We start from the raw sequence: 115,343 nt of genomic DNA, 5'->3' as shown, positions 1-115,343 counted from the left end.
GTTGCTGGTGGTGCCGCAGCTGACCAGCCGTTCGCCGGACGCCTGCTATGCGCTGTTGTGCAACGCCGGGGTGACCATCCTCAACCAGACGCCGAGTGCCTTCCGTTCATTGATTGCGGCCCAGGGCCAGAGCGAACTCAAGCACTCCCTGCGCCAGGTGATCTTCGGCGGCGAGGCCCTGGAACCGGGGATTCTCAAGCCGTGGTACGCACGCCTAGGCAACGCCGGTACGCAACTGGTGAACATGTACGGCATCACTGAAACCACCGTGCATGTGACCTATCGCGCACTGACCGCCGCTGACGCCGAGCGCGTCGGCACGAGCCCGATTGGCAGGCGCATACCGGACCTGCGCCTGTACATCCTCGATGCACAGGGCCAGCCCGTCCCGCACGGCGTGGAAGGTGAGTTGTACGTGGGTGGCGCAGGCGTGGCCCGTGGTTACTTGAACCGGCCGCAATTGAACGCCGAACGCTTCCTTGACGATCCGTTTGCCACCACTGCGGGCGCACGTATGTACCGTACCGGCGACCTGGGTCGTTGGCTGGCGGACGGCAGCATCGACTACCTGGGGCGTAACGACGACCAGGTGAAGATCCGTGGTTTCCGTATCGAGCTGGGTGAGATCGAGGCCCGCCTGGCCGCCTGTGAAGGCGTGCGCGAAGCGGTGGTGATCGCCCGCGAAGATGAGCCGGGAGACCAGCGCCTGGTGGCCTATGTGATCGCCACCGACGGCGCTGAACCATCGGCCGCCGAGTTGCGCACGCAGCTGCGCGTGTCCCTGGCCGAGTACATGGTGCCTAGCGCCTTTGTGATGTTGACGAGTTTACCGCTGACCACCAACGGAAAGCTGGACCGCAAGGCTCTGCCGGCGCCGGATACCGAAGCCTTTGCGCGACGCGAGTACGCGCCGCCGCAAGGTGAGCTGGAAACCACCCTGGCGCGCCTCTGGAGCGAACTCTTGGGCGTCGAGCGGGTAGGGCGGCATGATCAGTTCTTTGAGCTGGGCGGCCACTCGCTGTTGGCGGTCAAGCTGATCGAGCGCATGCGCCAGGTCGGCCTGAACGCCGATGTGGGCGTGCTGTTCGGTCAGCCGACCCTGGTCGCGCTGGCCGCTGCCGCCGGCAGCCGACACCAGGTACAGGTGCCGGCCAATGCGATTGCGGCCGATTGCACGCGGATCACTCCGGCCATGTTGCCCCTGACGCGTTTGCCCCAGGAGCAGATCGACCGCGTGGTCGCCGGCATCCCCGGCGGTGTCGCCAACGTACAGGATATCTATGCGCTGGTGCCGTTGCAGGAAGGCATTCTGTTCCACCACCAGGCCAGCACCGAGGGCGACCCCTACCTGTTGCAGGCGGTGTTGCGCATGTCCGGTCGCGAGCAGGTGCAGAGCTTTGTCGAGGCCCTGCAACAGGTCATTGATCGCCACGATATCCTGCGCACCTCGGTGGCCTGGCAAGGTCTCGACGAGCCGGTGCAAGTGGTCTGGCGCGAGGCACGCCTGCCCGTGCAGGAAGTACAGTTCGATCCGGCAGAGGGAGCGGTGGCCACGCAACTGTCCGAGCGCTTTGACCCACGTCACACGCGCATGGACCTGACCCGCGCGCCGATGATGGCCCTGCATATCGCCCAAGACCTGCCGGGTAGCGGCTGGGTTGCGGTCCTGCAATTCCATCACCTGATCGATGACGCGACCTCGCTGGCGCTGCTGGGCCAGGAAATCGAGGCCGTGATGCAAGGTCGCGGTGATCGGTTGGCGCCGTCGGTGCCGTATCGCAACTATGTGGCGCAGACCCGCCTGGGCACCAGCCAGGCCGCCCACGAGGCGTTTTTCCGCGAGATGCTGGGCGACGTCGACGAGCCGAGTTTGCCGTTCGGCTTGCAGGATGTGCAGGGCGATGGCCAAGGGGTGACCCAAGCCAGCGTGCCGGTGGCCAAGCTGCTCGGGCAGCGCCTGCGCACCCAGGCCCGGCGCCTGGGCGTGAGCAATGCCAGCCTGTACCACTTGGCCTGGGGCCAGGTAGTCGGGCATCTGGCCGCACGCCGCGACGTGGTGTTCGGCACCGTGTTGATGGGCCGCCTGAGCAGCGGCGAAGACGCCGACCGTGCCTTCGGGATGTTCATCAATACCTTGCCATTGCGCGTTGAAGCGGGCGACCAGGGTGTCGAACGTGCGCTGAAAACCACCCATGCGCGCCTGGCCGCCTTGCTTGGCCATGAACATGCGCCGCTGTCCCTGGCACAACGTTGCAGTGGCGTGGTGGCACCGACACCGCTGTTCAGCGCCTTGCTCAACTACCGGCATGCCGCCGTCGGCGCACAATCGGCGGAAGATGCCGGCAAGGCCCTGGTCTGGGGCGGGGTGGAAATGGTCGGCGGCGAAGAACGCACCAACTTCCCGCTGATGTTGTCGGTGGACGACCTCGGTGATGCCTTCGGCTTGAGCGTGCAAGCCGTGGCCGGCGTCGACCCGCAGCGCATCTGCGGCTACATGCACCGCGTACTCGAAGCCATCGCCGACGCCCTGGAGCACCAGCCGGATCAGGCGTTGCATAGCCTTGCGATCCTGCCGGACGCTGAACGTCAGGTGTTGCTGGCCGACTTCAACGCCATGGATGTTCAATACCCGCCCACGGCGACCGTGCACGCGCTGTTCGAAGCACAAGCACAGCGCCAGCCGGAGGCAATCGCCGTGACCTATGCCGGCGAGTCACTCAGCTATGGCGATTTGAACACCCTGGCCAACCGGCTTGCCCACCGCCTGATCGCCGACGGCATCGGCGCCAATGACCGCGTGGCGATCTGCGCCGAGCGCAGCCTGGAAATGGTCGCCGGCCTGCTGGCGATTCTCAAGGCCGGCGCGGGTTATGTGCCGTTGGACCCGGCGTACCCGGACGAACGCCTGGGGTACATGCTGCAAGACAGCGCACCCAGGGCCTTGCTGACCCAGCAGCGCCTGGCGCAACGTTTCAACCCGTGCAGCGTGCCGACCTTGTTGCTGGATGCGGTTGACGGCCTCGCTGCGCAGCCCGCGCACAACCCGCAAGTAGCGGGCCTGAATGCCGACGCCCTGGCCTACGTGATCTACACCTCCGGCTCCACCGGCCAGCCCAAGGGCGTGGCCATGCCTCACGGGCCGTTGGTCAACCTGATGCAGTGGCAGATTGCGCAAACCCTGGCCGATGGCCGTCCGGCCCAGCGCACCCTGCAGTTTGCCGCATTGGGCTTTGACGTGGCCTTCCAGGAGGTCTTCAGCACCCTGTGCGCAGGCGGTGAGTTGTCGTTGATCCCGGGTGACTTGCGCCTGGATTTCCGCGCACTGTTCCGACATCTCTGCGAGCAGCGCGTGCAACGCCTGTACCTGCCGTGCATTGCCCTGCAGGCCTTGGCCGAAGCCGTGGCCGAGACGCCTGAGCTGGGGCGCTTGCCCTGTGCGCTGCAGGATGTGATCACCGCCGGTGAACAACTGCGTATCAGCGAACCGATGCGCGAGCTGTTCCAGCGCCTGCCTGGCTGCCGCTTGCACAACCACTATGGGCCGACCGAATCCCATGTCACCACGGCCCTGACCCTTAAGGGGGATGCGCGGTCCTGGCCGGTGCTGCCATCGATTGGCGTACCCGTGGCCAACACGCGGATCTACCTGCTCGACGAACACCTGCAACCGGTGCCGTTGGGAGTTGCCGGTGAAATCTATATTGGCGGCGCCTGCGTGGCCCGTGGTTATTTGCACCGCGATGACCTGACCGCCGAACGCTTCTTTGCCGACCCCTTCATGCCCCACGGCCGCCTGTATAAAACCGGTGACTTGGGGCGCTACCAGGCCGACGGTCAAATCGATTATCTGGGGCGTAACGACGGTCAGATCAAGATCCGCGGTTTCCGTGTGGAACTGGGCGAGATCGAAGCGCGCCTGGCCCAGCATCCGGGCATCCGCGATGCGGCGGTGCTGGTGCGCGAAGACAGCCCCGGCGACAAGCGCCTGGTGGCCTATTTCACGGCCCACGCCGAGGCGCAGCCTGCGGGTGTCGACGTACTGCGCGAGCATCTGCAGGCGCTGCTGCCCGACTACATGATTCCTGCGGCCTATGTGCATCTGGACGCGCTGCCGCTGTCGCCCAACGGCAAACTCGACCGCCGCGCCTTGCCGGTACCGGATGTGGAGGCGTTTGCCAGCCGTGATTATGAAGCCCCGCATACCGCCATCGAGACCACCCTGGCGGAACTGTGGAGCCAACTGCTGGGTGTGGCCCGCGTGGGGCGCCAAGACAACTTTTTCGAACTGGGTGGCCACTCGCTGCTGGCGGTCAAGCTCATCGAACGCATGCGCCAACAGGGCCTGAGCGCCGACGTGCGCGTGCTATTCGGCCAGCCGACACTGGCGGCCCTCGCGGCAGCGGTGGGGGGCGGCAGTGAAATCCAGGTGCCGGCCAACGGTATCCCGGCGGATTGCGCACACATCCGCGCCGACATGCTGAGCCTGATCGACCTCGGGCAGGACACCCTCGACCGTATCGTCGCGCGGGTGCCGGGCGGGGCGCGCAATGTACAGGACATCTACCCGCTGGCACCGTTGCAGCAGGGCATTTTGTACCACCACATCACCAGCGAGCAGGGCGACCCCTACCTGTTGCAGGCGACCTTCAGCCTGGATAGTCGTGCGCAGCTCGAGACCTTCATCCAGGCGCTGCAAGCCGTGATTGACCGGCATGACATGACGCGTACCGCGATCTACTGGGAGGACCTGCAACAGCCGGTGCAAGTGGTGCTGCGCCACGCCGAGCTGCCCCTCGAAGAATTGCATTTCGATCCGGCCCGGGGCGCCATGCTGGAGCAATTGCACGCGCACTTCGACCCGCGCCGGGTGCGGCTGGAGTTGAGCCAGGCGCCGCTGCTGCACCTGGCCTACGTGCACGATGAGGCCAACCAGCGCTGGCTGGCGATGTTGCTGTTCCACCACATTGCCATGGACCACACGGCGTTGGATGTGATCAGCGAGGAGGTCCTTGCCTACCGCAGTGGCGGTTTTGCGCAGTTGGACGCGGCAATGCCGTACCGCAATTACGTGGCGCAGGCGCTGTTGGGCGTCAGTCAGGCCGACCACGAACAGTTCTTCCGCGAAATGCTTGGCGACATCGACGAGCCGACGCTGCCGTTCGGCCTGCAGGAAGTGCAGGGTGACGGGCTCGCGGCTGAAGAAGCCAAGATCCAGCTCGAAGCTGGGCTGTGCCGGCGCCTGCGGGCGCAGGCGCGCCACTTGGGTGTCAGCGCGGCCAGCCTGCACCACCTGGCCTGGGCGCGGGTGCTGGCCAGCGTCAGCGGGCGGGATGATGTGGTGTTCGGCACCGTGTTGCTGGGGCGCATGCAAAGTGGCGACGGCGCTGATCGGGCGCTGGGCATGTTCATCAATACCTTGCCACTGCGGGTCAGCGTCGATGAGCAAGGCGTGCGCGCCGCGGTGCGCGCTGTACACGCCCGGCTCTCGGCACTCTTGGGGCATGAACATGCACCATTGGTGGTGGCGCAGCGCTGCAGCGCCGTGCCGGCTTCGTCGCCGCTGTTCAGTTCAATTCTCAACTACCGACACAGCCCGTTGCTGGAGCGCGAAGGGCCGCAGTATTGGTCCGGCGCGCAGGTGCTGGAAGTTCGTGAACGCACCAACTACCCGTGCATGCTGTCGGTGGATGACCAAGGCGAAGGCTTCCTGCTCGGCGTACAGACCAGCGGCGTGGATGCCCAGCGCGTAGCAGCCTACATGCAGACTGCTTTGCAGCAATTGGTGGAGGCGCTGGAGACGGCGCCGCACACTGCCGTGCGGCACCTTTCGGTAATCCCGGCAACCGAGCGTGAGACCCTGCTGGAGCGCTTCAACGACACCGCCCGGGACCACGCGGTGCAACAGACGATTCACGGCTTGTTCGAAGCCCAGGTGCAACGCACGCCGGACGCGATTGCGCTGCAGGCGGACGGCCGGCGCCTGAGCTATCGCGAGCTGAACCAACATGCCAACCGTCTCGCCCATCATCTGCTCGAAAAGGGCGTCGTGCTGGAGTCAAGGGTCGGCATCTGTGTTGAGCGCAGCGTCGAGATGGTCATCGGGTTGCTGGCGATCCTCAAGGCCGGCGGCGGATACGTGCCGCTGGACCCGGCGTATCCGCTGGACCGCCTGGCCTACATGCTGGAAGACAGCGCGCCGTCGGTGGTCCTGGTACAAGGCTCTACCCGCGCCTTGCTCGGTGACGTCGGCGTGCCGGTGGTCGACCTGGAGCACGTCACTTGGCAGCACCAACCGGCAAACGACCCGCTGATTGCCCAATTGTCCCCGCAGCATCAGGCCTACGTGATCTACACCTCAGGTTCTACCGGCAAGCCCAAGGGCGTGATCAACGAACACAGCCCGGTGGTCAACCGCCTGCTGTGCATGCAGGACACCTATCGCCTGGACGGCTCGGATGCGCTCCTGCAGAAAACCCCGTTCAGCTTCGACGTGTCGGTGTGGGAGTTCTTCTGGCCGCTGTTCACCGGTGCGCGCCTGGTCATGGCTCGCCCCGGTGGGCACAAAGACCCGGCCTACCTGTGTGAGGTGATCCAGGCCGAACGGATCACCACGGTGCATTTTGTGCCCTCGATGCTCGATGTGTTCCTGGCCCATGGCGATGTCAGCCAGGCGGCCGGGCTGGTACGGGTGATGTGCAGCGGCGAGGCCTTGCCGGGCAGCCTGGTGCGCCGTTTCAAGGCGCAACTGCCGGGCAGCGCCTTGTTCAACCACTATGGCCCCACCGAAGCGGCGGTAGAGGTCACGGCGTGGGATTGCAACGGCGCGGTTACCCCGGACAACACCCCGATCGGCAAGCCGATTGGCAACGTGCGCATGTACGTGCTCGATGCGCACTTGCAGCCGGTGCCGCTGGGTGTCAGTGGCGAGCTGTTCATCGGTGGTGTGCAGGTTGCCCGAGGCTACCTGAACCGTCCCGAGTTGAACGCCGAGCGTTTCCTCAAGGACCCTTACAGTGCTGGGCGAATCTACCGTACCGGTGACGTTGCTCGGTATTTGCCCGATGGCAACATCGAGTACCTGGGCCGCAACGATGACCAGGTGAAAATCCGTGGCGTGCGTATCGAATTGGGGGAAATCCAGGCACGCCTCGGCGAGTTCCCGCATCTCCAGGAAGCCACGGTGCTGGCCCGTGAGGACGTGCCGGGCGACAAACGCCTGGTGGCCTATTACACCGGCGTGCCGGCCGCCACCGAGGCGCTGCGTGCGCATCTGTTGGAGCAATTGCCCGACTACATGGTGCCGCAACTCTTCGTGCACCTTGACGCGCTGCCGCTGAGCCCCAACGGCAAGCTTGATCGCAAGGCCCTGCCGGCGCCAGACGTGGGAGCGCTGCGCACCCATGCCTACGAAGCCCCTCAGGGCGAAATTGAAACCGCCATGGCGCGGCTCTGGACAGAGTTGTTGAAGGTCGAGCGCGTGGGTCGCCACGACAACTTCCTGGAGCTGGGTGGGCATTCGTTACTCGCGGTCAGCTTGATCGGGCGCTTACGCCAGGAAGGCATCGAGGCCAACGTCAAGGCGCTGTTCGAACACTCCACGCTGTGGGAGTACGCGGCAATTACGGAAAGAATGGAGATGGTCCTGTGAGTGTTATCGAACTGTTGGCGACACTGAAGCAAAAGGATGTGCAGCTGTCCGTCAAGGGCGATCAACTCGTGTTGCAGGGCAACAAGCTGGCCTTGAGCGAGCCGGGCGTGCTGGCATCGCTGCGCGAGCATAAAGCCGCGCTGATCGCCTTGATCAAGGCCGGCGATTACTCGGCGCAGCGCGCTGGGCAACTCGAGGTTCCGGCCAATGCCATCCGCCCCGACTGCACCCGGATCACCCCGGCGCTGCTGCCGCTAGTCAACCTGAGCCAGGCGGCGATTGACCGTATCGTCGCCACGGTGCCCGGCGGCACCGCAAATGTGCAGGACATTTACCCGCTGGCGGCGCTTCAGCAGGGGATTTTCTACCACCACGTCACGGCGCGCCAAGGCGACCTCTACCTGATGCGTTCACAGTTCGCGATCACCACGCGGCCGCGCCTGGAGGCTTTTGCCCAGGCCCTGCAGCAGGTGGTCAACCGTCACGACATCCTGCGCACCAGCATTGTCTGGGAGGGGTTGGATGAGCCGGTGCAAGTGGTCTGGCGCGAGTCGCAACTGATGATCGACGAGGTGCTGCTCGACCCGGCTGAAGGGCCGATCACCGAGCAGTTGTACCGACGCTTCGACACCCGCTCGATGCATATGCCGCTGGGCCAGGCGCCGCTGTTGCGTGTGGTGTTCGCCGAAGACCCGGCCAACCAGCGGTGGGTGGCGATGTTGCTGTTCCATCACATCGCCATTGACCATGTGGCCATGCAGGTGGTGTATCAGGAGATCCATGCCTGTCTGTACGGCAATGCCGAACAGCTCGGCGCGGCGGTGCCATACCGCAACTATGTGGCCCAGGCACGCCTGGGCACGACCGAGCAGGAGCATGAAGGGTTCTTTCGCGACATGCTTGGCGATCTGGATGAGCCGACCCTGCCTTTCGGTCATCAGGATGTGCAGGGCGACGAGCAGGTCGGCGAACAGGTGCATCGACTCGACGCCGAGTTGAGTCGACGCCTGCGCACCCAGGCCCGGCAGCAGGTGGTCAGCGTCGCCAGCCTGCATCATTTGGCCTGGGCCCAGGTGCTGGGGCGTATTTCCGGGCGTGACGATGTCGTGTTCGGCACCGTGCTGATGGGGCGCATGGGCGGTGCCGAGGGCAGTGAGCGCGGGCTGGGGCTGTTTATCAATACCTTACCGCTGCGTCTGGATGTGGGCGCACTGGACGTACAGGCCGCGGCCAAGGCCGCCCATGTGCGCCTGACGCGCCTGTTGGGGCATGAGCACGCGCCGCTGGCGCTGGCTCAGCGTTGCAGCGGCGTGGCCGCGCCTACGCCGTTGTTCAGTGCCTTGATCAACTATCGCCAGAGCCACGCGTCGGCATCGAGCGGGCCGCAATGGGACGGTATCGAGCTGCTGGGCGGCGAGGGGCGCAGCAACTATCCGCTGGTGCTGTCGGTGGATGATGTCGGTGAGGATTTCAACCTGACACTGCAAGGCGTCGCCAGCATGCCGTTGGCGCGCATCCTCGGTTATCTGCTCACCGCGCTGCACAGCCTGGTCGAGGCGCTGGAGCAGGGCCACGCCACGCCGATGCAGGCTTTGCCGATCGTGCCCGCCGAAGAGCGGCGCCTTCAGTTGGTCGGTTTTAATCACACGGCCAGGGATTACCCGCGTGGGCAGACCATTCATGCCAGGTTCGAGGCGCGTGTACGGGCGTTGCCCCAGGCGGTGGCCGTGCGCCAGGGCGCGCAGCAACTGAGCTATCAACAGCTCAACGAGCAGGCCAACCAACTGGCCCACCATTTGATCGAACGGGGCGTGGGCCCTGACGATCGCGTTGCGATCTGCGCTCGACGCAGCGTCGAAACCCTGGTGGGCCTGGTGGCGATCCTCAAGGCTGGCGCGGCCTACGTGCCGGTTGACCCGGCGCACCCCCAGGAGCGTATTGCCTACCTGTTGCAAGACAGCGCGCCCGTGGCCGTTCTGGTGCAGGCGGCGACCGCCGGCCTGGTCGCCGGGCTGCCGGTTGCGGTCATCGATCTGAATTCGGCTGCCTGGCACACCGCGCCTGCCGACAACCCGCACGTGGCCGGCCTGACCCCGGCGCACCTGGCCTATGTGATCTACACCTCCGGTTCCACCGGCCAGCCCAAAGGGGTGATGGTCGAACACCAGACCCTGGAGAACCTGGTGAACTGGCATTGCGATGCCTTCGACCTGCACGCCGGCAGCCAGACGTCCAGCGTGGCTGGTTTCGGTTTTGATGCCATGGCCTGGGAAGTCTGGCCGGCCTTGTGCGCGGGGGCGACCCTGCACCTGCCGCCTGCGCAGCAAGCCCATGAAGACATCGACGCACTGCTGCAATGGTGGGTCGCCCAGCCGCTGGATGTGAGCTTCCTGCCGACGCCGGTGGCCGAGTACGCCTTCAGCCAGCACCTGGAACACCCGACGCTCAAGACCTTGCTGATTGGCGGTGACCGTCTGCGTCAGTTCCACACGCCTCGGCGCTTCAAGCTGGTCAACAACTACGGCCCGACCGAAGCTACGGTCGTTGCCACCTCCGGCTTGATCGAAGCGGGCAAGCCCCTGCACATCGGCAAACCGGTGGCCAACGCGCAGGTGTACGTGCTCGATGCGCAACGGCAACTGTTGCCGCAAGGAGTGGCCGGCGAGCTGTATGTGGCCGGTGCCGGGGTAGCGCGGGGTTATCTGAACCGCCCTGAGATGAGCGCCGAACGCTTCCTTCAGGACCCGTTCAGCCGCGACCCGCAAGCGCGCATGTACCGCACGGGAGACCTGGTGCGCTGGCGTGAGGACGGCACCCTGGAGTACCTGGGGCGTAACGATGACCAGGTGAAAATCCGTGGCGTACGCATCGAACTGGGCGAAATCGACAGTTGCCTGGCCGCCCATCCCCAGGTCCGTGAAGCGGTGGTGCTGGTCCGTGACGGGCGGCTGGTCGCCTATTTCACCGCCGACGATGCGCTGGACGCCGAGAGCCTGCGTGGCTTTGTCCAGGTGCAGCTGCCGGAATACATGGTGCCGGTGGCCTACGTGCAGCTCGATAGCCTGCCGCTGACCGCCAACGGCAAGCTCGACCGCAAGGCCCTGCCGGAGCCCGGGCTGGAAGCATTGCTCAGCCGAGGCTATGAAGCCCCGGCGGGCGAGGTGGAAACCACCCTCGCGCAGCTCTGGGCCGATGTGCTCAAAGTCGAGCGGGTGGGGCGGCATGACCACTTCTTCGAGCTGGGCGGGCATTCGTTGCTGGCCGTCAACCTGGTGGAACGCATGCGCCAGGCGGGCCTGAGCGCCGATGTGCGCGTGCTGTTCAGCCAGCCGACCCTGGCGGCCCTGGCGGCGGCGGTGGGCGCCGGCCACGAAGTGGCGGTGCCGGCCAATCGCATCGAGGCCGGCTGCACCCGGATCACCCCGGACCTGCTGCCCCTGGCCACACTGGATCAGGCGAGCATCGACCGGATCGTCGCCGCGGTGCCCGGTGGTGCGGCCAATGTGCAAGACATCTATCCCTTGGCGCCGTTGCAGGAGGGCATTCTCTACCTGCACTTGTCGGCCGAGCACCGTGACCCGTACGTCCTCACGTCGCAATTCGAATTGGCGGATAGCGCGCGGTTTCAGGCGTTTTGCCAAGCCCTGCAACAGGTGGTCGAACGCCACGACATCCTGCGCACCGCCGTGCTCTGGGAAGGGTTGGAGCAGCCGATGCAAGTGGTGTTGCGCCATGCGCCATTGCCGGTGGAGCCGTTCACGCCGGCCCCTGGCGCAACGCCAGTCGCCGAGCAACTGCGTGCCGACGTGCGGGCGCGCTACGCCCGTCTCGACCTGAACCAGGCACCGCTGATGCGCCTGGTCTACGCCCATGATGCGGCACGCGGGACAATCGTCGCGTTCTTTGTCTTCCATCACTTGGTGCTCGATCACACCGCTGTCGAGGTGGTGCAGCATGAAATGCAGGCGTATCTGCTGGATCACGCCGACCGCCTGGGAGCGGCGGTGCCCTATCGTAACTACGTCGCCCAGGCGCGTCTGGGCGTCAGTGAGCAGCAGCATGAAGCGTTCTTTCGCGAAATGTTGGCGGACATCGAGGAACCGACCCTGCCGTTTGGCCTGCAGAGCGTCGAGGATGACGGGGCGGACATCGACGAAGCCGAACTGACCCTCGACGCGGGCCTGAGCCGCCGGCTGCGTGTACATGCCCGGCAACTGGGCGTCAGCCCGGCGAGCGTGTTTCACCTGGCCTGGGCGCGGGTGCTGAGTGTTATCGCGCAGACCGACCGCGTGGTGTTCGGCACGGTGATGATGGGCCGCATGCAGGGCGGAGACGGCGCCGACCGGGCGCTGGGCATGTTTATCAACACCCTGCCGCTGCGTGTCGATATCGATGACCAGCCGGTGCAGGCGGCGGTCAAGGCCACCCACGCCCGCCTGAGTGGCTTGCTCGGCCATGAGCACGCCGCACTGGCGCTGGCGCAACGTTGCAGCGCGGTGCCGGCGAGCGTGCCGTTGTTCAGTGCCTTGCTCAACTACCGGCACACTGCGCTGCCGTCGGCGGCCGAGCAGGCCGAGTACCAGCATGCCTGGCGCGGCATTGCGGTGATGGATGTGCATGAGCGCACCAACTACCCGCTGAGCGTGAGTGTCAACGACCTGGGCGAGCAGTTCAGCCTGAGCATATTGGCGGTTGCCACGCTGGACGCGGAAAAAATCGGTGTTTACTTCAATACCGTCATCGAACAGTTGGTCGATGCGCTGGCCCATACGCCATCGGCGCCCCTCAACGGTGTGTCGATACTGCCGCCGGCTGAGCGTCATCAGGTGCTGCAGGCCTTCAATGGCACTGCCAGGGATTACCCGCACACCTGCACCTTGCACGCGCTGTTCGAAGCCCATGCGGCGGCGGCTCCCCAGGCGGCGGCGGTGCATGGCGAGCAAGCCGTGAGTTATGCGCAATTGAACCGACGGGCCAACCAGTTGGCCCATCACCTGCTCGGCCAAGGCGTTGCGCCCGGCGACCGCGTGGCGATTTTGCTGGAGCGTTCCGTGGACCTGCTGGTCAGCCAGTTGGCAATCAGCAAGTGTGCGGCGGTGTATGTACCGTTGGATGTCAACGCGCCGTTGGACCGTCAAGCCTTCATGATCTCGGACAGCGGAGCGGCTCTGTTGCTGACGGCAGCCTCGATCAAGGTGCCGGAGGGGGCGCGTCGTCTAGATCTGGATCGCCTCGACCTTGCCGACGAACCCGAGCACAACCCGGCGTTGGAGCAATCCGCCGAGACGGCGGCGTACATCATGTACACCTCCGGCTCCACCGGTACGCCGAAGGGCGTGCTGGTGCCGCATCGGGCGATCACGCGCCTGGTGATCAACAACGGCTATGCCGATTTCAATCAGCAGGACCGCGTGGCGTTTGCTTCGAACCCGGCGTTTGACGCCAGTACCCTCGATGTCTGGGCGCCATTGCTCAATGGCGGCGCGGTGGTGGTGGTCGATCAGGACACATTGCTATCCCAGGCCGGCTTTGCCGCGCTGTTGCAGGAACAAGCAGTCAGCGTGTTGTGGATGACTGCCGGGTTGTTCCACCAGTACGCCGAAGGGCTGCTGCCGGTTTTCCCGCAACTGCGTTACCTGATTGTCGGTGGCGATGTACTGGATCCGAGCGTGATCGCCCGGGTCCTCAAGGACGGCGCCCCCCAGCATCTGCTCAACGGCTACGGCCCGACCGAAGCCACCACCTTCTCGACCACCCATGAGATCACTCGTGCAGACGAGGGCAGCATCCCGATTGGCCGCCCGGTGGGCAACAGCCGAGCTTATGTGCTCGACGCCCGCCAGCAACCGGTGCCGGTCGGTGTGACCGGCGAGTTGTACATCGGTGGCCAGGGCGTTGCCCTGGGTTACCTGAACCGGGCTGATCTGACGGCGGAGACATTCCTCGCCGACCCGTTCAACGACGGGGCGCTGATGTACCGCACTGGCGACCTGGTGGCCTGGCGTGCCGACGGCACCTTGCAGTATCAGGGACGTAACGACCAGCAGGTGAAGATCCGCGGTTTCCGCATCGAACTGGGCGAGATCGAAACGCGCCTGAGTGAACACCCCCAGGTCAAGGACGCGGTGGTACTCGCGCGTGAGGACGAACCGGGGCACAAGCGCCTGGTGGCGTATTTCACCGAGCGTGAAAACGTCGATATCCAAGCCTTGCGTGAGCATCTGCACGCGCAGTTGCCGGACTACATGGTGCCGGCCGCCTACGTGCGCCTGGACCATCTGCCGCTGACCAACAACGGCAAGGTCGACCGCAAGGCCCTGCCTGCACCGGACCAGGACGCCCTGCTGAGCCGTGGCTACGAAGCGCCACAAGGAGAAGTGGAAACCGTACTGGCGCAGATCTGGGCCGACCTGCTCAAGGTCGAGCAAGTCGGTCGTCACGATAACTTCTTTGAACTGGGCGGCCATTCGCTGCTGGCGGTCAACCTGATCGAACGCATGCGCCGCGCCGACCTCAGCGCCGACGTGCGCGTGCTGTTCAGCCAGCCGACCCTGGCAGCGCTGGCCGCTGCGGTGGGCAGTGGACGTGAAGTGGCCGTACCGGCCAACCTGATCACGCCCGATTGCGTACGCATCACCCCGGACCTGCTGCCCCTGGCGGACCTGGACCAGGCGGCGATCGACCGCATCGTCGCCAGCGTGCCGGGCGGCGTGGCCAACGTGCAGGATATCTACGCCCTGGCACCGTTGCAGGAAGGCATCCTGTACCACCACATCACGGCGGAGCAGGGCGACCCGTACCTGTTGCAGTCGCAAATGGCGTTCGACAGCGTAGAGCGTCTGCAGCGCTTTGCCCACGCCTTGCAAGGCGTGATTGACCGTCACGACATCCTGCGCACCGGGATTGTCTGGGAGGGCCTGAGCACCCCCGCGCAAGTGGTGTGGCGCAAGGCCGATCTGGCGGTGCAGGAGCTGCTGCTCGACCCGGCCGAGGGCGACATCCTGAGCCAGCTGCATGCACGCTTTGATGCCCGGCATTACCGCCTGGATGTCAGCCAGGCGCCGTTACTGCGCCTGGCCTATGCCCGTGATGAACTCAACGAACGGATAGTGGCGGTGCTGTTGTTCCACCACACGGCATTGGACCACACCGCGCTGGAGGTGGTCAGTTGGGAAATGGCGGCCAGCCTGTTGGGTTCCACCGAACCGCTGGCCGCGCCGGTGCCGTACCGCAACTACGTGGCCCAGACACGTTTGGGCGGCGTTGAACAGGAACATGAAAGCTTCTTCCGCGAGATGCTCGGTGACGTTGACGAACCGACCTTGCCCTTCGGCATGCAGGACGTGCAGGGCGACGGCAACACCGTGGCCGAGGTCACGCAGGTGCTGCCGGCAGATGTCAGCCAGCGCCTGCGGGCGGCGGCGCGTACCCTGGGCGTCAGTGTCGCCAGCCTGTTCCACCTGGCCTACGCCCAGGTGCTGGGTGCGGTTTCGGGCAAGCAGGATGTGGTGTTCGGCACGGTACTGGTTGGGCGCATGCAGGGCGGCCAAGGCGCCGACCGCGCATTGGGCATGTTCATCAACACCTTGCCGCTGCGCGTCGACCTCGGTCAGCACAGCGCACAAGACGGCGTGCGTGCAACCCATGCACGGCTGTCGGCGCTGCTGGGGCACGAGCATGCCTCGCTGTCCCTGGCCCAGCGTTGCAGTGGCGTGGCCGCGCCGGCGCCGTTGTTCAGCGCGATGCTCAACTATCGCCATAGCGCCAGCGATGGGGTGATGCACCAGACCCGTGACGCCTGGGTCGGCATCGAAACCCTGGCCAGCGAGGAGCGCAACAACTACCCGTTGGCGTTGAACGTCGATGACCAAGGCGACAGTTTCCGCTTGAACGTGCAGGCCATCGCGGTGGATGCCCAACGCGTGCTGGATTATGTGCAGACCGCCTTGTACAACCTGGTGCAAGCGCTAGAGACCGCACCGCATACGGCCTTGTGGCAACTGTCAGTACTGCCGGCCGAGGAGCGCGAAACGCTGCTGGTGGCGTTCAACGACACGGCCCGCGACTACCCGTTGCAACAAACCCTGCACGGCCTGTTTGAAGCCCAGGTGCAACGCACGCCAGATGCCATTGCACTGCTGTCTGACACCCGGCAGCTGAGCTATCGCACGCTGAATGAGCGCGCCAACCGTCTGGCCCATCACCTGCGTGAGCTGGGTGTACAGCCGGATTCGCGCGTGGCGATCTGCGTCGAGCGCAGCCTCGAAATGGTCATCGGCCTGCTGGCGATCCTCAAGGCCGGTGGCGGTTATGTGCCGCTGGACCCGGCTTATCCGCAGGAGCGCCTGACCTACATGCTCGAAGACAGCGCGCCGGCCGTGGTGCTGGTGCAAGAGGCGACTCGTGGTCTGCTCGGTGAAATCAGCGTACCGGTGGTGGACCTGGAGCAGGAGACCTGGCAACAGGCGTCGGCGAGCAATCCGCTGATTGCCGGGTTGACCCCGCAACACCAGGCTTACGTGATCTATACCTCGGGCTCCACCGGCAAACCCAAGGGGGTGATCAACGAGCACAGCGCGGTGGTCAACCGCCTGTTGTGGATGCAGGAAGAGTACGGCCTCGACGCCAGCGACACGGTGCTGCAGAAAACCCCGTTCAGCTTCGATGTGTCGGTGTGGGAATTCTTCTGGCCATTGTTCACCGGCGCTCGCCTGGTCATGGCCCGCCCGGGTGGGCACAAGGACCCGCAGTACCTATGCGAAATCATCCAGGCCGAGCGCGTCACCACGCTGCACTTCGTGCCCTCCATGCTCGATGTGTTCCTCGCCCATGGCGATGTCAGCCAGGCGGCCGGGCTGGTGCGGGTGATGTGCAGCGGTGAGGCACTGCCTGGCAGTGTGGTGCGTCGCTTCAAGCAGCAACTGCCGGCCAGCTCGCTCTTCAACCTCTATGGGCCGACCGAAGCGGCGGTGGACGTCACCGCGTGGGATTGCGCAGGGCCGGTCACCCCGGATAACACGCCAATCGGCAAACCGATCGCCAATACGCGCATGTACCTGCTGGACGAACATCTGCAACCGGTGCCGCTGGGTGTCAGTGGCGAGCTGTTCATCGGTGGCGTGCAGGTTGCCCGTGGCTACCTGAACCGCCCGGAGCTGACCGCCGAACGCTTCCTCGACGACCCGTTCAACGCCGGACGCATGTACCGCACCGGTGACGTTGGACGCTTCCTGCCCGATGGCAACATCGAGTACCTGGGGCGTAACGATGATCAGGTGAAGATCCGTGGCCTGCGTATCGAACTGGGGGAAATCCAGGCGCGCCTCGGCGAGTTCCCGAATATCCAGGAAGCCACGGTGCTGGCCCGTGAGGACGTGCCGGGCGACAAGCGCCTGGTGGCCTATTACACCGGCGCGCCGGCCGAGACCGAGGCGTTGCGTACGCATTTGCTGGCGCAATTGCCGGACTACATGGTGCCGCAACTGTTCGTGCATCTGGATGCATTGCCGCTGAGCCCCAACGGCAAGCTGGACCGCAAGGCCCTGCCGGCGCCGGACCTGACGACGCTGCGAGTGCGGGCTTATGAAGCGCCGGTGGGCGACACGGAAATAGCCCTGGCCCGGCTCTGGGGCGAATTGTTGAACGTTGAGCAAGTCGGTCGGCATGACCACTTTTTTGAACTGGGCGGCCATTCGTTATTGGCCGTCAGCCTCATCGGGCGACTACGCCAGGAAGGCATCGATGCGAACGTCAAGGCGCTGTTCGAGCAACCCACGCTCTGGGAATACGCCGAAATTACAGAAAGAATGGAGATGGTCCTGTGAGTGTTCTCGAACTGTTGGCGACATTAAAAGAAAAAGACGTTCAACTTGCAGTCAAGGGTGAGCAACTCGTGGTGCAGGGCAACAAGCAAGCGCTGAAGGAACCCAGCGTGCTGGCTGCGCTGCGTGAACACAAGGCCGCGTTGATCGCCTTGATCAACGCCGGCGAGTACCGCTCAGAGCGTACCGGGCAAGTCACCATTCCAGCCAACCGCATCCCCGCCGAATGCACGCGCATTACCCCGGATATGCTGACACTCATCACGTTGGATCAGGCGACTATCGAGCACATCGTCGCGTGCATCCCCGGCGGCGCGCCCAACATCCAGGACATCTACCCGCTGGCACCGCTGCAATCGGGCCTGCTGTTCCATCACCTGTCCGAGCCACAGGGCGATCCTTACGTCTTGCAATGCCTGATCGGCATGGACAACCGCCAATGCCTGGACGATTTCAACCAGGCCCTGCAACACGTGGTCGACCGGCACGACAGCTTCCGCACGGCGGTGTTGTGGGAAGGGCTCGACGAACCTGTGCAAGTGGTCTTGCGCCAGGCGCGCCTGCAGGTCGAAGAAGTCGCCCTGGACCCGACCGTCGGCGATATCCGCCAGCAACTGGAGCAGCGTTTTGACAATCAGCATTACCGGCTGGATCTCAGTCAGGCGCCGCTGATCCGTATCGCGTGTGCCGAGGACCCGGCGACGGGGCGCTGGCTCGCCCTGATGATGTTGCATCACATCGTGTCCGACCACGCCGCGTTGGCGGTGGTGCAGCATGAAATCCAGCAATATTTGCTGGGCCAGGCTGCGCAACTGGGCAAACCGGTGCCGTACCGCAACTATGTAGCGCAGGCGCGCCTGGGCGTCAGTGAGCAGCAGCATGAAGCGTTTTTCCGCGAGATGCTCGGCGAGGTCGACACGCCGACGCTGCCGTTGGGTCTGGTGGATGTGCAAGGTGATGGGCATTTGCTGCAAGAGGCCGCGCTGACGATCCCGACGACGTTGAGCCAGCGCCTGCGAGCCCAGGCGCGGCAGCAGGGGGTCAGCACGGCCAGCCTGTGTCATCTGGCGTGGGGCCAGGTGCTGGCGGCCGTTACCGGCAATGAGCGGGTGGTCTTCGGCACGGTATTCCTCGGGCGTATGGACAGCGGCGAAGGCGCCGAGCATGCGCTGGGTATGCTGATCAATACCTTGCCGCTGCGAGTGGACATCGGCGAGCAGGACGCACCGGCCGCGCTCAAGGCGACCCATGCACGGCTGACGGCGTTGCTTGGCCATGAGCACGCGCCGCTGGTGCTGGCCCAACGCTGCAGCGGCGTGGCCGCGCCGCAACCGTTGTTCAGCGCCTTGCTCAACTATCGTCATAAAGCGCATGACCTCGCGTCCGAACAGGCCCAAACGGCCTGGCGCGGCATCGAGTTCTTCCACACTGAAGAGCGCAAGCGCACCAATTACCCGCTGACGCTCAGTGTCGATGAACTGGCGGACGGCTTCTCTTTCACCGTGCAGGCGCTGCCGGTGCTGGGCGCGCAACGTTTCTGCGAGCGCATGCACGTTGCCCTGGAACACCTGGTGCAGGCGCTGGAGCAGGGCTCGACGCTCGCGGTCAATCAACTGCCGGTGCTGCCGAGTGCTGAGCGTCGACAGGTGCTTGAAGACTTCAACCAGACCCAGGTCGAGTACCCACGTGGGTTGACGCTCCACCAGCGTATTGAGCAGCACGTGCAGCGCAACCCGCAGGCGATCGCCGCGGTGTATGACGGACAGGCGCTGTCCTATGCCGAGCTGAACCAGCAGGCCAACCACCTGGCTTTTCAACTGATCGAACTGGGCGTGCAGCCTGACGACCGTGTGGCCATCTGCGCGCGGCGCAGCCTGGACACCCTGGTCGGGCTGGTGGCGATCCTCAAGGCCGGTGCGGCGTATGTCCCCGTCGACCCGGCGCACCCGCTGGACCGCATCGGCTACTTGCTCGAAGACAGCGCCCCGGTTGCGGTGCTGGTGCAGCCGGAGCTGGCCCAGCGTTTACCGACGTTGCAGGTGCCGGTGCTGGAACTCGACAGCCGCTTGTTGCACGGTGCTGCCTGCGGCAACCCCCAGGTCGCCGGCCTGACCCCGGCACACTTGGCCTATGTGATTTACACCTCCGGTTCCACCGGTCTGCCCAAGGGCGTAATGGTCGAACATCAGACCGTGGAAAACCTGGTCAACTGGCATTGCGATGCGTTCGACCTGCACGCCGGCAGCCATACCTCCAGCGTCGCCGGGTTTGGTTTCGATGCGATGGCCTGGGAAGTCTGGCCGGCCCTGTGCGTCGGGGCGACCCTGCATCTGCCGCCGGCGGCGCAGGGCAACGAAGACATCGACGCCTTGCTGGCCTGGTGGCAGGCGCAACCGCTGGATGTCAGCTTCCTGCCGACGCCAGTGGCCGAATACGCCTTCAGCCAGAACCTGCAACACCCGACCCTCAAGACCCTGCTGATCGGCGGTGACCGTCTGCGCCAGTTCAGTCAGGCGCAACGCTTTACCTTGGTCAACAACTATGGCCCGACCGAGGCCACCGTAGTGGCGACCTCCGGCGTGATCACGGCAGGGCAGGCATTGCACATCGGCAAGCCGGTGGCCAATGCCCAGGCGTACGTGCTGGATGCACAACTCAAGCCGGTGCCGCTGGGCGTGACCGGTGAGCTGTACGTGGGGGGGGGCGGGGTGGCGCGGGGTTACTTGAACCGTGCACAAATGACCGCCGAACGCTTCCTCAAGGACCCGTTCAGTGCCGACCCGCAGGCGCGGATGTACCGCACCGGCGACCTGGTGCGTTGGCTGGCGGACGGCACGTTGGAATACCTGGGGCGTAACGACGACCAGGTGAAGATTCGCGGTGTACGTATCGAACTGGGCGAGATCGACAGCTGCCTGGCCGCCCATCCTCAGGTGCGTGAAGCGGTGGTGCTGGCCCGTGACGGACGGCTGGTCGCTTATTTCACCGCGCATGACGCGTTGGATGTCGAGAGCCTGCGCGGCTTTGTGCAGGCGCAGTTGCCGGAGTACATGGTGCCGGCCGCCTACGTACGTCTGGAGCATATGCCGCTGACCGCCAACGGCAAGCTGGACCGCAAGGCCCTGCCGGAACCGGACCAGGACGCGCTGCTCAGCCGCAGCTATGTGGCACCGCAGGGCGAGGTGGAACGCACCCTGGCGCAGATCTGGGCCGAGGTGCTCAAGGTCGAGCGCGTGGGGCGGCATGACCACTTCTTCGAGTTGGGCGGGCATTCTTTGCTCGCGGTGGGGTTGGTCAGTCGCATGCGCCAGGCCGGTTTGAATGCCGATGTACGCGTACTGTTCAGCCAGCCGACCCTGGCGGCATTGGCCGCCGCCGTCGGCCAGGGGCGTGAAGTGACGGTCGAGCCCAACCGTATTCAAGCGGATTGCCAACGCATCACCCCGGACCTGTTGCCGCTGATCACGTTGGACCAGAGCAGCATTGATCGGATTGTCGACAGCGTACCGGGCGGTGTCGGCAACGTGCAGGATATCTACCCGCTGGCACCGTTGCAGGAAGGCATCCTTTACCATCACCTCAGCGCCGAACAGGGCGACCCGTACTTGCTGCAGGCGCGTTTCAGCTTTGCCGACGCGCAGCGTTTGCAAGCGTTTGTCCAGGCCCTGCAGGCGGTGATCGATCGTCATGACATCCTGCGTACCGCCATCGTGCTGGAGGGTTTGCAAGCGCCGGTGCAAGTGGTCTGGCGCAAGGCCGAGCTTGATGTGCAAGGCGTATCGGTGGACGCCGCCCACGGGGACGTGCTGGCCCAGCTGGAGCAGCGTTTTGGCGCCCGTCACCACCGCGTGGACCTGGCTCGCGCGCCACTGATGCAACTGGTGTATGCCCAAGACCCGCTCAATCAGCGGGTGGCGGCGATTTTGCTGTTCCACCACATTGCCCTGGACCATACCGCGCTGGAGGTCGTCAGCCAGGAAATGCAGGCCTACTTGCTGGACCCGACAGCCGAGCTGCCGGTGCCGGTGCCGTATCGCAATTACGTGGCCCAGGCCCGCCTGGGTGTCAGCGAACAAGAGCATGAGGCGTTCTTTCGCGAGCTGTTGGGCGACATCGAAGAGCCGACGTTGCCCTTTGGCTTGCAGGATGTGCAAGGCGATGCCCAGGCGATCGAAGAGGCCAGCCTGCGTATCGACCCCGAGTTGAACCAGCGCCTGCGTAGCCAGTTGCGCCACCTCGGGGTCAGCGCCGCCAGCGTGTTTCACTTGGCCTGGGCCCAAGTGCTGGCCGGGGTGACCGGTAAGCAAGACGTAGTCTTCGGCACGGTGCTGATGGGGCGCATGCTCGGTGGCGAAGGGGCGGAGCGGGCGCTGGGCATTTTCATCAACACCTTGCCGCTGCGCATCGATGTGGATGGTCGCGACGTTCGCGCCGGTGTGCGCCAGGCGCACTCGCGCCTGAGCGCGCTGTTGGGGCATGAACATGCCGCGCTGGCCCTGGCGCAACGTTGCAGCCAGGTGCTGGCGCCGTTGCCGTTGTTCAGTGCGCTGCTCAACTATCGCCATAGCAGTGTCGGCGACGGGGTGGCGCAGGCCCAGGCCTGGCAAGGGATGGTAGGGCTCGGCGGCGAGGAGCGCACCAACTACCCGCTGACTTTGAACGTTGATGAATGGGGCGACGGTTTCAGTCTCACGGTGTTGACCCTGCCACAAGTCGGTGCGCAACGCCTGTGCGCTTTTGTGCACCAGGCGCTGGAACACTTGGTACACGCCCTGGAACACGCCCCCACGACTGCGCTGCAGGCACTGGCAATCCTGCCGGCGGCTGAACGCGAGCAAGTGTTGAGCACTTTCAATACCACGGCACGGGAATACCCGGCGGCACACACCGTCCATGAGGTTTTCGAAGCGCTTGCCGCCGTACAACCGACGGCATTGGCGGCTGTGCATGCCGAGCAACGAGCGACCTACGCCGAACTGAATCTGCGGGCCAACCGCCTGGCGCATCACCTGATCGGTCTGGGTGTGGCGCCGGGTGCCGGCGTGGCGATCCTGCTGGAACGCTCCGTGGACCTGCTGGTCAGCCAGCTGGCAATCAGCAAGTGTGCGGCGGTGTATGTGCCGCTGGACGTCAATGCGCCGTTGGACCGTCAAGGCTTCATGATTGCGGACAGCGGGGCGGCTCTGCTGCTGACGGTGGCCTCGGTTGAGGTGCCGGAAGGTGTTCGTCGCTTGGACCTGGACAGCCTGGATCTGAGTATCGAGCCGGATCACAACCCGGCGCTGGAGCAATCCGCCGAGACGGCGGCATACATCATGTACACCTCCGGCTCTACCGGCACGCCCAAAGGCGTACTGGTGCCGCATCGAGCGATCACGCGCCTGGTGATCAACAACGGCTATGCCGATTTCAATCAGCAGGACCGCGTGGCATTTGCTTCGAACCCGGCGTTTGACGCCAGTACCTTGGACGTGTGGGCGCCGTTGCTCAATGGCGGCGCAGTAGTGGTGGTCGATCAGGACACGCTGCTGTCCCAAGCTGATTTTGCTGCGCTGTTGCAGGAGCAAGCAGTCAGCGTGTTGTGGATGACCGCCGGCTTGTTCCACCAGTACGCCGAAGGATTGTTGACGGTCTTCCCGCAACTGCGTTACCTGATTGTCGGCGGTGATGTGCTCGATCCGAGCGTGATCGCCCGGGTCCTCAAGGACGGCGCCCCCCAGCACCTGCTTAACGGCTACGGCCCGACTGAAGCCACCACCTTCTCGACCACCCATGAGATTAAGCGGGCAGACGAGGGCAGCATCCCGATTGGCCGTCCGGTGGGCAACAGCCGTGCCTACGTGCTCGATGCCCGCCAGCAACCGGTGCCGGTCGGTGTGACCGGCGAGTTGTACATCGGTGGTCAGGGGGTTGCCCTGGGCTACCTGAACCGCGCTGATCTGACGGCGGAGAAATTCCTCGCCGACCCGTTCAGCGACGGAGCGCTGATGTACCGCACCGGCGATCTGGTGGTCTGGCGTGCCGACGGCACCTTGCAGTATCAGGGCCGTAACGACCAGCAGGTGAAGATTCGCGGCTTCCGCATCGAACTGGGCGAGATCGAAACGCGCCTGAGTGAGCACCCGCAGGTCAAGGACGCGGTGGTGCTCGCGCGTGAGGACGAACCGGGGTACAAGCGCCTGGTGGCGTATTTCACCGAGCGTGAAAACGTCGATATCCAATCCTTGCGTGAGCATCTGCAAGCGCAGTTGCCGGATTACATGGTGCCGGCCGCCTACGTGCGCCTGGACAGTCTGCCGCTGACCAACAACGGCAAGGTCGACCGCAAGGCCCTGCCTGCACCGGATCAGGACGCCCTGCTGAGCCGTGGCTACGAAGCGCCACAAGGTGAAGTGGAAACCGTGTTGGCGCAGATCTGGGCGGATGTGCTCAAGGTCGAGCAAGTCGGGCGTCACGATAACTTCTTTGAACTGGGCGGCCATTCGCTGCTGGCGGTCAATTTGATTGAACGCATGCGCCAGGCCGACCTCAGCGCCGATGTACGCGTGTTGTTTCGCCAGCCCACCCTTGCGGCGCTGGCGGCTGCCGTCGGCTCCGGGCGTGAGGTGGTTGTACCGGCCAACCGGATTACGCCTGACTGCTCACGCATCACTCCCGACCTGCTACCCCTGATGACCCTGGACCAGGCGAGCATCGACCATATCGTCGCCCAGATCCCGGGCGGCACGGCGAATGTGCAGGATATTTACCCGTTGGCGCCATTGCAGGAAGGCGTGTTGTACCACCATATCCGTGCCGAAACCGGCGATCCCTACTTGCTGCAATCGAGTTACGGGTTTGACAGCCTGGAGCGTTTCCAGGTGTTTATCGAGGTGCTGCAGGCGGTCATCGATCGCCATGACATCCTGCGCACCAGCCTCGTCTGGCAAGGTCTGGAAAACCCGGTGCAAGTGGTGTGGCGCAAGGCCGCGCTGGCGGTGCAGGAAATGCCCGCCGACCCGCACGGCGATGACGTCGTGAACCAGCTGCGTGAGCGTTTCGATGCCCGTCACTATCGCCTGGAACTGACCCAGGCACCGTTGATGCGCATCGTCTATGCCCGTGACGAGGCCAATCAGCGGATCGTCGCGTTGCTGATGTTCCATCACTTGATCATGGACCATACCGCCCTTGATGTGGTGCAACAGGAAATGCACCTGTTGCTGCAGGGTCAGGCCGAACAGCTGAAGCACGCGGTGCCTTACCGCAATTATGTGGCGCAGGCACGTCTGGGCAGCACTGATGCGGAGCACGAGCGGTTTTTCCGCGAGATGCTCAGCGATATCGATGAGCCGACCTTGCCGTTCGGTCTGCAGGATGTGCAGGGCGATGGGCATGGCGTGGGCGAAGCCACACACCTGCTTGATAAGGGCTTGAGCCTGCGCCTGCGCGAACAGGCACGCCAGACCGGCGTCAGCGCCGCCAGCCTGTTTCACCTGGCCTGGGCAAGGGTGTTGGGCAGCGTGTCGGGCCGTCGCGAGGTCGTGTTCGGCACCGTGTTGCTCGGCCGCATGCAAGGCGGTGAAGGGGCGGACCGTGGGCTGGGGATGTTTATCAATACCTTGCCGCTGCGAGTCGATGTCGACGCAGTGGGCGTGCGCTCGGCCGTCAAGGCAACCCATGCGCGACTGACGGCGTTACTGGGGCACGAGCATGCTTCACTGGCGCTGTCCCAGCGTTGCAGCGGGGTGCCGGCGAGCGTGCCGTTGTTCAGCGCCTTGCTCAACTACCGGCACACTGGCGTGGTCGAGGACATGGCCGCGCTCGAACAGGTATGGCACGGTATGCACTTCCTGCACGCCGAAGAGCGCACCAACTACCCGATCACCTTGAGCGTCGATGACCTGGGCGAGCAATTCAATCTCAATGCACTGGTGGTTTCGCCGCTGGAGGCGCGCCGTCTCTGTGACTACCTGCTCACCGTTGTGGAGCAGTTGGTGCAGGCACTGGAGCAATCCCCCGATCTGCCGTTCGAGCAATTGTCGGTATTGCCGGCGAGCGAAGTACACCAGGTGCTGGTCGAGTTCAACCCGACCACGCGTGCCTACCCCGAAACACAGACCGTGCACGCGCTGTTCGAAGCCCACGCGGCGGCCGATCCGCAGGCGCTGGCGGCGGTGCATGGCGAGCAAGCCGTGAGTTATGCGCAATTGAACCGACGGGCCAACCAGTTGGCCCATCACCTGATCGGCCAAGGCGTGGCGCCGGGTGCCAGCGTGGCGATTTTGCTGGAGCGTTCCGTGGACCTGCTGGTCAGCCAGTTGGCAATCAGCAAGTGTGCGGCGGTGTATGTACCGTTGGATGTCAACGCGCCGTTGGACCGTCAAGGCTTCATGATTTCGGACAGTGGGGCGGCTCTGTTGCTGACGGCAGCCTCGATCAAGGTGCCGGAGGTGGCTTGTCGCCTGGATCTGGATCGCCTCGACCTCACCGAAGAACCCGAGCACAACCCAGCGCTGGGGCAATCCGCCGAGACGGCGGCGTACATCATGTACACCTCCGGCTCCACGGGGACGCCAAAAGGCGTGCTGGTGCCGCACCGCGCCATCACGCGCCTGGTGATCAACAACGGCTATGCCGATTTCAATCAGCATGACCGCGTGGCGTTTGCTTCGAACCCGGCGTTTGACGCCAGTACCTTGGACGTGTGGGCGCCGTTGCTCAATGGCGGCGCAGTAGTGGTGGTCGATCAGGACACGCTGCTGTCCCAAGCTGATTTTGCTGCGCTGTTGCAGGAGCAAGCAGTCAGCGTGTTGTGGATGACCGCCGGCTTGTTCCACCAGTACGCCGAAGGATTGTTGCCGGTCTTCCCGCAACTGCGTTACCTGATTGTCGGTGGCGATGTGCTCGATCCGAGCGTGATCGCCCGGGTCCTCAAGGACGGCACCCCCCAGCATCTGCTCAACGGCTACGGCCCGACCGAGGCGACGACGTTCTCGACCACCCATGAGATTACGCGGGCAGACGAGGGCAGCATTCCGATTGGTCGTCCGGTGGGCAACAGCCGTGCCTACGTGCTCGACGCCCGCCAGCAACCGGTGCCGGTCGGTGTCACTGGCGAGTTGTATATCGGTGGCCAGGGTGTCGCCCTGGGCTACCTGAACCGCGCTGACCTGACGGCGGAGAAATTCCTCGCCGACCCGTTCAACGTCAATAGCTTGATGTACCGCACCGGCGACCTGGTGGCCTGGCGTGCCGACGGCACCTTGCAGTATCAGGGCCGTAACGACCAGCAGGTGAAGATCCGCGGTTTCCGCATCGAACTGGGCGAGATCGAAACGCGCCTGAGTGAACACCCCCAGGTCAAGGACGCGGTGGTACTCGCCCGTCAGGACGAACCGGGACACAAGCGCCTGGTGGCGTATTTCACCGAGCGTGAAAACCTCGACATCACAGCACTGCGTGACTACCTGTTGGCCCAGTTGCCGGACTACATGGTGCCGGCCGCCTACGTGCGGCTGGACCACCTGCCGTTGACCAACAACGGCAAGGTCGACCGTAAAGCCCTGCCGGCACCGGACCAGGAAGCCCTGCTCAGCCGTGGCTACGAAGCGCCACAAGGTGAGGTGGAAACCGTACTGGCGCAGATCTGGGCGGATGTGCTCAAGATCGAGCAGGTCGGTCGTCACGACAACTTCTTTGAACTGGGCGGCCATTCGCTGATGGCGGTCAACCTGATCGAACGCATGCGCCGCGCCGACCTCAGCGCCGACGTGCGCGTGTTGTTCAGCCAGCCGACTTTGGCAGCGCTGGCCGCTGCGGTGGGCAGTGGGCGCGAAGTGGCCGTACCGGCCAACCTGATCACGCCCGATTGCGTGCGTATCACCCCGGACCTGCTGCCCCTGGCGGACCTGGACCAGGCGGCGATCGACCGCATCGTCGCCAGTGTGCCGGGCAGCGTGGCCAACGTGCAGGATATCTACGCCCTGGCACCGTTGCAGGAAGGTATCCTGTACCACCACATCGCAGCGGAGCAGGGCGATCCGTACTTGCTGCAGTCGCAGCTGGAATTCGACGATATCGAGCGTCTGCAGGCGTTTGCCCAGGCCTTGCAGTCGGTGATCGAGCGCCATGACATCCTGCGCACCGGCGTGGTCTGGGAAGACCTGGCCATTCCCGCCCAGGTCGTCTGGCGCAAAGCCGAGTTGCCGGTACAGGCAGTGGACCTGGACCCGGCCGATGGCGATATTCTCAGCCAACTGCATGAGCGTTTTGATGCCCGGCATTACCGCCTGGAGGTCAGCCAGGCGCCGCTGGTTCGTCTGGTGTACGCCGAAGACCGCGCCAACCAGCGGATCGTGGCGATCCTGTTGTTCCATCACCTGGCGCTGGACCATACGGCCCTGGAGGTCGTCAGCCAGGAAATGCAGGCCAGCCTGCTGGGGCTGTCCGAGCCATTGGCGGCGCCGATCCCGTATCGCAACTATGTGGCTCAGGCGCGCCTGGGGCTCAGTGAGCAGGAGCACGAAGCGTTTTTCCGCGACATGCTCGGCGATATCGAGGAGCCGACCTTGCCGTTCGGTTTGCAAGACGTACAAGGCGAAGGCCATGCCATCCGTGAAGCCTCGCTGGCTCTGGACGCCGATTTGAGCCGGCGCCTGAGGGCGCGGGCGCGGCTGCTGGGGGTCAGCGCCGCGAGCGTGTTCCATCTGGCGTGGGCGAAGGTGCTGAGCAGCGTGTCCGACTCGCGGCAGGTGGTGTTCGGCACCGTCCTGATGGGCCGCATGCAGGGCGGGGACGGCGCTGACCGGTCGCTGGGCATGTTTATCAACACCCTGCCATTGCGGGTCGAAACCGAAGGCTTGGGGGTGCAGGCCGCCGTCAAGGCGACCCATGCACGCCTGACCGGCCTGTTGGGGCATGAACATGCCTCGCTGGCCCTGGTGCAACGTTGCAGTGGGGTTGCGCAGTCGACCCCACTGTTCAGTGCGCTGCTCAACTATCGCCATAGCCCGGCGGCCCATGCCGGCCTGACGGCCGAGATGGAGCAGGCCTGGCGCGGCATGCGCTTCCTGACGTCCGAGGAGCGCACCAACTACCCGGTCAGCCTGAGCGTCAACGATCTGGGCGAAGACTTCAGCCTGGATGCACTGACGGTTGCATCGGTCGATCCGCAATTGATCTGCGGTTACCTCGTGACCCTGCTTGAACAGCTGGTCGATGCTCTGGAGCACGCGCCACAACGGGCGTTGGAGCAACTGTCGATCCTATCGCCGGCACAGACCCGCCAGTTGCTCGTGGATTTCAACGCCACCGACGCGGATTACCCACGGGACCTGACCGTGGTGCAGATGATCGAGGCGCATGCCTTGCACACGCCGCATGCCGTCGCGGTAGTGCTGGGCGACCAGGCGTTGAGCTATCGCGAACTGAACGAACAGGCCAACCAGGTCGCGCATCACTTGCGCAGCCTGGGTGTGCAGGCCGATGCACGCGTTGCGCTGTGCATGGAGCGCAGCCTGGCGATGATTGTCGGGCTGCTGGGCATCCTCAAGTCGGGTGCTGCCTATGTACCGCTCGACCCCGAGTACCCCGCGCAACGCCTGGCACTGGCGCTGCAAGACAGCCAGCCGCTGGCGGTGCTGGTCCACGCAGCCACCCGCACGGTGCTGGAGGATTCGGGTGTGGCACAGGTCGACCTGGACGCACTGTCGTTGACTGCACAGCCACGCCACAACCCGGTCGCGGTGGCCGGGCCGAATGACCTGGCCTACGTGATCTTCACCTCCGGCTCCACCGGCCGTCCGAAAGGGGTGATGGTGGAGCATGGTTCGCTGGTCAACCACATCACCTGGCAGACCCGCACGTTTGGTTTTGATGCCAACGAGCGGATCTTGCAACGTACCTCGGTGGCCTTCGACGCCTCCGTCTGGGAGATCTGGACGCCGTTGGCGATTGGCGCGCGCCTGGTGCTGTTGCCGGCGCAAGCCTCGAGGGACGTCGAGCAAATGGCGCAGACCCTGGTGGAGCACCAGGTCAGCGTCGCGCAATTTGTGCCAAGCCTGCTGCGCCTGCTGGTGCAACTGCCGGACAGCGGCGTGCGCTGCCGTTACCTGTTCAGCGGCGGTGAAGTGCTGGAGCCGCAACTGGCAATGCAGGCCCGGGCGCTGACCACTCACGGGATCGTTAACCTGTATGGGCCGACCGAAGCCTCCATCGACAGCACGTCGTGGACCTGCGACGGCAGTGCGCCGGTCGAGTCGGTGCCGATTGGCAAGCCCATCGCCAATGCCCGCGCCTATGTGCTCGACACACGCCTTGAGCCGGTGGCGCTGGGTGTGGTGGGTGAGTTGTACATCGGCGGCGCGGGCGTGGCGCGTGGGTATCTGGGCCGCGATGACTTGACGGCCGAGCGCTTCCTGGCGGACCCGTTTACCGCTAATGGGCGCCTGTACAAAACCGGCGACCTGGTGCGTTACCTGGCCGATGGCACGCTGGAGTACGTGCGACGCAATGACGATCAGGTCAAGTTGCGTGGTTTGCGTATCGAATTGGGCGAAATCGAAGCGCACCTGGCGGCGCATAGTTCTGTGCAGGAGGCCGTGGTGCTGGTGCGTGATGAGCGCCTGGTGGCGTACTGCACGCGGCGCGATGCGCAGTCGCAGATCGATATCGAAGCCTTGCGTGAGCATGTACAGCAGTCTGTGCCGACCTACATGGTGCCGCAGGCCTATGTGGTGCTGGAGGCGCTGCCGCTGAGCCCCAACGGCAAGCTGGACCGCAAGGCGCTGCCGGAGCCGGGCATGGAAGCGGTGATTGCACGGGGTTATGAAGCACCCAGCGGTGCGGTCGAGACCCTGCTGGCACAGCTCTGGGCCGACGTGCTGAAGGTGGATAAGGTCGGTCGCCACGACCACTTCTTCGAACTGGGCGGGCATTCGTTGCTCGCCGTCAGCCTGATCGGACGCATGCGCCAGGCCGGCCTCAACGCCGATGTGCGCGTCCTGTTCAACCAGCCGACCCTGGCGGCGCTCGCCGCGGCCGTGGGCAGCGGGCGCGAGATCCAGGTGCCGGCCAACATCATCCCGGCCGGGTGCACGCACATTACGCCGGACTTGCTGCCGCTGCTGACCCTGGATCAGCCGAGCATCGACCGTATCGTCGCCACCGTCGTCGGCGGCGCGGCCAACGTGCAGGATATCTACCCGCTGGCGCCGCTGCAGGAAGGCATTCTTTACCACCACATCAGCGCCGATCAGGGCGATCTGTACGTGCAGCAGGGGCAGTTCGCGTTTGCCGATCTTGCGCGCCTGCAGCAGTTTGCCGAAGCCTTGCAACGGGTTATCGACCGCCACGATGTGCTGCGTACCGGGTTTGTCTGGGAGGGCCTGGAGCAGCCGGTGCAGGTGGTCTGGCGCCAGGCGCGGATGGTCACCCGCGCGGTGCAGTTCGATCCGCGCGGCGGCGATATCGCCGCGCAACTGGCGGCGCACGTCGACCCGCGCCGCCATCGTCTGAACGTGACCCAGGCGCCACTGATGCAACTGGTGTACGCCGACGATGAGGCCGGCCAGCGCATTGTCGCCACGCTGCTGTTCCACCACACAATCATGGACCACATGGCGATGGACGTGGTGTGGCGGGAAATGGAAGCGTTCCTGCTCGGCAAGGGCGATGAATTGATCGCCTCGGTGCCTTACCGCAACTACGTGGTGCAGACGCGCCTGGCCAGTCGCGAGCAGGAACACGAGGCGTTCTTTCGCGACATGCTCGGCGATATCGAGGAGCCGACCCTGCCGTTCGCACAGCAGGACGTGCGCGATGACGGCTACGATATCGAAGAGGTCGACCTGACCCTGGACGCCGGCTTGAGCCGACGCCTGCGCGTGCTGACTCGCCAGAATGGCGTCAGCCCGGCCAGCCTGTTCCACCTGGCCTGGGCACGTGTGCTGGGGGTGGTTTCCAGCACTGAGCGGGTGGTGTTCGGCACGGTGATGATGGGCCGCTTGCAAGGCGGTGAGGGCGCCGACCGGGCGGTGGGCATGTTTATCAATACCTTGCCGCTGCGCGTCGATATCAGCGGCCAAGGCGTGCAGGAGGCCGTCAAGGCCACCCATGCGCGTCTGTCGGGCTTGCTTGCCCATGAGCTGGCCTCACTGGCCCAGGTCCAGCGTTGCAGTGCTGTGCCGCAGTCCATGCCGTTGTTCAGTGCGTTGTTCAACTACCGCCATACGCCGGACAATGCTGCTGAAATCACCGAGGCGTCGCGTCGTGCGTGGCAAGGCATGGAGTTGTTACAGGCGCGGGAGCGTTCCAACTACCCACTGACCTTGAGCGTCAACGATTTGGGCGAGGCTTTCAGCCTGAGCGCACTGGCGCTGGCATCGATTGGCGCGCAACGCCTCTGCGAGTACGTGAACCGGGTCGTCGAGCAACTGGTCGAGGCGCTGGAACACGCCCCGCACACCGCGATGAACAGCCTGTCGGTGCTGCCTGCCGAGGCGCGTCGGCAGTTGCTCGAAGGCTTCAACGCCACCCGTGTCGACTATCCCCACGGCCTGACCATTCACCAACGCTTCGAGCAGCAGGTCGAGTTGTACCCGCATACGCTGGCGGCGGTGTACCAGGGCCAAAGCCTGACCTACGTCGAACTGAACCGCCAAGCCAACCAACTTGCCCACCAATTGATCGAACTCGGGGTGCAACCCGACGATCGCGTGGCGATCTGTGCGCAGCGCAGCCTGGAAATGCTGGTGGGCCTGGTCGCCATTCTCAAGGCCGGTGCGTGCTATGTGCCGATTGATGCGGCGCACCCGGCCGAGCGCCTCAGTTACCTGCTCGACGACAGCGCACCGGTGGCTGTGCTGATCCAGCCGGCGCTGGCGCAGCGTCTGCCGACCCTGACCGTGCCGGTATTGGAACTCGACAGCCGTCTGTGGCAAGGCCCGTCCAAAGGCAACCCACAGATTGCCGGCCTGACCCAGGCACACCTGGCTTACGTGATCTATACCTCCGGTTCTACCGGCCTGCCCAAAGGCGTGATGGTGGAGCATCGCACTTTGGAAAACCTGGTGAGCTGGCACTGCGATACGTTTGAACTGGGGCATGGCGGCAAGACGTCGAGCGTCGCCGGTTTTGGTTTCGACGCCATGGCCTGGGAAGTCTGGCCGGCCTTGTGCGTGGGGGCGACTCTGTATATGCCGCCGGCCCATGAGGGCGGTGAAGACATCGACGCGCTGCTGCAGTGGTGGTTGGCGCAACCGCTGGATGTGAGCTTCCTGCCCACCCCAGTGGCGGAATATGCCATCAGTCAGGACCTGCAACACCCGACGCTCAAGACGCTGTTGATCGGCGGCGACCGCTTGCGGCAGTTCAACAAGCCGCAGCGTTTCAACCTGATCAACAACTACGGCCCGACCGAAGCCACGGTGGTGGCGACCTCCGGGCGCGTTGACGCCGGGCAGGTGCTGCATATCGGCAAGCCGGTGAGCAATGCCCAGGTGTATCTGCTCGATGAATACCAGCAGCCGGTCCCCTTGGGCGTTGCGGGTGAGTTGTATGTGGCGGGTGCCGGGGTGGCGCGGGGTTACTTGAACCGCCCAGAGATGACCGCCGAGCGCTTCCTCAAGGATCCGTTCAGTGCGGATCCGCAGGCGCGTATGTACCGCACCGGCGACCTTGCACGTTGGTTGGAAGACGGCACCCTGGAATACCTGGGCCGTAACGATGATCAGGTGAAAATCCGCGGCGTGCGTATCGAGCTGGGTGAAATCGAAACCCGCCTGAGCGAACAGGCCGGCGTCCGCGAAGCCGTGGTGCTGGCCCGTGACGGACGCCTGGTGGCGTATTTCACCGAACAGTCGGCGCTGGATATCGACACCCTGCGCAGCGGTTTGCAAGCGTGCTTGCCGGAGTACATGGTGCCGGTCGCCTATGTGCGCCTGGACCAGCTGCCGCTGACCGCCAACGGCAAGCTGGACCGCAAGGCGTTGCCGGAGCCGGATCAGGACGCGATGCTCAGCCGCGGCTATGAAGCTCCGCAGGGCGAGGTGGAAACCACCCTGGCGCAGATCTGGGCCGAGGTGCTCAAACTGGAACAGGTGGGTCGCCACGACAACTTCTTCGAGCTGGGCGGGCACTCGTTGCTGGCCGTGGGCCTGGTGGAACGTATGCGCCAGGCGGGCTTGCAGGCGGATGTGCGCGTGCTGTTCAGTCAGCCGACCCTGGCCGCCCTCGCGGCGGCGGTGGGCGCCGGCAACGAAGTGGCGGTACCGGCCAATCGCATCGACATCGGTTGCACCCGCATCACTCCGGACCTGCTGCCCCTGGCCACGCTGGATCAAGCAAGCATTGACCGGATTGTCGCCAGTGTGCCGGGCGGTGTGGCCAACGTGCAGGACATCTATGCCTTGGCGCCGTTGCAGGAGGGCCTGTTGTATCACCACATCAGCGCCGAACAGGGTGACCCGTACCAGCAACATGCGCTGTTCGCGTTCGACAGCCGCCAGCGGCTGGACCGGTTCGCCCAGGCGCTGCAATACGTGATCGGTCGCCACGACATCCTGCGTACCGGGCTGTTCTGGGAGCAACTGGAGGTGCCGGTGCAAGTGGTCTGGCGCGAGGCCCCGCTGACGATGGACGAACTCGTCCCACAAGCGGGTGAGGTGCTGGCGCAGTTGCGTGAGCACTTCAGCCTCGGCCGCCACCGCATGGATATCCGCCAGGCACCGATGATGCACCTGGGCTTTGCCCATGACCCGCAGCATCAGCGTTGGATCGGCATGCTGTCCTTCCACCACCTGGTCAACGACGCGACCTCCATGGGCGTGCTGGTGGCGGAAATCGAAGCGCACATGAGCGGGCGCGAGCAGCAACTGGGTGCATCGGTACCGTACCGCAACTATGTGGCGCAGACCCGCCAGGGCAAGGACCGCGCCGCCCATGAAGCGTTTTTCCGCGAGATGCTCGGCGACGTCGACGAACCGACGCTGCCGTTCGGCGTGCAGCGCATCGACAGTGAGCGGGATGCCACCGAGGAGGTCGATCACTGGCTGGGCGCTGCGTTCAGCCAACGTCTGCGGCGCCAGGCACGGCAGTTGGGGGTGAGTGCCGCCACGCTGTATCACTGGGTCTGGGCCCAGGTCATCGGCGCGGTGTCAGCCCGTGATGACGTGGTGTTCGGCACCGTATTGCTCGGCCGCCTGCAGGCCGGCGACGGCGCCGAGCGTTCCCTGGGGATGTTCATCAACACCTTGCCGCTGCGCGTGCGCCTGAAGGATGAAAGCCTGACGGCGGCGGTCAAGAACACCCATGTGGCCTTGAGTCAGTTGATGGCTCACGAGCATGCGTCGCTGACGTTGGCACAACGTTGCAGCGGCGTGGCCGCACCGGCGCCGTTGTTCAGTGCCTTGCTCAACTACCGACATGGGTCGGCCAGTGTCAGTGAGGCCAGCCGCGTCGCCTGGGACGGCATCGAGATGCTCGCCAACGAAGGGGTCAACAGTTACCCGCTGATTCTGTCGGTGGATGACGTGGGCGAGGACTTCCGGGTCAGTGCCCTGGCGCCGCGCTCGGTCGGCGCGCAGCGGGTCTTGGGTTACGTGTGCACGACGTTGGCCGGGCTGGTCGAGCAGTTGGAACAGGCACCGCATTCGGCGGCTAACCGCCTGTCGATCCTGACCTGCGATGAGCGCCGGCAGTTATTGCAGACGTTCAACGATACGGCGCTGGGCTACCCGCAACTGCAACCGCTGCATCAGGTGTTTGAGGCATGGGTACAGGCGCATCCGCACGCCTTGGCAGCGTCGCACCGTCAGCAACAGGTCAGCTATGCCGGGTTGAACGCACGGGCCAACCGCCTGGCCCATCATCTGATCGGCCTGGGGGTAGTCCCCGGCGACCGTGTGGCGATCCTGCTGGAGCGTTCCGTGGACCTGCTGGTCAGCCAACTGGCAATCAGCAAGTGCGCGGCGGTGTATGTGCCGCTGGACGTCAACGCGCCGTTGGACCGTCAAGGCTTCATGATCTCGGACAGCGGGGCGGCGTTGGTGCTGACGGCGGCCTCGATCAAGGTGCCGGAAGGCGCCCGTCGTCTGGATCTGGACAGCCTGGATCTGATTCTCGAGCCGGATCACAACCCGGCGTTGGAACAGTCCGCAGAGACGGCGGCGTACATCATGTACACCTCCGGCTCAACGGGTACGCCGAAGGGCGTACTGGTGCCGCACCGCGCCATCACACGCCTGGTGATCAACAACGGCTATGCCGATTTCAATCAGCAGGACCGCGTGGCGTTTGCTTCGAACCCGGCGTTTGACGCCAGTACCCTGGATGTCTGGGCACCTTTGCTCAATGGCGGGGCAGTGGTGGTGGTCGATCAGGACACATTGTTGTCCCAAGCTGATTTCGCGGCGTTGTTGCAGGAACAAGCAGTCAGCGTGTTGTGGATGACCGCCGGGTTGTTCCACCAGTACGCCGAAGGATTGTTGCCGGTCTTCCCGCAACTGCGTTACCTGATTGTCGGCGGTGATGTGCTCGATCCGAGCGTTATCGCCCGGGTCCTCAAGGACGGCGCACCTCAGCACCTGCTCAACGGCTACGGCCCGACCGAGGCGACGACGTTCTCGACCACCCATGAGATTACGCGGGCAGACGAGGGCAGCATTCCGATTGGTCGTCCGGTGGGCAACAGCCGTGCCTACGTGCTCGATGCCCGTCAACAACCGGTGCCCGTCGGTGTGACCGGCGAGTTGTATATCGGTGGCCAGGGGGTTGCCCTGGGCTACCTGAACCGCGCTGACCTGACGGCGGAGAAATTCCTCGCCGACCCGTTCAACGTCAATAGCTTGATGTACCGCACCGGCGACCTGGTGGCCTGGCGTGCCGACGGCACCTTGCAGTATCAGGGGCGTAATGACCAGCAGGTGAAGATCCGTGGCTTCCGTATCGAACTGGGCGAGATCGAAACGCGCCTGAGTGAGCACCCGCAGGTCAGGGACGCGGTAGTACTCGCCCGTCAGGACGAGCCTGGGCACAAGCGTCTGGTGGCCTACTTCACCGAACGTGAAGCGCTGGATATCGAAGTGCTGCGCGCCTATCTGCAAGGGCAGTTGCCGGAGTACATGGTGCCGGCGGCCTATGTGCGCCTGGACAGCCTGCCGCTGACCAGCAACGGCAAGGTCGACCGCAAGGCCTTGCCGGCACCGGACCAGGAGGCGTTGCTCAGCCGCGTTTACGAGGCACCCCAGGGGCCGACGGAAGTGGCCCTGGCGCAACTGTGGGAGAAGGTACTCAACGTCGGGCAGGTGGGGCGCCATGACCACTTCTTCGAGTTGGGTGGGCATTCATTGTTGGCGGTGAGCCTGGTCGAGCAGATGCGCAAGCAAGGGATGGACGCTGACTTGCGCGTGTTGCTCGCTCAACCGACGCTGGCTGCAATGGCCGCGGCGGTGGGGCAGGTCGAGCATGTGGTCGTGCCGCAATCGAGCGTGCCCACGTTCGAGCGCAAACGTCGGATCTGATCGACACACGCCTGGCAGACCGACGCGGTTAAACCGCGCCGGCCTGTCGGGCGTGCGCGTTTTTGACAGTCACGTGTCACCCCTACGTTGTCCCTGCTTCCTATGACATACACCTCACCGTGGATGTTTTAGTTTTCCAGCCCTGTGGGAAGCCCTGGGGCACGCATTCAACCCATCACTTTTTGAACCTGACGGCGACAGCGTCGAGCCCATGCCGGGCCGCACGCTGCTGTTTGACGCCGGGTGCTCAGGTTGCAATTGAAACCGGACTTTCTCGTCACTGTTTTCGAATCTTAAGCAGGTCACACCATGCACTTCAGCGAATTGATGGCAGTTCTTTCGACTCACGCGATCCACCTGCAACGTGAAGAGGATGACCTCGTCATCCTGGGCGACGATGAGGGGCTCGACGATGGGTTGATCGACCACTTGCGCGGACACAAAGCGCAATTGCTGGAGTTGATCGCGCGCAATGGGGGGGACTGGTTGAGCCCGGCCTACCGCATTACGCCGCAGATGCTGCCGTTGACGACCCTGGACCAGGCAACCATTGACCGGATTGTCGACGCCGTGCCGGGCGGCCTGGCCAACGTCAAGGACATCTACCCGCTGGCGCCGCTGCAGGAAGGCATGTTGTACCACCATTTGACGGCGGAGCAGGGCGACCCCTATTTGCTGCAATCGCTGTATGCCTTCGACAGCCGTGCGCGGCTGGAGCACTTCACCCAGGCGTTGCAGTACGTGATCAAGCGCCACGACATCCTGCGCACCACGGTGGTCTGGGAAAGCCTCGATGAACCGATGCAAGTGGTACTGCGCAAGGCCACGTTGATCAGTGAAGAGCTGCATCTGGACCCACGCGACGGCGATGTGCTGGGCCAGTTGCGCAGCCGCTTCGATGCGCGTCACTACCGCCTGGATATCCGCCAGGCGCCGATGATGCGGGTGGCCTTCGCGCTGGACTCGCCGAACCAGCGCTGGGTGGCGGTGCTGTTGTTTCACCATATGGCCCTGGACCACACGGCAATGGAGGTGGTGCAGCACGAAATGCAAGCCTTCCTGCTGGGGCAGACCGAGCACCTGGGCGAGCCGGTACCGTATCGCAACTATGTAGCGCAGGCTCGCCTGGGCGTCAGTGAACAGCAGCATGAAGCGTTCTTTCGCGAGATGCTCAGTGACATCGATGAGCCGACGCTGCCGTTCGGTCTGCAGGACGTGCAGGGTGACGGTCATGGCATCGAAGAAAGCCATCGCCTGCTGGATAACGCCTTGAGCCAACGGCTACGCGTGCAGGCCCGGCAGTTGGGGGTGAGTGCGGCCAGCGTGATGCACCTGGCACTGGCCCAGGTACTGGGTAAAGTCTCCGGCCGCCAGGAGGTGGTGTTCGGCACCGTATTGCTGGGCCGGATGCACGCGGGCGAGGGCTCAGACCGTGCCCTGGGGATGTTCATCAACACCCTGCCGCTGCGTGTGAGCGTGGGCGAGCAAAGCGTGCGCAGCGGCCTGAAACTGACCCACCAGCGGTTGACCGCATTGCTCCAGCATGAACACGCCTCGCTGGCCCTGGCTCAGCGTTGCAGCGCCGTGGCGACGCCGACGCCGCTGTTCAGTGCCATGCTCAACTACCGCCACAGTGCAACCGGCGGCAGTGCCGAGGCGCAGACGGCGTGGGCCGGCATCCAGGCGCTGGGCGCTGAAGAGCGCACCAACTACCCGCTGACCGTCAACCTCGACGACCTGGGTGAAGATTTTCATATCACGGTGCTTGCGGATGCCGGAATCGGCGCGGCGCGTATCGCGGATTATCTGCATGCCGCCCTGGAAAGCCAGGTGGCCGCACTGGAGCACACGCCGCAGGCGGCGTTGCAAACCCTGGGCATCCTGCCGACCGCCGAGCGCCAGCACTTGTTGCACCACTGGAACAGCGGCGATGGCGTATTTGCCGACAGCGCCTTGATCCACCAGCAGGTCGAAGCCCGGGCAGCGGCCGAACCCGACGCTACGGCGGTGCTGTTTGAAGACCGGCGCCTGAGCTATGGCGACTTGAACCGCCGCGCCAACCAGGTGGCGCATCGCTTGCTGAGCCTGGGCGTGCGCCCGGATGACCGGGTGGCGATCTGCGTCGAGCGCGGGCTGGACATGATCATCGGCTTGCTCGGCATCCTCAAAGCGGGGGCCGGCTATGTGCCGATCGACCCGGCGTACCCGCAGGAGCGCATCAGCTACACCCTGCAGGACAGTGCGCCGATGGCGGTACTGGTGCAGCAGGCAACCTGTGGCCTGGTGACTGAGTTATCGGTGCCGGTGCTCGAACTGGACGGCGGTGATTGCCAGGCCGAATCCACCCGGAATCCTGATGTACCGGGCCTGACTTCGGCCCACCTGGCGTACGTGATCTACACCTCCGGTTCCACCGGCTTGCCCAAGGGCGTGATGATCGAGCACCGCAACGTGGCGCGCCTGTTCAGCGCCACCGAGGGCTGGTTCCGCTTCAACGAGCAAGATGTGTGGGCACTGTTCCACTCGTTTGCGTTTGACTTCTCGGTCTGGGAAATCTGGGGCGCGCTGATGCATGGCGGGCAGTTGCTGGTGGTACCGCAGCTGACCAGCCGTTCGCCGGACGCTTGCTATGCGCTGTTGTGCAACGCCGGGGTGACCATCCTCAACCAGACGCCGAGTGCCTTCCGTTCGTTGATCGCGGCCCAGGGCCAGAGCGAACTCAAGCACTCCCTGCGCCAGGTGATCTTCGGCGGCGAGGCCCTGGAACCGGGGATTCTCAAGCCGTGGTACGCACGCCCAGGCAACGCCGGTACGCAACTGGTGAACATGTACGGCATCACTGAAACCACCGTGCATGTGACCTATCGTGCGCTCGAAGCGGCGGATGCGCAGTTGGTCGGCGTCAGTCCGATTGGCGGGCGCATTCCGGACTTGCAACTGTATGTGCTCGACGACCAGAACGAACCCGTGCCGGTGGGCGTGGTCGGCGAGTTGTACGTGGGTGGCGCGGGGGTTGCCCGTGGCTACTTGAACCGGCCGGAGTTGAATGCCGAACGGTTCATTGCCGACCCGTTCAGCGGTCGTGCGCAGGCGCGCCTATACAAGACCGGTGACCTGGCGCGTTGGCAGGCGGACGGCAGCCTTGACTACCTGGGGCGCAACGACGACCAGGTGAAGATCCGTGGTTTTCGTATCGAGCTGGGCGAGATCGAAGCCCGCCTGGCCGCCTGTGAAGGTGTGCGCGAAGCGGTGGTGATTGCCCGCGAAGATGAGCCGGGAGACAAGCGCCTGGTGGCCTATGTGATCGCCGCCGAGGGGGCCGATCCGTCGGCCGCCGAGCTGCGTGCGCAGTTGCTGGTGTCCCTGGCTGACTACATGGTGCCCGCTGCGTTTGTGCGGGTGGTGCAGTTCCCGTTGACCACCAACGGCAAGCTGGACCGCAAGGCGTTGCCGGCGCCGGATGCCGACGCCCTGGCGCGTCGCCAGTTCGAAGCCCCCGAGGGGGAGGTGGAAACCACGATTGCCGCGATCTGGCAGGATTTGCTCGGCGTTGAACACGTGGGCCGCCAGGATCACTTCTTCGAGTTGGGCGGCCATTCGCTGTTGGCGGTCAAGCTGATTGAGCGCATGCGCCAGGTCGGGCTGGGCGCCGATGTGCGTGTGCTGTTCGGCCAGCCGACCCTGGCCGCACTGGCGGCCGCCGTGGCCGATGCGAGCAAGGACGTGGTGGTGCCCGCCAATCGTGTCCCAGAAGGCTGCGCACACATCACCCCGGACATGCTGCCCCTGGCCACGCTGGATCAGGTCGCCATCGACCGCATCGTCGCAACCGTGCCGGGCGGCGCGTGTAACATCCAGGAAATCTACAGCCTGGCGCCGCTGCAAGAGGGGATTTTGTACCACCACCTCGCGGCGGCCCAAGGCGATCCGTACCTGCAATACATCACCTTCAGCTTTGACAGCCGCGAGCGCCTGCAACGCTTTGCCGCAGCTCTGCAAGGCGTGATTTCGCGACATGACATCCTGCGCACCGCCGTGGTCTGGGAGCGCCTCGACGAGCCGGTACAGGTGGTCTGGCGCGAGGCGCAACTGGGGATGGATGAGATTCACCTGGACCCGGCCGCCGGGGATATCGCCACGCAATTGACCGAGTGCCTCAACCCGCGTCACCACCGCCTGGATATTCGCCAGGCGCCCATGATGCGCATCGGTTACAGCGAGGATGCGCCCAACCAGCGCTGGGTCGCGGTGTTGCTGCTGCACCATCTGGTGGATGACGCCACGTCGCTGCGTATGCTCATCTCGGAAATCGAAGCCCATACCCGTGGCGAAGAGGCCCTGCTGCCACCGTCGGTGCCGTACCGTCATTATGTGGCTCAGGCGCGCCAGGGCGTGAGTCGCGAAGAGCATGAGGCGTTCTTCAGCGAGATGCTCGGGGACATCGATGAACCGACCCTGCCTTTCGGTCTGCAGGACGTGCAGGGTGAGGGCCACGGTGTCGAAGAGGTCGTCCTGATGCTCGATGACCGCCTCAGCCAGCGCCTGCGCGCGCAGTCCCGCCAGTTGGGGGTGACGCCTGCCAGCCTGTATCACTTGGCGTGGGCGCGGGTGCTGGGTGGCGTGTCGGGGCGCACGGATGTGGTGTTCGGCACCGTGTTGCTGGGGCGCTTGCAGGGCGGCGAAGGCTCAGACCGTGCCCTGGGGATGTTCATCAACACCTTGCCGCTGCGGGTCAGCCTCGCTGAAGCCGGAGTACGCGCCATGGTCAAGAGTACCCATGCGCGCCTGACCGGCTTGCTCGGTCATGAGCACGCCTCGCTGGTGCTTGCGCAACGCTGCAGCCAAGTGGCGGCGTCGACGCCGTTGTTCAGTTCGCTGCTCAACTATCGCCAGCTCGGTGGCGCGGACGTTTCGGCACAAGCGCAGACGGCCTGGGAAGGCATTGCCGTGCTCGACAGCAAGGAGCGCACCAACTACCCGCTGACCCTGTCGGTCAACGACATGGGAGAGGCGTTCAGCCTGTCGGTCATGGCTGACGGTTCGATTGGCGCGGCGCGAGTGTGCGGCTACATGCAATGCGTCCTGGAGAATCTGGTCCAGGCCCTGGAACAGACCCCGCAGGCTTCGCTGCAAGGGTTGGCGATGCTGCCGGCGGGCGAGCGCGAACAATTGTTGCAACACTGGAACGCCACCGACAGCCTGTTCGCCGATACCGCATTGCTGCATCACCAGGTCGAGCTGCAGGCGGCTTTACGACCTGAGGCTACGGCGGTGCTGTTTGAAGACCTGCGCCTGAGCTATGGCGACTTGAACCGCCGCGCCAACCAGGTGGCGCATCGCTTGCTGAGCCTGGGCGTGCGCCCGGATGACCGGGTGGCGATCTGCGTCGAGCGCGGGCTGGACATGATCGTCGGCCTGCTCGGCATCCTCAAGGCCGGCGCCGGTTACGTGCCGATCGACCCGGCGTACCCGCAGGAACGCATCAGCTACACCCTGCAAGACAGCACGCCGGTAGCGGTGCTGGTGCAGCAGGCGACCCGTGCCCGGGTGACCGAGGTGTCGGTGCCGGTGCTCGAGCTGGACGGCGGCGATTGCCAGGGTGAGTCCACTCAGAATCCCCACGTCCCGGGCCTGACTTCGGCCAACCTGGCGTACGTGATCTACACCTCCGGCTCCACCGGCCTGCCCAAGGGGGTAATGGTCGAACACCACAACGTGGCACGCCTGTTCAGCGCCACCGAGGGTTGGTTCAACTTCAACGATCAGGATGTCTGGGCACTGTTCCACTCGTTTGCGTTTGACTTCTCGGTCTGGGAAATCTGGGGCGCGCTCATCCACGGTGGGCAGTTGCTGGTGGTACCGCAGCTCACCAGCCGTTCGCCGGACGCCTGTTATGCACTGTTGTGCAGCGCCGGGGTGACCATCCTCAACCAGACGCCGAGTGCCTTCCGTTCGTTGATTGCGGCCCAGGGCCAGAGTGCCCTGAAGCATTCCCTGCGCCAGGTGATCTTCGGCGGCGAGGCCCTGGAACCGGGGATTCTCAAGCCGTGGTACGCACGCCCAGGCAACGCCGGTACGCAACTGGTGAACATGTACGGCATCACCGAAACCACCGTGCATGTGACGTATCGCGCCCTTGAAGCGGCGGATGCGCAGCGGGTCGGCGTCAGCCCGATTGGCGGGCGCATTCCGGACTTGCAACTGTATATTCTCGACGACCAGCGCGAACCGGTGCCGGTCGGTGTCGTCGGCGAGTTGTACGTGGGGGGCGCGGGGGTTGCCCGTGGCTACTTGAACCGGCCGCAGTTGAACGCCGAACGGTTTATCGCCGACCCGTTCAGCGGTCGTGCGCAGGCGCGTCTGTACAAGACCGGTGACCTGGGACGCTGGCTGGCGGACGGCAGCATTGACTACCTGGGCCGCAACGACGACCAGGTGAAAATCCGTGGCTTCCGTATCGAGCTGGGCGAGATCGAAGCCCGCCTGGCCGCCTGTGAGGGCGTGCGCGAAGCCGTGGTGATTGCCCGTGAAGACGCCCCCGGTAACAAGCGCCTGGTGGCTTATGTGATCGCCGCCGAGGGCGCTGAACCGTCGGCCGCCGAGCTGCGTGCGCAGTTGCTGGTGTCCCTGGCCGATTACATGGTGCCCGGTGCGTTCGTCCTGCTTGAGCGCTTGCCGCTGACCACCAACGGCAAACTCGACCGCAAGGCCCTGCCGGCCCCCGACGGCGATGCCCTGGCCCGCCGCGAATACGAGTGCCCTGAAGGCGAGATGGAACTGACCCTTGCCGCGCTCTGGCAAGAATTGCTCGATGTGGAGCGGGTGGGGCGCCACGACAACTTCTTTGAACTGGGGGGGCATTCGCTGCTGGCGGTCAAATTGATCGAACGCATGCGCCAGATGGACTTGAGCGCCGATGTGCGCGTGCTGTTCGGCCAGCCGACCCTGGCGGCGCTGGCGGCGGTCGGCGGGCATCAGGCACTGGAGGTGCCGGCCAACCGCATTGAGCCGGACTGCCAGCGCATCACCCCGGACCTGTTGCCCCTGGCCGACCTAGACCAGGCCGCTATCGACCGCATCGTCGCGAGCGTGCCGGGCGGCGTGCGCAATGTGCAGGATATCTACGGCCTGGCGCCGCTGCAGGACGGCATGCTCTACCACCATCTGGCGGCGCCGCAAGGCGATGCCTACCTGCTGCATATGTTGTTCACCTTCACCGGGCCTGAGCCGGTGAACCTGTTCGCCAAAGCGCTGCAAAGCGTGATCGAGCGGCACGACATCCTGCGCAGCAGCATCGCCTGGGAAGGGCTCGAGGATCCGGTACAGGTCGTTTGGCGTCAGGCAACCCTGGGGCTGGAAGAGGTGGTGATCGACCCGGCGGACGGTGACGTGCTGACGCAGTTGCACGAGCAGTTCGACCCACGCCATTACCGCCTGGACCTGAGCCGTGCACCGCTGATGCACCTGGCTTACGCCCAGGACAGCGCCCATCAGCGCTGGGTCGGCATCTTGTTGTTCCATCACATGGTGCTCGACCACACCGCGCTTGAGGTGCTGATCGAAGAAGTCCAGGCCAGCCTGAAGGGCCACACCGAAAACTTGGCGCCGTCGATTCCCTATCGCAACCATGTGGCGCAGTCGCGCCTGGGCGCGGATCGACAGGCCCACGAACGCTTTTTCGAAGGCATGCTCGGTGACATCGATGAACCGACCCTGGCCTTCGGCCTGCGCGATGTGCAGGGCGATGGCAGCGGTGTCGAAGAAGCCCACCTGATGCTCGACAGCCAATTGAGCGGGCGCTTGCGCGAGCAGGCGCGCTTGCTTGGCGTCAGCGCCGCCAGCCTGGTGCACCTGGCCTGGGGCCAGGTGTTGGCGCAGGTCGCGGGGCGTGACGATGTGGTCTTCGGTACGGTGTTGCTCGGCCGCCTGCAAGGCGGTGAAGGCGCCGGCCGTGCCTTGGGCCTGTTCATCAATACCTTGCCGCTGCGTGTGAGCATCGGCGGGCAGGGTGCCCGCGAGGCCGTGCGTGTCACGCATGAGCGGCTGTCGCAATTGCTCGCCCATGAACACGCGTCATTGTCCCTGGCCCAACAGTGCAGCGGCCTGCCGGCGACGCAGGCGCTGTTCAATACATTGCTCAACTACCGGCACAGCTCGCCGGTCGAGGCCTCTAGCGCGGATATCGCCGCGTGGGACGGTATCCAGGCGGTGAGCATGGAAGAGCGCACCAACTATCCGCTGGTGTTGAACGTCGATGATTTTGGCGCCGGCTTCCAGCTCAACGCCCAGGCGCTGGTGAAAATCGGTGCACAACGGATTTGCGGCTTTATGCAGGTGGCCCTGGCACACCTGGTCAGTGCGTTGGAGCACACGCCACACCAGCCGTTGAGTCAGTTCTCGGTGCTGTCGGCCGCCGAACGGGATGCCGTGCTGGTTGACGTCAACGCCACTGCCGTCGATTACCCCGAGGCGCAGACTATCCACCGCCTGTTCGAGGCTCAGGTCGAACGCCAGCCGGATGCCACGGCCGTGCGCCAGGACGACCAGCACATCACTTATCGCCAGCTTAATCAGCGCGCCAATCAGTTGGCCCACCGCCTGCTCGAAGAGGGTGTGCGTCCGGATGACCGGGTGGCCATCTGCGCGCGCCGCAGCCTGGAAACCCTGGTCGGCCTGGTCGCGATCCTCAAGGCCGGTGCGGCGTATGTGCCGATCGATCCGGCGCACCCGCAGGAGCGCATCAACTACCTGTTGCAGGATTGCGACCCGGTGCTGGTGCTGGCGCAATCGAGCACGCGCTCGCTGCTGAGCCACACCGAACGGCCGGTGATCGAGCTGGACAGCGACCAGTGGCACCGTCGTCCGACGCTCAACCCGAGCGTGGCGGGCCTGACGCCGGCGAACCTGGCTTATGTGATCTACACCTCCGGTTCCACCGGCTTGCCCAAGGGCGTGATGGTCGAGCACCGCACCCTGGAGAACCTGGTGCACTGGCATTGCCAGGCGTTCGATCTGCACGCGGGTGGGCACACTTCCAGTGTCGCCGGGTTCGGTTTCGATGCCATGGCCTGGGAAGTCTGGCCGGCCCTGTGTGTGGGGGCGACGTTGCACCTGCCACCCGCCAAGCAGGGCAGCGAAGACATCGACGCGCTGTTGCGCTGGTGGCTGGCGCAACCGCTGCACGTGAGCTTCCTGCCGACCCCGGTAGCGGAGTACGCGTTCAGTCAGCAGTTGCAACACCCGACCCTGAAAACCTTGCTGATCGGCGGCGACCGCCTGCGTCAGTTCAGCACGCCGCAGCGCTTCGATGTGGTCAACAACTATGGTCCGACCGAAGCCACGGTGGTCGCGACCTGCGGCCTGATTGAGGCCGGCAAGGCCCTGCACATTGGCAAACCCATCGCCAACACCCAGGTCTATCTGCTCGACGAGCACCTCAAACCGGTGCCGCAGGGTGTCGCCGGTGAGCTGTACGTCGGGGGGGCCGGTGTGGCGCGCGGTTACCTGAACCGTGCGGAACTGACCGCCGAACGCTTTTTGCAGGACCCGTTCAGCCAGGACCCGCAGGCTCGCCTGTATCGCACCGGTGACCTGGCGCGCTGGCTGGAAGACGGCACGCTGGACTACCTGGGGCGCAATGACGACCAGGTGAAGATCCGCGGCGTGCGGATTGAACTGGGTGAAATCGAAACCTGCCTGGCCGAGCACCCGGACGTCAGCGAAACCGTGGTGCTGGCCCTTGACGGGCGCCTGGTGGCGTATTTCACCGAACACCAGGCCCTTGACCGCCAGGCCCTGCGCAGTTGGCTGCAGGCGCAATTGCCGGAGTACATGGTGCCGGCGGCGTATGTGCGCCTGGACAGCCTGCCGCTGACCGCCAACGGCAAGCTCGACCGCAAGGCCCTGCCGGTTCCCGATCAGGATGCCGTGCTCAGTCGCGGTTATGAAGCGCCCGAGGGCGAAGTGGAAATCGCCCTGGCGCAGATCTGGAGCCAAGTGCTCAAGGTCGAGCAGGTCGGGCGTGAGGATCATTTCTTTGAGCTGGGCGGGCACTCGCTGCTGGCGATGCGCTTGATCTCCCAGGTGCGCCTGCACCTCGGGGTGGAGCTGGACCTCGCGGACCTGTTCGCCCATCCGCAACTGACCGCGCTGGCGCAGGTGGTGGCCAAGGCCGGGCGCAGCAGCCTGCCGCCGATTGTACCGGTGTCCCGAGAAGAGTCCTTGCCGCTGTCGTTTGCCCAGCAGCGCCTGTGGTTCCTGGCGCAAATGGAGAATGCCGGGGCGGCTTACAACATGCCGGTCGGCCTGGGCCTGCGCGGCGCGCTGGATATCCTGGCGCTGGAGCGTGCACTGGCGCGAATTGTCAGCCGCCATGAGGTGCTGCGCAGTGTCTTCGTGATGGATAACGATGAGCCGCAACTGCGGATCACACCTGTCGAAGGTTCATTTGTACTGGAACAGGCTGACCTGCGCGGGCAGGCCGATGCCGCGCAGCGCTTGCAGGTGTTGACCGAATATGAAGCGTCGACACCGTTCGACCTGGTCAACGGGCCGCTGCTGCGCGCACGCCTGGTACGCATGGGCGACGAGCACTCGGTGTTGTTGCTGACCCTGCACCACATTGCCTCTGACGGCTGGTCGATGGGCGTGCTGAGCCGCGAAATGGTGCTGTTGTATGGCGCCTTCAGCCAGGGCCTCGCCGATCCATTGCCACCGCTGACGCTGCAATATGCCGACTTCGCCGTCTGGCAACGCCGCTGGTTGAGTGGCGAGGTGTTGCACAAGCAGAACCTGTATTGGCAGCAAACCCTGGCCGGCGCGCCGGCCATACTGACTCTGCCGACCGACCGGCCACGCCCGGCGCAACAGGATTTCTCCGGCGCGGTGCTGGCGTTGCAACTGGATAAGGCACTGACTCAGGGCCTCAAGGACCTGAGTCAACGACATGGCACCTCGTTGTACATGAGCCTGCTGGCGGCATGGGGTGTCTTGTTGGCGCGTTTGTCCGGGCAGGATGAAGTGGTGATCGGCTCGCCGGTGGCCAACCGCAACCAGCTGGAGCTGGAAGGTCTGATCGGCCTGTTCGTCAACACGCTGGCGCTGCGCATCGATACCTCGGGCGAACCGACGGTGCAAACCCTGCTGGCGCGGGTCAAGGCCCGGACGCTGGGTGCGCAGGCGCATCAGGACCTGCCGTTCGAACAAGTGGTCGACATCGTCAAACCGGTGCGCAGCATGGCCTACAGCCCGGTGTTCCAGGCCATGTTGACCTGGCAGGGCAGTGAAGGCGGCGGTGCACCGGTCGTCGGCGACTTGATCATGGAGGACGGCGGCCAAGTCAACACATCGGCGAAGTTTGATCTGTCCCTGGAATTAAGCGAAGCCCAGGGCCATATCATCGGCTCCCTGAGCTATGCCACGGCGCTGTTCGATGAGGCGACCCTCAAGCGTCACCTGGGCTACTTCGAGCGCCTGCTGCACGCGATGGTTGCCGACGATCAAGGCGTGCTGGCCCGCGTGCCCCTGCTGGATGAGCGGGAGCGCCAGCAGCAGTTGGCCGGCCTCAGTGGCCTGCACACGCCGCTCCACCCCGGCACCGTACACAGTCTGTTTGAAGCCCAGGCCATGCGCACCCCCGATGCGCTGGCGGTGCAGACGGCGGCTGTGACGCTGACTTACCGTCAGCTTAACGAGCGGGCCAACCAGTTGGCCCATCACCTGCGTGAGCTCGGCGTGCTGCCGGATGCCCGCGTGGCGATTTGCGTGGAGCGCAGCGCCGAGCTGATCGTCGGGTTGCTGGCGATTCTCAAGGCCGGAGGCGCCTATGTGCCGATCGACCCGAACTACCCGCTCGAACGCATTCATTACATGCTCAAGGACAGCGCCCCAGCGGCGTTACTGGTGCACGCTGCGACCGCGCAACTGGCCGCTGCGGGCGGCCTGCCCGTGGTCGACCTCGACCGTGAGGCGTGGCGCGGGCAAGCGTTGGACAACCCACAGGTGCCCGGGCTGAGCGCGAAACACCTGACCTATGTGATCTATACCTCGGGCTCCACCGGGCAGCCAAAAGGCGTGATGGTCGAACACCAGGGCGTGGTCAACATGCTCCACTGGTACCTCGAAGACGTCGGGCTGGACGCCGACGACGCGGTGTTGTTGCTGACCTCGCACAGCTTCGACCTGACCCAGAAAAATATCTTCGCCAGCCTGGCCGTCGGCGCCACCTTGCACCTGGCCGACAGCCCGTTTGACCCTTTGAGCATCGTGCGCCAGATCGACGCGCAGGCGATCACCCATATCAACCTGGCCCCGAGTGCGTTCTATACGTTGATCGACGCCGATCAACAGCACGTCTTGAGCCGCCTGCGCCGGGTCGTGCTCGGCGGTGAGCCGATCAAACTGTCGCAGTTGGAGAAACTGCGGGCGCCGCGTCCGCAATTCATCAACAGCTATGGCCCGACCGAGTGCAGCGACGTGGTCGCCTGGCACGGCATCAATGCGGATCTTGCCAGCTATGGAGCAGGGGATATTCCGCTCGGCCAGCCGTTGCGCAACCTGACGCTCTACGTGCTGGACGCCTACGGGCAACAGGTGCCTACCGGCAGCGTCGGCGAGTTGTACATCGGTGGCGCGGGCGTGGCACGCGGTTACCTCAATCGCGAGGACCTGACGGCCGAACGTTTCCTCGACGACCCGTTCACCGCCCAAGGACGCATGTACCGCACGGGCGACCTGGCGCGTTACCGTGCGGACGGCACCCTCGATTACCTCGGGCGTAATGATGACCAGGTCAAGATTCGCGGCCTGCGCATTGAACTGGGTGAAATCGAAGCCTTGCTCGCCGCCCATCCCGAGGTGCTTGAAGCAGCCGTACTGGTGCGCGACGAGCGCCTGGTGGCCTACTTCACCGCGCACGTGGCGGGGCAGGCGCCTCAGATCGAGGACCTGCGGACCTACCTGCAAAACGAACTGCCGGAATACATGGTGCCGTCGGCCTATGTTCAGTTGCCGGCACTGCCGCTGAGCCCCAACGGCAAGCTGGATCGCAAGGCGCTGCCGGCACCGGGGCTCGATGCGGTGGTCAGTGGGGTGTATGAAGCCCCCGAGGGCGACATTGAAACGACGCTGGCGCAGATCTGGCAAGACCTGCTGGGGCTTGAACAGGTCGGTCGCCACGGGCATTTCTTCGAGTTGGGCGGGCACTCGCTGCTGGCGATGCGCTTGATTTCCCAAGTGCGCCAGCGCCTGGGGGTGGAGTTGGCCTTGGCCGAGCTGTTTGCCCATCCGCAGTTGGCGGCGTTGGGCCAAGTATTGGCCCAGGCGGCACGCAGCACCTTGCCGGCGATCTTGCCGGTGCCAAGGGACCAGGATTTGCCGCTGTCGTTTGCCCAGCAACGCTTGTGGTTCCTGGCGCAGATGGAAGGCGCCAGCACCGCTTACAACATGCCGATCGCCCTCGGGCTGCGCGGTCAGCTGGATGCCCAGGCGCTGGAGCGCGCACTGACAGCCATCGTGGCGCGCCATGAGGCGCTGCGTAGCCGGTTCGTGCAGCACAACCATGAGCCGCTGGTGCGTATCGAGCCGGCCGAACGGGCGTTCGCGCTGCTGCGCCTGGAAGTGGACAGCGATGCCGATCTGCAGGTGCACGTCAGCCAAGAGGCGCTTGAACCCTTCGATCTGGAGCAGGGGCCGTTGATTCGTGCGCGCCTGGTGCGGCGCGCCGACGATCACCATGTGCTGTTGTTGACCATGCACCACATCGTTTCCGATGGTTGGTCGATGGGCGTACTGACCCGTGAGTTGATGGCGCTGTATGAAGCGTTCCGTCTGGGGCAGGCCGACCCGCTGCCGCCGCTGGCCCTGCAATACGGCGATTTTGCCGTGTGGCAACGGCGTTGGCTGAGCGGCGAGGTGCTGCAGCAACAGAGCCATTACTGGCAGCAGGCGTTGGCGGATGCGCCCGCCTTGCTGTTATTGCCCACCGACCGCCCACGGCCGGCCCGGCAGGACTACAGCGGTGCGACCTTGAGCCTGTTGCTCGATGTCAACCTGACCGCCGGGCTCAAGGCCCTGAGTCAGCGTCATGGCACCACGCTGTACATGACCATGATGGCCGCGTGGGGCGCGTTGCTTTGCCGTCTGTCCGGCCAGGATGAGGTGGTGATCGGCTCGCCGGCGGCCAACCGCATGCGTGCAGAAGTCGAAGGGCTGATCGGCCTGTTCGTCAACACCCTGGCGGTGCGCATAGGGGCCGGCGAAGAGCTGACCGTGGCTGCGCTGCTGGCCCATGCCAAGGACCGCACCCTGGCGGCGCAGGCCCATCAGGACCTGCCGTTCGAACAAGTGGTGGAAGTGCTCAAGCCAGCGCGCAGCCTGGCCCACAGCCCGGTGTTCCAGACCTTGCTGACCTGGCAGAGCAGCGATGCGCCGAGTCTGGTAATGGGCGATCTGCAGTTCGAAGGGCTCGGTGAGGCCGGCAACTTTGCCAAGTTCGACCTGTCCCTGGACCTCGGCGAAATGCAAGGACACATCGCCGGGACCCTGGAGTACGCCACGGCGCTGTTCGACGAGACCACCCTGCAACGTTACCTGGGGTATTTCGAGTGCCTGCTGCAGGCCATGGTTGCCGACGACCAGGCGGTGCTGGCGCATATTCCCTTGATCGATGAAGACGAGCGCGACTACCTGTTGCACGGCCTCAACGACACCCACGTGGCCTATGCGCAGGACAGCACCATTCACCAACTGTTCGAAGCCCAGGTCGAGGCGCATCCGGATGCGATTGCCGTGGCGTTCGAACAGCAGCGCATCAGTTATGCGCAGTTGAACCGTCGGGCCAACCGCCTGGCGCACCACTTGATCGGCCTGGGCATCGGCCCGGATGACCGCGTGGCGATCTGCGCCGAACGCGGCGATGAAGTATTGGTGGGCTTGCTCGGGGTGCTCAAGGCCGGCGGCGCGTATGTGCCGCTGGACCCCAATTACCCGCCGGAGCGTCTGGCCTACATGATCGCCGACAGCGCACCGTCGGCCGTGCTGACCCAGCGCGCGTTGCAGGACCGGTTGCCGCCCCTGGCGATTGCGCAGGTGTTGCTGGATGAGCCACACAGCGGTGCCGAGCACAACCCGCAAGTGCCGGGGCTGACGGCCCGCCACCTGGCGTATGTGATCTACACATCAGGTTCCACCGGCAATCCCAAGGGCGTGATGATCGAACATCGCGGGCTGGTCAACTACAGCCTGGACGCCGCACGCCTGTTCGGCCTGACCGCGCAGGACACGGTGTTGCAGCAGAACACCCTGAACTTCGACCTGTCGGTGGAGGAAATCTTCCCAGCCTGGCTGGCCGGCGCGACCCTGGCGCCAAGCCGTTATGTGTTTGGCACCGAGGCCGCACGCGACCCGGCGATCACGCCGACCTTCCTGCACTTGACGGCGGCGCACTGGCACACCCTGGCCGCCGAATGGCACCACAGCCCGGAGCAGGCGCAGGTGCATTTGCGCCATGTACGGTTGATCAACGTGACCGGTGATGCACTGTCGGCGCAGAAGTTGAAGCTGTGGGACGAGGTTCGCCCGGCCCATACCCGGCTGATCAACACGTATGGCCCGACGGAAGCGACGGTGTCCTGCACCACCGCTTATGTGACCCATACGGGCGATACCACGGGCAATACCACCATCGGTAAACCGATGGCCAACACCCGTATCTACCTGCTCGATAGCCAGCAGCAACCGGTACCGTTCGGAGTGGCGGGAGAGATCTTCATCGGCGGTGACGGTGTGGCACGGGGGTATCTGAACCTCGACCAGATCAGTGCCGAGCGCTTCCTCGCCGACCCGTTCAACGACGCCCCGGGGGCGCGGATGTACAAGACCGGTGACCTGGCGCGCTACCTGGCGGATGGTTCCCTCGAGTACCTGGGCCGCAACGACTTCCAGGTCAAGGTACGCGGGTTCCGGATTGAGCTGGGCGAGATCGAATCGCGCCTCGGCAACTGTGCCGGGGTCAAGGAAGCGGCGGTGATCGCCCGCGAAGACCGTCCTGGCGAGAAGCGCCTGGTGGCCTACGTGGTGCCGCACGCCGGGGTCAGCTTGACGGCGGCCGGTTTGCGCAGCTACCTGGCGCCGTTGCTGGCCGAATACATGATCCCGTCGGCGTTCGTGAGCCTCGACGCGTTGCCGCTCACGCCCAACCGCAAACTGGACCGCAAAGCCTTGCCGGCGCCGGATCAGTCGGCGGTGGCCAGCCGCGATTACCAGGCTCCCGAGGGGCGCATTGAACGCAGCCTGGCGCTGATCTGGGCGCAGGTGCTGCAACTGGAGCAGGTCGGCCGGCATGACAACTTCTTCGAGCTGGGCGGCCATTCGCTGCTGGCGGTCAAGTTGGTCGAGCGCATGCGCCAGGAGGACCTGCGGGTCGACGTCGGTGCCTTGTTTACCCACCCGACCCTGGCCGGCCTGGCCAAGGTCGTGGGCAGCCGCCGTGCGCTGGAGGTGCCGGCCAACGGCATCACTGCCGAATGCCAACGCATTACGCCGTCGATGCTGCCGCTGGCCAGTCTCAACCAGGACGAAATCGACAGCCTTGTCGCCGGCGTGCCGGGCCAATTGGCCAACGTGCAAGATATCTACGGCATGACGCCGTTGCAGGAAGGCATCCTTTATCACCACTTGCTGGCCGATGAGGGCGACCTGTACCTGGAACAGGCCTCGTTCCATTTCGATAGCCGCGAGCGTCTCGAGGCATTTGCCCAGGCCTTGCAGGGCGTGATTGAGCGCAACGATATCTTGCGTTCCACGATGCGTTGGGAAGGCTTGAGCGAGCCGGTACAGGTGGTGTTGCGTCATGTACCGTTCGCGCTGGAAGAGATCAGCCTGGAAGGCGAGGAAGAGGCCGGTGCGCAACTGCGTGAGCGTTTCAACCCGCAGCATTTCCGCATGGACCTGCGTGATGCACCGTTGATGCGCCTGGTGTGCGCCTACGATCGGTCGCAACAACGCTGGGCCGCGTTGCTGATGTTCCATCACATGCTGTTCGATCACGTCGCCATGGACCTCCTGCAATACGAGTTGCAGGCCTTCCTTGCGGGTGAGGAAGCCCGCCTGAGTGCAGCGGTGCCGTATCGCAACTATGTGGCCCAGGCGCGCCTGGGGATGACCGAACAGGAGCATGAAGCGTTCTTCGGCGCGATGCTGGCCGATATTGATGAACCGACCCTGCCGTTCGGCCTGCACACGGTGCAGGCCGGTGGCACGCTGGAACTGGCACGACTGCCTGTGGAAGAGGGCCTCGGCCAGCGCCTGCGCAGCGCTGCCCGGCAACTGGGGGTGAGTGCCGCAAGCCTGATGCATGTGGCTTGGGCTCAGGTGCTGGCGCATGTCTGCGGCCAGGATGATGTGGTGTTCGGCACCGTGCTGATGGGCGGCATGCAGGGCGGTGAACGCGCCCTGGGGCTGTTTATCAATACCTTGCCGTTGCGCATCAGCGTCGGTGCCGAAGGTGCACAGGCCGGGGTCAAGGCCACGCATGCACGCTTGAGTACTTTGCTGAGCCATGAGCATGCCTCCCTGGCGTTGGCGCAGCGTTGCAGCGGCGTGGCCGCGCCAGCACCGCTGTTCAGTGCCTTGCTCAACTACCGTCACAGCGCGGCCAATGCCTCCAGTGAGGACATGGCTGTATGGAGCGGTATCCAGGCCCTGGGCGGTGAAGAACGCAGCAACTACCCGCTGTCGCTGGACATCGATGACTTCGGCCAGGCGTTTGCGCTGACCGTCCAGGTCAGCCCGGACGTCGGTGCGCAGCGTGTGTGTGCGTACATGCACGCTGCGCTGGACAGCCTGGTGGACGCCCTGGAACGCACGCCGCAGGCGTCGCTGAGCAGCCTGGAAGTGCTGCCGCTGAGCGAGCGCCGCCAAGTGTTGCTGGACTTCAACCAGACCCGCACCAGTGATCCGCAGGACCAACTGATCCATGAGCTGTTCGAGCAGCAGGTGCTGCGTAACCCCGACGCGGTCGCGCTGGAGTTCGATGGCCAGTCGCTGAGCTACGCCGAGCTCAATGCCCAGGCCAACCAGTTGGCCCATCATTTGATCGCTCTTGGCGTGCAGCCTGACGAGCGTGTGGCCATCGCCCTGGAGCGCGGTACGCAGATGATCGTGGCATTGCTCGCGAGCCTGAAGGCCGGCGCCGCGTATGTGCCGCTCGACCCGGCCTACCCGGCGCAGCGCCTGGCGTTCATGCTGGCCGACAGCGCACCGCGTGTGTTGCTCAGCGAGTACGCGGTGCTGCCGTTGCTCGGTGCACTGCCGGAAGGCTTGCAGGTGGTGACCTTGAACAGTGCGCTGCAACCGTGGCGTGAATTGAGCGAGCACAACCCGTCGGCGGCTGAGCTGGGGCTTGGCGGCGAACATTTGGCCTACGTGCTCTACACCTCCGGGTCCACGGGGACGCCCAAAGGCGTGATGATCGAGCACGCCGGGTTGTGCAACGAGATCCGCGCAATCAGCGGCTTGACCGGCCTGACGGCGGGCGATCGTGCGCTGCAATTTGCGACCATCAACTTCGATGCGTCCATCGAGGAGATTTTCGCTGCGCTGACCTGTGGTGCCACCCTGGTGGTGCGCAGTGCCGCCTGGTTGACCGATGCTGCTCAATTCTGGGCACTGGCGACGCAGGCGCGCTTGTCGGTGATCAGCCTGCCGACGCGCTTCTGGCAGGGCCTGGCGGACGATCATGCGAGTGTCATTCCGGCCTCGGTACGGGTGATCGTGGTCGGTGGTGAAGAACTGAGCCCGGAAGCGGTGCAGCACTGGTTCCTGCGCAGTGGGCACACGCCACGTTTGCTTAATACCTACGGCCCGACTGAAGCGACGATTATCGCCACCGCCAACGAGGTGTGCGCGGCCAACCCGCATCCGCGCGCAATCGGGCGCCCGATTGCCAACACCCGGGTGTATGTGTTGGATGCCCATGGGCACCCGACCGGGTTGGGGGTGGCCGGCGAGATTCATATCGCCGGTGCCGGTATCGCCCGGGGTTATCTCAACCAGCCGCAACTGAGCAGCGAGCGCTTCCTGGCCGACCCGTTCAGCGAGGTGCCGGGGCGCCTGTATAAAACCGGCGACCTGGGCCGCTGGCTGCCGGACGGCACCCTGGAGTACCTGGGCCGTAACGATGACCAAGTGAAAATCCGCGGCTTCCGCATCGAGCTGGGTGAAGTCGAGAGTGCGCTGCTGGCCTGTGAAGGGGTGCGCGCGGCGGTGGTCATGGCGCGTGACGACAGCGAAGGGCAGGTCAGCGGCAAACAGCTGGTCGCCTACCTGTGCGGTACGCCGGGTTCGGTCGAGCAGTTGCGCGAAGAGCTGCTGACCCACCTGCCGCAGTACATGCTGCCCAGTGCCTATGTACAGCTGGACAGCCTGCCGGTGACGCCGAACGGCAAGCTGGACCGCAAGGCCCTGCCTGCCCCTGAGCAGGTGATGCTCAGCCGCGACTATGAGGCACCGGCCGATGCGCTGGAAGAACGCCTGGCGGCCCAATGGGCGTTGGCATTGAAACTGCCACGGGTTGGGCGTCACGACAGTTTCTTTGAAATGGGTGGGCATTCCCTGCTGGCTATCCGTCTGGTCAGCCTGTTGGCTCAGGTCGAGGTCCAGGTGACGCTGGCGGAGTTGTTCCAGCATGCCAGCGTCGCGTCGATGGCTGCGCTGTTGCGCTTGCGCACCGAGGTACCGGTGGCGGAGCAAGGGCTTGTCACCGTGCGTGCCGAGGGGACGCAGGCACCGTTGTTCCTGGTGCATGAGTTCAGTGGCTTGAACCTGTATTTCCCAGCGCTGGGCCAGCATCTGGATGCTGATATTCCGGTGTACGGGCTCGAGGGCGTGGCCTGGGGCGAGCCGCAATTGCGCACCCTGGAATGCCTGGCGGCGCGGCATATCGACTTGATGCGCAGGGTCCAGCCGCACGGCCCGTACCGCCTGGCCGGCTGGTCGTTCGGTGGGGTACTGGCGTACGAAATCGCCGCGCAGTTGATCGGTATGGACGAGGAGGTCGCGTTCCTCGGCCTGCTCGATACCCACGTGCCGCGCCTGGTGGATCAGGGCAGGGCACGCTGGTCGGTGGCCCATGCCCACCAGTTGCACCTGCTGGAACAATGCCGTGCCTACTGCCAGGCCCAGGTGCCGGTGGACGGTCACGCACTGGCGAGCCTGGAGCAACTGGAGTCCGAAGCCGAGTACATGGCCTTTGATGAGCTGTGGCAGCGCGTCCGCGACGCCGGTTGGCTGCAGCCGCAGTTGGCGGCGCTGTCACGTGAAGCGCTGTGGGCCTACCTGGACCGTGAGGTTGCCCACGGCCATGCGCAGGCGTATTACAGCCTGTTCCCGTTGAACATCCCGGTGCATCTGTTTACCGCCGAACAGCGCATGGACGAGGCCTCGCGCAGCAGCGAAAGCCTGGGCTGGGAGCAGATCGTGCCGGCCGCGTTGCTGCACCGCATCGATGTGCCGGGCGATCACCAGAGCATGATGCAGGCGCCGCATATCGCAGCGTTGGGCAAGGCCATCGGTGCGGCGCTGAACGCTACACCGCTGGCGCCGACGCAGGCGGGGTATCAGCCGGTGTTGACGATCCAGAGCGGGCAGGCGGGGCGAGCACCGATCTTCTGTATTCCAGGCGCCGGCGACAGTGTCACCGGGTTCATCGGCCTGACCGATGCGTTCGGGCCGGGCTGGCCGATCCATGGCCTGCAGCCTCGTGGGCTGGACGCCAAGGCGGTGCCGCATAGCCGCGTGGAATCGGCGGCGCGCGCCTATCTGGTGGCGCTGGAGCAGCACTGCCCAAGCGGGCCGGTGCATCTGCTGGGGCACTCCTTCGGCGGCTGGGTGGCGTTCGAGATGGCTCTGCGCCTGCAGGCCCAGGGGCGTGAAGTGCTGTCCTTGAGCCTGATCGACAGTGAGGCCCCTGGCGGCACGGGTGTGGCGGGCCAGCCCTATACGGCGACCGGCGTCTTGCAGCGTTTGATTGAAACCATGCAACTGGCGGCCGGCAAGCCTTTCGGGATTGATCCGCAGGTGTTTGCCGGCCTGGATGAAGCCGCCCAGTGGGTCGCGTTGCACCGTGCCATGGTGCAGGTCGGCATGCTTTCCGCGCGTTCGACGCCTGACGTGATGTTCGGGCCGGCGCGGGCTTTCGGTGCCGCGCTGCGCACGGTTTACCAGCCACGCCAGCGCTACAACGGTCAGGTCCGCCTGGTGCTGGCCGATGATCCGAGCCTGGATGCACAGGGCAATCAGCGTGAGCAGGCCGGCATGATCGAGGGCTGGAGCCGGTTCACCGATCACCTGGAAACCTGGTACGGCCCAGGTAACCATTTCACCCTGCTCAAGGCGCCACATGTCTACAGCCTGGCGTCCTGGTGGCACGACGGGCTGGCCGTACCGGTCGGCAAGGTGACCTCATGAGGTGTGACAGAGGGGGAGTCGGCACGGGCGCTTGCGCCCTAACCTGAAGCGAACATTCACGCAATTTAGTGCGAACCCGGCCACCGGTCGGGTCTACCTTTCAACGTATTAGTGGTCATCTATGGAAAAGTCGAAGTTTCGCAAGGTTTTTTGGGGCGTGGGGCTGGCGGTCGTGGCTGGGATGATTGTCTATTCGGTGCAATCACCCGCCGAGCCACCCGAATATCTGACCGCCAAGGTCGAGCGCGGCGAGATCGAGAACTCAGTGCTGGCCACCGGGATTTTGCAGGGGGTCAAGCAGGTCGATGTCGGCGCGCAAGTCTCCGGCCAGTTGAAATCACTGAAGGTCAAGCTTGGCGATAAGGTCAAGAAGGGCGAGTGGTTGGCGGAAATCGACCCCTTGGTGCTGCAGAACACCCTGCGCCAGGCCCAGGTCAATGAAGAAAACCTGGAGGCCCAGCGCAAGGCGACGGCGGCGCAGGTTGCCCAGACCAAATCGGTCTGGGAGCGTTACACCCAGCTGCAATCGGACGCGGCTATTTCCCGGCAGGATTTCGAGACCGCCGAATCCAACTATCTGGTACAGAGCGCCAATCTGGTCGCCCTGGATGCCCAGCTGAAAAATGCGCGTATTCAGATCGACACCGCCAAGGTCAACCTGGGCTACACCCGTATCGTCGCGCCGATTGACGGTGATGTGGTCGGCATCGTCACCCAGGAAGGCCAGACCGTGATCGCCGAGCAACTGGCGCCGGTGCTGCTGAAACTGGCCGATCTGGACACCATGACCATCAAGGCCCAGGTGTCGGAAGCCGATGTGATTCATATCCGGCCGGGCCAGGAGGTGTACTTCACCATCCTGGGCGAAGCCGACAAACGCTACTACGCCAAACTGCGCGGCACCGAACCCGCACCGCAGAACTACCTGGACACCCAGGCCGCGGGCACCCCCAAGCAGAACACGGCGGTGTTCTACAACGCCTTGTTCGATGTGCCCAACCCGGAACATCGCCTGCGTATTTCGATGACCGCCCAAGTGCGCATCGTGCGTGACATCGCCAAGGATGTGCTGATGGTGCCGGTGGCGGCACTGGGCAAGCGCAATGGGGACGGTTCGTACGTGGTGCGGGTGATCGACGAGACCGGTCACGCCCAGGAGCGCAACGTGCAGGTGGGGATCAATAACAACGTCAAGGCACAGATCAAGGATGGCCTGGCAGAAGGCGACAAAGTCGTCATCGGTGATCCTGCGCCTGCCGTGGCGGGGGTCTGACCATGACTCAAGCCTTGTTGGAGCTCAAAGGCATCAGCCGCAGTTTTGTGGCCGGTGAGAAGGCCTTCATGGCCCTCAAGAATGTCAACTTGACGATCAACGCCGGGGAAATGGTGGCAATCACCGGCGCCTCGGGGTCGGGCAAGTCGACATTGATGAATATCCTGGGTTGCCTGGACTACGCCACTGAGGGCAGCTACACCATCAACGGCCGTGAAACCCGCGACCTGGAAGACCATGAACTGGCGGAACTGCGTCGTGATCACTTCGGTTTCATCTTCCAGCGTTACCACCTGCTGCCGCACTTGAGCGCCATGCACAACGTCGAGATGCCGTCGATCTATGCCGGCGTCACGGAAGCCCAGCGCCACAGCCGTGCCAAGGAACTGCTGGCGCGCCTGGGCCTGGCCAATCACCTGGTCAACCGTCCCAGCCAGTTGTCCGGTGGCCAGCAGCAACGGGTGAGTATCGCGCGAGCCTTGATGAACGGCGGTGAGGTGATTCTGGCCGACGAACCGACCGGCGCCCTCGACACCGCCAGCGGCAAGGAAGTGATGAACATCTTGCTGGAGCTGCACGCGGCGGGGCATACGGTGATTATCGTGACCCACGATGCGAAGGTCGCGGCGAATGCCGAACGTATCATCGAGATGCGCGACGGCGAGGTCCTCAGTGACCGGGCCAATGAACGCGTCGGGATGGAGGCGGCAGCGCCGGCGGCCACCCAGCTCAAGGCCAGCCCGGGGCGGCGCCTGGTGGCGAGCCTGGGGCTGTTCAAGGAAGCCTTCGTGATGGCCTGGATCGCGTTGATTTCGCACCGCATGCGCACGTTGTTGACCATGCTGGGGATCGTGATCGGCATCACCTCGGTGGTGTCGATCGTGGCGATCGGCGAAGGGGCCAAACGTTACGTCCTCAGTGATATCCAGGCGATCGGCAGCAACACCATCGATATCTACCCGGGCACCGACTTTGGTGACAGCCATGCCTCGGCCATCCAGACCCTGGTGCTGTCCGATGTAACCGCGCTCAGCCAGTTGCATTACATCGACAGCGCAACCCCCAACGCCGGGCGCAACCTGCTGCTGCGCTTTGGCAATATCGACGTGGATGCCACGGTCAACGGCGTGAGTGCCAGCTCGTTCCAGGTGCGTGGGATCAAGATCGCCGAAGGCATCACCTTCAGCCAGGAGGATGACACTCGCCAGGCTCAGGTCGTGGTAATTGACCACAATACCCGCAACCGTTTGTTCGGCCCGAATGTCGAGGCACTGGGCCAGATCATCCTGGTGGGGAACTTGCCGTGCACGGTGATCGGGGTGGCGGCGGAGAATAAAAACATCTTCAACACCAGCAAGGCCCTGAATGTCTGGGTGCCGTACGAAACCGCGGCCGGCCGCCTGCTGGGCCAGCGTTACCTGGATAGCATCACGGTGCGGATCAAGGACGGGCAGCCGAGCAAGGTGGTGGAAGCCAACGTGGTCAAACTGCTGGAACAGCGCCACGGCACCAAGGACTTCTTCACCTACAACCTCGACAGCATCATGCAGACGGTGCAAAAGACCAGTCAGTCGCTGGCGTTGCTGCTGTCGCTGATCGCCTTGATTTCCCTGGTCGTGGGCGGCATCGGTGTGATGAATATCATGCTGGTGTCGGTGACCGAGCGCACACGGGAAATTGGCATCCGCATGGCGGTGGGGGCGCGTCAGTCGGATATTCGCCAACAGTTCCTGGTGGAAGCGGTGATGGTCTGCCTGATCGGCGGAGTCATCGGTATCTCGTTGTCGTTCGGGATCGGCTTTGTGTTTTCCCTGCTGATCAAGGAATGGCAGATGGTGTTTTCCCTGGAGTCGATTGTCACCGCGTTCGTGTGTTCAAGCCTGATTGGCATCATCTTCGGCTTTGTACCGGCCCGCAATGCGGCGCGACTGGACCCGATCGAAGCCCTCGCACGGGACTGAGGCACCCGTTAAAAAGCCCGCCACCGGTGACGGTTGGCGGGCTTTTTTACGGCCGGTGGTCAGGCCGACTGACTAACGCTGTGCAAGCGGTGCGCGGTGGCGGTGCTGACGGCGTCTTCGAAGCGCTCGAGCACGCTGCCTACCTGGGCTTCGGTGATGGTCAGGGCGGGCAGGAAGCGCAGGACCGAACCGTGACGACCGCCGGTTTCGATAATCAGGCCGTTATCGAAACAATTGAGCTTGATCGCCCGCGCCAGGGTGCCATCACCCAGGCCCGCCCGGCCGTCCACGCGTGACTTGGTGACCTCGACCCCGATCATCAGGCCACGACCGCGCACATCGGCGATCGGGTCATATCGCCCGGCGATCTCCTGCAGGCCGGCCAGCAGTTGCGCGCCACGTGCCGTGGCATTTTCAACCAGGTTGGCCTGGCGGATATGGCGCATGGTGGCACGCCCGGCGACCATGGCGATCTGATTGCCGCGGAAGGTGCCGGCGTGCATGCCCGGGCCCCAGGTATCGAGGTGTTCGGCGTAGACAATCACCGACAGCGGGTAGCCGCCGCCGATCGCCTTGGACAGCACCAGGATGTCGGGCACGATACCGGCATGTTCGATGGCAAAGGTGCTGCCGGTACGGCCCAGGCCGGTCTGCACTTCGTCGATGATCAGCACAATGCCCAACTCGCGGGTGATCTCGCGTAACCCACGCAGCCACTGGGCGGAAGCGGGAATACAGCCACCTTCACCTTGCACCACTTCGACGAGCACGGCGGCGGGGCGGGTGACGCCACCTTCCGGGTCGCAAAGTACGGTGCGGATGTAGTCGATTGACAGTTGGTCCGTCTGCTCGCCATCGGTGCCGAACGGGCAGCGGAAGCGATACGGGAAGGGCAGGAAGTGGGTGTTTTGCGCGGTGACGCTGGGGATGTTTTTGGGGTTGAGATTGCCCATGGCCGACAGGGCGCCGGCGGTCATACCGTGATAGCCGCCGTGAAAGGCCATCAGCGCCGAGCGTTTGGTGTAATGACGCGCCAGTTTGATCGCGGCTTCCACCGCATCCGAGCCGCTGGGGCCGCAGAACAGAATCTTGCTGGAGTCACGCATGGCGGCCGGCAATTGGGAAAACAGTTCCTGTACAAACGCCTGCTTGGCGGGTGTGGCCAAGTCCAAGGCTTGTTGCAGTTGGTCGGTGCCGAGGAAATCCAGCACCGCTTCTTTGACGACGGGCGGATTATGCCCCAAGGCCAGGGTTCCGGCGTTGGCCAGGCAGTCGAGGTATTCCTTGCCTTGGGCATCCTTGACCCACACGCCTTTGCCGCTGACGAACAGGCGCTGGAACGTGGCGGCATAGGTGCGTGCATTCGATTCGACTTTCTTCAGATAACTTAGCTCTTCCATAATCATGCACTCATCGGCTGCGGCAAAGCGCAGCGCTGGATAGTTGATGGAACAAGAGACGGCGTGTCGTTAATAACGAGCGTTATTCAAGGCAGTAAACGGTGGGCCGGTTATATGACCGTATGACGTTTGTTGCTGGAAAATAAACGCAGCCGTAAAGTTAGCCGAACAGCCTGTAAAGTGAGCACTGTCAAGTTAACTTATGACCCGGTTTAGTTTGAAGGAAGGCGGCAACGGCCGCTATCGGTTCAGGCGCGGGATGTCCCCGGAATCTCTGTCAATCAGGTGACAATAAGAGTAATAACCCGCGCCTGCGCTTGAACCGTGAAAGTTGTGCGTGGTTGCACGAAGAAAGTGTCAGTGATTCTGCTGTTAAATGAATAAACAGGGTGTTTTTTATTGCAGGCGTGTCACCGTCGGGTTACCGGGATTGGCATGCATCCAACGGATCAGCGAATGGCGCCCGCTGATGCCCATCTTGATCACCGCGCGTTTCAAGTAGCTTTCCACGGTATTGACTTTGAGCTCCAGCGCTTCAGCCAGCTCAGGCGCGGTACGCCCCGCCAGCAGGCCGGCGCAGATTTCCTTTTCGCGGTTGGACAGCCTCAAGCCAGATTGCACCAGGCGAGCCTCAAAACGCTGGCGCAGGGAATCCATGTCCCGGTTTTGTGGGACAAGCCCATCAACGGCGATATTTTTGTCCGGCATGCCTTGAGAATTTATCGCATTAATGTGCTTCTCTACCAACGCCAGCAGGAGCAAGGAGAAATCCTTGAGGATTATCTGCTCCTGCATCGAGAAGTCATCGATGTGTTCGCGGTAGAACGAAATTATATAAAAGTATTCTTTTTTCCGGGATTTGAGATGCAGCTGGGAACTGAAGGGAATGGGCGTCAACGCCGGTTTTGAAGGCGCGCCGGCCGACGCTGAAAAGCTCGCCACGGATTGCGCGAGGACGGGCTTTGCCACCTGTAGGGCGGTCGGTGATTCAGGTGTTCTGGGTTGAGCGGACTTGATCAACGAAGACATGTGCTCCGGGCTCAGGATCTCAGCGCCGGCCCCGGTGGGCTCTACGCGCGCGCCGTCAGCGCCATCGATGCGCACATGGGTGATGTGCGTGGCATCCACGGGCACCTTGGTGAGTACCAGATCATGCAGAAATCGCGAGAAGTGGCGGCTGCCCGTACTGGCGATGACTTTACCGATGAGAGGAAACAGCGTTTGAGCGTTCATTATTTCACCGTCATGTTTCGGTTGATGACTGTCACAGCGGTTGGGTCGGTTGAAGCGCAAGCCTCACGGGGTAAAGCGGCAAGAAAGCCCGAGCTTTGGTTGCATGTTTTTAAACGGTGACCTAGCATCATTTTTGAATGATGGCTTAATGATATTATTTGGCGTTGCACGTTTTCATCCCTGCATCAGCCGCTGTGTGCCCATCACTCCGGACAGCAGGCCGATCCCCAGCAGAAATACACTGGGGGCCTTGGCCATGACTTTCTGGGCCACCGCGAAGGACAGCATCTGGCGCGAGATGGCGCCATAGATCAGCAGGATGGTGATATCGATCACCCCCCAGATCAGGGCGAGGATCAGTCCCTGTTTAATGAAGTCGCCATTGGGTTCGATGAACCCAGGCAGGAAAGCGAGGAAAAACAGGATGTCTTTCGGGTTGGACAACCCCACTTTCAGGGCGCGCCAGAAAAAATGACGCTGGCTTTTTTGCACCGTGGCAACGCTGTCCGAACTGGCCAGGAGGCTGGACACCCCCAACCAGGCCAGATACAGCCCGCCGACCACTTGGCCCCAGTTCAGCAGCACCGGGCTCACATCCAGCGCGGTATAGATGAGCGTCAGGGTGATCAGCAGCAAGAGTTGGGCGGACACCACGCCGCCTGTGATCGTGGCCGCAGGCCAGGCTTGCCTGGCATCGGAGATGACCAGGGCCACCACCGGACCGGGCGAGGCAATCAGGAAGAACACGGCCAGGGCAAAGGTCAGGTGCAGCATGCTCATAGGGTGGTTACCAGGTCCAGGACACGTTGGTTTTTGCCCAGGCGTTGCGCGTAGTAGCGATAGCCGGCGACCGCGAACGTGCGTTGGATCCAGCGATCGCGGCCGTCCAGGCCAGCCGAGAACGCACTGCGGGCATGCGCGGTTTTACGGTTGTCGATGATCAACAGGTCACCGGCCTTGAGGTGCACCGGGTGGGCGACCTCCCAGGCGGCCTTGCGCAGGAGTTCAAGCTTGAGTTGCGCGTGTTTGCTGCTCGCCACCATGAATTGAGGGTCAAAGCGGAAATAGGGCGACTCGGGGTCACCGTATAGAACCGTTTGTTTTTGGTTTATATCAATGCGGCAGTTTTTTTCTGTGGCGCAGTAGTCCGACAGAAAGTTGTATTTTTCTTCATGGAAATAATTCAGGTCATGCGGGGTAATAATGTCGCGAATGCCATCGATGGAGCTGATGAAGGTCGCGGCCTCGGCGCCGGGGTCCTGGCGCAGGCAGAAAAGCACCAGATAATCCGGAGACACGGCATGAAAGGCATTTTCGGTATGCAGTTCCAACTCGCAGTCGTAGCTGTCCGAGTTGGCACCCTTGGAGTACTTTTTATGCGGGAAAAAGTTATTGATGATATCGCCGTTGGATTCCTGGATATAACCAATTGGATCGCCCAGCATGGCCGTGGCTTTCAGAATGATCTGCTCACTGATCGTGCACTCTTTTTGCAGGCTGGCGCGGTCGCTCGGTGTTGGCGGAATTGTGCCGATGGGCAGGTCTTTTAAATGCAGGAAGCCTTTTTTATTACCAAATAAACGAAAATTCAATATATCGGATTCGGTCGCCTGGTCGAGTTTCGCTTGCTGGATACTGGAAGACAGGAGTTGATTGAAATTAGGCATGGTGAAGGATCTGCTGTGTGTTTAAAAACTATTAAAGGCCGCAGAGGTTAGGCGCATGCCAAGCATGATTGGATTTTTTATAGGGTTCGGTTGCGCTTGAAATGACTAATAAGTCTGTCGCTTATTTGTACGGTTGATTATTTGTCAATCGCACGGTATTTAAAAACGGAAAAAAATGATGGGTAAGGATGAGTATGAATCATGATGCGCTTGATCAGGGCGCGCGCCGGCTGCCGCCGCTCTACGCATTGCGGGCCTTCGAATTGGCTGCGCGCTTCAGTTCTTTTACCCAGGCTGCCGACACCCTCTTTATCACCCAAAGCGCCGTAAGCCGGCACGTCAAGGCCTTGGAGGAGCATTTTGGCTGCGCATTGTTCGAGCGCAAAGGGCCGAAAATTTTCCTCACCCAGACCGGACGATTGTTGGCCCAAGAATTGAAAGTCGGCTTTCGCCTGATCGAAAATGCCTGCACCGTCACCAGCCGCAAGGAGAAAACCCTGAGGGTCAAGGCGCCTTCCACCTTGACAATGCGCTGGTTGCTGCATGTGCTGGATGAGTTCAATGCCGTGAACGGTTTAGAGCAGGCGCAATTGTCCAGCGAGTGGATGGATGTCGATTTCGTCAACTTCGATGTCGAGCCGTTCGACTGTGCCGTGTTGTTGGGCAACGGGCGTTTTTCCGATGACCTTGAGTTTATCAAGCTGTTTGATGAATGGCTGATACCGGTCTGCTCGCCGAGCCTGCTGGAGCAGCACAACCTGAGCGGTGAGGGGATATTCTCCGCGGAGTTGATCCACCCGTCCCGGGACCGGCGCGATTGGCAACGCTGGCTGGAGCGTGTGGGCTTGATGTCGGCGGTTTCCTGGCAGAAAGGCAAAATTTTCGACACCCTGGAGCTGGGTATCTCCGCCGCGATCCAGGGGCGCGGCGTTTCCATCGGTGACCTGGCGCTGGTCGGTGACGAATTGGTCAAGGGCTCACTGGTACTGCCCTACAACAAGGCGGTCAGTACCGGTGACAGCTACTATCTGGTATGGCCCGCACGCAGCAATCACAACGCCGCGCTGGAGAGCTTCAAGCGTTATTTGCTGGAAACCGTGCCGGTGATAGACGAGCGTGGGTTGGAATTCTTGAGTTGACGCAGCCCTGGCAACGTCAGGTTCGAAAGCGTCCCACCAGCGTGCTCAACCCCGCGGCCAGCGTTGCTAGCGCCTGGCTGGCCGCGCGGGTTTGCAAGGCGCCCGCCGCAGACTGCGCCGACAGGTCGCGGATCGCCAGCAAATTGCTGTCCACCTCACGGGCAACCTGAGCCTGCTCTTCGGCTGCACTGGCAATCACCAGGTTGCGCTCATTGATCTGGCTGATGGCCGCGAAAATATCTTCCAGCACGGCCCCCGACGCCTGGGTGATACCCAGTGTGTCTTGCGCCCGCGCCGTGCTGCTGCGCATCGAACCCACCGCCTGTTCGGCCGTGCTTTGCACGTTCGCAATCATCTGTTCGATCTCCCGGGTCGATGTCTGGGTACGGTAGGCGAGGGTGCGCACCTCGTCGGCCACGACGGCAAACCCTCGGCCTGCTTCACCTGCGCGGGCCGCTTCGATGGCCGCATTGAGGGCCAGCAGGTTGGTCTGCTCCGAGACCGAGCGGATCACGTCCAATACCTTGCCGATGTTGCGCACTTCATCGGCGAGGTGCTGGATATGCGTTGCGCTGCCCTGAATCTCGGTGGCCATCGATTGCGTGCCGCTGATGTTCTCGCGTACTTGCTGGCGGCTTCTTTCCGACAGCGTATGGGAGGCCGTGGCCGCCTGCGAGGTAGACACTGCGTTGCGCGCCACTTCTTCGACCGCGCTGGTCATCTGGTTGACAGCTGTCGCTGCCTGTTCCAGTTGCATGTCCTGCTGTTGCAGGCCACGGTTGCTTTCTTCGGTGACGGCATTGAGTTGTTCAGCGGCTGAGGCCAACTGCGTGGCAGAGTCAGCGATCTGGATCAGTGTTTCGCGCTGGCGGGTCTGCATGCGTTGGAGTTCAACGAACAACTCGCCGATTTCGTTGCGACCAGGCGAGACGACCTCACAGGTCAAGTCGCCCCCGGCAATGCGTTTGAAGTGTTCGCCGGCCTCGCGCAATGGCCGCAGGACCCTGCCGGCAATGAATGTCCAGCAGACGAGCGCGAGTGCCAGGGTCGACAGGGTCAGGGCGATAGCCAGCGTTTGCGCGGTCTTCAGCCGCGCAGCCGCTTGCGTGTTGATCTCTTGGGTACGGGCATTCAAAGCGTCGATCAGCTTCACGCGGATTTCCTGCAGCTTGGTCATGCTATTGCCGGCAGCGATATTGACCTGGAAATACTGATCGGCCGAATGCGCACGAGTGGCGGCGCGCTGACCGGCGATGGCCGTCCCGTATTCGGCGAATGCCTCTTTGAGAGTGTCGGCGAGCGCTTTCAGCGCCGGCTCACGCAAGTCTGTGGTCGAGGCATCGAGCTTGGCGATGGCCTCGCTCCAGATAGCCTCGCTGCGAACCAGCCGTGCCTGCGACTCATCAAAGCGTGCGCCGACGGTCTCGATAAACGCCGAGGACACATTGGCGCTGGTGCGAATGGCCAGTAGCAATGCGTTGTTGATCCCGTCGATTTGGCGTGAAGTGCGCCCCAACTCGTCAATCTGGTCGTGACTGCGTTCGGCCGACCACCAACCGTTCAGGGCCGAGAACAGCAGTGCAATGACGAACAGCAGGAGCACCCCGAACATACCGGTGCGAATTTTCAGATGGGCGAGCATGAGGCCACTCCGTGAACGACTGGATAATAGTGACCGAGCTATCCGCCGCCGCTTCAGGAACTTAAGCGGCAAAAGTGGGAACTCGTTCGATTACCGGACGTTAAATGCGGCGCGGGTTGAGGCTTATGGATGAGCGGGGTAATCAGTGTATCCGCGCTGGTCGCCACCAAAGAAGGTACTGGGGTCTGACGCGTTGAGCGCCAGTCCCTCCCGGATGCGCCGCGGCAAGTCAGGGTTGGCCAGGAACGGCCTTCCGAAGGCAATGATGTCAGCGCGGTTGGCGGCCAGGGCATGTTCTGCGGTTTTCGGATCGTAACCACCGGCCACCATCAGCACGCCTTTCCATTGCGTACGAAGTTGGCCGATGATTGCGTCCCAGCGCGGATCGAAATGCTCATCCTTGACGGTGCCGACCACGGCAGGCTCCACAAGGTGCAGGTAGGCCAGTGGCCAGCGGTTCAGAGCGCTGACGATATGGCCGAATGTGGCTTCGGGAGTCGCATCGCCCATGCCCATGAAGCGGCCCATCGGTGTCAGCCGTACACCTACGCGCTCCGCCCCGACCTCATCGGCAACCGCCTCGACGACTTGCAACAACAGGCGCGCGCGATTTTCCACACTGCCGCCGTAGGCGTCTTCACGCTGGTTGCTGTTGCTATTGATGAACTGGTCGAGCAGATAACCGTTGCCCGCGTGGATTTCAATGCCGTCCATCCCGGCTTTCAAGGCGTTGCGCGCGGCGCGACGGTAATCCTCGATGATCTGCACAATCTCCGCAGTTTCCAGGGCACGTGGTACGGGTACATCCCCCCAGACGCCGTTGCCATCGTCATCCACGATGAATGTCTTGCCTGGCACCGGCAGTGCGCTGGGGGCGACCGGCAGGGCGTTATCGGGTTGGAAGCTGGGATGAGAAACTCGCCCCACATGCCACAGTTGCATGAAGATCAGTCCCCCGGCTTCGTGCACCTGTGTACTCACCTGGCGCCAGCCTTGCACCTGTTCATCACTGTAAATCCCCGGGGTCCAGGCGTAGCCCTGACCTTGACGGGAAATCTGCGTGGCTTCGGTGATGATCAAGGCGGCACTGGCGCGTTGCCGGTAATACTCGGCGTTCAGGGCGGTCGGAAGATCGCCCGGCTGGCCGGCTCGGGAGCGGGTCAGAGGGGCCATGGCCACACGATGAGCCAGTGTGTAGGGGCCAACGGCGATAGGTTGAAACAGGTGCTGAGTCATGGGTAGTTCCTTTGCGTCAAACGCAATGCGTTGAAGGGGGCTTGGGGCTATGCCTGTTGCACTGAGCGGGTCAGGGGCAGGTTCAGCCAGCGGCGGCCGGTGGCGTTCGCGATGGCGTTGCCGATGGCGGCGGCCATGGGGCCCTGGACGATCTCGGCCGCGCCAAGAAAGGGTTGCCCGGGCTGATCGAGCAAATGTACGTCGACCTGCTTGGGTAACTGAGGAAAGCGCAGGATCGGGTAACCGCTCCAGTCGTAGCTGCGGACTCCGCCCGGGTCGTAGCCGACTTTTTCATACAAGGTCCAGCTGGCGGACTGCACGATGCCTCCCTCCACCTGGTTGCGCAGGCCATCGGGGTTGACGATTTGCCCCACGTCCACGGCGGTTATCACTTGGTCGAGCTGAATCTCGCCGGTTTGCGGATGCACGTGCAAACGCACGGCGAGTGCGCAGTAGCCCATGATGTTCTTGTAGCGGGCAAACGCGAAGCCAATGCCGGAGCCCGGTTGATTGCCTTTATGCGGCCAGCCGCTGGCATCCCGGACGCGTTCGACTACCGCACGGGCTCGCGGGTCTGCCAGATGGGCAAGGCGCAAGGCAACCGGATCGGTGCCGGCCTGGATGGCCAGTTCATCGATGCAGGCTTCGATGGCGAAGATATTGATGTGGGCCCCCAGCGAACGCATGGCGGATGTGCGAAACGGCATTGTGGTCACGAAGTTCATGTCGATGCGCGTAGAGGCCAGGGTGTACAGCGGCACCGCATTCCGATCGCCATCCCCTTCGGGCTGGGCGATTGGAACCGACGGCGCGGAGACGAACGGACGGGCCAACAACCGAGCGGGGATCAGTCTGCCGGCATTTACGATGCGTTCGTTGTGTGGCGTGGTCCACAGTTCATAGGCCCAGTCCTGCAATTTGCCCTGTGCATCGAGGGTGGCCCGGACCTCGGTGAGCATGGCACTGCTGTAGGGCTCCCAGAGGTTTTCCTGCTCGCGCATCCATTGCACGCGCACAGGCGTGCCGGCGACGCGCATTGCAATCAGCGCGGCGTCGGCCGCCGCGTCGTCCGCGCCATTGTGGCCGTAACAGCCGGACCCCTCGACATGGATACAGCGCACCTGCGCCGGTGCCAGCCCCAGCATCTCGGCGATCCCGGTGCGAAGAGGGTAGACACCTTGCGTGTGGGTCCACACGGTGAGCATGCCGTCCTTGAACCAGGCCACGGCGCAGGACGGGCCAATGGACCCGTGCATGAGGTACTGCTTGGTGACGCGCGCGTGATAACTCGCGCCGGCTACGGCGGCCGGGTTGCCTTCATGGCTGATGGGATAGCGATGGGCGGGCAGGCGGGTCAACAACGAGTGGATGTCATCCGCGTCGGGAATCGCCTCTGCACCGCTCCAGCGGGCCAGCGCATACCCGCTGCGCATCGCTTTGATGGCTTGCCATTCATCTTCGGCCACCACGGCCAGGTAGTTGCCGTCGCGCACCACCTGTACGACGCCGGGCAGGTTTTTGACTGACTCGGTATCGAACGCTTCAAGCAGGCAACCAGGACGGGGTGGACGGATGACGCGGGCATGGAGCATGCCGGGCAGGCGCAGATCCTGGACGAACGCTGCGCCACCACTGACCTTGGCCGGGATATCCAGGCGTGCAAGAGAATGGCCGATCAGCTTGAACGCGGACGCCGGCATCGAGGGTGATTGCGCCTTCGCATAGTGGTGCAGGTCGACGCCCTTGACGGCTTCGGCATAGGTCATCCGTTGCCCGTTCAGGCCCTCGATGACGCCCTCCTGAGTGGTCAGCAAGGCGGCTTCGACGTTCCAGCGGCGTGCCGCCGACTCCAACAGCAACTCGCGAACCTGAGCCGCCGCATTGAACAAGGCCGTGCCGCTGTCGAAAATACTGTGGCTGCCGGCGGTGTAGCCTTCGTCGGGCGTCAGGGCGGTATCCGCAGTGAGCAGACGGATCGCGGAGGGTGAGATATCCAGGCGTTCGGCGGCAATCTGCAGGAGGGCGGTTTTCACGCCCGTCCCCAATTCAACCTTGCCGGTGTAGACGGTGATGCCCTCGGCATCGACGCGGATCCAGGCATCGAGGTAGGGATTGGTGCGCAGGCTTCCAGGAAGATCGGGTGCCAGCACCACCGTGCCGAGCGTATCGACTTCGCTGTCGGCCAGTGCATGCCGCGCTGCCGGTAAAAGGGTGAATGTCAGGACCAGCGCGCCTGCGCGCAGAAAAGCGCGGCGCCCCTGATCAACCTCAGGCTGAAGGGTCATACGGCGCTCCTGTCTTGCCTGGCGACACGGCTGATGGCCTCGACGATCCGCAAGTGGGTTCCGCAGCGGCACAGGTTGCTCGCCATATGCTCGCGAATGGTGTCTTCGTCTGGATGGGGAGTGTGCTCAAGCAACGCTTGGGCGCGCATCAGCATGCCGGCGATGCAGTAACCGCATTGCGCGGCCTGGGTCTCGATAAAGGCTTTTTGCAAAGGGCCTGGACGCTCTGCCGTGCCCAGGCTCTCGACCGTACGGATGGCCTTGCCCTCCAGGCCCATGCAGGGGGTCAGGCAGGAAAATACCGGCTGGTCATCCACCAGCACAGTGCAGGCACCGCACTGTCCCAGACCGCAGCCGTACTTGGCGCCGTTAAGCCCCAGATGATTGCGCAGCGCATACAGCAACGGCATGTCGGGCGCGAGCTCCAGCGAGTGGGGCGAGCCGTTGACGTTGAGGGTCATTTGGGTCATTGCGCCTCCTGGCGTAACTCGTGAAGGGTGGAAGAAAGGTCTGTCCATGGCTGGCCCGGCTTCGCCTGCTCGCGAAGAAATGCAGCCAGTGCCGCGATCTGCTCGTTGTCCAGGCTGGCAACGAAAGGTGGCATGCCCGGCCCGGGTTGCCCTGGGGTGGCCGGCACGCCTTCGAGCACCGTCTTGAGAAAGTTGCGCGCGCTCACTGCCTGCAGCGCTGAGGTCTGGCCCAGGGCGGGGCGCCCGTCGATCTCGCGCATCGGCGCGGCCGGGCCATGGCAGCCCGCACAGGCGCCTTCGAACAACAGGGCGCCAGACGCCTGCTCGGCTGCCCCGATGGGGCGTGTGACCGCTGGGGCGGGGGAGGGCGATGCGGCGTTCGTGAGGCTCAGCAGGTATTCGGCAATGGCTTCGGCGTCGCCGGCGGGCAGCTTGGCCAGGCCCAGGCTGACCGGGCGCATCGGCCCTGCCGCGGTACCATGGCCTGCCACGACTTCTGCACGCAGGTAGCTCACCAACTGCTCGCTGCTCCAGGCAGGGGCACGGTTGGCCAGACCCAGCAGGGAAGGCGCGTCCCATCCGTCGACCCGCCCTCCCGCAAGGTGCTCAGCGGTTTTCTCGGCGCCCAGCGGCTCAAGTGGAGAATGGCAGCCGGCGCAGTGGCCTGGACCTTCGACCAGGTAGCGGCCACGGTTCCAGCTTGCCGATTGCTGCGCCACGGGCGTCAAGGGTTGGGTATGCAGGAACAGCAGATTCCAGAACGACACCAATGGCCGGATGTTCATCGGGAATTTCATCTGGTTCGGTACGGCTGGCGAGTGCACGGCGGGGCCACTCATCAAATAGGCGTAGACGTCCTGGATATCCCCTTGCGTCAGGCGGCGGTAGTGCACGTAGGGGAAGGCGGGATACAAGAAGTGCCCATCGCGCGCGACCCCTTCGCGCATGGCTCGCTCAAAGGCCGGCAATGACCATTGGCCAATACCGGTCTCGGCGTTCGGTGTGATATTGGTGCTGTAGAGCGTGCCGAACGGTGTTACCAGAGCCAATCCACCCGCCAGGTATTGGCCGCCGGGTCGCGTATGGCAGACTGCGCAGTCGCCGGCTTCGGCTACCCGCGCGCCCTGTTTTACCTGAGCGGGATCGAAGTGCCGTGGCGGTTCGGCCGGTGCGATCGCCGGGCGCCACATCAGCAGCACCGCGCATATTCCACCGGCCAAGGCGAGAACTGCAGCGCCCACTCCTAGCTGCCTGGCTTGCATGACATCACCCTTCATTCGTCCGTGAACCCGCAAGGGATTCGTATCGCCGAGGGTAGAGAAGAGACGCACGCGGCGGTATTGCCAAACCGCGCAACGGCGCTTTGCGTCATACGCATCGCTCAGTTGGCCCAGCGTTGGATTTTCCTCGGCGCCGGTGCCTGAGCACACGTGTGCAAGACACTCCATGCACGCTTGGGCATAGTGGTTCGCTTGTTTTTTTGTTCGGAATTGGCTGATGGACAAATTGCTGGCGCTGAAGATGTTCGTTGAAACCGTGCGGTGTGGCGGCTACTCATCTGCGGCGCGCAAGCTGGGTCTCTCGACGTCTTCGGTGACGCGGCAGGTGGCCGGCCTGGAAAGTGCCTTGGGCGCCAGCCTGCTTAATCGCACCACACGCAACACCAGTGTCACGGCTGCGGGGCAGGCTTATTTCGAAAAGGCCGTGGTGATTCTCGACGCCGTCGACGAAGCCGATGCCACCGTCGCCGACCGTGGCACCGAGATCCAGGGGCACCTGCGTGCCAGCGTCCCGGTGGAGTTCGGGCGACGCATTATCGCGCCTCACCTGGGGCGTCTGCTTGAGCGTCATCCGGGCCTGGAGATCAGCCTATCGTTGAGCGATCGGGTCAGCGACCTGATCAGCGAGCGCATCGACGTGTCTGTGCGCCTCGGTTCTTCGATGGTCAACGAGGACGTCGTCAGCAAGAAGATCGGGGATTTCCAGCGTTGGGTCGTGGCCAGTCCGGAGTACCTGGCGCAGGCCGGTCTGCCGCTACATCCCAATGACCTGCTCAACCATCAGTGCCTGCGGTTTGACTATGGCGCGGCGCACCACGACTGGACGTTCCAGGGCGACGAGGAAACCTTGCGCCTGAGCGTGCAGGGGCGCTTGCAAAGCAACAACGCCGACATCCTGCGTGAAGCGGCATTGGCGGGTGGCGGGGTGGCGCTACTGGCCGACTGGCTGGTGCGTGACGATGTCGGTCGGGGCCATCTGACCCGTGTGCTGGAGCAGTATGAAGTCAATCCCGGCACCGCCAGCACCGGCATCAATGCGCTGTACCTGCCTAACCACCGTGGCTCGCGCCGTATCAATGTGTTTATCGCATTCCTTGAGGAAATCCTCGGCTAACGCCCTTCATCTGGCGTACGGTTTCTGCCAGCCGGCGCAAGCCCGGCGCGTGGGTGCGCGGTAGCGCGAGCCATTTACGATCAAAGCTGAAATCGAAATACTGTCTCGCCAAGGTTGACAGTAGTGTGCGTGGGTTCACGTTTCCTTCACGTTGCAATTGGCCATAATGGTCAGTGCTGACCCACGTCTCCTATTTCCTTTGACATCAGTGATTTCCAACCCATGAAAACCGTGGCAATGGTGCTGTTTCCAGACTTTCTCCTGCTCGATATGGCCGGGCCCATGGAAGTGTTTTCCATCGCCAATCGTTATCTGGCGGCGGCCGACCATTATCGGCTGTTGACGATCGGCACCGAGCATGGCGCCTTGCGCGCCTCCAATGGCGTCAATGTTCAGGCCGACGTGCACATAGACCAGGCCGGCGACAGCTATGACCTGTTGCTGGTGCCGGGCGGCCCGGGGGCCTACAACGGAAAGCACCGGCCGTTGCTCGACTGGCTGCAGGGCGCGGTCAGCCGGTCGGCCAGGTATGGCTCGATCTGCACCGGGGCGTTCATATTGGGGCATGCCGGTTTGCTCGACGGTTATCAGGTGACGACTCACTGGCATTACACGGAGCGCTTGATTCGGGCGTTCCCCAAGGCAATCGTCAAGACCGATCAGATTTACGTGCAGGATCGCAACCTGAACAGTTCCGGCGGGGTCACCGCCGGCATCGACCTGGCGCTGGCGCTGGTCGCTCAGGACCACGGCAAGAAAATCGCCCAGGACGTGGCCAAGGTCTTGCTGGTGGTGATGAAGCGCCAGGGCGGACAGGCGCAGTTCAGCCCGTTGATGCCCGCCGTGGCGCCGCCGGAAACGCCGGTAGCCCGGGTGCAGAACTATGTGCTCGAACACATTGATGAGGCCTTTAGCGTCGAACGCATGGCCAGTCTGGCGAATATGAGTGCGCGACATTTCGCCCGGGTGTTTGCCCGTGAAGTGAACATGACGCCCATGGAGTTTTTGCAAAGCGCGCGGATCGACTGGGCCCGCAGCCTGCTGGAAACCAGCGATCTGCCGCTCAAGACCGTCGCCTACAAGAGTGGTTTCGGCAGCGTGCGGCACATGCGTTTTCTGTTCGGTGAGAAACTCGGCTTGACCCCCGCCCAGTACCGCGAACTGTTCAGCTGAGGCGCGGTTGTCCGTCCTGCGCACCGGGATGGCCGTGACGCTCCCTCCAGGGCGGTTGTCCCGTCACGGGTGTCTGCCAAGATGTTTATGAACTCTTGGCAATGGAGATGCGAGAGCCTGGGCGAACTCGTGCAATGCGCTACCTCGAGTCGGGCCAGGTTTTGCGCACTGAATGTGCATGAACAGACTCAGCGATTTAAACAACAGTGCGGTGTTGCGGTTTGGTCCGTATGTGTTTCACACGCGCCAACGGTTGATCCTGCACGGTGATCGGCCGCTGCGTATGGGCGGGCGGGCCCTGGATATCCTCCAGGTACTGGTCGACCACGCGGGCGACGTGGTCAGCAAGGAGGCGTTGATTGCCCAGGTCTGGCCGACTTCGGTGGTCGAGGAAATCAACCTGCGCGTGCACATCGCCGCCCTGCGTCGGGCCCTCAACGATGGCCAGGACGGCTGTTGCTACATCGTCAATGTTCCCCAGCGCGGTTATTGCTTTGTCGCCCCAGTGCAACGCGAGCCGGACGGGCTACCGGTTTCGATCGAGACCGTTGAGCAACCCCGACACAACCTGCCGATACGGATCACGCCGGTGATCGGTCGGGATTCGCTGGTGGGCAGCGTGGTCCGGCAGTTGCCGGTTTGCCGTTTCATGACACTGGTCGGCCCTGCCGGCATTGGCAAGACCACGGTGGCTTTGCGCGTGGCCGAACTGTTGTTGCAGCACTATGACGATGGCGTCTGGTTGGTGGATCTGGCGGCACTCGATGATCCGGCGCGGCTCGTCGATTATCTGGGCCAGACGCTCGAACTGGACGTGGGTGGGAAGGCGCTGGCGCAACGGCATGCGTTGCTGGTGCTCGACAATTGCGAGCACTGGCTCGAATGCTGCCGAAAGCATGTGGAGAGCCTGTTGGCTGCGGCGCCACGGTTATCGATCCTGGTCACCAGCCGCGAGCCGCTGCGGGCTGCGCGGGAGACGGTGCAGTGTCTGCCGGCCCTGGCGGTGCCGCCGATGTCGGCGTTGCATAGTGTCGGCGAGACCCTGAGCTATTCGGCGGTGCAGTTGTTTGTCAGCCGTGCCCGTAGCCGCCAACAGGGCTTTACTTTGCGTGAGCAGGACCTCCCGACCGTGCGGGAAATCTGTCGGCGCCTCGACGGTCTGCCGCTGGCCATCGAGCTGGCGGCGGCGCAGATCGATGCGCTGGCACTGGTTGGGCTGCGCGCGCAACTGGATAACTGTTTTCAATTGCTGACCCAGGGCCGGCGCACCGCCGTCGCGCGGCATCAGACACTCAAGGCCGCATTGGACTGGAGCTATCAGCGCTTGAGCCCGCTGGAACAGACCGTCCTGCAAGGGCTGGCGGTGTTCAAGATAGCCTTTACGTTGGACGCAGCCATCGGCGTCATCAGCTGTGCGGTGCTGCGGCCCGCCAGCCTCGTCGAAGTGATAGACCGGCTGGTGCATAAATCGCTGTTGTCCGCTGAACAAAGCAATGGCATCACCCGTTATCGGTTCCTCAACACCACCCGCACTTACGTACTGGAAAAACTTGAACTGAGCGGGCTGCAGCGCGTGTTTGAAGTGCGTTATGCCGGCTACATCAGCCGGGCACGCTGGGTCTCAGGCAAGCCGGTGTTGTTGCAACTCGTCAAGCAAGCGACGGACTTTGCTTAGGTCCGGGGTGGCAAAGCCTTCGGTAAACGCGTTGTAGAGGGGCGCCAGCAAATCGTGGGCTTGTTGCAGGCGTCCTTGACGCTGCCAAAGCTCGGCCAGGGATGTCGCCGTGCGCAGTTCCCACGCCCGTGCCCCCTGGGCCCTGGCAATTTCCAGGGCTTGGAGCAGCACCGTCTCGGCAGCACTCTGGCTGTTTTGCGCAAGCAGGGCATTCGCTCTGGCCCGCAGGATTTCCGCTGTGCTCCAGCCGGCAGCGCCGTTTTCGGCGCGTGCCAGCAAGGCGTCATCGACGAAACCGCTATCCAGGGTGACCATGATTTCATGGATCAGCCCGCCGCCGGCTGTCGCGGGTGGATGTGCGCCCTCGGCATCGAGCACCTGCGCATACTGCCGGGCCCAGTTATAGAACAGCAGCACCGAGTGCTTTTGTGCCTGTTCGAGCAGCAGGCGCAACAGCTCGCGGGCCGTTTGGCGGTCACCGTTGTAGTGCGCGATCAGGCACCCGGACAGCGCCAGCGTGTAGCAGATGGACGTGCCGTGGTCGATCTGGACGGCAATGTCCAACGCCTGCCGGGCAGTCTTCCAAGCCTTTTCGGGAAGGCCCTGTAACCAGAGGATCCGCGCCAGAATGGTCAGGGACGCGACGCTCTGGTCGTACTGGATGCCAAAGCCATGGGTGAAGCGATTGAGGTGCCCGCTCTGGGCCATGCACTGGAGGACCTGTTCGGCGCGCTGGCGTGCCTGGTGCTGGTCACCGGCAAAGTGCAGGGCCAGCACCTGCAAACGCTGGGTACTCAGGGAAATGGCGGCGTTGCCTTGCACGCCCAGGCGATCGAATTGCAGGCTCTGTTCCAGGGCCGTTTGATAGTTGCCGCAACTGAGGTTGACCGCCATGTGCCCGGACACGGCCCGGAGCTGGCCGGCCAGGTCGTTGTTGCTTTCGGCCAGGGTTCGAGCGCTTACAAAGGCTTCGACGGTTTCGGCGGTGCCCCCTTGGGTGTGGTAGCAGGCACTGCCGAGGGCGAGGTTGAGGGCCGTTTTCAGGCGGGGGCAGGGCGCGGGCGTCAATTGGAGCAGGGCCAGGGCCTTGCGCACGTAGACACCGTGCTCCTTGAGCAGCGACAGTTCCTGCCAGAGGGGCGTCGACACCGAAGCCAGCTGGATCGCCACGGTCTGTGGCCCTTGCACGTTCAAACCCCAATCCAGGGCCGCGCGGATGTCTTCCAGGTGGCGCGCGTAGCGCTCGATCCAGACCTCGGTCTGGACCTGCTCCCAATCGTTGCCGGCCTGGTGCATCAAGGCCAGGCAGCTCTCGGCGTGACGTTGCAGGGTGCCCTGCAAATCATTTGCCTGGTCGAGTTTTTCCAGGGCATAGCTGCGGGTAGTGTCGAGCAGACGGTAGAACACCTGCTCGTCACCGACCTCCACGTTCAGCAGGGACTTGGCCACCAGTTGCGTAATCGCGCCCAGTACCGCGTGGGGTTCGAGCTGTTCCCCGACAATCACCGTCGCCGCGGCCCCCAGCGTGAAACTGCCCCTGAATACACTCAGTCGGCGCAGGCTGATCTGTTCACAGGGCGTCAGCAGCTCGAAGCTGCAGTCGAGTGTTGCGCGCAGGGTCTGATGCCGGCCCAGGGTCGTCTGGCCGCCCTGTGCGTACAAGCGAAAACTGCCTTGCAGTTGCTTCAACAGTTCGCTCAGGCCGAGGCTGTTCACGTGTGCGGCGGCCAGTTCGATCGCTAACGGAATACCGTCCAGGCGGCGGCAGATCTCGATCGCCAGAGGCAGTTCGTCATCGCTCAGTTCGAAACTGTCATGGCTGGCCATTGCCCGTTCGACGAACAGTTGCACCGCCGAAAAGCCCAGGGCCTGGGAGCGCTCCAGCGCAGCGATGGGCGGCGGGCAGTCGAGTGTTTCCAGGCGCTGCACGAATTCGCCTTCGGCCCGCAGGCTCTCGCGGCTGGTGGCCAGAATGTGCACATCGGGCGCCCCGCGAAGGAGGCTTTCACTGAGTAGCGCAATCGCGTCGATCAGATGTTCGCAGTTATCGAGGACCAGCAGCATCTGCCGTTCATGCAGGAAGGTCGTCAGCGCGCTCAGCGGCTCGGCGTCGTGCAACGACAGCTCCAGCAGCGTCGCCAGGTGGTTGGCGATCATCGCGGGATCGCTGATCGAGGCCAGGTCCAACAGGCGAATGCCGTCCCGGTAGCGACCGATCAGCTGTTCGGCGACGCGCAGCGCCACGCTGGTCTTGCCGATCCCCCCGGGGCCGACAAGGGTGATGAAACGCTGGCGTGGCAATTGCGTTACCAGACTGTCAACCAGGGCCTGGCGACCCACCAGGCGCGTGTGACGAATCGGCAAGTTATGCCCGCGCTGCCCCTGGCCGCTGCTCGGTGGGCGTTGTTCGGCGGGCGCCAGCGAATACGGCGCGACGAAGCTGTAACCCCGCTGGGCCACGGTGACGATATAGCGCTGGCCGGCTTGACCGTCGCCGAGGGCTTTGCGCAGCGCCGCGATATGCACACGCACATTGATGTCTTCGACGACGCTGTTGGGCCAGACCCGTGCGATCAACTGCTGCTTGCTGACCAGGTCCCCGGCATGCTCCAGCAGGATCAACAGAATGTCCATGGCGCGCCGGCTCAGGCGCAGGGGCTGGTCGGCCTCCAGCACCAGGCGTTGTCCGGGGTAGACCCGGTAAGGGCCGAAATGCACAGCCTGTTCGGGGGAAAGGGTCAACGGGTCACTCCTGCCTGCATGCGTCTATCACCGGGTATCCGAGCATGTTCCTGAGTTTTTTCCGTCAGCGCAACGCGGCGGTACCGGGTATACGTTGCCGGCGGCGTTTGTGGTGCCGTTCACCCGTGCCGTATCGACTGGGGCTGCGCTGACAAAAGGCTGAGTCGCGGCTTTTGGCGCACCCCTGAGAATTAACAACGTTTAACTCGTCCTGCGTCTGGTTTACACCCAAAAATCCAAGGCTTCCAGTCCATCAACCGAAGGTACTGGTTTTTGTGCTCGTGCAGCAAAAGGGATGGACACTTCAGGAGAAGGCTGGAATGAGCGACGTGGTGGTGGTCTATCACAGCGGTTATGGCCATACGCGGGTTATCGCCGAAGCGGTGGCTCAGGGGGTGGAGCGGCACTCGGGCAGTACGTGCCGGCTGATTCCGGTCGAGGAGGTGGACGAGCAGTGGGACTGCCTGCACCGCGCCGACGCGATCATCTTCGGCGCCCCGACTTACATGGGCAGCGCATCGGCGTCCTTCAAGGCCTTCATGGAGGCCACCGCGTCGTTCTACCTGGCGCAACCCTGGCGCGACAAGCTGGCTGCCGGGTTCACCAACTCCGGTTGCCTGTGTGGCGACAAGCTCAACACCTTGCTGCAGATGGCCGTGTTCGCCGCCCAGCACTCGATGATCTGGGTCGGCCTCGACCTGCTGCCGGCGCGCTCCAGCGTTGGCCGGTTCGATGGGCAATTGAATCGTCTGGGCAGCTCGCTGGGGGTCATGGCCCAATCAAATGTCGAGCAGTCCCCGGACCATGCGCCACCTGCCGAAGATCGCTGCACCGCCGCTCACCTGGGGGAGCGGGTGGCGCGCCTGGCTGATCGCATGCACCCTGCGTCGGGTTGATGCATCGCGTCCCATCCCTCGCAAGGCTCAGCTCAGCAGTGGGCGGCTTGCGCTGCTGAAGAGGCAGGCAGGGCCCGTACGGCCTGGCAACGCCAGGCGAACGGGGTGATGCCTTCGCTGCGGGTGAACATGTGGCAGAAGTGCGCCTGATCGCAGAAGCCACACTCCAGGCTGATTTGCGTCAAGGTCAGGTCGGTGTCCTGGATCAGTTGCTTGGCGCGCAGGATGCGCTGGCAACGAATCCAGTCCTGGGGCGACAAGCCGGTGCTGGACTTGAAGGCGCGAGAGAAATGACTGCGCGACAGGGCGCAGGCCCGAGCGAGTTCGGTGACTTCCAGCGTTTCACTCAACCTTTCGAGGATCAATTTCTTGACCAGGCTTTCCCGCCAGGGAGAAAGGCCTCCGGTGGCCGGGGTGCGCGTTTGAGTGGTTGATACACGGACGGCGTTGTACTGAGCGTGGGCCATGGCAAATATCCGTATCGATGGGAGCGCGCCGGCGCACTGCGCGATGGCTCAGCAGCTTCCCGCGTTAGAAAACAGTCCTGCACAGAGGGCTTCATTTTTGGGCGCGGGTCGGTGGTTGGCGAGTTAAACGTTGTTAATTCCCTGCCTGTGCAACAGCATCCATTGAGCACATTGCTGCAATTTCTTGCGCTGAAAACGCGTGCATAATTGCGCGTATTTCGCCGGAGCCTATCGAACGCGGGTTTTACCGGCGGGCGGCAAGAGCGCCGATGCTCGAGTGAAGTTCGACTGAGGCGTACCTGGCTCAACACACAATGGGACTGTGCCTATGAACCGTAATGATCTGCGCCGCCTGGACATGAACCTGTTGGTGATTTTCGAGGCCCTGATGTTCGAAAAGAACCTGACCCGTGTGGCTGAGAAGCTGTTCATGGGGCAGCCTGCGGTGAGTGCTGCGCTGGGGCGCCTGCGCGATTTGTTCGACGACCCGCTCCTGTTGCGCAATGGTCGCGGGATGGAGCCGACGGCGCGAGCGTTGGCGATTCTTAAAGAGCTGCAACCGGCGATGGACATCATCTCGGGTGCCGTCAGCCGGGCCAAGGAGTTTGACCCGGCGACCAGCTGCGATGTGTTTCGCATAGGCCTTTCGGACGATGCCGAATTTGGTCTGTTCCCGCCGTTGCTGCGCCAGTTGCAGCAGGAGGCGCCGGGCATTGTCGTGGTGGTGCGCCGGGCCAATTATCTGTTGATGCCGGCCTTGCTCGCCTCAGGGGAGATCTCCGTGGGGGTCAGCTACACCACCGACTTGCCGGCCAACGCCAAGCGCAAGCGGTTGCGTGATATTGCCTGCAAAGTGTTGCGCGGGGATGACCGGCCTGGTGAGCTGACGCTCGATGAGTACTGCCAGCGCCCCCACGCGATGGTGTCGTTCTCGGGCGACCTGAGCGGCAACATCGACCTCGACCTTGCCAAAGTCGGGCGTGCCCGGCGCGTGGTGCTGGGGGTTCCGCAGTTCAGTGGCTTGCGGGCGATGCTCGCCGGTACCGAAATGATCGCCACCGTGCCCGACTACGCGGCGTGCGCCTTGGTCGAAGGTTGCGCCCTGCGCGCCGAAGACCCACCGTTTCCCATCGATGCGGCGCAACTGTCGATGGCCTGGAGTGGCGTTCACGACAACGATCCGGCAGAGCGCTGGTTACGTTCGCGGATCAGTCAGTTCATGTCGCAACCCCTGGACATCGCGACCCCCTAGATCCGGCTGAAAGCGGGGTCAGCGTTTTTGCAACCAGCCCAGGAAACCGCCTTTCCTGACCGGCACGGGCTTAGCCATCAACGCCAGCCGACTGTTCTGTTGCCGTACCGCCTGCAACTTGTTCAACGCCTGGCCGACCTCGCTGCGCTGCGCCATGCACTGGCGGGTCAGCTGCTTGTCGAGACGGTAGATGATCGAGGAGGTCAGCGCGGTGAAGGTCGCCTGGGACGGTGTATCGGCAAGGATGCTCTGTTCGCCCATGACCTCGCTCGGCCCCATGCGACCGGCCTCGGCCAGGCCATTGCTGTCGGACACGCTGACACTGACGATACCGGTGGCAATCACAAACAGGCTGTCCGGCACTTCGTCCAGATCCAGCACCACCTGGCCGGCGCTGTATTGTTGCGGCACCATTGATTCGGCGAGGCGGTCACGCTCTTCATGGCTGAGCGAGCGGAAAACCTTCACCTCATCGAGCAACGCACGGGCGCGGCTCGAGGGTTCGATCACACCGTCCGGATGCCGCGAGATACCCGCCGCCTCAAGATGCCGATGGGCGAGGTCGAACAACTGGTTGCGCACGTCGCCTTTCCTGGCCAGTTCGGCGATGAAACCGCTGGCCACGTATTCGGACATTTCCTCTCCCGCCTCTTTGAGCAACGCTTTCGGCGCCGGGTTGAGCAACAGGCTGCTGCTGCCTTGCAGCGTCCGGTCGAGGGCATCGAGCACTCGGCGCGGCCGCACGTGATTCGGCACTTTGATGCTGATCGACACGCCGTGCAGGTTGGTGGGGCGGCTGAGGTTGACGATCTTGGCCTTGGCCGCCACCGAGTTAGGCACCACCGCCAGGGTACCGGCGCTGGTCAGCAAATGGGTGGCACGCCAGTCGATATCGAGCACCTTGCCTTCGACGCCGTCGATCATCACGAAATCGTCCACCTGATAGGGCTTGGTGGTGTTGAGCACGATGCCGGAGAACACGTCGCTCAACGTACTCTGCAGCGCCAGGCCGACCACAATGGCGACCACCCCGGAGGTCGCGAGCAAGCCTTTGACCGGCAGCTCCAGCACATACCCGGCGGCGGCGACAATGGCCGCCAGGAACACCAACGCGCCGATCACGTCCTGTAACAACCGACCGCTGTGCCCGATGCGCCGCATCAGAATCAGGCCGATCACTTCGGTCAGCACCCGCGCAGCGTACAGCCACCAGAGAATCCCCAGCGCCGTTGCGCCCAGTTGCGCAACCCGGTCATCGGCAAACGACGGCGCCTGCAACGGGCTGACGCCGGCATTGATGACCAGCGCGCTGAACGCCACGAACAACAGCAGGCGCACGCCGATGCGCGAGGCGCGGTGCGTGAACGGGGCGAGATGCCAGAGCAACGCGTCGAGCACCAGCAGCAGGGCGCTCCAGGACAACGGGTGGGTGAGGAAAAGGCTCATGGATTGCACTCCGGCGGGTACAAAAAACTCGCCACACCCTGAGGTGTGGCGAGAGGTCGGACTCAGTTCAGATGCGTCTTGAGTTCGGCTGCGGCCTGACGTACCGCCGCTTTGACTTCCGGAATCTGGCTCAGCGGATTGAGCAGGCCGAAGTCATGAATCATCCCGTTGTAGCGCACCGCCGTCACCGGTACACCGGCCGCGTCGAGGTGGCGGGCGTAGCTTTCGCCTTCGTCACGCAGCACGTCGAACTCGGCGGTTTGCACCAGCGCTGCAGGCAGGCCCTTGAGCTGTTCGGTGCTCGCGTTCAGGGGGGATGCGTGGATCTGTGCGCGTTCGGCCGGGTTGGTGGTGTAGTTGTCCCAGAACCACTGCATCATGCCTTTGGTCAGGAAGTGGCCTTCGGCAAACTGTTGGTACGAGGCGGTTTCGAACCCGGCGTTGGTCACCGGCCACATCAGCAGCTGGAAGCGCAGGGCCGGGGTGTGCTGTTCCTTGGCTTTCAACGCCACCACCGCTGCCATGTTGCCGCCGACGCTGTTGCCGGCCACCGCCAGACGCTTGCCGTCGACGCCGATGTCTTTGCCGTGCTCGGCCACCCATTGGGTGGCGGCGTAGGCCTGGTTGATCGCGGTCGGGTAATGGGCTTCCGGCGACGGGGTGTAATCGACGTACACGGCAACTGCGCCCGAGCCCACCACCAGATCACGAATCAAGCGTTGGTGGGTCGGGAAGTCGCCCAGCACCCAACCGCCACCGTGGAAGAACATGAACACTGGCAACTCGCCCTTGACCTTGGCCGGACGCACCACTTTCAGGTTGATCACCTGACCGTCAACCTGGATCGCCTTGTCGCTGACCTCAACCCCCGACAGATCGACCTTCACCGACGCCTGGGCACCGGTCAGCACGCTGCGGGCATCTTTCGGGCTCAGTTGCTCCAGCGGTTTGCCACCGCCGGCGGCAAGGGCGTCGAGGAACGCCTGGGTGTTGTGTTCGACGCCAGGGCTGCCGGCGGCGAAAGCATTGCCGATGGACAGGGCGAGCAGGGAAGCGGTGAGGGTTTTCTTGAGGCTCATGATTAATTCCTTTTTCAAACGTTCGAGTTTTTATGCCGTGGGATCGGGCTGCTGTGACGCTGCGTTCAGGTCTCAGCAACACCGTGAGCACAGATTAATGAGGCGCTCGAAAGTGAAAAAGCGGCTGGAAGCCGTTTAACTGTCAATCAGAATGTGACAATGAGCTTATTCGAAGACGGCTTTATAAGGCCGAGCCCGCTGCGTTTTTGATCTTGATCTTGCTTTTGATCTTAAGCGCCCCGTCAAACCACGCTGGCCGAACGCAGGCTTGAATCCGTGGGTAACCCGGCAGGACGCCGGGTTAGCCGTCCTGGGCCAGGGATGGCCCATAGGCCGCCACGGGAGCAAGCTCCCTCGCCACAGGTTTCAACCTGGCACCAGAATTGTGTCGATTCCCATGTGAGATGGGGGAGGAGGCTTACTCAGGCGAGCAACGAGCCTACAACGGCGTCAACACATTCATCACGGTATCCAGCGCCACACGGGTGTCATCCAGCTGCACCAGCGAAGCGTGCCGGGCGCCGAGCGCGTCTCGGTTCTGGATCGCTGTGAGGATCGCCTTGTGCCGGGGCAGGCTGAGGCCCTGGATATCCGGGCGTCGGTTGGTGATATTGATCGACTCGCGCAACGGCAGCGACAGCATGTTGCACATATAGGCGAGCAAATCGTTGCGCGTGGCGTCGGCGATGGCCCGGTGAAAATCCAGGTCGGCCTGCAGCAATTGTTCGTGAGTCTGCGCGGTCTCCATGCCACGGTAGGCCTCCTCGATCGTGGCGATGTCCTCGACGGTGGCGGTGGTCGCGGCCATCGCGGCGATTTCCGGTTCGAGAATGCGCCGCACACCGGCCAGGGTGTTGAAAAACTCACTATGGGGCGTGGACTGCATCAGCCAGGACAACACGTCCGGGTCGAGTAGGTGCCATTTCACACGCGGCCGCACCACCGCGCCGACCCGTGGCTTGGAATACACCAGGCCCTTGGCGCTGAGTACTCGCGTGGCCTCCCGCAACACTGAGCGGCTGACCTTGTATTCCTCGCAGAGCGTGGCTTCCAGGGGCAGTTTTTCTTCGGGCTTGAAGCGGCCGGAAACGATGTGCATGCCCAAGTCCTGGACGATCTGGGCATGCATGCTCTTGCGCGGTTTGGGCGGCTGGTGATCCATAACGACAGGGATGCTCTGACTTAGATTCGCGGCATCATAGCATCCCAATTAGTGGGAATGACGTGGGACTTCAGCGCCACGGCAACCCACCAGGAAGTCAAAGTCGCAGCCTTGGTCGGCCTGCAGCACATGGTCGATATACAACTGGCGGTAGCCACCGACGATCAGCTTCTGCGCGGGCTTGAGGTCGGCCATGCGGGCTGCCAGCTCTGCGTCGGGGATGTCCAGGTGCAAGCGGCCGTTGGCGCAGTCGAGTTCGATCCAGTCACCTTCCTGCACCGCAGCCAACGGCCCGCCGGCTGCGGCTTCCGGTGCGACGTGCAAGACCACCGTGCCGTAGGCGGTGCCGCTCATGCGTGCGTCGGAGATGCGCACCATATCGGTGACACCCTGGGCCAGCAGCTTGGCCGGCAGGCCCATGTTGCCGACTTCCGCCATGCCTGGGTAACCCTTGGGGCCGCAGTTTTTCATGACCAGGATCGAGTTGGCATCCACGTCCAACTCCGGGTCGTTGATGCGTGCCTTGTACATGTCGAAATCCTCGAACACCACCGCGCGGCCTCGGTGTTGCATCAGCTCGGGGCTGGCGGCCGAAGGCTTGAGGACTGCGCCCAATGGCGCCAGGTTGCCACGCAAGACGCAGATACCGCCGTCGGCGCGGATCGGATTGTCGAGCGTGCGGATGACCTCGTCCTGGCCGTAGATCGGCGAGTCCTGGGTGTTCTCGCCGAGGGTTTTACCGTTCACGGTCAGGGCATTCGGATGCGGGATCAAGTTGGCTTCACCCAGACGGCGCAGCACGGCGGGCAGGCCACCGGCGTAATAGAACTCCTCCATCAGAAAACGCCCCGACGGCTGCAGGTCGACGATGGTCGGCATGCCACGGCCGATGCGGGTCCAGTCATCGAGGTCGAGTTCCACGCCAATGCGCCCGGCGATGGCTTTCAAGTGGATCACGGCGTTGGTCGAACCGCCGATGGCCGCGTTCACACGAATTGCGTTTTCAAAGGCTTCTTTGGTGAGGATCTTCGACAGTTTCAAATCTTCGCGCACCATCTCCACGGCGCGCATGCCGGACATATGCGCCAGCACGTAACGCCGCGCATCCACGGCCGGTATTGCCGCGTTGTGGGGCAGCGACGTGCCCAGCGCCTCGGCCATGCAGGCCATGGTCGACGCGGTGCCCATGGTGTTGCAGGTGCCCGCCGAACGCGACATGCCACCCTCTGCCGCAAGGAAATCATCCAGGCTGATGGTACCGGCCTTGACCTGTTCGCTGAGCTGCCAGACCACGGTGCCCGAGCCGATGTCCTGGCCCTTGTGCTTGCCGTTGAGCATCGGCCCACCCGTGACCACGATGGCCGGTATGTCGCAACTGGCCGCTCCCATCAGCAGGGCCGGGGTGGTCTTGTCGCAGCCGGTCAGCAGCACCACGCCGTCGATGGGGTTTCCGCGAATGGCTTCCTCCACATCCATGCTCGCCAGGTTGCGCGTGAGCATGGCGGTCGGGCGCAGGTTCGACTCGCCGTTGGAGAACACCGGGAATTCCACGGGGAAGCCGCCGGCCTCGATCACGCCGCGTTTGACGTGCTCGGCGATCTGGCGGAAGTGCGCGTTGCACGGGGTCAGCTCCGACCAGGTGTTGCAGATGCCGATGATCGGTTTGCCATGGAACTGATGGTCGGCGATGCCCTGGTTCTTCATCCAGCTGCGGTACATGAAGCCGTTCTTGTCGGCGGTACCAAACCACTGGGCGGAGCGTAGGCCGGGCTTTTTATCAGACATGATCGATTCTCTTATTGTATGACTATATGTTCTATCTGCGGCTAAACATAAGCGCAAAAACCCTGCTTTGGAAGAGTTGTTTTGCAAATAGTCATACTATATAGTTTGTCTCAACTGAGGTATGACCCTGGCGGATGTTCGCGAGAGGTGTCCCCCGAGCTTCTATAAAAACAACAATCGGAGATCGACCCATGAGCCAGGAACTGCGGCTTATTCGGCGCATCACGCTGAAATTGATTCCCTTCCTGATCCTGCTGTACCTGATCGCCTACGTGGACCGTTCCGCCGTGGGCTTCGCCAAATTGCACATGGGCGCCGATGTCGGCATCGGCGACGCCGCCTATGGCTTGGGCGCCGGGTTGTTCTTTATTGGCTACTTCCTGTTCGAGATCCCCAGCAACCTGATGCTCGACCGCTTCGGCGCACGCCGCTGGTTTGCGCGCATCATGGTGACCTGGGGCGCGATCACGATCGGCATGGCCTTCGTGCAAGGCCCGCACAGCTTCTATGTGATGCGCTTTTTGCTGGGCGCGGCGGAGGCGGGCTTCTTTCCGGGCGTGCTCTACTACATCACCCAGTGGTTTCCGGTGCGCCATCGCGGCAAGATCCTTGGGTTGTTCATCCTGTCCCAACCCATCGCGATGATGATCACCGGCCCGGTCTCCGGTGGCCTGCTGGGCATGGATGGCCTGCTCGGCCTGCACGGCTGGCAGTGGCTGTTCATCGTGATCGGCACACCGGCGCTGCTGCTGACCTGGCCGGTGCTGCGCTACCTGCCGGACGGACCCCGGCAGGTCAGCTGGATGAGCGACGACGAGAAGGCCTGGTTGACCGGTGAACTCACCAAAGACCTGCAAGCCTACGGCCAGACCCGTCACGGCAACCCACTGCACGCCTTGAAAGACAAGCGCGTGTTGCTGCTGGCGCTGTTCTATCTGCCGGTCACCCTGAGCATCTATGGCCTGGGCCTGTGGCTGCCGACCCTGATCAAACAGTTCGGTGGCACTGACCTGGTCACCGGTTTCATCTCGGCCGTGCCCTATGTCTTCGGCATCATCGGCCTGCTGATCATCCCGCGCAGTTCCGATCGCTTGAACGACCGTTACGGCCATCTCGCGGTGCTTTATGTGTTGGGGGCCATCGGCCTGTTCTGCAGTGCCTGGCTGAGTCTGCCGGTGCTGCAAATGGCGGCGCTGTGCCTGGCGGCGTTCGCGCTGTTTTCCTGCACGGCGGTGTTCTGGACCTTGCCGGGGCGGTTCTTTGCCGGCGCCAGTGCGGCAGCGGGCATTGCCTTGATCAACTCGGTGGGCAACCTCGGTGGCTATATCGGCCCGTTCGTGATCGGTGCGCTCAAGGAGTACACCGGCAACCTGGCCTCGGGCTTGTACTTCCTGTCTGGCGTAATGGTGTTCGGGTTGTTGCTGACCGGCGTGGTCTACCGCCTGCTGGAACTCAAGCATGTACTGCCCGCCGACCAATTCGCCGCCAGTGCCCGTGGCGCCACCCGTACTTAATGGAGGAGAAGCTTCATGCGTTTAGTTCAGTTCGAGTTGCACAACGGTGAGCGTCGCGTCGGCGTAGTGGACGGCCATCAACTGCGCGAAGTGCGGACGGCCCACAGCGTGCGAGAACTGGCGCTGGCCGCCATCGAGGCGGGCGTCAAGTTGCAGCAGCAGGTGGAGAGCCTCGGCCTGGGCGCCAGCCACGACTACGCGGCCTTGCTGGCCGGGCAGCAGATCCTACCCCCGCTGGACCATCCGGACCCGGCCCATATGCTCATCAGCGGCACCGGCCTGACCCACCTGGGCAGCGCCGCCGCACGCGACAAAATGCACCAGGCCGGTGACGACAGCGCACTGACCGACACCATGCGCATCTTCAAGTGGGGCGTGGAGGGCGGTAAACCCGCCGCCGGCCAGGCCGGTGTGCAACCGGAATGGTTCTACAAGGGCGATGGCAGCATCGTCGTGCGTCCGGGCCAGGCCTTCGCGGTGCCGCCGTTTGCCGAAGACGCCGGTGAAGAACCGGAAATCGGCGGCCTCTATGTGATCGGCCCGGACAGCCGGCCGTATCGCCTGGGCTTCGCGGTGGGCAACGAGTTCTCCGACCACGTGATGGAGCGCAAGAACTACCTGTACCTGGCCCATTCCAAACTGCGCAGTTGCAGCTATGGCCCGGAGTTGCGCGTTGGTGAGTTGCCCCAGCACCTGGCCGGCACCAGCCGCATCCTGCGCAATGGCGAGGTGATCTGGCAGAACGAGTTCCTCAGCGGCGAGGCCAATATGTGCCACAGCCTGGAAAACCTCGAGTACCACCACTTCAAATACCGTCAGTTCCTCAAGCCTGGCGATGTGCACATCCATTTCTTCGGCACCGCCACGCTGTCATTTGCCGACGGTATACGTACCCAACCGGGCGATGTCTTCGAGATCAGCCAGGCCGAGTTCGGCGCACCGCTGGTCAACAGCGTCGGCAGCGTTGACGCGGCATTCGAACCCGGCCAAGTAGTGCCCCTTTAAGGAGATCGACATGACCCAGTTCCTCGGCCACAACTACATCGGCGGCCAACGTAGCGGCAACGGCAGCGTCAAGCTGCAAAGCATCGACGCCGCCACCGGCGAAGCCTTGCCGCAGGATTTCTACCAGGCCACCGCGCAGGAAGTCGACGCCGCCGCCCAGGCCGCAGCGCAAGCTTATCCGGCCTACCGTGCCTTGAGTGCCGCGCGCCGTGCACAGTTCCTGGACGCTATTGCCGATGAACTGGACGCGCTGAGCGACAACTTCGTTGAGCTGGTGTGCCGCGAAACCGCATTGCCCGCCGCCCGTATCAAGGGTGAGCGCGCACGTACCAGCGGCCAGATGCGTCTGTTCGCCAGCGTGCTGCGCCGTGGTGATTTCTACGGTGCGCGCATCGACAAGGCCTTGCCGGATCGCCAACCATTGCCACGTCCGGACCTGCGCCAATACCGTATCGGCCTCGGCCCGGTCGCGGTGTTCGGTGCAAGCAACTTTCCGCTGGCGTTTTCCACGGCCGGCGGTGACACCGCCGCCGCGCTGGCGGCCGGTTGCCCGGTGGTCTTCAAGGCGCACAGCGGGCACATGGCTACGGCTGAACAGGTGGCCAACGCAATTATTCGTGCGGCCGAGGCCACCGAAATGCCGGCGGGCGTGTTCAACATGATCTTTGGCGGTGGCGTCGGTGAGGCGCTGGTCAAGCACCCGGCGATCCAGGCGGTGGGGTTTACCGGTTCGCTCAAAGGCGGCCGTGCCCTGTGCGATATGGCGGCGGCACGCCCGCAGCCGATCCCGGTGTTCGCCGAAATGTCGAGCATCAACCCGGTGATCGTGTTGCCCGAGGCCCTGCAAGCGCGTGCCGACACCATCGCCCGCGACCTGACTGCCTCGGTGGTGCAAGGCTGCGGCCAGTTCTGCACCAACCCTGGCCTGGTGATCGGTATCGCTTCGCCGGCGTTCACCACGTTCACCCAGCAGGTGGCGCAGTTGATCGGTGAGCAACCGGCGCAGACCATGCTCAACGCCGGCACGCTTGGCAGCTACGGCAAAGGCTTGCAAAAGCTGCTGGCGCATCCGGGTATTCAACACCTGGCGGGGAATGCCCAAACCGGCAACCAGGCGCAGCCGCAGTTGTTCAAGGCCGATGCCCGTCTGCTGATCGATGGCGATGACGTTTTGCAGGAAGAAGTGTTCGGCCCCACCACGGTGTTTGTCGAAGTGGCCGACCCGGCCCAACTCGACGCCGCCTTGCACGGCCTGCAGGGTCAGCTCACGGCGACGATCATTGGCGAGCCGGCCGACCTGCACCAGTTCGCTGCGCTCACGCCGCTGCTGGAGCAGAAGGTCGGGCGCATCCTGCTCAACGGCTACCCGACCGGCGTGGAAGTGTGCGATTCGATGGTGCATGGCGGCCCGTACCCGGCGACCTCGGATGCGCGTGGCACCTCGGTCGGCACCCTGGCCATCGACCGTTTCCTGCGCCCGGTGTGCTTCCAGAATTACCCTGATAGCCTGCTGCCCGACGCGTTGAAAAACGCCAACCCATTGCGTATCCAGCGCCTGGTGAATGGCACGCCATCGCGCGATTCGCTGTAAGGCACCCGGAGGTTCCATGTCGTGTCATGCGGTCACTGCACACCGTGCACAATTGGGCGAAGGCCCGTTCTGGGACGTGCCGACCCAGGCGTTGTATTGGGTCAATATTGCCGGCAAACAGGCACTGCGCCTGATGAACGGGCAGTTGCAGATCTGGCAGCTGCCCGAGCACGTCTCGGCGTTTATCCCGTGTGCCCGGGGCGACGCGCTGGTGACGTTGAGCAGTGGCGTGTATCGCCTGGACCTGAGCACCGAAGCCTTGACGCTGCTCTGTGTGGCCGACACGCAGCCGGGCAACCGTGGCAATGAAGCGCGCTGCGATGCCCAGGGCCGCCTGTGGCTGGGCACCATGCAGAACAATATCGGCGAACACGGTGAAGACCTGCCGATTACCCGGCGTTCCGGCGGGCTGTTCCGTATCGACGCCGATGCCCAGGTCACGCCGTTGCTGCGGGGCCTGGGTATTCCCAACACGTTGCTGTGGAACGAGGAGGGCACCCAGGTGCATTTTGGCGACAGCCTGGACGGTATGCTTTACCAGTATTCGATCCAGCCCGACGGCCAGTTGGCAGCGCCACAGGTCTGGTTCGGTCCGCACAGCCGCGGCGGCCCGGACGGCTCGGCGATGGACGCCGAAGGCTACCTCTGGAACGCACGCTGGGACGGCAGTTGCCTGCTGCGCCTGACGCCCACGGGGGAGGTGGACCGCATCATCGAGTTACCCGTCAGCCGGCCCACCAGTTGTGTCTTCGGTGGGCCGAACCTGACCACCCTGTATATCACCAGTGCCGCCAGCCCCTTGGATCATCCCCTGGATGGTGCGCTGCTGGCCATCGAGGTCGACGTGCCAGGCACACCCTGTCACCGCTTTGCCGGTTAAAAAAACAGACTTGAAAACAACAATAAGGAGTCACCCGTATGAATCTTCGTCGTGGTATCCGTTCCCTGTGCTGCACCGCGGTGGCGGTCTCGGCCCTGAGCCTGAGTGGCCTGCTGCTGGCCGCTGAAGAAGTGAAGATTGGTTTTCTGGTCAAGCAGGCCGAAGAACCGTGGTTCCAGACCGAATGGGCATTTGCCGAAAAAGCCGGCAAGGAGCACGGTTTTACCGTGATCAAGATCGCCGTGCCGGACGGCGAGAAAACCCTCTCGGCCATCGACAGCCTGGCCGCCAACGGCGCCAAGGGCTTTGTGATCTGCCCGCCGGATGTCTCCCTCGGCCCGGCGATTGTCGCCAAGGCCAAGGCCAACGGCTTGAAAGTGATTGCGGTGGATGATCGCTTTGTCGATGCCAAGGGCAACTTCATGGAAGACGTGCCGTACCTGGGCATGGCGGCCTTCGAAGTGGGCCAGAAGCAGGGCGCCGCGATGGCTGCCGAAGCGAAAAAACGTGGCTGGGACTGGAAGGATACCTATGCGGTGATCAATACCTTCAACGAGCTCGACACCGGTAAAAAACGTACCGATGGTTCGATCAAATCCCTGGAAGAAGCCGGCATTCCCAAGGACCACATCCTCACTGCCGCGCTCAAGACGCTCGACGTTCCCGGCAGCATGGACGCCACCAACTCGGCCCTGGTCAAGTTGCCCAGCGGCGCGAAGAACCTGATCATCGGGGGCATGAACGACAACACCGTGCTCGGCGGCGTGCGCGCCACCGAAAGCGCAGGGTTTGCCGCCGCCAACGTGATCGGTATCGGCATCAACGGCACCGACGCCATCGGCGAATTGAAGAAGGCCAACAGCGGCTTCTTCGGTTCCATGCTGCCCAGCCCGCATATCGAGGGCTACAACACCGCGCTGATGATGTACGAGTGGGTCACCAAAGGTACCGAGCCGCCTAAGTACACCGCCATGGACGAAGTGACGCTGATCACCCGTGCGAACTTCAAGGAAGAACTGACCAAGATCGGGCTGTGGAAATGATGGCTGCGGCCCTGCGGTTTGACGGTATCGGCAAGACCTTTCCCGGGGTCAAGGCGCTGGACGGCATCTGCTTCACCGCCCGCCCGGGGCAGGTGCACGCCTTGATGGGCGAGAATGGCGCGGGCAAGTCGACGCTGTTGAAGATCCTGGGCGGCGCCTATATTCCGAGCAGCGGCACGGTGCAGATCGGCGAGCAGACCATGGCCTTCAAATGCGCCGCCGACAGCATTGCCAGCGGTGTCGCGGTGATCCACCAGGAGTTGCACCTGGTGCCGGAAATGAGCGTGGCCGAGAACCTGTTCCTGGGGCATTTGCCGACGCGCTTTGGCGTGGTCAATCGAGGCCAACTGCGCAAGCAGGCGCTGGCGTGCCTCAAGGGCCTGGCCGATGAGATCGACCCGGACGAAAAGCTGGGACGTCTGTCGCTCGGCCAGCGCCAACTGGTGGAAATCGCCAAGGCACTGTCCCGTGGCGCCCATGTGATTGCCTTTGACGAGCCGACCAGCAGCCTGTCGGCGCGGGAGATCGACCGCTTGATGGCGATCATTGCGCGCTTGCGCGATGAGGGCAAAGTGGTGCTGTACGTGTCCCATCGCATGGAAGAGGTGTTCCGTATTTGCGATGCGGTGACCGTGTTCAAGGACGGCCGCTTCGTGCGCACCTTCGACGACATGCGTGCGCTGACCCACGACCAGTTGGTGACCTGCATGGTCGGGCGCGATATCCAGGATATCTACGACTACCGTGCGCGCGAACAGGGCGCGGTGGCGCTCAAGGTCGACGGCCTGCTTGGCCCGGGCTTGCGCGAGCCGATCAGTTTTGAGGTGCGCAAAGGCGAGATTCTTGGGTTGTTCGGGCTGGTCGGGGCCGGGCGCACCGAGCTGTTGCGCCTGCTCAGCGGCCTGGAACGTGCCAGCGCCGGCACGCTGGAACTCTGTGGTGAGCCATTGCCGCTGCGCTCGCCTCGCGACGCGATTGCCGCCGGGGTGTTGCTGTGCCCGGAGGATCGCAAGAAGGAAGGCATCATCCCGCTGTCCAGCGTGGCCGAGAACATCAACATCAGTGCCCGGGGTGCGCATTCGAGGTTTGGCTGGTTGTTGCGCGAGGGTTGGGAAAAAGCCAACGCCGACCAACAGATCAAGGCGATGAAGGTCAAGACGCCGAATGCGGCGCAGAAGATCCTCTACCTCTCCGGCGGCAACCAGCAGAAGGCCATTCTCGGCCGCTGGCTGTCGATGCCGATGAAAGTGCTGCTGCTGGATGAGCCGACCCGAGGCATCGATATCGGGGCCAAGGCCGAGATTTACCAGATCATCCATAACCTTGCGGCCCAGGGCATCGCGGTGATTGTGGTGTCCAGCGACTTGATGGAAGTCATGGGCATCTCCGATCGCATCCTGGTGCTGTGCGAAGGCGCCATGCGCGGCGAACAAATCCGCGAACACGCGACTGAATCCAACCTGCTGCAGCTGGCCCTGCCGCGCGGCCTGGCGAACTGAGAGAACACCATGACCACTCAAAACAACGCGTTGCCAACGGCACGCAAACCCTTGGATATACGTGCACTGCTCGACAACTGGGCGATGCTGCTGGCGGCGGTGGGCATCTTTGTGCTGTGCGCCTTGCTGGTCGATAACTTCCTCTCGCCGCTGAACATGCGCGGGCTTGGCTTGGCGATCTCCACCGTGGGAATTGCGGCGTGCACCATGCTGTTCTGCCTGGCGTCGGGGCACTTCGACTTGTCGGTGGGCTCGGTGATCGCCTGCGCCGGGGTGGTGGCGGCCATCGTCATGCGCGATACCGACAGCGTGATGCTGGGCATCGGGGCGGCGCTGGTGATGGGCCTGGTCGTCGGGCTGATCAACGGGATCGTGATCGCCAAGCTGCGGGTCAACGCGTTGATCACCACGTTGGCGACCATGCAGATCGTGCGGGGCCTGGCTTATATCTTTGCCGATGGCAAGGCGGTGGGCGTATCCCAGGATCAATTCTTTGTGTTCGGTAACGGCCAGTTGTTCGGCGTGCCGGTGCCGATCCTGATCACCATCCTGTGCTTCCTGTTCTTCGGCTGGCTGCTCAACTACACCACCTATGGGCGCAACACCATGGCCATCGGCGGCAATCCGGAAGCGGCGTTGCTGGCGGGGGTGAACGTTGATCGCACCAAGATCTTGATCTTCGCCGTACACGGCGTGATTGGCGCCCTGGCCGGGGTGATCCTGGCCTCGCGCATGACCTCCGGCCAACCGATGATCGGCCAGGGGTTCGAACTGACGGTGATCTCGGCGTGTGTGCTGGGCGGGGTGTCGTTGAGTGGTGGTATCGGCATGATCCGGCATGTGATTGCCGGGGTGCTGATCCTGGCGATTATCGAGAATGCGATGAACCTGAAGAACATCGACACGTTTTATCAATACGTGATCCGAGGGTCCATCCTGCTGCTGGCCGTGGTCATCGACCGCATGAAACAACGCTGATCCAAGCCCTGTGAGAAGCAAATGTGGGAGGGGGCAAGCCCCAATGCCAGTCAGTTAAGAAATCTGCCGCGACCAAACTTTGTAGTGAGCGGGCTTGCCCCGCGCTGGGTGGCAAAGCCGCCCCAACAAAGACGCCGCGGTATTTCAGAAGGACCGAGGTGCCTGGTTTCAGGGCGGCTTCGCCACCCAGCGCGGGACAAGCCCGCTCACTACAGATGATTTGTTCTACACCACACTGTTTAACTGACAGGCATTGGGGCAAGCCCTCTCCCACAGTTTTAATCAGTGGTGAATTTGAAGACGGTGTTCTGGGTGTAGGTCTGCCCAGGGTTCAGGCGGGTCGAGGCAAACTTCGGTTGATTGGGCGCGTCCGGGAAGTGTTGGGTTTCCAGGGTGAACCCGCCCCAGTGCAGGTACGGCTTGCCGCCTTTACCCTTCACTGTGCCGTCGAGGAAGTTGCTGGTATAGAACTGCACTCCAGGCTCCGTGGTGTAGAGCTGCAACCGCCGCCCGGACTCAGGGTCATGCACCTCGGCCGCCAGTTGCTTCACATCACCTTTGCTATCCAGTGCCCAGTTGAAGTCGAACCCGCCTTGTTTCGGCTCGGCGAATTTCAGTTGCGGGTGATCATCCTTGATGTGTTGGCCGATGGCGGTGGGTTTGAGGAAGTCCATCGGCGTGCCCTGAACGGGCGCAAGTTCGCCGGTAGGAATCAATGTGGCATTCACCGGGGTGTAGTGGCTGGCATGCAAGGTCGCGACTTGCTTGAGGATGTCGCCGTTACCTGCGCCGGCGAGGTTGAAGTAACTGTGGTTGGTCAGGTTGAGCACGGTGGGTTTGTCGGTGCTGGCCTTGTAGTCGATGTGCAGTTCGTTGTTATCGTTGAGGCTGTAGGTGACCTCGGTTTTCAGGTTGCCCGGGAAGCCCATCTCGCCGTCCTTGGACAAGTAGGTGAGGGTGACGCCGACCGAATCCTTGCCGTTGACCGGCTTGGCTTGCCACACCTGCTTGTCGAAACCCTGGGCGCCGCCGTGCAGCGAATTGGGACCGTCGTTGAGCGGCACCTGGTAGCGTTTGCCATCGAGTTCAAAGGCACCGCCGGCGAGCCGATTGCCGAAGCGTCCGATGGTCGCGCCGAAAAACGCCGTGCCGGCCTGGTAACCCTGCACATCATCGAAGCCGAGCACCACGTCGTCGACCTTGCCGTGTTTGTCCGGCACCTTCAGCGACTGCAACACGCCGCCGTAGGTAATCACCGTGGCTTGCATGCCATGGCTGTTGCGCAGGATGTACTGTTCGACGGGCGTACCGTCGTTGGTTTTACCGAACGGTTTGTGCTCGCTGCTGAGCCCTGCCGCCTGGGCGCCGCCGCTGGCAATCAGCAGGGACATGGCGAGGCCCGAAAGCAGGTATCGAGGGTGCTTCATGATCGAACTTCCTTTTGTTGTTTTGAGTGGAATAGTTCTACTAATGTGCGATATTTGTCGCTGTGACAGCGAATTTATAGCCTTTAAAGCCGGTTTCGTAAAATAAAATAAGACTAATTGATCGAGGCAACCGTTATATGAGTACTGCACAGGCTGTTTATCCCGACCTTGAAGGCAAGACCGTACTGATCTCCGGAGGCGCGTCAGGCATCGGCGAATTCATGGTGCGTGCCTTCGCCGCCCAAGGCGCCAAGGTGGCCTTTGTGGACCGCGCGCAAAGCCAGGGCGAGCGCCTGGCTGCACTGCTGAACTCAAACGGGCACAGGGTAGAGTTCGTGTGCTGCGACATCACCGATGAAATCGCCTATAAGGCAGCCATCGAGCGTTTCGAGCATTCCCTGGGGCCGATCAGCGTACTGATCAACAATGCAGCCAATGACGTGCGCCACACGTTGGACGAGGTGGATTCGCAAACCTTCGACAAGCTGATCTCGGTCAACCTCAAGCATGCCTTTTTTGCCGCCAAGGCCGTGGTGCCGATGATGAAAAGCGCCGGCGGCGGCTCGATCATCAACCTGGGCTCGGTCGGTTGGATGATGGCGTCCGCCGGCTACCCCGTATACGCCGCCAGCAAGGCCGCCGCCCATGGCATGACCCGCGCATTGGCGCGGGAGCTGGGGCCGAGCCGTATCCGCGTCAATACACTGGTGCCCGGCTGGGTGATGACCGAAAAACAGCTGGCGATGTGGGTCGATGAGGCGGCCCGCGAGTTGATCAGCCGCAGCCAGTGCTTGCCGGGGTCTGTCGAGCCTCAGCATATTGCCGATATGGCGCTGTTTCTGGCGTCTGATGTGTCCGCGATGTGCTCCGCGCAGAACTTTATCGTGGATGGCGGCTGGGTTTAGGTGTGATTTGGCCAGCCCTAGCCCGGCTGGCCAATGCTCTCGAGACGAGGTACGGTTTTTAACAACTCTTTACTTTTAGCGTCTGGATTACCCAAAAAACAAAGTGCTAATTTGCGCGTTTTCTGGGGGCGATGGAACGGTGTGGACAAACTAAGGGAAGTGGCCTTAAAAAAGCCGTGCTCATTTATCTTCATCATGGCTTTTGTGGTCTTGGCGGTATTGCAGTACAAGCCTGCGGTACTCAACTACACCACGCGCTTTGTCGATTTTGCCGAATATATGCTGCAGTACGGCGTCACCCTGTTTCCCATTGCGGATGATCTGCAGCCCTATCCTGACTATACGGTCTTCAATACATTACTTGTCTATCTAGTCTCCCTGCCATTTGGGCGCATCTCGATTCTTTCGATGGGCGTTCCCTTTTGTATAGCCGCCGCCTTGATGCTGGTGTTCATATACAAGTTGGGAGCACTGCATGAAAAGAAATGGGGGGCATATGGTGTCGTGTTTGCGCTGTTCACCTGGTCTTTCCTGGACGGGGTGAATTCCTTGGCGCTGGATGTCTACCCGGCACTGTTTACGGTGATGTGTTTTTACCTGGCTTATACGGGAGAGATGTACAAGCAACGTTTGCGCTTGCTGCTGGTTCTCGCGGTTCTTGCGCTGGGCTTTGCATTTCGTGGCCCGATTGGCCTGATTGGTCCGGCCAGTGTGGTCGCCTCTTACTATCTGCTGAGCCGGCAGTGGCGCATGCTGGTGGTGTTTTCCTTGCTGGCTGGCGTGGTGCTGGCCTTGGGAGTTGCCATACTCGCGTGGGCGGCCTATTTACAAGGCGGCGAGGCTTTCCTGCATGAGGTGCTGGTCATGCAGGGGCTGGGACGCTTTGGCAGTGATCACGCTCCCCGTTATTACTTCTATTTTTCGGCGGGCCTGTTGACCTACGGCGTCACCGCTTTAATTGCTGTGGGCGTCATTATCAAGAAGGGCAAGCAGTTTTTTGCCGATACACCTCACCCGTCGACAGACATGCTGCTGTATCTCACCGGCTGGTTCCTGGTGGTGCTCGTGCTGTTCACGATCCCGAGTTCGAAGAAGGCGCGTTATATACTTTCAATTACGCCCGCTATTTCATTGTTGGCCGCTTATATTTTTGTAGAACGTAGCCAGCTATTTGCAAGGACGCGGCAAAAGTTACTGAAGTTTTGCTTGAACTTGCCGGTGATCGGGCTGGGCATGCTGTTGCTGGCCTGGGTTCATGGTTTGTATGCCCAGACGCCCCTTCATCCCAATTACCTCGGTGCGTCCGTTGGCTTGATTGCTCTCGCTGCACTTCGGCCCTGGATGGAGTCACGCCTGCGCGCCTCTGCACATCGCGAGTTCGTGGTTTTCTGCTTTGGTGCCGCCGCCTTCCTCCTGCTGGATTTGTTTTTCTTTAATTCCATTACTTACCATTTGGAGTTGGCCAATGAGCCGACTCCCAAATTCCTGCCTTATTGGTTTTGGTAAGGCATGCCGTCAGCGGTGCATGAGGCTACCCGCAGGGCCGGCCTTGTGCCTGGAGCGCTTGAAGGCTCCCGCTGCGGCAATGTTGAGTAACCGGCGAAAGTTCGGGCATTGCGCGTGGTTGGGGGCAGGGCATGTGGCGGCATGCCGCAAGCCCTTGCTCATGGCCTGCAGTTGCTTGACCGTCGCATCAAGCTCATCGGCCTTGGCCAACAGCACCGCTCTGTCCACAGTCACCTGACCACTGGCGGGCAGCATGGCCTGTATCTCGTCCAGTGAGAGGCCTCCCGCTTGCCCGAGTGCAATCACCGCCAATTGCTCGACCACTGCTGCGGCAAACTGGCGGCGAGCGCCGGGTGGGCTGATTGCCGTGATCAAGCCTTTCTTCTCATAGAAACGCAAGGTGTGGGCAGGAATACCCGTGCGCTTGACGACCTCAGTGATATCCATTGATAGACCATTGACTTGAAGTTGACTTCAACTTCTATGATGCCTGCGCATGTTTAATCGGTCCATGGACAAGAGGTGGATATGGCATCGCTGGAGATGGCTGCACAGGTTGTTTGGTTGGGCACCGGGGCTACGGTGGTGATGGATGTGTGGATGTTGATCCTGAAAGCCCTTGGCGTTCCAACGCTGAATTTCGCGCTGGTTGGACGCTGGGTCGGGCATGCCTGCCGAGGGCAGTTCGCTCATCGCAGCATTGGGCAAGCGATGCCCGTGCGAGGTGAAGTCGCTCTGGGCTGGATTGCGCACTACGTCACAGGCGTTGTGTTTGCCGTATTGCTGGTGTGGATTCTAGGTGTTGACTGGCTGCAGCAACCCACCTTCCTGCCGGCACTCGCGTGGGGCGTGGTCACAGTGGCTGTACCACTGTGTGTGATACAGCCCGCCATGGGGGCGGGATTCGCATCCTCCAGGACGCCGACGCCGGGTAGGAACCGCTTGCGCAGTTTGATCAGCCATGCCGTGTTCGGCGTGGGCCTCTACCTGGCTGGGGTCGCGATTAGCTGGGCCTAGAGGGGCACCCAATGCAATCGCGGCCAATGCCGTAGCGTCGCCCCTGTGGCTTTTTTCAGCCCTGTGGCTGCACAAAGTCTTCCTCGAAGTGCTCGTGTTCACCTCGTGTATCACCCTGGCGACGCAGCACTTCCATCTGGCGCAGTTCCACGCGGCGGATCTTGCCGGAAATGGTCTTGGGCAGCTCGCTGACGAACTCGATACGCCGCACGCGCTTGTAGGGTGCCAATTGTTCACGGGCGAAAGCCAGGATGTGGCGGGCCAACTCGGCGTCGCCGACGCTGTCATGGGCCAGGATCAGGAACGCCTTTGGCACGGCCAGGCGCAACGGGTCGGGGCTCGGTACCACGGCCACTTCCATCACGGCCGGGTGTTCGATCAGTGCGCTTTCCAGTTCGAAAGGGCTGATGCGATAGTCGGAGGCTTTGAACACATCGTCGGCGCGCCCCACGAACGTGATGTAACCGTCGCCGTCGATCTGTGCGGTGTCGCCGGTGCGGTAGTAGCCGTCGCGCATCACTTCTGCGGTTTTTTCCGGGCTGTCTTCGTAGCCGAGCATCAAGCCGAGCGGGCGTACCGCCAGGGGCAAGGCGACTTCTCCCTCGGTGCCGGGCCGGCCGTCGGGATCGAGCAGCGCCACTTGGTAACCCGGTAATGGGCGGCCCATGGAGCCTGGCTTGAGCACCTGGCCGGGTGTGTTGCCCACCAGGGCGGTGGTTTCCGATTGGCCGAAACCGTCGCGCAGCGGCAGCCCCCAGGCCAGCTGGATCTGCTCGATGATTTCCGGGTTCAGCGGCTCACCGGCGCCCACCAGTTCACGCAGGTTCAAGCGTGGCTTGTAGGCGGCCAGGTCTTCCTGGATCAGCATGCGCCACACCGTGGGCGGTGCGCACAGGCTGGTCACGCCGTAGCGTTCCAGTGCGCCGAGCAGGGCCGGTGCGCTGAACCGCGTCACGTTATGAATAAAGATGCAGGCACCGGCATTCCAGGGGGCGAAGAGGCAGCTCCAGGCATGCTTGGCCCAGCCCGGCGAGGAAATATTCAGGTGCAGGTCGCCCGGCTGTAGGCCGATCCAGTACATAGTCGACAGGTGGCCCACCGGATAGCTCTGGTGACTGTGCAACACCATTTTGGGTTTCGAGGTGGTGCCGGAGGTGAAGTACAGCAGCATCGGGTCGATGGCCTGGGTGCTGCCGTCGGCTTGGAACGCCTCGGGATATTCGAAGGCGGCACTGTGGGCGACCCAACCGGAGGGTGGCGAGCCGACACAGATACGATTACAGCCGTCAGCCAGGCCGGTGAACTTGCTGATATGTGCCTGGCCGACCACCAGATGGCGTACTTGCCCGCGCTCGATGCGGTCGCGCAGGTCATCGGGGTTCAACAGCGCCGTGGCGGGGATGACCACGGCGCCGAGCTTGAAGGCGGCGAGCATGGTTTCCCACAGCGCCACATCATTGCCGAGCATCAACAGGATGCGCTCACCACGCCGCACCCCGAGGGCACGCAGGTGGTTGGCGACCTGGTTGGAGCGTACCGACAGTTGCTGGAAGCTGTAGCGCTGCTCACTGCCGTCTTCTTCGACGATCCACAGTGCATCGGCCGAATTGCCCTCAGCCATGGCATCGAAGTAATCCAAGGCCCAGTTGAATGCGTCCAGCTGCGGCCAGCGGAAATCGCGGACGGCGGTGGCGTAGTCAGTGCGGTGAGCGAGGAGAAAATCCCGAGCGGCCAGGAAGGGCTGGGTCATGGTGGCTGTCCTTAATTATTGTTGTGGGGACTGACCCCCGGCGCGACCGGGTGGCTGAGCCGAGTATAGGCACGCATAAATCAGAGCAGAACGCTCAAAAACACCACTGCGTTGTGCAAAAAAGTCATGGGGGCGGCAACATCGAGGTGTGATTGACGGTTAATACATAAAAGTCCAGTATGGAATTATAAGTACAAAAATTAGCGTCACCTCGTTCTTCACGCTTGCCAAACCAACAACAACTTGCGAGAACACGACCATGAAGAAACGCGCGCTCGTCACAGCCTTGACCTTGGGTTTGATCGCTTCCAGCCATCTGCTGGCCGCCGAGAAAACCCTGCGCATCGGCATTGAAGCGGCCTATCCACCGTTCGCTTCCAAGACCCAGGAAGGCAAGATCGTCGGGTTCGACTACGACATCGGCAACGCGTTATGCGCGCAGATGCAAGCCAAGTGCGTGTGGGTAGAGGGTGAGTTCGACGGGCTGATTCCTTCCCTCAAGGTGAAGAAAATCGACATGGCCTTGTCGTCCATGACCATCAACGAAGACCGCAGGAAGTCGGTGGATTTCACCCACAAGTATTACTTCACCGGCTCGCGGCTGGTGATGAAGGAGGGGGCGGTGGTGGACGATCAGTACGCCAGCCTCAAGGGCAAGACCGTCGGCGTGCAACGCGCCACGACCACCGACCGCTATGCCACCGAGGTGTTCGAACCCCAAGGGATCAACGTCAAGCGCTACAGCAACAATGAAGAGATCTACATGGACCTGGCCGCAGGCCGCCTGGATGCGATTTTCGCCGACACCATCCCCCTCAGCGACTTCCTGTCGATGCCGCGTGGCAAGGGCTATGCCTTTGTCGGCCCGGAGCTCAAGGACCCCAAGTACGTGGGCGAGGGCGCCGGTATTGCGGTGCGCAAGGGCAACACGGCGTTGGTCAGTGAGCTGAACGCCGCGATTGATGGCATCCGCGCGAACGGCGAGTACCAGAAGATTTCCCAGCAGTACTTCAAGTCCGACATCTACGGCGATTGATAACCCTAGTCCCAACTGCGGGCTTGTCCTAATGTCTGTCAGTTAAGCGATAGAGCAGACGATGGATAACCTGTGGGAGGGGGCTTGCTCCCGATAGCGGTGTGTCAGGTTCAGAAACCGTGACTGACACACCGCTATCGGGAGCAAGCCCCCTCCCACCGTGACAGCGTTAAGCCTTAACTGACTGGCATCAGGCCAAGCCCGCTCACTACAACTTCAGTTCTTTCAGGTGTTTGTAGACGGTCGCCCGGCCCATGCCCAGCACATTGGCCACATAGTTGGAGGCACTCTTGCCCTTGAATGCGCCCTCGGCATGCAGCGCCAGTACCAGTTCGCGTTTGTGGTCACGGGTCAGCAGGTTCAGGCTCAGTTGGCGTTCACGCATCCAGGCGTGCAGGAACGTGTTGATGCGTTCCTGCCAGTCATCGCGAAACAGCGAGTCCGGCTGGGGGATCAGCTTACTGGGCGACAGGAACAGGTCCAGCGCCGCCTTGGCGTTTTCGAACAGTGAAATATTCAGGTTGATGCACAGTACCGCGAGGCGATGGCCCTGGTGGTCGTGCAACACGGTACTCAGGCTACGAATTTTCTGGCCGTCCCAATTGAGCTTTTCGTAAGGGCCGATATTCACTTCGCTGACGTCATCGCTGAGCATGTCCTCCAGCGAGGAGTCATCGCCAATGGCCCGTTTCGACAGGTTATTGGCGATGTAGTCGACGGTTTGCGTGCGCAAGTCATGCAGCACCACTTCCGCATGGGGAAAGAACAACGTGGCGATCGCATCGGCGATCGCACGGAAGTTCTGCATGACCTTGTCGTGTTCAGCGGTGTTCATCAATGGGGCTCCAGGCGGACGGGGGAGAGCATACCAGCGTCCAGGCCGAACCGCGTCAGGTGCTCGGGCAATGGGGCGCCGCGTGCCAGGGCGGCGCTGGCCTGGCCCATGGCGGGCGAGGTCTGGATACCATAGCCGCCTTGCGCCGCAACCCAGAACAGCCCAGGCACGCGGGTATCGAAGCCCGACAGCAAATCACCATCCGGCACAAAGCTGCGCAGGCCGGCCCAGGTGCGGGTGGGGCGGCGGATGGTCAGGGTGGTGGCTTCTTCGATCTGGTAGATGCCCATGGCGATGTCCAGCTCTTCGGGCTGCACATCCTGGGGTTCCACCGGGTCGGCATTGGCCGGTGAACCGAGGAACATGCCGGCATCGGGCTTGATGTAGAAAGCTTCGTCGAGGGCCACCAGCATCGGCCAGGCATGGCTGTCGACGCCCTCAGGCCCGGCGAAGATAAACGCCGAGCGGCGCTTGGGTTGCAGGCCGATGGACGCGGCGCCCGCCAGCGCGCCGATGTGATCGGCCCAGGCCCCGGCGGCATTGATGATAACCGGGGCGGTGAAGGTCGAGTGCTGGGTACGCACCTGCCACAGGCCGTCGGCATCGCGGCTCAGGCCCAGCACGTGGCTGTCGGTGTGCACTTCGCCCTGATTGCGGCGGATGCCGCGCAAATAGCCTTGGTGCAGGGCGTCGGTGTCGATGTCGCTGGCCGTCGGATCATAGATCGCACCATGGACTTTTTCGCGGCGCAGGATCGGCAAGCGTGCGCAAGCCTCGTCGGCACTCAACTGTTCGACCTGCGGCACCGTGGCCTTGGCGCTCAGGTATTGGGCGTTCAATTCGGCGGGGTCATTGTTGAAGTCGACGGTCAACTCACCCCGTGGCGTGAGCAACGGGTGCTCACAGAAACCTGCGGGCGGGTTATCGAAAAACGCCCGGCTGGCCAGGGTCAGGGCACGCACTTGCGACGTACCATAAGCGGCGGTGTAGAGCGCCGCCGAGCGCCCGGTGGAGTGATAGGCCGGGTGGTTTTCACGCTCCAGCACCAACACCTTACCGTGCGGCGACAGCCAGAAACCCGTGGACGCACCCGCAATGCCGCCGCCGATGATGATGAAGTCTGCATGGCTCATGAACATCTCCTTGAATGGGATTCAGCGCTGGATCTGGTAGAGGGCATTGGCCAGTGCCACGTCTTCCAGGCCCAGCCCGATGGAGCGGAAAAAAACGTGGCGATCGTAGTCCGGACGCTGTGCCCTGTCGCTGAGCAACTCGGGCAGGTCGCCGACCACGGCGCGTTTATCCCAGCCGTGCCGCTCGGCGGCAATCAGCATTTCGCCGGCCGCGTCCGGCGTGGTCTGGCGATAGTCGCAGAATACGTGCATGGCGTTCAGGCACTGGGGCGGTACTTCATGGGCACGGGGGGCGTTGGTGCTGATGGAGGTGATCAGCGCCGGTTTACTCAGGTGCGAGGGATCGATCACCGGACCGGCCGACGAGGTGCACAGCAGGATAACGTCGGCGTCTTGCAGGGCCTCGTCGCAGGATCGGGCCAGACTCAGGCGCGGGTCCAGCGCCTTGAGCTGCGCGAGGGTTTCAACGCCGGCACTGCCAAGGCTTGGCGAATACATGCGGATGCTTTGCCAGCCGCGCAGGTGCTGCACGTAGTGCAGGTGCGCCTGGGCGACCTTGCCGCTGCCGATAATCGCCAGGCGTCGGGCTGCCACGGGCGCCAGGGCATCCACGGCCAGTGCTGTCGTGGCGGCGGTGCGGGCGGTGGTCAGTTCTGCCGCGTCGCACAGCAGCAGCGGCTGCCCGGTGTGCATCGACATCAGCAATGTCCAAGCCGTCACCAATGGCCCTTGCTCGCGCACGATATACGGCGAAGTCTTGACGCCGTACACCTCTTCGGCGGCCAGCACGCCCAGGTAATTGATGAAGTCACCCGCGCCGTGCGGGAACTCTACCCACTGTTGCGCGGGCTGCACCGCTTGCCCGGCGGCCAGCTCGCGAAACAGCTGGTGCAGGATGTGCGGCACATCGACTTGTGCGAGCAGTTCACGAGCCTGGCCCTGGTTGATCACGAGAGGCGTGCTGGACATGGATATCTCCGCATAAACTATTTTGTCCATTATGGACTTTTAGTTATGCCTGGCAATATCCGCACGAAAAAAGCGTTGCGAACGTTACGTCGCCAGCCACACCGTGACACACAACCCCCGCTGCTGCGCCTCATCGGTAAACCCCAGTTGCACCCGCGCCCCGGTGCGCTCGGCAATCGCCTTGACGATCGACAGGCCCAACCCGGAGCCGGCCTCCTCAGTGCCCAGGCTGCGATAGAACGGGTCGAACACCCGCGCTTGTTCTTCCACGGTGATACCGGGCCCCGAATCCTTGATTTGCAACTGGACCGCGCCAGGCATCGCCACCACCGACAGGTCGATCCGTCCGCCCGAGGGGGTATAGCGGATGGCGTTATCGACCAGGTTTTTCACCAGGGTGAACAGATCCATCGGGTTGAACATCACCTGCACGTCCACGGCGCTGTCGACACCGATATCGATCTGCTTGGCCTCGGCCAATGGCAGGAGATCCTCCAGCACCTGCCGATACACGTCATGCACGGACAGTTGGGTGGGCGCCCGATCCGCCGCCGATTGCGCCGCTGCCAGGCTCAGCAGTTGGTCGATCAGTTTGCGGCCACGCTCGATGCCCCGGGACAACGGCAAGAACCGTTCGCGGGTGATCGGCGACATGTCGGTGGCGGCCAGTCGGTCGGCCTGCAGCGACAGGGCGGTCATGGGTGAGCGCAGTTCATGGGCGGCATCGGCGACAAAGCGGCGCTGGCTGTCCATGGACTGTGCGACACGGCCCAGCAGACGGTTGATCGCCACCACGAACGGGCGCACTTCGGTCGGTAGATGCTGCTCATCAATAGGGTGCAATGCCTGCTCGGCACGCTGGTCGATCTCCGCTGCCAGTACCCCGATCGGGCGGAACAGCTTGCGCACCAGGTCGCCGACTACCAACAACAGCACTGGAAACAAAATCAGAAACGGCAGCAGACTGCGCCATGCGCTTTCGCGGGCATCCTTGTCGCGGGCATCCTGCTCCTGGGCCACGGCAATGCGTTCGCCTTTGGAGGTGGTGCGCACCAGCACACGGAAGGCTTCGCCGGCCACCTCGACCGTGGACAGGCCATCGGTGAGCGTGGTGGGAAAGGGCAGGGGCAGCGCCTCATCGGTGGTGCCTGTTGAGTGCCGGCTGTCACCCAGGTACTGGATGATCACCCGGGACTCTTCGTCATCCCCCTCGATGGCCTTGCCTTGCGGGTAGTTCAGGCTCATCTGCTGGCGGTCGAACAGCATGGCGACCTGGCGCAGGGTGTCGTCCTGTTGTTCGTGGGTTTCTTCAAAAGCGGAGACGAAGGCAAACACACTGGCCACCAGCGCCACCAACAGAATCGCCAGGGACAGGGTCACCGATAACCGCAGTTGAACCGACTCACTCAAACGTTTTTTGAAACCATCCATCCCATGCCCCTGACGTTCTTGATCACGTGAGTGCCTAACTTGCGCCGCAAGGCGTGAATCAAGAACTCGATGGCGTTGCTTTCCACCTCGTTGCCCCAGCCATACAAGCGATCTTCCAGTTCACTGCGCGAGAGGATCGCTCCCGGGCGGATCAACAAGGCTTGCAAGAGCGCGAACTCGCGGCTGGAGAGTGCCACGCCAGGTTGTTCCGCGCTGCTGGCTTCTTTGGAGAGCAGGTCCAGCGAGACCACCCCGTTGCTGAGCAAGGATGACGCGCTGCCGCCTTTACGGCGCAGCACGGCGCGCATGCGGGCCAGCAGTTCGGGCATGTCGAAGGGCTTGAGCAAGTAGTCGTCGGCACCGCCGTCGAGCCCCCGCAGGCGGTCGTCGAGGCTGTCGCGGGCGGTGATGATCAGCAGCGGCACCGGGTTGTTGCGGCTGCGAAGGGTCTCCAGCACTTGCAAGCCATCCTTGCCGGGCAGGCCCAGGTCCAACAGCACCAGGTCGTAGGGATGGGTGTCGAGGGCGGCCAGGGCCGTGACACCATTGTTGACCCAGTCGGCGGCATAGCTCGCATCGCTGAGCGCGCGCTGGATGGCATCGCCAATCATCGGGTCGTCCTCGACCAGCAGTATCCGCATGTTTCTCTCCACGCAAAAAAAACGCGGCGAAAGGATCGCCGCGTGTGTATTGAAGCACCTGTGCCGAACCGCGTCAGCCTTTCATCGAGTCGAAGGTCTTGAGCAGGTCATCCATCGAGGCCTTGCAGGTGGCCTGGTTCGGGTTGCCGTCACGCAAGTCCGAAAGGGCACGGTCGATGGCTTTGTCCAGCACATGCCAGTCGTTCGCGGCCCGTGGCTTGATGCCGGCTTCGGCGGCGTCCCAACTGGTTTCCAGGTCCTTGATACGGGCCTTGGCGCCGGGCAGGTCATGCTTGGCGACCCGTGCGGACACATCTGCCGCGATGCTGCGGAATTCGGACAGGTCACCCAGTTTCGAGGCGTGGGCCTGGCTGCTGGTCGGGTTGGCGTCGGCGGCGTTCTTGGGCTTGTCGGCTGGTTTCGAGCAGCCCGTGGCCAGGGTCAGCATAAAGATGGCCGAGGCGATGGCGACGCGGCGAAGCAGGTTTTGAGCGATGCGCATGAGGATTTCCTTGATAGCAGAGATTATTGAGTGATGACTTTGCGGTTGCCGACGCTGATTTGCGCGACCGCCACCAGCAGTACGATGACGCAGAGGAACAGCGCGCTGGTCCAACTGGCGCCCATGCCCAGGCCGCCGTAGGTCTTGGCTTGGGTGAGCAGGTCGCCGAGGGAGGCGCCGAACGGCCGAGTGAGGATGTAGGCGACCCAGAAGGTCAGCACGCTGTTGACGCCCAGGCGCCAGGCCACCAGGGCAATCGCGATCAGACCGGCGAAGATCACTGCACCGAGGGTGAAGCCCAGGCCCAGCGCTTCGGTGGCGAGGTCCCCGGCGGCGGTGCCCAGGGCGAAGGTGCACAGCACCGTGGTCCAATAGAACCACTCACGCCGTGGGGTCACGATATCGCGGATCGACAGGCTGCGTTCCGTGCGGAACCAGACGATGAAGTTGAGGGCGAGCAATACCGAAAAAATCGCCGTGCTGGTGTACAGGCTCACGTCGAGCTTATCGGTAAGGATATCGGTGATCTGTGTGCCGACGATGCTTACCAGCACCACGGTCAGCCAGTAGATCCAAGGCGTGTAGGCTTTGGTGCGCATCTGGCAGAACAACGCCACCGCCAGCAGCGCGGCCATGCCGATGCTGGTCCAGCCGGCGCCGAAACCGGCATTGACGGCGAGGTAATCCGCGCCGGTTTCGCCCACGGTGGTGGACAAGATCTTGATCACCCAGAATGACAGCGTCACCTCGGGTACTTTGTTCAGCCAGCGGGCTGCTGTGGCATTCATGGGTTAGTTCTCCTTGACTGCGCTGTGGTTGGCGCAGGGGAGAAGGTAAGCCCCGAAACTTAGCTGAGACTGAGCGCCGCGTCTTTTTTCAGGATATGTGCCATGCCGATCGTGGTGAGGTGCACCTCAGTGCCGGTCGGCGGCGCCTGCAAGCCCGAACTGCGCACCAGGATCGCCTGGCCCGGTTCGTCCTCATCGGGGTGCAATACCACGGTCAGGGTGCAGGTATTGCCGCCGAATTCGCGCTCGGTCACCACGCCACGGCAACCGGCATCACCGCTGGTGCTCAACTGCAGCTGCTCCGGGCGCAGCATGATCCGTGTGGTGTCGTGCAGGGATGGGTTGTCGACCGGTACGCGCCCCAGGCCGCAATGCGCCCAGCCGCCTTCTACCCTGGCGTGCAGCACCACCGCTTCACCGAGGAACAACGCGGTTTGCTCATCGACCGGGTATTGGTACAGGTCCATCGGGTGGCCCGATTGCACCAGGCGGCCCTGGCGCATCACCGCCAGTTGGTCGGCAAACGACAGCGCCTCACTTTGGTCGTGGGTCACCAGAATGGTGGTGATGCCGGCGTCGCTCAGAAGGCGTGCAACCATCTTGCGCATGGCCGAGCGCAAGCCGGTGTCCAGTGCGGAAAACGGCTCGTCCAGCAGCATCAGCCGTGGCTGTTGCGCCAATGCACGGGCCAGGGCGACACGCTGCTGCTGGCCGCCGGACAACTCGTGGGGCCAGCGCCGTGCCATGTTGGCGTCCAGGGCCACGCTGTCCATCAGCTCGGCGATGCGGGTGTCGCGGGCCTCACCTTTGGTCGCCAGGCCGAAGCCGATGTTGTCGGCCACGGTCATGTGCGGGAACAGCGCGCCGTCTTGCGGCACGTAGCCGATCTGGCGCTGGTGCGCCGGTACGGCGTGGGTGGCGTCCACCAGGGTCTGGCCGTTGAGGGTCAGGCGGCCGGTGTCGGGGAATTCAAAGCCTGCGATCATGCGCAGCAAGGTGGTCTTGCCGGAGCCGGACGGCCCGACGATCACTGTGCGGCTGCCCGTGGGCACCGACAGGCTGACGTCCGCCAGGGCGCGCTGGGTGCCGAAGGTCTTGCAGAGGGCGTGGAGTTCGAGGGCGTTCATCGGCCTGCCGTGCGTTTGGATTGGTGATAGAGAAGGCCGGTCAACGGCAGTGAGAGCAGGATCATGATCAGCGCATAGGGCGCCGCGGCGGCGTAATCGATTTCGCTGGTCATTGCCCAGAACCCGGTGGCCAGGGTGCGCGTGCCGTTGGGGGCCAACAACAGCGTCGCGGTCAGTTCATTGGTGATCGCCAGGAACACCAACGCAGCCCCCGCCGCGGCGGCGGGGGCGGCCAGGCGCATGGTGATCAGCCACAACGCGCGGCCCGGCGAACGGCCGAGGCTGCGTGCCATGTTTTCCAGCTCTACCGGCGCCTGGGCGATACCGGCGCGCAGACTCACCAGCGCCCGTGGCAGGAACATCAGCAAATAGGCGAGCAGCACGGTGATCGTGGTCTGGTAGATCGGTCGGGCGAAGTGGATGGTCACCGTGACCAGGGCCAGCGCGACGACGATACCCGGCAGCGAGCTGGTGATGTAATTGCAGCCTTCCAGAATGCGCTGCAAGCGCCCCGGCGCACGGATCGACAGCCACGCGATCGGTACCGCCGCGCACGTGGTCAACAGCGCCCCGGCAATCCCCAGCAGCACGGTCTGTTCCAGTGCCGGCAACAGTTCGCCGAGCTGCCAGACCTCGCTGCCACCGGCGATCAGCCATTTGCCCAGGGTGACCAGCGGAACGCCCAGGGCCAGTGCGCAGGTGGCGACTTGCAAGGCCAGGGCGAGCAGGGTGGTGGTCGCGCCCAGTGTGACAGTGCGCTGTTCACGGGCGCTGCCGGAACCGACCCGCGCATAGCGCGCATGCCCGCGTGCGGCGGATTCGACGGTCAGCATCGCCAGGCAGCACAACGCCAACACCGCAGCCAGCATGTTCGCCGCCGGGCCGTTAAAGGTGGATTTGAACTGATCGAAAATGGCCGTGGTGAAGGTGTCGAAGCGGATCATCGCGTACAGGCCATATTCGGCCAGCAAGTGCAGGCCCACCAGCAGCGCGCCGCCGCAGATCGCCAGGCGCAGTTGTGGCAGCACCACCCGCCAGAACACCGCCCAGGGCTTGAGACCCATGGATTCGGCCACGTCTTCGATGGCCGGGTCAAGCCGGCGCAACGTCGCCGCCACCGGCAAGTACAAAAACGGGAAGTAGGCAATCACCGACACCAGCACGCCCGCCGGCAAGCCGTGGATCGACGGCACCAGGCTGACCCAGGCGTAACTGTGCACAAACGCCGGCACCGCCAGCGGCGCCACGGCCAACAACGACCAGGCGCGCCGCCCCGGCAGGTTGCTGCGCTCGGTCAGCCATGCCAGCGCAATGCCCAGCGCCATGCACAACGGCAAGGTGAACAGCACCAGCAATACGGTGTTGAGCAACAGTTCGCCCACACGCGGGCGCCACACCAGCGCTTCGATCTGCGCCCAGCCAATTTGCCACGACACGCCGATCACAAACGCGATCGGCAGCAGGGCCAGCAGCGAAACCAGTACCGACAAACTGGTGACCCACGTGCCGCCACGGCTTTTGAACAGGCCGTGGAAGCGTTTGCGCGGCGATGCGTGGGCGATGCCGGTCAGGGAAGGTTCAGGCAACAATCAGAGCAGTCCGGCCTGGGTCATCAGCTCGACTGCTTTTTTGCTGTTGAGCTTGGACGCGTCGACCTTCGGTGCATCCAATTGCGCCAGCGGGGTCAGCTTGGGGTTGGACTGGGCGTTCAGGCCCACCGCGTATTCGAACGAGTTGCCGTCTTTGAGAATCGCCTGGCCGTCTTTGCCGGTGATCCACTTCAGGAAGGCTTGGGCCTGTTCTTTATGTTTGCTGGAGGCCAATACGCCGCCACCGGAGATGCTCACGAACGCGCCCGGATCCTGATGCTTGAAGTAGTGCAGCTGGGTGTTCTTGCTGTTTTCGCCGGTCTTGGACTGATCGACGAAGCTGTAATAGTGATAGATCACGCCGCTGTCGACCTGGCCTGCGTTGACGGCTTTGAGCACGGCGCTGTTGCCACGGTAGATGCTCGCGTTGGCCTTCATTGCCTTGAGCCAGTCGAGGGTGGCGGCTTCGCCCTTGAGTTCCAGCACGGCGGCGACGATGGCCTGGAAGTCGGCACCGGCCGGCGAGGCGGCCCAACGGCCTTTCCAGCTTGGCGAGGCCAAGTCCATCAGCGATTTGGGCAGATCGGCGTCTTTCAGTTTGCTCGGGTTGTACACAAACACCGTGGAGCGTGCAGCAATCCCCAGCCATTTGCCGTGAGCCGGACGGTAGGCAGGATCAACCTGTTCCAGGGTGGCGGGTGCGACCGGCGCGAACAGGCCGGCGTTGTCCACCAGGACCATGGCCGGGGAGTTTTCGGTGAGGAACACATCCGCCGGGGAGGCGGCGCCTTCCTGCACGATCTGGTTGCCCATCTCCGTGTCATCGCCATTGCGGATCGTCACCGGAATCCCGGTTTCCTGGGTGAAGCCTTCGACCCAGGCCTTGGTGAGGCTTTCGTGCTGGGCGTTGTACACCACCAGGCCGACCGGTTCACTGGCGGCGTACACGTGCCCGGCGCTGACCAAGGCAGTGGCGAGCAGGGCTTTTTTGACGAACGAGGGAAGGCGGCTGGTCATGCGGTGAAAGCTCCGGGTTTTTATGGCTGCACGGGAGATCCGCGAGTGGTGTTCGAGATTAAACCAATAGGAATCATTTGCATATTGAAGCGCGGCGAATGTAGGGCCGGGAATGAGAAAAAAACGTCAAAAAAACGTGATAAATATCGTCGGGCGCAGCGCTCAAAACCAATGAGGGAGGGTAGTCTCATTCCCGTCCGTCAAGAATATCCGCCCCAACCCGGCCTTGTAGTGAGCGGGCTTGCCCCGGTACAAACCGGGGACATCGTTTACATTTCTAACCGGGGACATGGTTTACAGGCTAATACGCATGATCAGGAGGTAACTGATCATGCCCTGGAACCAAGAGT

The 115,343-nt window shown here is 63.3% G+C and carries 52 protein-coding genes (1 of these 52 running past the window's edge); 24 read left to right on the top strand and 28 right to left on the bottom strand.

The window, feature by feature from the left end; all coding sequences use genetic code 11:
- The 6 genes from JBE38_RS23905 to JBE38_RS23880 all read left to right on the top strand — a co-directional run.
- On the top strand, positions 1-7,648 hold the 3' portion of the coding sequence (locus JBE38_RS23905; protein WP_205345278.1) for a non-ribosomal peptide synthetase. Its footprint begins 2,012 nt before the window's first position; the window shows 7,648 of its 9,660 coding nt (coding positions 2,013-9,660); its start codon lies off the left edge, out of view; its stop codon occupies positions 7,646-7,648.
- On the top strand, positions 7,645-17,472 hold the full coding sequence (locus JBE38_RS23900; protein WP_446731254.1) for an amino acid adenylation domain-containing protein: 9,828 nt from the start codon (positions 7,645-7,647) through the stop codon (positions 17,470-17,472). Before JBE38_RS23905 ends, JBE38_RS23900 begins: the two co-directional genes overlap by 4 nt.
- Positions 17,469-36,968: a non-ribosomal peptide synthetase gene (locus tag JBE38_RS28090; RefSeq protein ID WP_205345276.1), complete on the top strand. Its 19,500-nt coding sequence runs from the start codon at positions 17,469-17,471 to the stop codon at positions 36,966-36,968. The genes JBE38_RS23900 and JBE38_RS28090 overlap by 4 nt, the downstream gene beginning before the upstream one ends.
- A gap of 309 nt (positions 36,969-37,277) precedes the next feature.
- Positions 37,278-58,433, top strand: a complete 21,156-nt coding sequence (locus JBE38_RS23890; protein WP_205345275.1) for a non-ribosomal peptide synthase/polyketide synthase — start codon at positions 37,278-37,280, stop codon at positions 58,431-58,433.
- A 121-nt stretch (positions 58,434-58,554) separates the two neighbouring features.
- Complete coding sequence (macA, locus tag JBE38_RS23885) at positions 58,555-59,706, top strand: macrolide transporter subunit MacA (RefSeq protein ID WP_060756407.1); 1,152 nt, start codon at positions 58,555-58,557, stop codon at positions 59,704-59,706.
- 2 nt (positions 59,707-59,708) lie between these two features.
- The gene (locus JBE38_RS23880; RefSeq protein ID WP_060756406.1) at positions 59,709-61,667 is read left to right on the top strand and encodes a MacB family efflux pump subunit; all 1,959 of its coding nucleotides are present in this window, start codon (positions 59,709-59,711) and stop codon (positions 61,665-61,667) included.
- 59 nt (positions 61,668-61,726) lie between these two features.
- Here the strand turns inward: JBE38_RS23880 and JBE38_RS23875 are convergent, their stop codons facing one another.
- The 4 genes from JBE38_RS23875 to JBE38_RS23860 form a co-directional block, all read right to left on the bottom strand.
- Complete coding sequence (locus tag JBE38_RS23875) at positions 61,727-63,067, bottom strand: diaminobutyrate--2-oxoglutarate transaminase family protein (RefSeq protein ID WP_161550317.1); 1,341 nt, start codon at positions 63,065-63,067, stop codon at positions 61,727-61,729.
- Between the two features lie 396 nt (positions 63,068-63,463).
- On the bottom strand, positions 63,464-64,300 hold the full coding sequence (locus JBE38_RS23870; RefSeq protein ID WP_205345274.1) for a helix-turn-helix transcriptional regulator: 837 nt from the start codon (positions 64,298-64,300) through the stop codon (positions 63,464-63,466).
- A gap of 174 nt (positions 64,301-64,474) precedes the next feature.
- A complete protein-coding gene (locus tag JBE38_RS23865; RefSeq protein WP_060756404.1) occupies positions 64,475-65,080 on the bottom strand; it encodes a LysE family translocator in 606 nt (201 codons plus the stop codon).
- Positions 65,077-65,967 carry a TauD/TfdA family dioxygenase gene (locus tag JBE38_RS23860; RefSeq protein ID WP_090372002.1) on the bottom strand — a complete coding sequence of 297 codons (891 nt, stop codon included), beginning with the start codon at positions 65,965-65,967 and terminating at the stop codon, positions 65,077-65,079. Before JBE38_RS23860 ends, JBE38_RS23865 begins: the two co-directional genes overlap by 4 nt.
- 188 nt (positions 65,968-66,155) lie before the next feature.
- Between JBE38_RS23860 and JBE38_RS23855 the strand changes: the two genes are divergently transcribed.
- A complete protein-coding gene (locus tag JBE38_RS23855) occupies positions 66,156-67,106 on the top strand; it encodes a LysR substrate-binding domain-containing protein (protein WP_205345273.1) in 951 nt (316 codons plus the stop codon).
- Positions 67,107-67,122: 16 nt separating this feature from the next.
- On the opposite strand, the gene JBE38_RS23850 is transcribed toward JBE38_RS23855, so the two are convergent.
- The 5 genes from JBE38_RS23850 to JBE38_RS23830 form a co-directional block, all read right to left on the bottom strand.
- The gene (locus tag JBE38_RS23850; protein ID WP_205345272.1) at positions 67,123-68,748 is read right to left on the bottom strand and encodes a methyl-accepting chemotaxis protein; all 1,626 of its coding nucleotides are present in this window, start codon (positions 68,746-68,748) and stop codon (positions 67,123-67,125) included.
- Positions 68,749-68,871: 123 nt separating this feature from the next.
- Positions 68,872-69,984, bottom strand: coding sequence for an alkene reductase (locus tag JBE38_RS23845; RefSeq protein WP_060756400.1), 1,113 nt, complete (start codon positions 69,982-69,984; stop codon positions 68,872-68,874).
- A 47-nt stretch (positions 69,985-70,031) separates the two neighbouring features.
- Entirely contained in the window at positions 70,032-72,269 is a 2,238-nt protein-coding gene (locus JBE38_RS23840) for a xanthine dehydrogenase family protein molybdopterin-binding subunit (RefSeq protein WP_205345271.1), read from the bottom strand.
- Positions 72,266-72,739 carry a (2Fe-2S)-binding protein gene (locus tag JBE38_RS23835; protein WP_198763098.1) on the bottom strand — a complete coding sequence of 158 codons (474 nt, stop codon included), beginning with the start codon at positions 72,737-72,739 and terminating at the stop codon, positions 72,266-72,268. Before JBE38_RS23835 ends, JBE38_RS23840 begins: the two co-directional genes overlap by 4 nt.
- Positions 72,736-74,001, bottom strand: a complete 1,266-nt coding sequence (locus tag JBE38_RS23830) for a cytochrome c (protein WP_205345270.1) — start codon at positions 73,999-74,001, stop codon at positions 72,736-72,738. Before JBE38_RS23830 ends, JBE38_RS23835 begins: the two co-directional genes overlap by 4 nt.
- Before the next feature lie 235 nt (positions 74,002-74,236).
- Here JBE38_RS23830 and JBE38_RS23825 point away from each other — a divergent pair, with 235 nt between their 5' ends.
- From JBE38_RS23825 to JBE38_RS23815, 3 genes are all read left to right on the top strand, one after another.
- On the top strand, positions 74,237-75,133 hold the full coding sequence (locus JBE38_RS23825) for a LysR family transcriptional regulator (RefSeq protein ID WP_090371986.1): 897 nt from the start codon (positions 74,237-74,239) through the stop codon (positions 75,131-75,133).
- Between the two features lie 222 nt (positions 75,134-75,355).
- Positions 75,356-76,306: a GlxA family transcriptional regulator gene (locus JBE38_RS23820; protein ID WP_205345269.1), complete on the top strand. Its 951-nt coding sequence runs from the start codon at positions 75,356-75,358 to the stop codon at positions 76,304-76,306.
- Positions 76,307-76,484: 178 nt separating this feature from the next.
- Positions 76,485-77,981, top strand: a complete 1,497-nt coding sequence (locus JBE38_RS23815; protein ID WP_205345268.1) for an ATP-binding protein — start codon at positions 76,485-76,487, stop codon at positions 77,979-77,981.
- Here the strand turns inward: JBE38_RS23815 and JBE38_RS23810 are convergent.
- Positions 77,928-80,723, bottom strand: coding sequence for an ATP-binding protein (locus JBE38_RS23810; RefSeq protein ID WP_205345267.1), 2,796 nt, complete (start codon positions 80,721-80,723; stop codon positions 77,928-77,930). The two genes, JBE38_RS23815 and JBE38_RS23810, sit on opposite strands and share 54 nt — an antisense overlap.
- Before the next feature lie 320 nt (positions 80,724-81,043).
- On the opposite strand from JBE38_RS23810, the gene JBE38_RS23805 reads away from it, so the two are divergent.
- The gene (locus JBE38_RS23805) at positions 81,044-81,619 is read left to right on the top strand and encodes a flavodoxin family protein (protein WP_126870826.1); all 576 of its coding nucleotides are present in this window, start codon (positions 81,044-81,046) and stop codon (positions 81,617-81,619) included.
- Between the two features lie 32 nt (positions 81,620-81,651).
- On the opposite strand, the gene JBE38_RS23800 is transcribed toward JBE38_RS23805, so the two are convergent.
- Positions 81,652-82,086 carry a helix-turn-helix domain-containing protein gene (locus JBE38_RS23800; protein WP_104993293.1) on the bottom strand — a complete coding sequence of 145 codons (435 nt, stop codon included), beginning with the start codon at positions 82,084-82,086 and terminating at the stop codon, positions 81,652-81,654.
- A gap of 328 nt (positions 82,087-82,414) precedes the next feature.
- Here JBE38_RS23800 and JBE38_RS23795 point away from each other — a divergent pair, with 328 nt between their 5' ends.
- Positions 82,415-83,338 carry a LysR family transcriptional regulator gene (locus tag JBE38_RS23795; protein WP_060756390.1) on the top strand — a complete coding sequence of 308 codons (924 nt, stop codon included), beginning with the start codon at positions 82,415-82,417 and terminating at the stop codon, positions 83,336-83,338.
- An 18-nt stretch (positions 83,339-83,356) separates the two neighbouring features.
- Here the strand turns inward: JBE38_RS23795 and JBE38_RS23790 are convergent, their stop codons facing one another.
- The 4 genes from JBE38_RS23790 to JBE38_RS23775 all read right to left on the bottom strand — a co-directional run bounded on the left by JBE38_RS23790 (position 83,357) and on the right by JBE38_RS23775 (position 88,810).
- On the bottom strand, positions 83,357-84,784 hold the full coding sequence (locus tag JBE38_RS23790; RefSeq protein WP_205345266.1) for a mechanosensitive ion channel family protein: 1,428 nt from the start codon (positions 84,782-84,784) through the stop codon (positions 83,357-83,359).
- Between the two features lie 62 nt (positions 84,785-84,846).
- A complete protein-coding gene (locus tag JBE38_RS23785; RefSeq protein WP_090371970.1) occupies positions 84,847-85,863 on the bottom strand; it encodes an alpha/beta hydrolase in 1,017 nt (338 codons plus the stop codon).
- Between the two features lie 439 nt (positions 85,864-86,302).
- A complete protein-coding gene (locus tag JBE38_RS23780; RefSeq protein WP_060756387.1) occupies positions 86,303-87,025 on the bottom strand; it encodes a FadR/GntR family transcriptional regulator in 723 nt (240 codons plus the stop codon).
- A gap of 48 nt (positions 87,026-87,073) precedes the next feature.
- Complete coding sequence (locus JBE38_RS23775; RefSeq protein ID WP_205345265.1) at positions 87,074-88,810, bottom strand: IlvD/Edd family dehydratase; 1,737 nt, start codon at positions 88,808-88,810, stop codon at positions 87,074-87,076.
- Positions 88,811-89,001: 191 nt separating this feature from the next.
- Between JBE38_RS23775 and JBE38_RS23770 the strand changes: the two genes are divergently transcribed.
- From JBE38_RS23770 to araH, 7 genes are read left to right on the top strand one after another with little or no spacing between them, the layout of a single operon-like run.
- Entirely contained in the window at positions 89,002-90,324 is a 1,323-nt protein-coding gene (locus tag JBE38_RS23770; RefSeq protein ID WP_090371963.1) for an MFS transporter, read from the top strand.
- Positions 90,325-90,339: 15 nt separating this feature from the next.
- A complete protein-coding gene (araD1, locus tag JBE38_RS23765) occupies positions 90,340-91,329 on the top strand; it encodes an AraD1 family protein (protein WP_090371961.1) in 990 nt (329 codons plus the stop codon).
- Between the two features lie 10 nt (positions 91,330-91,339).
- Complete coding sequence (locus JBE38_RS23760) at positions 91,340-92,920, top strand: aldehyde dehydrogenase (NADP(+)) (protein WP_205345264.1); 1,581 nt, start codon at positions 91,340-91,342, stop codon at positions 92,918-92,920.
- A gap of 16 nt (positions 92,921-92,936) precedes the next feature.
- Positions 92,937-93,800, top strand: coding sequence for an SMP-30/gluconolactonase/LRE family protein (locus JBE38_RS23755; protein WP_205345263.1), 864 nt, complete (start codon positions 92,937-92,939; stop codon positions 93,798-93,800).
- Between the two features lie 38 nt (positions 93,801-93,838).
- On the top strand, positions 93,839-94,843 hold the full coding sequence (locus JBE38_RS23750) for a substrate-binding domain-containing protein (protein WP_090371954.1): 1,005 nt from the start codon (positions 93,839-93,841) through the stop codon (positions 94,841-94,843).
- Positions 94,840-96,342, top strand: a complete 1,503-nt coding sequence (araG, locus tag JBE38_RS23745) for an L-arabinose ABC transporter ATP-binding protein AraG (RefSeq protein ID WP_205345301.1) — start codon at positions 94,840-94,842, stop codon at positions 96,340-96,342. The genes JBE38_RS23750 and araG overlap by 4 nt, the downstream gene beginning before the upstream one ends.
- A gap of 9 nt (positions 96,343-96,351) precedes the next feature.
- Entirely contained in the window at positions 96,352-97,320 is a 969-nt protein-coding gene (araH, locus tag JBE38_RS23740; protein WP_060756379.1) for an L-arabinose ABC transporter permease AraH, read from the top strand.
- A 278-nt stretch (positions 97,321-97,598) separates the two neighbouring features.
- Here the strand turns inward: araH and JBE38_RS23735 are convergent, their stop codons facing one another.
- Positions 97,599-98,747 carry an aldose epimerase family protein gene (locus JBE38_RS23735; RefSeq protein ID WP_060756378.1) on the bottom strand — a complete coding sequence of 383 codons (1,149 nt, stop codon included), beginning with the start codon at positions 98,745-98,747 and terminating at the stop codon, positions 97,599-97,601.
- A 137-nt stretch (positions 98,748-98,884) separates the two neighbouring features.
- On the opposite strand from JBE38_RS23735, the gene JBE38_RS23730 reads away from it, so the two are divergent.
- Entirely contained in the window at positions 98,885-99,652 is a 768-nt protein-coding gene (locus tag JBE38_RS23730) for an SDR family NAD(P)-dependent oxidoreductase (RefSeq protein ID WP_205345262.1), read from the top strand.
- Positions 99,653-99,847: 195 nt separating this feature from the next.
- Complete coding sequence (locus JBE38_RS23725; protein WP_240202595.1) at positions 99,848-101,158, top strand: ArnT family glycosyltransferase; 1,311 nt, start codon at positions 99,848-99,850, stop codon at positions 101,156-101,158.
- 9 nt (positions 101,159-101,167) lie between these two features.
- Here JBE38_RS23725 and JBE38_RS23720 read toward each other — a convergent pair whose 3' ends face one another.
- A complete protein-coding gene (locus tag JBE38_RS23720) occupies positions 101,168-101,605 on the bottom strand; it encodes a helix-turn-helix domain-containing protein (protein WP_205345260.1) in 438 nt (145 codons plus the stop codon).
- 81 nt (positions 101,606-101,686) lie between these two features.
- On the opposite strand from JBE38_RS23720, the gene JBE38_RS23715 reads away from it, so the two are divergent.
- Positions 101,687-102,175: a DUF2938 domain-containing protein gene (locus tag JBE38_RS23715; protein ID WP_205345259.1), complete on the top strand. Its 489-nt coding sequence runs from the start codon at positions 101,687-101,689 to the stop codon at positions 102,173-102,175.
- A 55-nt stretch (positions 102,176-102,230) separates the two neighbouring features.
- On the opposite strand, the gene JBE38_RS23710 is transcribed toward JBE38_RS23715, so the two are convergent.
- A complete protein-coding gene (locus JBE38_RS23710) occupies positions 102,231-103,925 on the bottom strand; it encodes an AMP-binding protein (RefSeq protein WP_205345258.1) in 1,695 nt (564 codons plus the stop codon).
- A gap of 259 nt (positions 103,926-104,184) precedes the next feature.
- Here JBE38_RS23710 and JBE38_RS23705 point away from each other — a divergent pair, with 259 nt between their 5' ends.
- Positions 104,185-104,961, top strand: a complete 777-nt coding sequence (locus JBE38_RS23705; protein ID WP_205345257.1) for an ABC transporter substrate-binding protein — start codon at positions 104,185-104,187, stop codon at positions 104,959-104,961.
- Positions 104,962-105,169: 208 nt separating this feature from the next.
- On the opposite strand, the gene JBE38_RS23700 is transcribed toward JBE38_RS23705, so the two are convergent.
- The 10 genes from JBE38_RS23700 to JBE38_RS23655 form a co-directional block, all read right to left on the bottom strand.
- The gene (locus JBE38_RS23700) at positions 105,170-105,796 is read right to left on the bottom strand and encodes a helix-turn-helix transcriptional regulator (protein ID WP_060755458.1); all 627 of its coding nucleotides are present in this window, start codon (positions 105,794-105,796) and stop codon (positions 105,170-105,172) included.
- A complete protein-coding gene (locus tag JBE38_RS23695) occupies positions 105,796-106,929 on the bottom strand; it encodes an NAD(P)/FAD-dependent oxidoreductase (protein ID WP_205345256.1) in 1,134 nt (377 codons plus the stop codon). The genes JBE38_RS23700 and JBE38_RS23695 overlap by 1 nt, the downstream gene beginning before the upstream one ends.
- A gap of 21 nt (positions 106,930-106,950) precedes the next feature.
- Entirely contained in the window at positions 106,951-107,898 is a 948-nt protein-coding gene (locus JBE38_RS23690) for an ornithine cyclodeaminase family protein (RefSeq protein WP_205345255.1), read from the bottom strand.
- Between the two features lie 84 nt (positions 107,899-107,982).
- On the bottom strand, positions 107,983-109,329 hold the full coding sequence (locus tag JBE38_RS23685; RefSeq protein WP_205345254.1) for an ATP-binding protein: 1,347 nt from the start codon (positions 109,327-109,329) through the stop codon (positions 107,983-107,985).
- The gene (locus JBE38_RS23680) at positions 109,305-109,970 is read right to left on the bottom strand and encodes a response regulator transcription factor (RefSeq protein WP_060755454.1); all 666 of its coding nucleotides are present in this window, start codon (positions 109,968-109,970) and stop codon (positions 109,305-109,307) included. Before JBE38_RS23680 ends, JBE38_RS23685 begins: the two co-directional genes overlap by 25 nt.
- A gap of 73 nt (positions 109,971-110,043) precedes the next feature.
- Positions 110,044-110,472 carry a hypothetical protein gene (locus JBE38_RS23675; RefSeq protein ID WP_205345253.1) on the bottom strand — a complete coding sequence of 143 codons (429 nt, stop codon included), beginning with the start codon at positions 110,470-110,472 and terminating at the stop codon, positions 110,044-110,046.
- A 23-nt stretch (positions 110,473-110,495) separates the two neighbouring features.
- Positions 110,496-111,260, bottom strand: coding sequence for a COG4705 family protein (locus JBE38_RS23670; RefSeq protein WP_205345252.1), 765 nt, complete (start codon positions 111,258-111,260; stop codon positions 110,496-110,498).
- Positions 111,261-111,319: 59 nt separating this feature from the next.
- Positions 111,320-112,387, bottom strand: coding sequence for an ABC transporter ATP-binding protein (locus JBE38_RS23665; RefSeq protein WP_205345251.1), 1,068 nt, complete (start codon positions 112,385-112,387; stop codon positions 111,320-111,322).
- Positions 112,384-113,976 (bottom strand): ABC transporter permease, encoded by a 1,593-nt coding sequence (locus JBE38_RS23660; RefSeq protein ID WP_425226322.1) that lies wholly within the window; start codon positions 113,974-113,976, stop codon positions 112,384-112,386. The genes JBE38_RS23665 and JBE38_RS23660 overlap by 4 nt, the downstream gene beginning before the upstream one ends.
- Positions 113,977-114,993 carry an iron ABC transporter substrate-binding protein gene (locus tag JBE38_RS23655; protein WP_060755450.1) on the bottom strand — a complete coding sequence of 339 codons (1,017 nt, stop codon included), beginning with the start codon at positions 114,991-114,993 and terminating at the stop codon, positions 113,977-113,979.
- A gap of 48 nt (positions 114,994-115,041) precedes the next feature.
- Between JBE38_RS23655 and JBE38_RS23650 the strand changes: the two genes are divergently transcribed.
- Positions 115,042-115,343 (top strand): hypothetical protein (locus JBE38_RS23650; RefSeq protein WP_205345250.1); only part of this gene is annotated, 302 nt, incomplete at its 3' end.

The sequence above is a fragment of the Pseudomonas sp. ICBG1301 genome, from assembly GCF_016918385.1.
Taxonomy (GTDB): Bacteria; Pseudomonadota; Gammaproteobacteria; order Pseudomonadales; family Pseudomonadaceae; genus Aquipseudomonas; species Aquipseudomonas palleroniana.
The sequence above is the reverse complement of the archived record's forward strand: the minus strand, read 5'-3'. Positions and strand labels throughout refer to the sequence as shown.

Bases quoted from the DNA above. Each gene is read 5' to 3' on its own strand.
- JBE38_RS23800 (WP_104993293.1), bottom strand. From the start codon at position 82,086: ATGGCCCACGCTCAGTACAACGCCGTCCGTGTATCAACCACTCAAACG.
- JBE38_RS23845 (WP_060756400.1), bottom strand. From the start codon at position 69,984: ATGACTCAGCACCTGTTTCAACCTATCGCCGTTGGCCCCTACACACTG.
- JBE38_RS23715 (WP_205345259.1), top strand. From the start codon at position 101,687: ATGGCATCGCTGGAGATGGCTGCACAGGTTGTTTGGTTGGGCACCGGG.
- JBE38_RS23730 (WP_205345262.1), top strand. From the start codon at position 98,885: ATGAGTACTGCACAGGCTGTTTATCCCGACCTTGAAGGCAAGACCGTA.
- JBE38_RS23735 (WP_060756378.1), bottom strand. From the start codon at position 98,747: ATGAAGCACCCTCGATACCTGCTTTCGGGCCTCGCCATGTCCCTGCTG.
- JBE38_RS23875 (WP_161550317.1), bottom strand. From the start codon at position 63,067: ATGGAAGAGCTAAGTTATCTGAAGAAAGTCGAATCGAATGCACGCACC.
- JBE38_RS23820 (WP_205345269.1), top strand. From the start codon at position 75,356: ATGAAAACCGTGGCAATGGTGCTGTTTCCAGACTTTCTCCTGCTCGAT.
- JBE38_RS23865 (WP_060756404.1), bottom strand. From the start codon at position 65,080: ATGAGCATGCTGCACCTGACCTTTGCCCTGGCCGTGTTCTTCCTGATT.
- JBE38_RS23785 (WP_090371970.1), bottom strand. From the start codon at position 85,863: ATGAGCCTCAAGAAAACCCTCACCGCTTCCCTGCTCGCCCTGTCCATC.
- JBE38_RS23855 (WP_205345273.1), top strand. From the start codon at position 66,156: ATGAGTATGAATCATGATGCGCTTGATCAGGGCGCGCGCCGGCTGCCG.
- JBE38_RS23890 (WP_205345275.1), top strand. From the start codon at position 37,278: ATGCACTTCAGCGAATTGATGGCAGTTCTTTCGACTCACGCGATCCAC.
- JBE38_RS23860 (WP_090372002.1), bottom strand. From the start codon at position 65,967: ATGCCTAATTTCAATCAACTCCTGTCTTCCAGTATCCAGCAAGCGAAA.
- JBE38_RS23750 (WP_090371954.1), top strand. From the start codon at position 93,839: ATGAATCTTCGTCGTGGTATCCGTTCCCTGTGCTGCACCGCGGTGGCG.
- JBE38_RS23840 (WP_205345271.1), bottom strand. From the start codon at position 72,269: ATGACCCTTCAGCCTGAGGTTGATCAGGGGCGCCGCGCTTTTCTGCGC.
- macA (WP_060756407.1), top strand. From the start codon at position 58,555: ATGGAAAAGTCGAAGTTTCGCAAGGTTTTTTGGGGCGTGGGGCTGGCG.
- JBE38_RS23720 (WP_205345260.1), bottom strand. From the start codon at position 101,605: ATGGATATCACTGAGGTCGTCAAGCGCACGGGTATTCCTGCCCACACC.
- JBE38_RS23695 (WP_205345256.1), bottom strand. From the start codon at position 106,929: ATGAGCCATGCAGACTTCATCATCATCGGCGGCGGCATTGCGGGTGCG.
- JBE38_RS23770 (WP_090371963.1), top strand. From the start codon at position 89,002: ATGAGCCAGGAACTGCGGCTTATTCGGCGCATCACGCTGAAATTGATT.
- araH (WP_060756379.1), top strand. From the start codon at position 96,352: ATGACCACTCAAAACAACGCGTTGCCAACGGCACGCAAACCCTTGGAT.
- JBE38_RS23775 (WP_205345265.1), bottom strand. From the start codon at position 88,810: ATGTCTGATAAAAAGCCCGGCCTACGCTCCGCCCAGTGGTTTGGTACC.
- JBE38_RS23805 (WP_126870826.1), top strand. From the start codon at position 81,044: ATGAGCGACGTGGTGGTGGTCTATCACAGCGGTTATGGCCATACGCGG.
- JBE38_RS23725 (WP_240202595.1), top strand. From the start codon at position 99,848: ATGGCTTTTGTGGTCTTGGCGGTATTGCAGTACAAGCCTGCGGTACTC.
- JBE38_RS23870 (WP_205345274.1), bottom strand. From the start codon at position 64,300: ATGAACGCTCAAACGCTGTTTCCTCTCATCGGTAAAGTCATCGCCAGT.
- JBE38_RS23880 (WP_060756406.1), top strand. From the start codon at position 59,709: ATGACTCAAGCCTTGTTGGAGCTCAAAGGCATCAGCCGCAGTTTTGTG.
- JBE38_RS23710 (WP_205345258.1), bottom strand. From the start codon at position 103,925: ATGACCCAGCCCTTCCTGGCCGCTCGGGATTTTCTCCTCGCTCACCGC.
- JBE38_RS23700 (WP_060755458.1), bottom strand. From the start codon at position 105,796: ATGAACACCGCTGAACACGACAAGGTCATGCAGAACTTCCGTGCGATC.
- araG (WP_205345301.1), top strand. From the start codon at position 94,840: ATGATGGCTGCGGCCCTGCGGTTTGACGGTATCGGCAAGACCTTTCCC.
- JBE38_RS23850 (WP_205345272.1), bottom strand. From the start codon at position 68,748: ATGCTCGCCCATCTGAAAATTCGCACCGGTATGTTCGGGGTGCTCCTG.
- JBE38_RS23670 (WP_205345252.1), bottom strand. From the start codon at position 111,260: ATGAATGCCACAGCAGCCCGCTGGCTGAACAAAGTACCCGAGGTGACG.
- JBE38_RS23795 (WP_060756390.1), top strand. From the start codon at position 82,415: ATGAACCGTAATGATCTGCGCCGCCTGGACATGAACCTGTTGGTGATT.
- JBE38_RS23830 (WP_205345270.1), bottom strand. From the start codon at position 74,001: ATGCAAGCCAGGCAGCTAGGAGTGGGCGCTGCAGTTCTCGCCTTGGCC.
- JBE38_RS23815 (WP_205345268.1), top strand. From the start codon at position 76,485: ATGAACAGACTCAGCGATTTAAACAACAGTGCGGTGTTGCGGTTTGGT.
- JBE38_RS23755 (WP_205345263.1), top strand. From the start codon at position 92,937: ATGTCGTGTCATGCGGTCACTGCACACCGTGCACAATTGGGCGAAGGC.
- araD1 (WP_090371961.1), top strand. From the start codon at position 90,340: ATGCGTTTAGTTCAGTTCGAGTTGCACAACGGTGAGCGTCGCGTCGGC.
- JBE38_RS23760 (WP_205345264.1), top strand. From the start codon at position 91,340: ATGACCCAGTTCCTCGGCCACAACTACATCGGCGGCCAACGTAGCGGC.
- JBE38_RS23675 (WP_205345253.1), bottom strand. From the start codon at position 110,472: ATGCGCATCGCTCAAAACCTGCTTCGCCGCGTCGCCATCGCCTCGGCC.
- JBE38_RS23655 (WP_060755450.1), bottom strand. From the start codon at position 114,993: ATGACCAGCCGCCTTCCCTCGTTCGTCAAAAAAGCCCTGCTCGCCACT.
- JBE38_RS23835 (WP_198763098.1), bottom strand. From the start codon at position 72,739: ATGACCCAAATGACCCTCAACGTCAACGGCTCGCCCCACTCGCTGGAG.
- JBE38_RS23685 (WP_205345254.1), bottom strand. From the start codon at position 109,329: ATGGATGGTTTCAAAAAACGTTTGAGTGAGTCGGTTCAACTGCGGTTA.
- JBE38_RS23690 (WP_205345255.1), bottom strand. From the start codon at position 107,898: ATGTCCAGCACGCCTCTCGTGATCAACCAGGGCCAGGCTCGTGAACTG.
- JBE38_RS23680 (WP_060755454.1), bottom strand. From the start codon at position 109,970: ATGCGGATACTGCTGGTCGAGGACGACCCGATGATTGGCGATGCCATC.
- JBE38_RS23780 (WP_060756387.1), bottom strand. From the start codon at position 87,025: ATGGATCACCAGCCGCCCAAACCGCGCAAGAGCATGCATGCCCAGATC.
- JBE38_RS23825 (WP_090371986.1), top strand. From the start codon at position 74,237: ATGGACAAATTGCTGGCGCTGAAGATGTTCGTTGAAACCGTGCGGTGT.
- JBE38_RS23665 (WP_205345251.1), bottom strand. From the start codon at position 112,387: ATGAACGCCCTCGAACTCCACGCCCTCTGCAAGACCTTCGGCACCCAG.
- JBE38_RS23790 (WP_205345266.1), bottom strand. From the start codon at position 84,784: ATGAGCCTTTTCCTCACCCACCCGTTGTCCTGGAGCGCCCTGCTGCTG.
- JBE38_RS23705 (WP_205345257.1), top strand. From the start codon at position 104,185: ATGAAGAAACGCGCGCTCGTCACAGCCTTGACCTTGGGTTTGATCGCT.